102 protein-coding genes and 2 tRNA genes (2 of these 104 running past the window's edge) are annotated in these 114,548 nt (G+C 63.4%); 66 read left to right on the top strand and 38 right to left on the bottom strand.

Translation table 11 applies throughout. The features are described 5' to 3' along the window. The 4 genes from NKJ80_RS15160 to NKJ80_RS15145 all read right to left on the bottom strand — a co-directional run. Positions 1-712, bottom strand: partial view of an ABC transporter permease gene (locus NKJ80_RS15160; RefSeq protein ID WP_352497840.1) — the 5' portion only. 158 nt of this gene lie to the left of the window's left edge; only the first 712 of its 870 coding nucleotides appear in the window; the start codon lies at positions 710-712; its stop codon lies off the left edge, out of view. After that, positions 709-1,656 carry an ABC transporter permease gene (locus tag NKJ80_RS15155; RefSeq protein WP_352497839.1) on the bottom strand — a complete coding sequence of 316 codons (948 nt, stop codon included), beginning with the start codon at positions 1,654-1,656 and terminating at the stop codon, positions 709-711. The genes NKJ80_RS15160 and NKJ80_RS15155 overlap by 4 nt, the downstream gene beginning before the upstream one ends. A 334-nt stretch (positions 1,657-1,990) precedes the next feature. Continuing rightward, positions 1,991-3,466, bottom strand: coding sequence for an ABC transporter substrate-binding protein (locus NKJ80_RS15150; protein ID WP_352497838.1), 1,476 nt, complete (start codon positions 3,464-3,466; stop codon positions 1,991-1,993). A 121-nt stretch (positions 3,467-3,587) separates the two neighbouring features. Beyond that, on the bottom strand, positions 3,588-4,868 hold the full coding sequence (locus NKJ80_RS15145) for an acetylornithine deacetylase/succinyl-diaminopimelate desuccinylase family protein (protein WP_023714367.1): 1,281 nt from the start codon (positions 4,866-4,868) through the stop codon (positions 3,588-3,590). 223 nt (positions 4,869-5,091) lie between these two features. On the opposite strand from NKJ80_RS15145, the gene NKJ80_RS15140 reads away from it, so the two are divergent. Then, positions 5,092-5,523, top strand: coding sequence for a L,D-transpeptidase (locus tag NKJ80_RS15140; protein WP_023681747.1), 432 nt, complete (start codon positions 5,092-5,094; stop codon positions 5,521-5,523). A 13-nt stretch (positions 5,524-5,536) separates the two neighbouring features. On the opposite strand, the gene NKJ80_RS15135 is transcribed toward NKJ80_RS15140, so the two are convergent. The 7 genes from NKJ80_RS15135 to NKJ80_RS15105 all read right to left on the bottom strand — a co-directional run bounded on the left by NKJ80_RS15135 (position 5,537) and on the right by NKJ80_RS15105 (position 14,362). Further along, positions 5,537-6,544, bottom strand: a complete 1,008-nt coding sequence (locus NKJ80_RS15135; protein WP_352497837.1) for a lipid A biosynthesis lauroyl acyltransferase — start codon at positions 6,542-6,544, stop codon at positions 5,537-5,539. A gap of 3 nt (positions 6,545-6,547) precedes the next feature. Continuing rightward, a complete protein-coding gene (locus NKJ80_RS15130; RefSeq protein WP_352497836.1) occupies positions 6,548-7,576 on the bottom strand; it encodes a zinc-binding dehydrogenase in 1,029 nt (342 codons plus the stop codon). A gap of 36 nt (positions 7,577-7,612) precedes the next feature. Next, a complete protein-coding gene (locus NKJ80_RS15125) occupies positions 7,613-8,884 on the bottom strand; it encodes a beta-ketoacyl-ACP synthase (RefSeq protein WP_352497835.1) in 1,272 nt (423 codons plus the stop codon). Positions 8,885-8,926: 42 nt separating this feature from the next. After that, positions 8,927-10,117 (bottom strand): beta-ketoacyl-ACP synthase, encoded by a 1,191-nt coding sequence (locus NKJ80_RS15120; protein WP_023833824.1) that lies wholly within the window; start codon positions 10,115-10,117, stop codon positions 8,927-8,929. Between the two features lie 55 nt (positions 10,118-10,172). Continuing rightward, positions 10,173-10,454 carry an acyl carrier protein gene (locus tag NKJ80_RS15115; protein WP_010909964.1) on the bottom strand — a complete coding sequence of 94 codons (282 nt, stop codon included), beginning with the start codon at positions 10,452-10,454 and terminating at the stop codon, positions 10,173-10,175. Positions 10,455-10,663: 209 nt separating this feature from the next. Then, positions 10,664-11,212 (bottom strand): histidine phosphatase family protein, encoded by a 549-nt coding sequence (locus NKJ80_RS15110; RefSeq protein WP_023670442.1) that lies wholly within the window; start codon positions 11,210-11,212, stop codon positions 10,664-10,666. A 99-nt stretch (positions 11,213-11,311) separates the two neighbouring features. Continuing rightward, positions 11,312-14,362 carry a caspase family protein gene (locus NKJ80_RS15105; RefSeq protein WP_352497834.1) on the bottom strand — a complete coding sequence of 1,017 codons (3,051 nt, stop codon included), beginning with the start codon at positions 14,360-14,362 and terminating at the stop codon, positions 11,312-11,314. Positions 14,363-14,507: 145 nt separating this feature from the next. Between NKJ80_RS15105 and NKJ80_RS15100 the strand changes: the two genes are divergently transcribed. From NKJ80_RS15100 to NKJ80_RS15090, 3 genes are all read left to right on the top strand, one after another. Continuing rightward, on the top strand, positions 14,508-15,458 hold the full coding sequence (locus NKJ80_RS15100; protein WP_023681741.1) for an AEC family transporter: 951 nt from the start codon (positions 14,508-14,510) through the stop codon (positions 15,456-15,458). A 251-nt stretch (positions 15,459-15,709) separates the two neighbouring features. Continuing rightward, positions 15,710-17,167, top strand: a complete 1,458-nt coding sequence (locus tag NKJ80_RS15095) for an NAD-dependent succinate-semialdehyde dehydrogenase (RefSeq protein WP_352497833.1) — start codon at positions 15,710-15,712, stop codon at positions 17,165-17,167. 193 nt (positions 17,168-17,360) lie between these two features. Next, a complete protein-coding gene (locus tag NKJ80_RS15090) occupies positions 17,361-18,386 on the top strand; it encodes an aldose epimerase family protein (RefSeq protein WP_023681740.1) in 1,026 nt (341 codons plus the stop codon). 9 nt (positions 18,387-18,395) lie between these two features. Here the strand turns inward: NKJ80_RS15090 and NKJ80_RS15085 are convergent, their stop codons facing one another. Further along, on the bottom strand, positions 18,396-19,316 hold the full coding sequence (locus NKJ80_RS15085) for a sugar kinase (RefSeq protein ID WP_352497832.1): 921 nt from the start codon (positions 19,314-19,316) through the stop codon (positions 18,396-18,398). Positions 19,317-19,470: 154 nt separating this feature from the next. On the opposite strand from NKJ80_RS15085, the gene NKJ80_RS15080 reads away from it, so the two are divergent. Together NKJ80_RS15080 and NKJ80_RS15075 are read left to right on the top strand one after the other, a co-directional pair. Further along, on the top strand, positions 19,471-19,914 hold the full coding sequence (locus NKJ80_RS15080; protein WP_352497831.1) for a FixH family protein: 444 nt from the start codon (positions 19,471-19,473) through the stop codon (positions 19,912-19,914). A 4-nt stretch (positions 19,915-19,918) separates the two neighbouring features. Continuing rightward, a complete protein-coding gene (locus tag NKJ80_RS15075) occupies positions 19,919-21,118 on the top strand; it encodes a cytochrome-c peroxidase (RefSeq protein ID WP_352497830.1) in 1,200 nt (399 codons plus the stop codon). Position 21,119: 1 nt separating this feature from the next. Here NKJ80_RS15075 and NKJ80_RS15070 read toward each other — a convergent pair whose 3' ends face one another. After that, positions 21,120-21,572: an Lrp/AsnC family transcriptional regulator gene (locus tag NKJ80_RS15070; RefSeq protein ID WP_023710746.1), complete on the bottom strand. Its 453-nt coding sequence runs from the start codon at positions 21,570-21,572 to the stop codon at positions 21,120-21,122. A gap of 164 nt (positions 21,573-21,736) precedes the next feature. Here NKJ80_RS15070 and putA point away from each other — a divergent pair, with 164 nt between their 5' ends. Together putA and NKJ80_RS15060 are read left to right on the top strand one after the other, a co-directional pair. Further along, positions 21,737-25,345, top strand: a complete 3,609-nt coding sequence (gene putA / locus NKJ80_RS15065; protein ID WP_352497829.1) for a bifunctional proline dehydrogenase/L-glutamate gamma-semialdehyde dehydrogenase PutA — start codon at positions 21,737-21,739, stop codon at positions 25,343-25,345. A gap of 87 nt (positions 25,346-25,432) precedes the next feature. Further along, a complete protein-coding gene (locus tag NKJ80_RS15060) occupies positions 25,433-26,497 on the top strand; it encodes a glycosyltransferase (RefSeq protein WP_352497828.1) in 1,065 nt (354 codons plus the stop codon). Between the two features lie 45 nt (positions 26,498-26,542). Here NKJ80_RS15060 and hmuQ read toward each other — a convergent pair whose 3' ends face one another. The 4 genes from hmuQ to NKJ80_RS15040 all read right to left on the bottom strand — a co-directional run bounded on the left by hmuQ (position 26,543) and on the right by NKJ80_RS15040 (position 30,564). Further along, entirely contained in the window at positions 26,543-26,857 is a 315-nt protein-coding gene (gene hmuQ, locus NKJ80_RS15055; RefSeq protein ID WP_352497827.1) for a heme-degrading protein HmuQ, read from the bottom strand. A 50-nt stretch (positions 26,858-26,907) separates the two neighbouring features. Next, the gene (locus NKJ80_RS15050) at positions 26,908-27,867 is read right to left on the bottom strand and encodes an energy transducer TonB family protein (protein ID WP_352497826.1); all 960 of its coding nucleotides are present in this window, start codon (positions 27,865-27,867) and stop codon (positions 26,908-26,910) included. A 127-nt stretch (positions 27,868-27,994) separates the two neighbouring features. Continuing rightward, positions 27,995-28,429 carry a hypothetical protein gene (locus NKJ80_RS15045; protein WP_352497825.1) on the bottom strand — a complete coding sequence of 145 codons (435 nt, stop codon included), beginning with the start codon at positions 28,427-28,429 and terminating at the stop codon, positions 27,995-27,997. Positions 28,430-28,434: 5 nt separating this feature from the next. Continuing rightward, a complete protein-coding gene (locus NKJ80_RS15040) occupies positions 28,435-30,564 on the bottom strand; it encodes a TonB-dependent hemoglobin/transferrin/lactoferrin family receptor (protein WP_352497824.1) in 2,130 nt (709 codons plus the stop codon). Positions 30,565-30,836: 272 nt separating this feature from the next. Here NKJ80_RS15040 and hemP point away from each other — a divergent pair, with 272 nt between their 5' ends. The 5 genes from hemP to NKJ80_RS15015 are packed head-to-tail and all read left to right on the top strand — an operon-like array spanning position 30,837 to position 34,924. Beyond that, positions 30,837-31,043, top strand: coding sequence for a hemin uptake protein HemP (gene hemP / locus NKJ80_RS15035; protein ID WP_023673860.1), 207 nt, complete (start codon positions 30,837-30,839; stop codon positions 31,041-31,043). 36 nt (positions 31,044-31,079) lie between these two features. Continuing rightward, the gene (locus NKJ80_RS15030) at positions 31,080-32,138 is read left to right on the top strand and encodes a hemin-degrading factor (protein WP_352497823.1); all 1,059 of its coding nucleotides are present in this window, start codon (positions 31,080-31,082) and stop codon (positions 32,136-32,138) included. A 10-nt stretch (positions 32,139-32,148) separates the two neighbouring features. Next, complete coding sequence (locus tag NKJ80_RS15025) at positions 32,149-33,030, top strand: heme/hemin ABC transporter substrate-binding protein (protein WP_352497822.1); 882 nt, start codon at positions 32,149-32,151, stop codon at positions 33,028-33,030. A 4-nt stretch (positions 33,031-33,034) separates the two neighbouring features. Then, positions 33,035-34,129 carry a FecCD family ABC transporter permease gene (locus NKJ80_RS15020; RefSeq protein ID WP_352497821.1) on the top strand — a complete coding sequence of 365 codons (1,095 nt, stop codon included), beginning with the start codon at positions 33,035-33,037 and terminating at the stop codon, positions 34,127-34,129. Between the two features lie 6 nt (positions 34,130-34,135). After that, positions 34,136-34,924, top strand: coding sequence for a heme ABC transporter ATP-binding protein (locus NKJ80_RS15015; RefSeq protein ID WP_023725641.1), 789 nt, complete (start codon positions 34,136-34,138; stop codon positions 34,922-34,924). A 108-nt stretch (positions 34,925-35,032) separates the two neighbouring features. Here NKJ80_RS15015 and rirA read toward each other — a convergent pair whose 3' ends face one another. Beyond that, positions 35,033-35,494, bottom strand: coding sequence for an iron-responsive transcriptional regulator RirA (gene rirA / locus NKJ80_RS15010; RefSeq protein WP_023672640.1), 462 nt, complete (start codon positions 35,492-35,494; stop codon positions 35,033-35,035). A 295-nt stretch (positions 35,495-35,789) separates the two neighbouring features. On the opposite strand from rirA, the gene NKJ80_RS15005 reads away from it, so the two are divergent. The 3 genes from NKJ80_RS15005 (at position 35,790) to NKJ80_RS14995 (ending at position 38,274) form a co-directional block, all read left to right on the top strand. After that, positions 35,790-37,085, top strand: a complete 1,296-nt coding sequence (locus NKJ80_RS15005) for a DUF445 domain-containing protein (protein WP_352497820.1) — start codon at positions 35,790-35,792, stop codon at positions 37,083-37,085. Positions 37,086-37,193: 108 nt separating this feature from the next. Continuing rightward, positions 37,194-37,616, top strand: coding sequence for a phasin family protein (locus tag NKJ80_RS15000; RefSeq protein ID WP_352497819.1), 423 nt, complete (start codon positions 37,194-37,196; stop codon positions 37,614-37,616). Between the two features lie 160 nt (positions 37,617-37,776). After that, positions 37,777-38,274: a MaoC family dehydratase gene (locus tag NKJ80_RS14995; protein WP_023681725.1), complete on the top strand. Its 498-nt coding sequence runs from the start codon at positions 37,777-37,779 to the stop codon at positions 38,272-38,274. Between the two features lie 15 nt (positions 38,275-38,289). On the opposite strand, the gene NKJ80_RS14990 is transcribed toward NKJ80_RS14995, so the two are convergent. Then, the gene (locus tag NKJ80_RS14990) at positions 38,290-39,759 is read right to left on the bottom strand and encodes an MFS transporter (RefSeq protein ID WP_352497818.1); all 1,470 of its coding nucleotides are present in this window, start codon (positions 39,757-39,759) and stop codon (positions 38,290-38,292) included. A 131-nt stretch (positions 39,760-39,890) separates the two neighbouring features. On the opposite strand from NKJ80_RS14990, the gene NKJ80_RS14985 reads away from it, so the two are divergent. Further along, positions 39,891-40,784: a LysR family transcriptional regulator gene (locus NKJ80_RS14985; RefSeq protein WP_352497873.1), complete on the top strand. Its 894-nt coding sequence runs from the start codon at positions 39,891-39,893 to the stop codon at positions 40,782-40,784. 4 nt (positions 40,785-40,788) lie between these two features. On the opposite strand, the gene NKJ80_RS14980 is transcribed toward NKJ80_RS14985, so the two are convergent. Beyond that, a complete protein-coding gene (locus NKJ80_RS14980; protein WP_352497817.1) occupies positions 40,789-42,207 on the bottom strand; it encodes an aminotransferase-like domain-containing protein in 1,419 nt (472 codons plus the stop codon). A gap of 106 nt (positions 42,208-42,313) precedes the next feature. Here NKJ80_RS14980 and NKJ80_RS14975 point away from each other — a divergent pair, with 106 nt between their 5' ends. Beyond that, on the top strand, positions 42,314-43,177 hold the full coding sequence (locus tag NKJ80_RS14975) for a DMT family transporter (protein WP_023706042.1): 864 nt from the start codon (positions 42,314-42,316) through the stop codon (positions 43,175-43,177). Positions 43,178-43,205: 28 nt separating this feature from the next. Here the strand turns inward: NKJ80_RS14975 and NKJ80_RS14970 are convergent, their stop codons facing one another. Genes NKJ80_RS14970 through NKJ80_RS14960 form a run of 3 tightly spaced genes read right to left on the bottom strand, consistent with a single transcriptional unit; the run spans position 43,206 to position 45,645 of the window. Continuing rightward, entirely contained in the window at positions 43,206-44,246 is a 1,041-nt protein-coding gene (locus NKJ80_RS14970; RefSeq protein WP_023825747.1) for a zinc-dependent alcohol dehydrogenase family protein, read from the bottom strand. Positions 44,247-44,282: 36 nt separating this feature from the next. Next, positions 44,283-44,933, bottom strand: a complete 651-nt coding sequence (gene maiA / locus NKJ80_RS14965; protein WP_352497816.1) for a maleylacetoacetate isomerase — start codon at positions 44,931-44,933, stop codon at positions 44,283-44,285. A gap of 4 nt (positions 44,934-44,937) precedes the next feature. Beyond that, entirely contained in the window at positions 44,938-45,645 is a 708-nt protein-coding gene (locus NKJ80_RS14960; protein WP_352497815.1) for a fumarylacetoacetate hydrolase family protein, read from the bottom strand. Positions 45,646-45,853: 208 nt separating this feature from the next. Here NKJ80_RS14960 and NKJ80_RS14955 point away from each other — a divergent pair, with 208 nt between their 5' ends. After that, positions 45,854-46,537, top strand: a complete 684-nt coding sequence (locus NKJ80_RS14955; protein ID WP_023672627.1) for a response regulator — start codon at positions 45,854-45,856, stop codon at positions 46,535-46,537. A 123-nt stretch (positions 46,538-46,660) separates the two neighbouring features. Here NKJ80_RS14955 and NKJ80_RS14950 read toward each other — a convergent pair whose 3' ends face one another. Together NKJ80_RS14950 and NKJ80_RS14945 are read right to left on the bottom strand one after the other, a co-directional pair. After that, entirely contained in the window at positions 46,661-48,004 is a 1,344-nt protein-coding gene (locus NKJ80_RS14950) for a hybrid sensor histidine kinase/response regulator (RefSeq protein WP_352497814.1), read from the bottom strand. 3 nt (positions 48,005-48,007) lie between these two features. Then, on the bottom strand, positions 48,008-49,177 hold the full coding sequence (locus NKJ80_RS14945; protein WP_502902203.1) for an FIST N-terminal domain-containing protein: 1,170 nt from the start codon (positions 49,175-49,177) through the stop codon (positions 48,008-48,010). A gap of 263 nt (positions 49,178-49,440) precedes the next feature. Here NKJ80_RS14945 and NKJ80_RS14940 point away from each other — a divergent pair, with 263 nt between their 5' ends. From NKJ80_RS14940 to NKJ80_RS14925, 4 genes are all read left to right on the top strand, one after another. Further along, positions 49,441-49,941, top strand: coding sequence for a (2Fe-2S)-binding protein (locus NKJ80_RS14940; RefSeq protein ID WP_023681712.1), 501 nt, complete (start codon positions 49,441-49,443; stop codon positions 49,939-49,941). Between the two features lie 123 nt (positions 49,942-50,064). Further along, the gene (locus NKJ80_RS14935) at positions 50,065-52,410 is read left to right on the top strand and encodes a xanthine dehydrogenase family protein molybdopterin-binding subunit (RefSeq protein ID WP_023725654.1); all 2,346 of its coding nucleotides are present in this window, start codon (positions 50,065-50,067) and stop codon (positions 52,408-52,410) included. A gap of 103 nt (positions 52,411-52,513) precedes the next feature. Further along, the gene (locus tag NKJ80_RS14930; protein ID WP_023725655.1) at positions 52,514-53,311 is read left to right on the top strand and encodes an FAD binding domain-containing protein; all 798 of its coding nucleotides are present in this window, start codon (positions 52,514-52,516) and stop codon (positions 53,309-53,311) included. 288 nt (positions 53,312-53,599) lie between these two features. Next, positions 53,600-54,622, top strand: coding sequence for an acyltransferase family protein (locus tag NKJ80_RS14925; protein WP_352497812.1), 1,023 nt, complete (start codon positions 53,600-53,602; stop codon positions 54,620-54,622). Between the two features lie 39 nt (positions 54,623-54,661). On the opposite strand, the gene NKJ80_RS14920 is transcribed toward NKJ80_RS14925, so the two are convergent. The 5 genes from NKJ80_RS14920 to NKJ80_RS14900 all read right to left on the bottom strand — a co-directional run bounded on the left by NKJ80_RS14920 (position 54,662) and on the right by NKJ80_RS14900 (position 57,608). Then, positions 54,662-55,168: a GNAT family N-acetyltransferase gene (locus tag NKJ80_RS14920; protein WP_352497811.1), complete on the bottom strand. Its 507-nt coding sequence runs from the start codon at positions 55,166-55,168 to the stop codon at positions 54,662-54,664. Beyond that, a complete protein-coding gene (locus tag NKJ80_RS14915; protein WP_502902202.1) occupies positions 55,168-55,938 on the bottom strand; it encodes a copper homeostasis protein CutC in 771 nt (256 codons plus the stop codon). The genes NKJ80_RS14920 and NKJ80_RS14915 overlap by 1 nt, the downstream gene beginning before the upstream one ends. Before the next feature lie 109 nt (positions 55,939-56,047). Next, positions 56,048-56,482: a cupin domain-containing protein gene (locus tag NKJ80_RS14910; protein WP_023735277.1), complete on the bottom strand. Its 435-nt coding sequence runs from the start codon at positions 56,480-56,482 to the stop codon at positions 56,048-56,050. Positions 56,483-56,560: 78 nt separating this feature from the next. After that, positions 56,561-56,947, bottom strand: coding sequence for a hypothetical protein (locus NKJ80_RS14905; protein WP_352497809.1), 387 nt, complete (start codon positions 56,945-56,947; stop codon positions 56,561-56,563). Positions 56,948-57,011: 64 nt separating this feature from the next. Continuing rightward, positions 57,012-57,608: an alpha-ketoglutarate-dependent dioxygenase AlkB gene (locus tag NKJ80_RS14900; protein WP_023730738.1), complete on the bottom strand. Its 597-nt coding sequence runs from the start codon at positions 57,606-57,608 to the stop codon at positions 57,012-57,014. Between the two features lie 148 nt (positions 57,609-57,756). Here NKJ80_RS14900 and NKJ80_RS14895 point away from each other — a divergent pair, with 148 nt between their 5' ends. From NKJ80_RS14895 to apnL, 9 genes are all read left to right on the top strand, one after another. Further along, positions 57,757-57,984 carry a KTSC domain-containing protein gene (locus tag NKJ80_RS14895; RefSeq protein ID WP_023691072.1) on the top strand — a complete coding sequence of 76 codons (228 nt, stop codon included), beginning with the start codon at positions 57,757-57,759 and terminating at the stop codon, positions 57,982-57,984. 135 nt (positions 57,985-58,119) lie between these two features. Further along, positions 58,120-58,500, top strand: a complete 381-nt coding sequence (locus NKJ80_RS14890; RefSeq protein WP_352497808.1) for a hypothetical protein — start codon at positions 58,120-58,122, stop codon at positions 58,498-58,500. Between the two features lie 423 nt (positions 58,501-58,923). Beyond that, positions 58,924-59,751, top strand: coding sequence for a phosphogluconate dehydrogenase C-terminal domain-containing protein (locus tag NKJ80_RS14885; protein WP_023706030.1), 828 nt, complete (start codon positions 58,924-58,926; stop codon positions 59,749-59,751). A gap of 321 nt (positions 59,752-60,072) precedes the next feature. Beyond that, the gene (locus NKJ80_RS14880) at positions 60,073-61,014 is read left to right on the top strand and encodes a D-ribose ABC transporter substrate-binding protein (RefSeq protein WP_352497807.1); all 942 of its coding nucleotides are present in this window, start codon (positions 60,073-60,075) and stop codon (positions 61,012-61,014) included. Between the two features lie 95 nt (positions 61,015-61,109). After that, on the top strand, positions 61,110-61,754 hold the full coding sequence (locus tag NKJ80_RS14875) for a DUF2291 family protein (protein WP_352497806.1): 645 nt from the start codon (positions 61,110-61,112) through the stop codon (positions 61,752-61,754). Further along, entirely contained in the window at positions 61,751-63,307 is a 1,557-nt protein-coding gene (locus NKJ80_RS14870; protein ID WP_352497805.1) for a sugar ABC transporter ATP-binding protein, read from the top strand. The genes NKJ80_RS14875 and NKJ80_RS14870 overlap by 4 nt, the downstream gene beginning before the upstream one ends. After that, positions 63,300-64,364, top strand: a complete 1,065-nt coding sequence (locus tag NKJ80_RS14865; RefSeq protein ID WP_023688190.1) for an ABC transporter permease — start codon at positions 63,300-63,302, stop codon at positions 64,362-64,364. The genes NKJ80_RS14870 and NKJ80_RS14865 overlap by 8 nt, the downstream gene beginning before the upstream one ends. Before the next feature lie 2 nt (positions 64,365-64,366). Further along, on the top strand, positions 64,367-65,401 hold the full coding sequence (locus NKJ80_RS14860) for a Gfo/Idh/MocA family protein (protein ID WP_352497804.1): 1,035 nt from the start codon (positions 64,367-64,369) through the stop codon (positions 65,399-65,401). Continuing rightward, the gene (gene apnL, locus NKJ80_RS14855; protein WP_023829895.1) at positions 65,398-67,236 is read left to right on the top strand and encodes a D-apionate lactonase; all 1,839 of its coding nucleotides are present in this window, start codon (positions 65,398-65,400) and stop codon (positions 67,234-67,236) included. The genes NKJ80_RS14860 and apnL overlap by 4 nt, the downstream gene beginning before the upstream one ends. 1 nt (position 67,237) lies before the next feature. Here the strand turns inward: apnL and NKJ80_RS14850 are convergent, their stop codons facing one another. After that, positions 67,238-67,951 carry a transcriptional regulator NanR gene (locus tag NKJ80_RS14850; protein ID WP_023672607.1) on the bottom strand — a complete coding sequence of 238 codons (714 nt, stop codon included), beginning with the start codon at positions 67,949-67,951 and terminating at the stop codon, positions 67,238-67,240. Between the two features lie 186 nt (positions 67,952-68,137). Here NKJ80_RS14850 and oiaX point away from each other — a divergent pair, with 186 nt between their 5' ends. The 15 genes from oiaX to derI all read left to right on the top strand — a co-directional run bounded on the left by oiaX (position 68,138) and on the right by derI (position 86,092). Continuing rightward, a complete protein-coding gene (gene oiaX / locus NKJ80_RS14845) occupies positions 68,138-69,388 on the top strand; it encodes a 3-oxo-isoapionate-4-phosphate decarboxylase OiaX (RefSeq protein ID WP_023701694.1) in 1,251 nt (416 codons plus the stop codon). Between the two features lie 4 nt (positions 69,389-69,392). Continuing rightward, positions 69,393-70,727 (top strand): four-carbon acid sugar kinase family protein, encoded by a 1,335-nt coding sequence (locus NKJ80_RS14840; RefSeq protein ID WP_023829896.1) that lies wholly within the window; start codon positions 69,393-69,395, stop codon positions 70,725-70,727. A 233-nt stretch (positions 70,728-70,960) separates the two neighbouring features. After that, positions 70,961-72,484, top strand: a complete 1,524-nt coding sequence (locus tag NKJ80_RS14835; protein WP_023829897.1) for an FGGY-family carbohydrate kinase — start codon at positions 70,961-70,963, stop codon at positions 72,482-72,484. Further along, positions 72,481-73,257, top strand: coding sequence for a DeoR/GlpR family DNA-binding transcription regulator (locus NKJ80_RS14830; RefSeq protein WP_031194761.1), 777 nt, complete (start codon positions 72,481-72,483; stop codon positions 73,255-73,257). Before NKJ80_RS14835 ends, NKJ80_RS14830 begins: the two co-directional genes overlap by 4 nt. After that, positions 73,254-74,969 carry a glycerol-3-phosphate dehydrogenase/oxidase gene (locus tag NKJ80_RS14825; RefSeq protein ID WP_023753379.1) on the top strand — a complete coding sequence of 572 codons (1,716 nt, stop codon included), beginning with the start codon at positions 73,254-73,256 and terminating at the stop codon, positions 74,967-74,969. Before NKJ80_RS14830 ends, NKJ80_RS14825 begins: the two co-directional genes overlap by 4 nt. A gap of 324 nt (positions 74,970-75,293) precedes the next feature. Further along, a complete protein-coding gene (locus NKJ80_RS14820; RefSeq protein WP_023701690.1) occupies positions 75,294-76,307 on the top strand; it encodes a sugar-binding transcriptional regulator in 1,014 nt (337 codons plus the stop codon). Positions 76,308-76,334: 27 nt separating this feature from the next. Next, complete coding sequence (locus NKJ80_RS14815) at positions 76,335-76,985, top strand: DUF2291 family protein (RefSeq protein ID WP_023714401.1); 651 nt, start codon at positions 76,335-76,337, stop codon at positions 76,983-76,985. Continuing rightward, positions 76,982-78,520: a sugar ABC transporter ATP-binding protein gene (locus NKJ80_RS14810; protein WP_352497803.1), complete on the top strand. Its 1,539-nt coding sequence runs from the start codon at positions 76,982-76,984 to the stop codon at positions 78,518-78,520. The genes NKJ80_RS14815 and NKJ80_RS14810 overlap by 4 nt, the downstream gene beginning before the upstream one ends. 26 nt (positions 78,521-78,546) lie before the next feature. Continuing rightward, entirely contained in the window at positions 78,547-79,680 is a 1,134-nt protein-coding gene (locus NKJ80_RS14805; RefSeq protein ID WP_023681691.1) for an ABC transporter permease, read from the top strand. Between the two features lie 39 nt (positions 79,681-79,719). Continuing rightward, positions 79,720-80,661: a D-ribose ABC transporter substrate-binding protein gene (locus NKJ80_RS14800; protein WP_081726801.1), complete on the top strand. Its 942-nt coding sequence runs from the start codon at positions 79,720-79,722 to the stop codon at positions 80,659-80,661. 111 nt (positions 80,662-80,772) lie between these two features. Further along, positions 80,773-82,332, top strand: a complete 1,560-nt coding sequence (locus tag NKJ80_RS14795; protein WP_023672596.1) for an FGGY-family carbohydrate kinase — start codon at positions 80,773-80,775, stop codon at positions 82,330-82,332. Then, positions 82,329-83,846, top strand: coding sequence for a glycerol-3-phosphate dehydrogenase (locus tag NKJ80_RS14790; protein WP_352497802.1), 1,518 nt, complete (start codon positions 82,329-82,331; stop codon positions 83,844-83,846). The genes NKJ80_RS14795 and NKJ80_RS14790 overlap by 4 nt, the downstream gene beginning before the upstream one ends. Continuing rightward, the gene (locus NKJ80_RS14785; protein ID WP_023701686.1) at positions 83,846-84,784 is read left to right on the top strand and encodes a sugar phosphate isomerase/epimerase family protein; all 939 of its coding nucleotides are present in this window, start codon (positions 83,846-83,848) and stop codon (positions 84,782-84,784) included. Before NKJ80_RS14790 ends, NKJ80_RS14785 begins: the two co-directional genes overlap by 1 nt. A gap of 76 nt (positions 84,785-84,860) precedes the next feature. Beyond that, a complete protein-coding gene (locus NKJ80_RS14780; RefSeq protein ID WP_023701685.1) occupies positions 84,861-85,628 on the top strand; it encodes a triose-phosphate isomerase in 768 nt (255 codons plus the stop codon). A 26-nt stretch (positions 85,629-85,654) separates the two neighbouring features. Next, positions 85,655-86,092, top strand: coding sequence for a D-erythrulose-4-phosphate isomerase (gene derI / locus NKJ80_RS14775; protein WP_023672592.1), 438 nt, complete (start codon positions 85,655-85,657; stop codon positions 86,090-86,092). Between the two features lie 15 nt (positions 86,093-86,107). On the opposite strand, the gene dhaL is transcribed toward derI, so the two are convergent. The 3 genes from dhaL to NKJ80_RS14760 form a co-directional block, all read right to left on the bottom strand. After that, positions 86,108-86,749: a dihydroxyacetone kinase subunit DhaL gene (dhaL, locus tag NKJ80_RS14770; RefSeq protein ID WP_023714405.1), complete on the bottom strand. Its 642-nt coding sequence runs from the start codon at positions 86,747-86,749 to the stop codon at positions 86,108-86,110. Positions 86,750-86,773: 24 nt separating this feature from the next. Then, a complete protein-coding gene (locus tag NKJ80_RS14765; RefSeq protein WP_023667709.1) occupies positions 86,774-87,781 on the bottom strand; it encodes a dihydroxyacetone kinase subunit DhaK in 1,008 nt (335 codons plus the stop codon). 207 nt (positions 87,782-87,988) lie between these two features. Continuing rightward, positions 87,989-88,063: transfer RNA gene (locus NKJ80_RS14760), tRNA-Asn, on the bottom strand. A gap of 231 nt (positions 88,064-88,294) precedes the next feature. Between NKJ80_RS14760 and NKJ80_RS14755 the strand changes: the two genes are divergently transcribed. The 9 genes from NKJ80_RS14755 (at position 88,295) to NKJ80_RS14715 (ending at position 100,011) form a co-directional block, all read left to right on the top strand. Then, positions 88,295-88,555: a PGPGW domain-containing protein gene (locus tag NKJ80_RS14755; protein WP_027050334.1), complete on the top strand. Its 261-nt coding sequence runs from the start codon at positions 88,295-88,297 to the stop codon at positions 88,553-88,555. A 335-nt stretch (positions 88,556-88,890) separates the two neighbouring features. Then, a tRNA-Cys gene (locus tag NKJ80_RS14750) sits at positions 88,891-88,964 on the top strand. A 109-nt stretch (positions 88,965-89,073) separates the two neighbouring features. Beyond that, entirely contained in the window at positions 89,074-89,748 is a 675-nt protein-coding gene (locus NKJ80_RS14745) for a protein-L-isoaspartate O-methyltransferase family protein (RefSeq protein ID WP_023667707.1), read from the top strand. Positions 89,749-89,933: 185 nt separating this feature from the next. Beyond that, on the top strand, positions 89,934-91,319 hold the full coding sequence (locus tag NKJ80_RS14740; protein WP_023691095.1) for a TolC family outer membrane protein: 1,386 nt from the start codon (positions 89,934-89,936) through the stop codon (positions 91,317-91,319). A gap of 330 nt (positions 91,320-91,649) precedes the next feature. Continuing rightward, positions 91,650-92,546, top strand: coding sequence for a PopZ family protein (locus NKJ80_RS14735; RefSeq protein ID WP_023714409.1), 897 nt, complete (start codon positions 91,650-91,652; stop codon positions 92,544-92,546). A 265-nt stretch (positions 92,547-92,811) separates the two neighbouring features. Further along, a complete protein-coding gene (locus NKJ80_RS14730; RefSeq protein ID WP_352497801.1) occupies positions 92,812-95,595 on the top strand; it encodes a valine--tRNA ligase in 2,784 nt (927 codons plus the stop codon). A 358-nt stretch (positions 95,596-95,953) separates the two neighbouring features. Then, entirely contained in the window at positions 95,954-97,186 is a 1,233-nt protein-coding gene (locus NKJ80_RS14725; RefSeq protein WP_023815403.1) for an OmpP1/FadL family transporter, read from the top strand. 289 nt (positions 97,187-97,475) lie between these two features. Continuing rightward, positions 97,476-99,200: a dihydroxy-acid dehydratase gene (ilvD, locus tag NKJ80_RS14720; protein ID WP_023667702.1), complete on the top strand. Its 1,725-nt coding sequence runs from the start codon at positions 97,476-97,478 to the stop codon at positions 99,198-99,200. Next, positions 99,187-100,011 carry a tetratricopeptide repeat protein gene (locus tag NKJ80_RS14715; RefSeq protein WP_023691100.1) on the top strand — a complete coding sequence of 275 codons (825 nt, stop codon included), beginning with the start codon at positions 99,187-99,189 and terminating at the stop codon, positions 100,009-100,011. Before ilvD ends, NKJ80_RS14715 begins: the two co-directional genes overlap by 14 nt. Positions 100,012-100,208: 197 nt before the next feature. Here NKJ80_RS14715 and NKJ80_RS14710 read toward each other — a convergent pair whose 3' ends face one another. From NKJ80_RS14710 to erpA, 4 genes are all read right to left on the bottom strand, one after another. Continuing rightward, positions 100,209-100,457 (bottom strand): hypothetical protein, encoded by a 249-nt coding sequence (locus NKJ80_RS14710; RefSeq protein WP_245259868.1) that lies wholly within the window; start codon positions 100,455-100,457, stop codon positions 100,209-100,211. 116 nt (positions 100,458-100,573) lie between these two features. Then, positions 100,574-101,368: an exodeoxyribonuclease III gene (gene xth, locus NKJ80_RS14705; RefSeq protein ID WP_023667698.1), complete on the bottom strand. Its 795-nt coding sequence runs from the start codon at positions 101,366-101,368 to the stop codon at positions 100,574-100,576. An 8-nt stretch (positions 101,369-101,376) separates the two neighbouring features. Continuing rightward, complete coding sequence (locus NKJ80_RS14700) at positions 101,377-101,769, bottom strand: VOC family protein (RefSeq protein ID WP_352497800.1); 393 nt, start codon at positions 101,767-101,769, stop codon at positions 101,377-101,379. 4 nt (positions 101,770-101,773) lie between these two features. Further along, positions 101,774-102,121 (bottom strand): iron-sulfur cluster insertion protein ErpA, encoded by a 348-nt coding sequence (gene erpA, locus NKJ80_RS14695; RefSeq protein WP_031196640.1) that lies wholly within the window; start codon positions 102,119-102,121, stop codon positions 101,774-101,776. Between the two features lie 76 nt (positions 102,122-102,197). On the opposite strand from erpA, the gene NKJ80_RS14690 reads away from it, so the two are divergent. The 10 genes from NKJ80_RS14690 to serS all read left to right on the top strand — a co-directional run. Beyond that, complete coding sequence (locus tag NKJ80_RS14690) at positions 102,198-103,412, top strand: deoxyguanosinetriphosphate triphosphohydrolase (RefSeq protein WP_352497799.1); 1,215 nt, start codon at positions 102,198-102,200, stop codon at positions 103,410-103,412. Positions 103,413-103,474: 62 nt separating this feature from the next. Then, positions 103,475-105,238 carry an arginine--tRNA ligase gene (argS, locus tag NKJ80_RS14685; RefSeq protein ID WP_023681655.1) on the top strand — a complete coding sequence of 588 codons (1,764 nt, stop codon included), beginning with the start codon at positions 103,475-103,477 and terminating at the stop codon, positions 105,236-105,238. A 103-nt stretch (positions 105,239-105,341) separates the two neighbouring features. Next, positions 105,342-108,743 carry an SPOR domain-containing protein gene (locus NKJ80_RS14680; protein WP_352497798.1) on the top strand — a complete coding sequence of 1,134 codons (3,402 nt, stop codon included), beginning with the start codon at positions 105,342-105,344 and terminating at the stop codon, positions 108,741-108,743. A 133-nt stretch (positions 108,744-108,876) separates the two neighbouring features. Continuing rightward, positions 108,877-109,896, top strand: coding sequence for a beta-N-acetylhexosaminidase (gene nagZ, locus NKJ80_RS14675; RefSeq protein WP_352497797.1), 1,020 nt, complete (start codon positions 108,877-108,879; stop codon positions 109,894-109,896). 174 nt (positions 109,897-110,070) lie between these two features. Further along, positions 110,071-110,871: a segregation and condensation protein A gene (locus NKJ80_RS14670; RefSeq protein WP_023667690.1), complete on the top strand. Its 801-nt coding sequence runs from the start codon at positions 110,071-110,073 to the stop codon at positions 110,869-110,871. Then, entirely contained in the window at positions 110,868-111,635 is a 768-nt protein-coding gene (scpB, locus tag NKJ80_RS14665; protein ID WP_023667689.1) for an SMC-Scp complex subunit ScpB, read from the top strand. Before NKJ80_RS14670 ends, scpB begins: the two co-directional genes overlap by 4 nt. Before the next feature lie 180 nt (positions 111,636-111,815). After that, positions 111,816-112,037 carry a twin-arginine translocase TatA/TatE family subunit gene (locus NKJ80_RS14660; RefSeq protein WP_023681650.1) on the top strand — a complete coding sequence of 74 codons (222 nt, stop codon included), beginning with the start codon at positions 111,816-111,818 and terminating at the stop codon, positions 112,035-112,037. 86 nt (positions 112,038-112,123) lie between these two features. Beyond that, on the top strand, positions 112,124-112,864 hold the full coding sequence (tatB, locus tag NKJ80_RS14655; protein WP_023691107.1) for a Sec-independent protein translocase protein TatB: 741 nt from the start codon (positions 112,124-112,126) through the stop codon (positions 112,862-112,864). Continuing rightward, the gene (gene tatC, locus NKJ80_RS14650; protein ID WP_023688219.1) at positions 112,861-113,736 is read left to right on the top strand and encodes a twin-arginine translocase subunit TatC; all 876 of its coding nucleotides are present in this window, start codon (positions 112,861-112,863) and stop codon (positions 113,734-113,736) included. The genes tatB and tatC overlap by 4 nt, the downstream gene beginning before the upstream one ends. Before the next feature lie 109 nt (positions 113,737-113,845). Then, positions 113,846-114,548, top strand: the 5' portion of a protein-coding gene (serS, locus tag NKJ80_RS14645) for a serine--tRNA ligase (RefSeq protein ID WP_023667685.1). 602 nt of this gene lie beyond the right edge of the window; only the first 703 of its 1,305 coding nucleotides appear in the window; its start codon is at positions 113,846-113,848; its stop codon lies beyond the right edge, outside the window.

The following is a 114,548-nucleotide window of genomic DNA, read 5'->3' as shown; positions in this document are numbered from 1 at the left end:
AGCTCGGCATTGGCGGTTGGGCGCTGAGGCCGACATAGGAGAGACCGGCTTCGGCCAAAATGCCGAGCGCGAACTGGATGGTGCCTTGCACCAGAAGCAGCGTGGCGATGTTGGGCAGCACGTGCTCGATTGTAATCTGCGTCTTGCTCTTGCCGGCGGCGCGCGCGGCGAGAATGAACTCGCGTGGCCAGATCGCCAGCGCGCCGGCGCGGGCGACGCGCGCAAACACCGGGATGTTGAAGATGCCGATGGCGATGATGGCGTTGATCGCGCCCGGTCCGAAGATGGCGGTGATCATGATCGCCGACAGCAGCGCCGGGAAGGCGAAGACGAGGTCGTTCAGCCGCATCAGCGCCTCGTCGACCAACCCGCCGCGCGCCGCGGCGAAGGCGCCGAGCGGCACGCCGACGCCCATGCCGATGCCGACCGCGACCAGCGCCACGGCAATCGAGTTGCGGGCGCCGACCATGATCATCGACAGGATGTCGCGGCCGAAATGATCGGTGCCGAACCAGTGCGCCGCAGAGGGCGCGAGCGTCTTGTCCGAGATCACCAGTTTGGTCACGTCGTAGGGCGTCCAGACGTAGGAGAGGACCGCTATTACAGCCACCAGCACCGTGATGGCGAAGCCGATGAGGAAGGAGCGGTTGCGGAAGGCCTTGGCCAGGATGCTGCCCAACGTCTCCTGCGGGATGTCGATGTGCAGCGTCATTGCCGGCCTCGAAGGCGCGGATCGACGATGGCGTAGGAGACGTCGACGACGAGGTTGACGGCAATGACGGCGACGACCAGCAGCATGACGATGCTTTCCACCACGATCAGGTCGCGCTGGGTGATCGCCTGGAACACCAGCCGTCCAAGGCCGGGCAGGTAGAAAACGTTCTCGATGATGATGGTGCCGGCGAGCAGGAAGGCGAATTGCAGGCCCAGAATCGTCAGAACCGGGATCATCGCGTTGCGCAGCGCGTGCCGCCATAGTACGGCGCGATAGGGCAGGCCCTTGGCGCGGGCGGTGCGGATATAATCCTCGTTCAGCACCTCGAGCAGCGCGGAGCGGGCAACGCGCGCCAGGATCGCGGCCTGCGGCAGAGCGAGGGCGATGGCCGGCAGCAGCAGCGATTTCAGCGCCGGCCAGGCGCCGGCGCTCCAGCCGGGAAAGCCGCCGGCCGGCACCAGCCGCAACCAGACGGCAAAGAGGTAGATCAGCATCAGCGCGAACCAGAAGTTCGGCACGGCGACGCCGAGCTGCGCGGCACCCATGGCAATCGTGTCACCGGCGCGGCCGCGCCGGCTGGCGGAATAGAGCCCGACCGGGATGGCAATGATGGTGGACAGCGTCAGCGCGATCAGCGCCAGCGGCAGGGAAACCGCCATGCGCTCGCGGACAAGGTCGATGACCGGCACCGAATAAGTATAGGAGCGGCCGAAATCGAGGCTGAGCAGACCGCCGACCCAATGGAGGTAGCGCAGGAGAAGCGGCGCGTTGAGGCCCATCTGGTTGCGCAGGAGTTCGACCTGCTCGGCGCTGGCGTTGAGGCCCAGCATCAGCCGCGCCGGGTCGCCGGGCAGGATTTCGAGCACGGCGAAGACGACCATCGAGGCCAGGATCAAGGTGGCGATGGCGATGGCGAGGCGTTTGAGGAGGTAGGCGGTCATGGTGGAGGGAATGGTGCGTTGCCAAGTGCGATGACTGAGCAAAGGCAGCGTTCTGTCACACCCCCCTCTGTCCTGCCGGACCCGGCCCTTCGCTGTCGCTTCGGGCGTTCGTTGTTCGGAAAGCCAAGCAGTTGGCTTTCCGTCCGCTGCGCGGACCACTCCTCACCCCCCGCAAGGGGGGAGATCAGCAGTTTCCGTGTCGTCGACCAGCGTTCAACGTTCGCGATAGGCGAAAGCGGAGATGAAAGCCCGATCTCCCCCCTTGCGGGGGAGATGCCCGGCAGGGCAGAGGGGGGTGTGACGGAGCGCAAACGCCGCCCTTTGGCCCGCCGCCTCAATCCGCCCACTTCACCTTGGTCAGGTCATTCGCCTGGATCGGCGCGTTTTCCCACAGGCCCTGCAGCTTGGCGTCCCAGACGCCGACCTTCGGCAGTTCATAGAGGAAGCCGACCACGGCGTCGTCGGCCAGGATCTTCTGTGCTTCGCCGAGCAGCGTGTTGCGCTTGGCGTCGTCGGAGGTGAGGTTCAGCTCGGCGATGATCTTGTCGAAGGCGGGGTTGTCGTAGTTGAAGTAGTAGTCCTTGCGCGAGTAGATATCGATGTCGTTGGGCTCGGTGTGGGAGACGATGGTCAGGTCGTAATCCTTCTTGGTGAACACCTGATCCAGCCACTGCGCCCATTCGACCGGAATGATTTCCAGGTCGATGCCGACATCGCGCAGCTGCGAGGCGATGATCTCGCCGCCAAGCCGTGCATAGGAAGGCGGCGGCAGTTTCAGCGTCGCCTTGATGCCGTTTTCGAAGCCGGCTTGCTTCAGCAGCTCCTTGGCCTTGTCGACATTGTGCGGGTAGAGGCCGGTGAGGTCGACATAGGCCTTGCTGGCGGGCGACATGTGCGAGCCGATCGGCACGCCGAGGCCGGCCGAGGCGCCGTCGATGATCGCCTTGCGGTCGAGCGCGAAGGCAATCGCCTGCCGCACCTCGAGCTTGTCGAAAGGCGGCTTCTTGTTGTTGATCGCCAGAATGGTCTCACCCTCGGTCGAGCCGATCACCACCTTGAAGCGCGGATCGTCCTTGACCTGCGCGACGCTGTCGGGATCGAAGAAAGGGAAAGCCTGGATGTCGCCCGAGAGCAGCGCCGGCACGGCGGCGGCGGCGTCGGGAACGATGCGGAACTCGGCTTTGTCGAGGAACACCGGGGCGCCCCAGTAGTTGTCGGATTTGACCAGCGTGATCGACGAGCCCTTGGCCCAGCTCTGGAATTTGAACGGGCCGGTGCCGATAGGCTTTTCCTTGTTGGTGTCGGCGCTCTCGGGCGCCACAATCACCGCGTCGCCCCAGCCCAGATTGTAAAGGAACGACCCCTGCGGGTTCTTCAGCGTCACCTTGACCGTTGTCGGATCGACGACTTCGACCGTATCGATGGCGGCGAACAGGGCCTTTTGCGCGTTTACGGAATTGTCGGCACGGGCGCGGTCGAGCGAGAACTTCACGTCGCCGGCGTCGAAATCGCTGCCGTCATGGAATTTGACGCCGGTGCGCAGCTTGAAGGTGTAGACCTTGCCGTCGTCGGAAATGGCCCAGCTCTCGGCAAGGTCGGGCAGCACTTCGCCATTCGGGCCGATGCGGGTCAGGCCCTCGAAGACGTTGGCGTAGAGCACTTCGTCGATCGCCGCGGCAGCACCGGCGGTCGGATCGAGATGTGGCGGCTCGAGCGTAATGCCGATCACCAGGTCGGTGCGTGCGGCAAATGCCTGACTGCCGGCCAGTGCCAGCACCGCGGCGGCAAGAATGGTTTTCCACAATTTCATCGTGCAACTCCCAAATGCTCGAACCCTGATGAGATAGAAGCGTGATTTCGAAGTGGAGTAAATTGCGTTTCGTGCTCTGCAGCGGCGCGGGGAGGAATGTTTTTTCAGCGAAGTCGATGGTTCAGCCCGCAGCCGTGCCCCTAAGCAGCACATTCAGGCCGATCGCCATCACCTTGGCCGACTCCACCATATCAGAGATACCGACCCATTCGTCGGGCCGGTGGGCGAGGTCCAAAATGCCCGGGCCATAGGCGATGCAATCATAGATGTGGCCGATGCGGGCGATGTGCTTCTGGTCGTAAGTGCCTGGTGAAATGACATAATCCGGCTCGCGGGCGAAGATCGCCATGATGCCCTGCGCCACCGCCTTGACCACCGGCGCATCGCGCTCGGTCATCAGCGGCAGCACCTCCATCAGGTCGCGAATCTCGTAGTCGAACTTTTTGCGCTCGCGCTTCAGCCGGTCGAGGATATCGGTCACCTCGCTCTTGACCGTGGCAAGGTCCTCCTCGAGCAGGAAGCGGCGATCGATGGTCAGCCGGCAGGCGTCGGGCACGTTGGGTGAGGGCAGGCCGGGGCGGAAATCCTCAGTCTGGCCGCCATGGATCGAGTTGATGTTCATGGTCGAGCGCTTTGCGCCTTCGGGCACGACAGGCATGCGCGTCACCTTGCGGTCGAGCGCCGGAAACAGTTCATCCTCGAAGGCCTGCAGCACGGCGCCCATGTGGCGCACGGCATTGTCGCCGAGGAACGGCATCGAGCCATGCGCGATCTCGCCCTTGGTCTCGATCTCCGCCCACCAGACGCCGCGATGGCCAAGACAGATGCGGTCCTTGTTCAGCGGCTCGGGGATGATGACGTGGTCGACCTTGGGTTTCGAGAAATAGCCAAGCTTCGCCAGATGGGCGACGCCGCCGAAGCCGCCGGACTCTTCATCGACGGTGCCGGAGATTTCGATGGCGCCAGGAAAGTCGGGGAATACCTCCATGAAGGCTTCCGCCGCGATGATCGAGGCGGCCATGCCCCCTTTCATGTCGCAGGCGCCGCGCCCGTAGACCTTGCCGTCCTTCACCACGCCGGCAAAGGGATCGACGCTCCAGCCCTCGCCGGCTTCGACCACATCGATGTGCGAGTTGAAATGGACGCAGGCCCCAGGCGAGCGGCCGTCGAAGCGGGCGACGACATTGACGCGGGGATAGCGGTCGGTATCGCCGGGCGTGCCTTCAGCGCGGATGAATTCGGTTTCGAAGCCAAGCCTGCCTAGGCGCGCACCTATATATTCGACGCAGGGGCGATAGGCTTCGCCAGGCGGGTTGATGGTCGGGAAGCGGATCAGGTCGGCGGTCAGTGCGACCAAGTCATCAACACGGGCGTCTATCGCTTTGAAGAGTCGTTCGTTCATTCCCGGATTTGAGCAGGCAAGGGGGTGGTTTTGCAAGCATCGCGCCACTGGCGCCGAAACTTCGTGTCGCAGCGGCAACTATGGCGGGAAAATCGTTCAAATTCGCTGCTTTAGATTGGCGAATTTATCAAGGAGTGTGTGTTAGATCACTCACCTGTCGTTAAAAAGATGAAAAACCGCGTGATGACAGGGCAGGCAAGGGGCATCAAAGGGGTTTGATCTCATGACTAAAATCGTTCTCATGGCAGCTGCTTTTGCGGCGATGCTGTTCGGCACGTCCATCGAAAGCAGGGCTGCCTCGCTGGTGGCCAGCATCGACGTCTCGTCGCAGACCATGACCGTCAGCCAATACGGCCAGGTGCTTTATCGCTGGAGCGTGTCGACCGCCCGCAGTGGCTATTTCACGCCGCGCGGCACCTATCGGCCGCAACGCACTGCGCGGATGTGGTATTCGAAGAAATACCACATGTCGCCAATGCCTTACTCGGTGTTCTTCCATGGCGGCTACGCCATCCACGGCACCGGCGCGGTCAGGCAGCTAGGGCGTCCGGCATCGCATGGCTGCGTGCGGCTGCACACCGCCAATGCCGCGATGTTCTATGCGATGGTGCGCGAAGTCGGCTTCGGCAATACGCGGATCGTTGTGACGAACTGAGGCTTTCCACGACTTAAGATTGACGCTGCCCCTGGCCGGTGGCGTTGGCCTGTCCGCGCCGGCGGCGACGCCGGCCTGAGATTTCCCACCTTTTGTGGAACCACATCCACTGTCCCGGATCCTCGCGCACCCAGCGCTCGACCACGTTGGCGAGCAATTGGGTGGTGGCCGCGACATCGACGCTGCCGCTTTCATTGCGCGGCAAGGTCAGCTTGTCCTCGATCTCGAGGCGGAAGCGGTTGCCAGGCAGCCGCACACATCGCGCCGGATAGACGTCGCAATCATAGTGACGGGCGAGCATGCCCAGAACCGGATTGCTCTGGCATGGGCGGTTAAAGAAGATTGTCTCCAGTCCGCTAGAGAATTTCTGGTCGACCAGCACGCCGATATTGCCGCCTTTCTCCAGAATCGACGCCAGCGCGAAGGAGGCGCCGGTCGAAGACGGCAGCAAGGCGCCCATGCTCGAACGCCGCGTCGAATGGATATAATCGGCGAGGTAGGGATTGTTCGGCGGACGAAACAGCGCCGTGATCTTCATGCCGAACGTCGCGGCAGCCACCGGCAGCAATTCAAAATTGCCGAGATGGCCGGTGAACAGGATATGCGGTTTGTCCTCGCCAGCTATCTGATGGAAATGATCGGCGCCACCGACTTCGACGCGGCCGGGCGTCGCTGCGTTCGGATCATAGTCGAAGAGCGCGTCAAGAAAGATGTATTCGGCGGCGAGCCGGGCCATGTTGCCCCACATGTCGGAGGCGATGGCCTCGATCTCGACATCGCTCTTTTCGGGATAGGCAAGGCGCAGATTGCTGATGGCGACGCGGTGGCGCCCGACGCGCGGACCGATGCGGCGTGCGGCGCGGTCGGCAAAATTGAGCGCGCTGTCGGCGGGCAAAAGGCGCAGCAGCGAGATGATCGTCATCGCCGCGCGCGCCACCAGCCAGTGCTCCATCTGGCGCAGTCTTCGGCCATAGCGGAACATGAAGTCCCGGCGGGCTTTCTTGAACACCGAGCCGGCCATAGCCTAGGAAACGCGCAGGATGATCTTGCCGAACACGTCGCGGCCTTCCATGCGCTTCAGCGCGGCGTCGATGCCGTCGAAGCCGACCTCGGTGTCGATAACAGGTGCTACCTGTCCCGCCGCCATCTTCTGCATGGCGTTGGCCATGTTCTCCATGCGGCAGCCGAAGGACCCGAGCAGCTTCAGCTGCTGCTGGAACAGCTGCATCAGATTGATCTGGGTCGACACGCCGGAGGTCGAGCCGCAGGTAACGAGGCGGCCGCCGCGCTTGAGGCACAGCATCGAGGCGGCAAAGGTGTCGGCGCCGACATGTTCGAAGACGACGTCGACGCCCTTCTTCCTGGTGAGCTTGCGCACGACGCCTTCGAAACGATCGTCGCGGTAGTTGATGACATGGTCGGCGCCGAGCGCCTTGGCCTTGTCGATCTTGTCGTTGGAACCGACCGTGGTGATGATGGTGCAACCCATGCGCTTGGCCAGCTGGATCGCCGCCGAGCCGATGCCGGAGCCGCCGGCATGGATGAGGATGGTTTCGCCGGGCTGCAGATTGGCATTGTCGAACAGCATGTGCTCGACGGTGCCGAAGGTGACGGGGGCGACAGCCGCGCCGACATCGGTCACGCCGGGAGGAGCAGGGACCAGCAGGCGCGCCGGCAGGTTGATCTTCTCCTGGGCAAAGCCGTCGAGATGGAAGCCGTGGACGCCCGAGACATGTTCGCAGAGATTGTCGCGGCCTTCGCGGCAGGCGCGGCAAAGGCCGCAGGTGCGCGCGCCGTAGATCGACACCAATTGTCCGGGCAGCAGGCTGGAGACGCCGGGGCCGACAGCCTCGACCTCGCCGGAGGCCTCGGCGCCGACGACCAGCGGCAGCTTACGCTTGGCGAACGCCATCCCACGCCAGCCCCAGACGTCGATATGGTTCAGCGCCACCGCCTTGATGCGCAGCGTGACTTCGCCCAATGCGGGGGGCGGCGGGGGCGGCAGGTCCACCGTTTCAAGACGGCGGTCCTCGATAAGTTGCAGTGCGCGCATGGGGCCTGTCAGTTCAGTCTGGCTGAAAAAGGTCGCTTAGACCGGTTCCCGCGCCATGACAAGGCAAGTGTTCTGGCCGCCGAAGCCGAACGAGTTCGAGAGCACGGTGCCGACTTCGGCATTGCGCTTCTTGTTGGGCACCACGTCGAGCACGATTGCCGGGTCGGGATTGTCGTAGTTGATGGTCGGCGGAATGACGCTTTCGCGCATGGTCATCAGCGAAAACGCCGCTTCGACGGCGCCGGCCGCCGACAGCGTGTGGCCGATCATCGACTTGTTGGACGAGACCGGCATCGAGCCGATGCGATGGCCGAACACGGTCGACAGCGACAGATGCTCCATCTTGTCGTTTTCCGGTGTCGAGGTGCCGTGAGCGTTGACGTAGTCGATCTCGTCCTTGCTCAAGCCGGCATCGGCAAGGGCGGCGCGGACTGCTGCGATCGCCGGCGAACCGTCGGGCTTGGAACGGGTGCGATGGAAATCGTCGGCCTTTTCACCGCAGCCGCGCAGGATGCCGAGAACGCTGGCGCCCCGAGCAAGGGCTGCCTCAAGCGATTCCAGCACCAGAGCGCCGGAGCCTTCGGCCAGCACAAAGCCGTCGCGGTCCTTGGAGAAGGGTTTTGACGCCTTTTCAGGGATGTCATTGTGGGTCGACAGCGCCGAGAGCAACGAAAAGCGGATCAGCGCCTCGGCGGTTGCCGAACCGTCGGCGCCGATGGACAGCGCCCGGTCGCATTCGCCGCGGCGGATCGCTTCGACGCCGAGCTGGATGGCGGTGGCGCCCGAAGCGCAGGCCGTCGACAGCGTGATCGGCAGGCCGCGCGTGCCAAAGCGGTCGGCCAGCCGGCCGGCGATCGCGCCGAACTGCGTGCTTGCGAACGTATCTGTTTCCTTCAGCCCGCGCGCCACCCTGAGCAGCCTTTCGGCGCCGGCGCCTTTGCCGTCGGAATTGTAGAGCGCGAAGCGGTCGTGCCAGTCGAGTTCGACCGGCGGCGAGGCGAGGAAGAGCGGGCCACCGAAATCAGAGGAATCGAGGCCGGATTCGGCCACCGCCTCATTCGCGGCGGTTTCGGCCAGTTCGTAGGTCAGCAGGCTGGCGCCTTTCGAGCTTGAGTCGAGGAAATCGACCATGCCGGAGATGCGGGTGTTGAGGTGGTCGACGGGAAAGCGGGTGATCGGGTGGATGCCCGATTTGCCGGAGGTCAGTGCCGCCCAATTGTCTGCCTTGCCGATGCCGAGCGAGGTTACCACGCCGATGCCGGTGACGGCGACGATCGGCCTGCCCATGTGATCTCTGAGATTGGCCATCCGGAACCTCTTAACTTTGCAGCATGATCGCGCAGCGCTGCTTCAAGCAGCGTTGACCAGCGCCATGCCCTCGAATTGGTGATAGCCGATTGCCGTTGCGAGCACGGTTTCGGGAATGCCTTCGAACGGCTTCTCGGCCGCGGCGTCGAAAACGGGGTAGGCGGCCTTGCGGTCGACGGCCAGGGCGGCGAGGGCGACCGCGAATGGAAACTGCGCTTCCTTCATATGCCCGGTCAGCGTCGCGAAGCCGCGCGCCGATATCGCCGGATTGGCATCCAGCGCTGCCTTTTCGGCTGACGTTGCGGTATGCGCCCCGGATGCGCCCGACAGGGCCAGCAACTTGCCGTTCGGGAGAGTTGCCTGTTTGAGCAGTGTCGCGATCTCGGCGTCAAGCTCGCCGCGCGAACGCCGGGCGCGGCCTGAGACGACCGGTCCGAGCTCGGCATAGATTTTGCGGCCGCGGCTTTGCGCGTGTTCGCGCTGCTCCAGCACCAGGAACGCGCCGCCGGAGCCGGAGACCAGGCCGCCGCCCTCGGCGCCCTGTCTCTGCCAGACCGGCTTCCATGGGCCGCGATGCAGATAGCCGGCCAATTCATAGCCGAGCAGCATGTCGGAATGTTCGGTCTGGAAGGCGCCACCTACCAGTATGTGGGTCGACTGTCCGGAGCGGATGCGCGCCGCGGCGGTCTCGACGGCGGCGACGCCGGCACCTTCCTCGCCCATGAAGGTCCTCGACGATCCCGTCACCTTGTGGACGATGGAGATGTTGCCGGCGAGCAGATTGGAGAGCTGGGCCAGGAAAAGCGTCGGCCGCAATTCGGTGGTCAGCTTCTCGTTGAGCAGCACGTCGCGGTCGTTGCGGCTCTCGGACGCGGCGAGGATGGCGGCATCGACCGCCTCGTCTCGCTCGCCGCCGCCGGCAGCGACAACCATGTCCATGGTCGTGCAGAGCTCGTCATTGCCCTTGATGCCGGCGTCGTCCAGCGCCATGCCGGCCGCATAGGTGCCGAGCCGCTGCCATGTTTCCATCTGCCGCTGGTCGCCTCGCTTGGCGATCTGCAGGTTCCAGTCGATCTCCGGCAGTGGATGCACGGTGTAGGGCGCAAAGCGCGCGGATTCGAGCACCGGCTGCAGGCCGGGCTGCGCCAGCTTCTGCCAGTGGGTATCCGGACCCTCTCCCAGCGAGGAGACAAGGCCGATACCGGTGATGACGACGTCGCGAGGGCTGCTCATGAGCGGCTTTGTGGGTCAGGCGGCGCAGCCCGTCAAGGCCGCGCGCCAGCCGATATCAGGCGGTCTTGGCGGCGACCAGCGCGTCGATCTTGGCGCACAGGTTCTTCATGACGAAGTAATCGTCGGTCGAAGCCTTGCCGTCATTGACTTCCTGGGTCCACTTTTCCAGCGGCACCTTGATGCCGAATTCCTTGTCGATGGCAAAGACGATATCGAGGAAATCGAGACTGTCGATGCCGAGATCGTCGATCGTGTGGCTCTCGGGAGTGATGGTGTCGATATCGATCTCGCTGGTGTCGGCAATGATCTTGGCGACTTTGTCGAACGTGGTGGACAAGGGCTCTTCCTTCGGTTGCGGGCGGAATCTGTCCGCATCTGGTTTGGGCGCTGTCTAATCGGTTTTTCCCGGCAGGAAAAGGCCTGATGCGCGGGGCGCAGATGGGATGGCCCTCCCGTGAAGACAAGAAGGGCCGCCCGACAAGCCGGTGGCCCTTCCAGTTGACGTTACGTCAGCTAAGTTTTCACGGAGCTTGACCACTGGCTCTCTCAGAACGTGACGCGGCCGAGCACGCGCAAGCCATCGCCCTGCGGCTCGACCACCACCGCTTCGCCCTCGCGCGGCGAGACGCCGGTCAGCGCGACGATGTTTTCGAGATGCGTGACCATGACCAGATTGTCGGAACCGGTGTAGGCGCGGATTTCCTTCATCACCGCGTCGAGCTGCGCGGCCTTCTCGGTCGGATCGCTCCTCAGGAGGTCGAGCGGCGCAAAAAGCTCCGGCTCCGCTTCGAAGGCGATGCGGGCAGTGTCGAGGCAGCGGCAATAGCGGCTGGACAGCACCCGCTCGATGGGGGCGGCGCGGGCGCCGAACAGCGCGCCGATCTTGCTCGCCTGCTGCTTGCCGCGCGCCGATAGATTGACCTGGGTGGCACAGTTGTCGATGACAAAATTGGCGGGGTCGGTGGTGCCGGTGACCAGTGCGTGGCGAAGCAGCACGACATGGCCGCCGTCACGCAGCAGCGCCCAGCCGGCGTCGGTCGCGTGGGCGACGGCGGGAACAGCAAGCAGGAACAGCGACAGCACAAATCGAATCATCGAAACCTTTCCGGGAGCCGGATGCCGGCTCCGGTCATTCTGATATAGGGATCGGAAAGCCGGCACAAAGACAAGCGAAAGGCGAACCCTCGGTTCGCTTCACATTTTCGCCATTTGCTTCTTCGCCAGCTCGATCTTCTGATCGGTGAGCGGGATAGGGATCGTGTAGCCGGCTTCGGTGAAGCCCTGCTTGGCGTTCTCGAAGAATTCGATCGCCTTGAGATATTCCGGCTTGCCCGCGCCATAGCTGGCGCGGTTCCAGTGGACGTCGCCGATATTGTTCTGCTCGAAGGCCCACTGCAGCGGCTGACTTTCGCGCGTAAACACCTTCAGCGCCGCCGTGAACGCCGCTTCGGCGTCGTTGAGATATTTGTCGGTCCGCTGGAGATTGCCGAGATTGAGCAGGCTCATACCGATGCCATTTTGAGCGTTGGCCCAGTCGACCGGCGCGGCCTCGATGGTGAGTATTTCGAGCGCTGCCCGCCGCGCCGCAATCGAATCCTGCAGGGTCTTGGCATCGCCATTGCTCATGCTCAACCAGTGCAGCGTCGAGCCCAGGCCGGCCTGGGCCATTGCCCATTGCCGCGGGTTCGTCTCGCGCTTGTACTCGCGCAACGCATTGCCGTAGGCGTCGACCGCCTCGCTGTAATGCTCGGGTTTGTCGGTGACGCCGCCGAGAAGCTGCAGCGTGTTGCCGAGATTGTAGTAGCTCATCGCCCAGTCCTGCGGGAACTTCCGCCTGACATAGACCTGCCGTGCCGCCTGGAAGGCTGCCGCCGACTGTTCCAGCTTGGCCGCATCACGCGTGCGCTGGCCCAGCGTCTGATAGATCGAGCCGAGATTGTTCTGGGCTGACGCCCAGTCCATCGGGAAGCGCTTGCGGGTAAACACCGTCAGAGCGTCGTCATAGGCAGCAGCAGCTTCTTCGAGCGTAGCCGTGCCCATATCGAAGCGGGCGATACCGCTCAGCGCATTGCCCAGGTTGAGGCGGCTGGTCGCCCAGGACACCGGGAAAGTTTCGCGGGTTCGCACTTCCAGCGCGGCGCGAAACGCGTCGGCCGCCTCGTTGATCTTCGCCTTGTCGTTGAGCTGGATGCCAAGCGTTACAAGCGTGTTGCCGAGATTGTTCTCGACCATCGCCCATTCCACGGGTGCTTTCTCGCGTGTGTATTCCTCAAGCGCCAGCCGGTAGGCTGCTTCGGCCTGGGTGAGATGCTCGCCGGCAGGCTCACGCTCGGAGAGTGCATGGAGCGCGAGGCCTAGATTGTTCTGCGAACCGGCCCAGTCCAACGGCAGCTTGTCGCGCGGACGCTTCTCAAGGGTGGCGCGCGTCGCCGCCACCGCTTCATTGAGACGCTTCGGGTCGCTCTCGCGTTCGCCGATCTTCAGAAGCACGTTGGCCAGGTTGTTCTGCGCCGCGGCCCAGTTGCGGTCGTCCTTCTCGCGCTCGAACACCACCAGCGAATCGCGGAAAATCACCGCCGCTTCTTCGAGATGCGCAGTCTCGGTTTCGCGCTCTCCAATGGTCTGCAGCACCACCGCCATGTTGTTGCGGGTGATTGCCCAGTCGCGATTCTGTTCGCCGTTGGGGATGAAGTTCAAGATGGTGCGATAGGCCTCGATGGAGTGCTGCAGCGCATCGAGGTCGCCGGTGGCGTAGCCATGAGCGTTCAACGCCTCGGCCTCCTGGTTCTTGTAGTTCCAGCGCAGCTTTTCGTCCCACTTCTCGACCAACGAATACGCCTTGGCATAGTCGTTGGCGGCGGATTTGTAGTCGAAGACCAGCGCGGCGGCGTCGGCGCGTTTGGCATAGATGGCGGCGTCGGCGATGCGCTTTTGCCGGAGCAGGTCCTCGGCCTCGTCGACCGCACCGCTGTTTTCCTCGATCCGGCCGACCGCGTCGTCGAGGAATTTGCGCGCCGTCACCATGGCGCCCTGGCCTATGGCCTTGTCGGCGGATGCGACCAGGCGACTGATCTCGGGATCGCCGGTGCGCAGCGCGGCGCGCTCGGCCATCATCTTCTTCAGACGCTCGGCCTGGCTGTCCAGCACCTTCTGCAGGTCGTTCGGATCCTCAGGGATCTTTTCCGTGCCGAGCGCCTTGAGCACGCCGTAGAGCGCGTCAAGGGGCACGCCGTCCTGCAGAGAAGCCAACTCCACTTGAGCCCGTTTGGGATCGGGCAGGTCGGAAATGGTCAGCAGCAATTGCCGCCGCTCACCGGTGATCAGCCCGTCGTCGCCGGTCGGTTCCGGCGGCGCGACGCCGAAATAGAGCAGGCGACGCAGGCTCTCGCTGACCCAGGGGCGCTGCTTTGCCTTGGTGTCGAGATAGACCTCTTCGGTGACCATGCGCATGACCGAGCCGAATTCCGTGCCTTTCATCGCGGTGAGGTGGCGCAGCAGGGCGGCGGCGTAGGGGCTGTTTTCGCCGGCTGCGCCATCAAGCGCGGGTCGGCCCGGCTCGGCGGCGAAGCCGACGACGGTTCCCAGGCTGGCATCATCCACTGAGGCATCGGCGAGGGCCTTGGCGCCGCGCACCGGCTCCAGCCCACCGGCGCCGACAGGCTCGGCGGAAGCCGTCGGCCCGCGGCGCACGACCGCGTCCGGCGGAAACGGGTTGGTGCGGCAGGCGTCAAGCAGCACGATCGTCACCGGCACGGTCTTTTTCAGCTCGTCCATGACGGCTGAAATCGGCACCAGCGCCTCACCGGCATTTTTCAACGACGAGACGTCGGCATCGACCGGCACCAGATAATTCTCGCCGCCCGCCTCGATGCCGTGGCCGGAATAATAGATGAAGGCGACGTCGGCGCCTTCGGCGTCCTCGACAAACCGATCGAGATCGCGCTTCAGCTTGGCGGCATCGCGATCGGTGACGTTGCCGGCGTCGAAGCCGAGGTCGGTCAGCATCTTGGCCATGTCGCGGGCGTCGTTGGCCGGGTTGGCAAGGGCTGCGATGTGTTCGTATTTCGACTGGCCGATGATCAGCGCCACGCCCTTGAGACTCTTGGTCTCGGCGGCCTGGGCCTCAGATACGCCAAGGCAAAGCAGTATAGCGACGAAACCCGCCAGCCACCCCTGTCTGACCAGCCACACTTGTCTGACCAGCCACTCCCGTCTGAAATGACGCTGTTTCGGCGTCGCAATCATTCGCTGTGTGTCCGCCCTGATGATCCCAAGCCTGTATAGCGCTGCCACCCGACCATGATCAAATTCAGGCGCCGGGCGGATCTAGGATCAGTTTCTGAAGATCATGGCGATTGCGCTGGAATCCGGGCTCGCCTATCCCTGAAAAATGTCTCCGCTCACCGAAACCGTTCTTTTCGTCTTCAGCCTCGTCGCGCTCGGCTATGTCACCGGGCTCACCGGCTATCTGAAACCGGCCAGCGGGGACGGCATCTCCGAATTCGCCATCAACGTCGCGATGCCGCTGCTGCTGTTTCGGACGATGGTGAATTCGGATTTCCACGGCGTGGCGCCCTGGTCGCTGTGGGGTGCTTATTTCGCGGCGGTTGCAATGACATGGGCCGCCGGCCATCTGGTGACGACACGGATCTTCGGGCGGGACGCGCGCACCGGCATCGTCGGTGGAGTGTCGTCATCCTTCTCGAATGTGGTGTTGCTGGGCATTCCCTTCGTTCTCGGCGTATTCGGGTCCAGCGGATTCGAAGTGCTGTCGCTGCTCGTTTCCGTGCATCTGCCGACCATGATGATGGCTTCGATCATCATGTTCGAGATATTTGGCCGCGGCGGCAGCGAGCCCGTACACCCGCTGCGCATCATCCAGAGCTTTCTGAGAAGACTGTTCACCAATCCGTTGATCATCGGCATCCTGGCCGGGCTGGCATGGCGCCTCACCGGCGCGCCGCTGCCGAACCTTGCCATGCGACTGGCCGATGCGCTGGCTAACACCGCCGGGCCGGTGGCGCTGTTCGCCATGGGGCTCAGCCTGCGCCGTTTCGGCATTTCCGGTAACATCCGACCGGCGCTGGCGCTGTCGACGCTGAAACTGTTCCTGATGCCGGCGCTGGTGCTCGGCCTGGTCTGGCTGTTTGGCCTGCCGCCCTTGACGGCCAAAGTGGCGGTCGTGGTGGCGGCGCTGCCGTCCGGCATCAATTCCTATCTCATCGCCGTGCAGTTCAACACCGGCCAGGCGCTGGCGTCGAACCAGATGACCATCGCCACGGCAAGCGCGGTTGTTACAACCGCCTTTTGGCTGACGGTGGTGGTGCATGTCTTTGGGTAGGCTTGGTCTTCTGTAAGGCTGGTCTTTGGCAAGGCTGGTCTTTGACAAGGCTGCGGCCCAAACTAATTTACATGTGAATTTTCTCTGGCGTTGGGCTGGCCCAAAGCCTATATGCCATCTTGCAATTGCTTGCCGGGCTTGCCCTAGGTAAAGAGCAGTGGCTTCAGCGTGTCGGCTCCGCCGCCATTGTGCACGCTCGTTCAAGAGATCCAGGAAACCGGCCCGTCAGTGCGCCGAACGGAGGCTAGACCATGCTGCAGAAAACCAGCCATTTCATGCGCCAGGCCAATCTCATCAACGGCGAATGGGTGCAGGCCGACAGCGGCCAGACGGTCGACGTCAACAACCCGGCCACCGGTCTCAAGATCGGCACCGTGCCGAAGTCGGGCAAGGCGGAAACCCGCCGCGCCATCGAAGCCGCAAGCGAAGCCTTCAAGGCCTGGCGCAAGACGACCGCGCTCGAGCGCTCGAAGCTGTTGCGCAAGCTGCATGACGCGATGATGGACAATCAGGATGTGCTGGCCGAACTGCTCACCATCGAGCAGGGCAAGTCGCTCGCCGAATCCAAGGGCGAGATCGGTTCGGCCGCCGCCTATATCATGTGGTTTGCCGAGGAAGGCCGCCGCACCTATGGCGATGTCGTGCCATCGCCATGGGGCGATCGCCGCATCCTGGTGACCAAGGAGCCGGTCGGCGTCATTGCCGCCATCACGCCGTGGAATTTCCCCTCCTCGATGCTTGCCCGCAAGCTTGGCCCCGCGCTTGCCGCCGGCTGCACCGCCGTGGTCAAGCCGGCCTCGCAGACGCCGTATTCCGGCCTTGCATGGGGCGCGCTCGCCGAGGAAGTCGGCTTCCCCAAGGGCGTCATCAACATCCTGACGGGTGCTGCCGGCGAAATCGGCGACGAGATCTGCGCCAATCCGCTGGTGTCGAAGATCACCTTCACCGGCTCGACCGAGATCGGCAAGCTGCTGATTCAGAAGTCGTCCGTCACCGTCAAGAAGGTCTCGATGGAACTCGGCGGCAATGCGCCGTTCCTGGTCTTCGACGATGCCGACCTCGATCGCGCCGTCGCCGGCGCCATCACCGCCAAATACCGCAATTCAGGCCAGACCTGCGTGTGCACCAACCGCTTCCTGGTGCAGGCCGGCATCTACGACAAGTTTGTCGAGAAGCTGGCCGCTGCCAGCAATGCGCTGAAGGTTGGCTCGGGCCTGGAAGAGGGCGTGCAGCAGGGACCGCTGATCGACGTGAAGGCGGTCGAGAAGGTCGAGGAATTCATCGCCGACGCCACGTCGAAGGGCGGCAAGGTCGTTGCCGGCGGCAAGCGCCACGCGCTTGGCGGCTCATTCTTCCAGCCGACCGTCATCGCCGATGCGAAGCCCGACATGCGCTTCATGAAGGAAGAGATTTTTGGCCCGATCGCCCCGGTGTTCAAGTTCGAGACCGAGGAGGAAGCCATTGCGCTCGCCAACGACACCGAGTTCGGCCTGGCCGCCTATTTCTACACCGGCGACCTCGGCCGCGCCTTCCGGGTCATGGAAGGCCTGAAATACGGCATGGTCGGCGTCAATGAAGGCCTGATCACCACGCCGGAAGCGCCGTTCGGCGGCGTCAAGGAATCGGGCCTCGGCAAGGAAGGCGGACATCAGGGCATCGAGGATTATCTCGACACCAAATATGTCTGCATCGGGGGTCTCGGCCTCTAAATCATTCACGGGCAGGGCAGGCCGCGCGCCTGCCCTTGCCAGACGACATTCAGCCGGACTGGAGCGGTTCAGCGTTTCACGGAAACGCCGAACCGCTCCAGTTCTTTGTTTTTTGCAATTCCGGACGGAAAACCGTTTCACACTTTTCCTGGAATTGCTCTAAGTCGACAGATCGATGAATTAGCATTTGGACATAGCGATGAAGGACGGCGAAGTCTTCGGCACGACGCAGGCAGGCGAACCCGTTCGCCGTTTCACCATCCGGGGCGGCGGCGTCAGCGCCAACATCATCGGGCTCGGCGCAATCATCCAGGATCTGCGGCTCGCCGGGCACGACGCGCCGCTGGTGCTGGGCTACGATCGCTTCGAGCCTTACGAGACTGACCGGGCCTTCTTCGGCGCGGTCGTCGGCCGCTATGCCAACCGCATCCGCGACGGCCGCTTCACCATTGCCGGCCAGCGCTACCAGACCGAGCGCAATTTCCTCGGCAAGCACACGCTGCATGGCGGCTCGGAGGGCTTCTTCCATCGGCCGTGGACGGTTTCGCTGCACGGCCGGGATTTTGTCACCCTGACCCTGCACGATCCTGAGGGCACGATGGGCTTTCCCGGCGCGCTCGACGTCACCTGCACCTACCGGCTGAAGATTCCCGGCACGCTCTCGATGGAACTGACCGCCACCTGCGAGGAGCCGACGCTGTGCAATCTGGCGCAGCATTCCTATTTCAATCTCGACGATGGCGGCGCCGGCGACATTCTCGACCACCGGCTGATGCTGAACGCCGGCGCCTATACGCCTGTCGATGGCGAGATGATCCCGACCGGCGTCGTCAAACCTGTCGACGGCACGCCCTTCGACTTCCGCCAGGCGCGGCCGCTGCGGATGGAAACGGAAGGCGAGCAGCTTCCCTACGACGTCAATTTCTGCCTGGCGTCAGCCCGGGGCCCGCTTCACCAGGTGGCGTGGGCGCAAGGCGCCAATTCCGGCGTCGAGATGGAAGTCTGGACCACCGAGCCGGGCCTGCAGCTTTACACCGGCCAGTATGTCGCGCCGACCTCGGGCGGCCTGGACGGACGGCGCTACAAGGCGTTTTCCGGCTTTTGCCTGGAAGCGCAGACCTGGCCCGACGCGCCGAACCGGCCCTATTTCCCGCAGGCCACGCTGTGGCCGGGCCAGATCTATCATCAGGTGACGGAATATCGTTTCAGGCTTCCCTAAGGTCTTAGACTAGCCCTCGAAAGCGGTTCTTAGAACCTCGAACGGCGCCAGCGCGCCTCGCACCTGCACGACAGCGGCGGCGACGCGATGCGCGCGCTGCACGGCATCCGCCGGGGCATGGCCGGCAAGCCGGGCGGCGAGATAGCCGCCATTGAAGGAATCGCCGGCGCCGGTGGTGTCGACCGGGGTGGCGACATGCTGGGCCGGAACCGGCTGCAGGGCTCCGCCAGTGGCGATCAGCGCGGGCTTCTCGCCATTCTTGACGACGACTTCGCCGACGAGTTTTCCCATCCGCTCGGCGGTCGCTTGCGGCGCCGTGTCGCCAAACAGCATCTGCTCGTCGGGAAAGGTCGGCAGCGCGATGTCGGCGACGGCAAGCGCGTCGAGGATCGCGGCTTGCGCGTCCTCGCGGCTCTGCCACAGGCGCGGCCGGTAGTTGGGGTCGAAGGCGACGCGAGAACCGGCAGCGCGCGCTTTGGCCACTTCTGCCAGCAACGTCTTGCGCGCGGCGGCATCCAGAATTGCCAAAGTGATTCCGGAAAAATACACAAGAGCCTGGTTTTCAAGGCTTCTTGCCAAGGCGGCCGGGTCCGAGGCAAGCCGCCTGGCCGCCGCGTCGCTGCGCCAATAGGTGAAGGCGCGTTCGGCGCCGGTCAAGGTGATGGCGTAGAGGCCGGGCCGCGCGCCTGGGATGACCGGGCTGGCGCCGATGTCGATGCCGTTTTCGGCGAAGAACGAAATCTGGCCCTGCGAGAAGGGATCGTCGCCGAAGGCCGAGACATAGGTCGCCGGCCGGTCGCCGCTCAGCGCATGCAGCGCCCACAGCGTGTTGAACGTGTCGCCGGCAAAGCCCATGCGCCAGTTCGGCCCGGCCTGGCCGGACAGTTCGAGCATGCATTCACCGATCGAAGCGACGCCGTCTGCTGCCATGTATCTGTCTCCGGATCAGTTCGCTGCTGTAGCTTTTTGCGGCCGGCAGCGCCATGCTTGGCGGCGGCGGTTTTTTGCGCCAGAAGCGTTTTCCCACAGAAGCGGCGGGACGCGAATTGCTTCCCGAGACGTTATGCCCAGAAGAGGAACCGGTTTGGCATCGATATGGCGTTATCTTTTTGCGGGCGTTGGTCTGGCCGCCTTGCTGGCTGGCATATTGGCGATCGTCTATCTGACCGCGCCGCAGTCGGCGCCAGGCCCCGATGTTTCGCGCTCGAAGAAGACGGCGAACGGCTTGTTTGTCGCCAGCATTCAGCCGGAACGCGGCGTTATCCGGCAAGGCGAACTGCAATCCTGGTTGCTGACCCTGAAGACGGTCAACGGCGATTTCGTGGAAGGTGCGGCGATCTCGGTGTCCGGCGGCATGCCGCAGCACAATCACGGCTTGCCGACCAGTCCGCAGGCGACCGACTATCTTGGCGAGGGGCGCTACCGGATCGAGGGGCTGAAATTCACCATGAGCGGCGTGTGGCAGTTGCGCTTCGCCATTTCGGCGGCGGCCGGTTCCGACACGGTCGTCTTCAACGTGGTGCTGTGAGCGGATGAACCGCCTGTTGCGCCTTCTGGCCCTGGCTGCGGTTTTGCTTGTTGCCGGCTGCGGCAAGCCGGACTTTTCCGATGCCGATAAGAAGACCATCGCTTCGCTGGCGCTGAACACCTTGCCGGCGCTCAAACCCGACACCACCAACCGCTTCGCCGACGTGCCAGCCGCCGCCGCCCTGGGCTCCACTCTGTTCTTCGACCAGGGCATGAGCCGTGACGGTAACGTATCCTGCTCGACCTGCCACAAGATCGACCGGCAGTTCCAGGATGACCTGCCGCAATCCGTCGGTGTCGGCCGCACCAACAGGCGCTCGATGCCGCTGGCCGGCATCGCCCGCAATCCGTGGTTCTTCTGGGATGGGCGGCGCGACAGCCTGTGGGCGCAGGCGCTGACGCCGCTGGAAAATCCGCTCGAGCAGGCGGGAAACCGCGCCGCCTTCGCCCATTACATCCAGAAGCGCTTTGGTGCGCGCTACGAGCGCATCTTCGGGCCACTGCCGGATCTTTCCGCCGTGCCGGCCAACGCCAGCCCGCTTGGCAACGAGGCCGAGCAGGCGGCCTGGAAGGCGATGACCCCAACTCAGGCTGAGGGCGTCAACCGCGTCTTTTCCAATATCGGCAAGGCGATCGCTGCCTTCGAACGGTCGATCGAACCGGCACAGACACGCTTTGACCGCTTTGCCATCGATCTTGTGTCAGGCGCCAAGCCGAAAGCCGACGATGCCTTTTCGCCGGAGGAGATGCTCGGACTGAAACTGTTCATCGGCAAGGCCAATTGCGTCACCTGCCATAACGGCCCGCGCTTCACCGACAACGCTTTCCACAACACCGGCGTGCCGCCGGTCAGGGATTTGCCATTGGATCGCGGCCGTTTCGATGCGGTGGCCCAGGTTCAGGCCGACCCATTCAACTGCTTCGGCGCCTTCCGCGATGGCGACGCCGGCGCCTGCGGCGAGCTGCGCTTCATCGTCAAGGCAGCACCCGAACTGATGCGTGCCTACAAGACGCCGTCGCTCAGGGGCGCGGCGACACGGCCGCCCTATATGCATGCCGGACAGTTCTCCACGCTGGAGGAGGTGGTGGCGCACTATGCGAAGGCGGAGGCGAGCGTCGAGGGCACCTCCGAGGTCCACCCGCTGCAGCTGTCGGACCGCGAACGCGCGGCGCTGGTGGCGTTTTTGAAGACGCTGTCGGAGTGAGCTAGCGATCCTTCACCGTCTCCATCGCCACGAAGGTCGAGGTCTGGGCGACGTGGGGGAGCGCCGAGATGCGCTCACCGAGAACACGGCGATAGGCGGCGATGTCGGTGGTACGGACTTTCAGGAGATAATCGAAGCTCGACGCCATCATGTGGCACTGCTCGATCTCCGGCACGGCCTGCACCGCGCGATTGAAAGCATCGAGCGCGGCCGAGCGTGTGTCCGACAGTTTGACCTGGACGAAGGCGACATGGCCTTCGCCCATGCGCTCGCGATCGATGATCGCCTGATAGCCCCTGATATAGCCGTCCTTCTCCAGGCGCTTCACCCGCGCCTGCACCGGCGTCTTCGACAGGCCGACCTTGCCGGCCAGTTCCGACATGGACAGCCGCCCGTCGCGCGCCAGCGCCGACAGGATGTTTCTGTCGATGCGGTCCAATCGGTCTTCTGTCACGGATATCACAGCCCATCTGATAACAATTGAGCCGCAATGATAGATCATTCGGCCTGCCATGTCGATTTCTTTGGACCGGCCGAAAATGCGGCTCTGTGCTAGCTTGCGCCATTCGGTCCGGCGACCGCCGGCCCGCTCCCAGATGCTTGCTCCGCAGGACCGCCATGCCGCTCGACACCATCCGCCAGCAGATCCGCGCCAACTACCTGCCCGACGAAGACGCGGCTGTGAAGCGCCTGGCTGCCGCGACAGAACTTTCGGCCGATGACCGCAAAGCCGTCTCGGCCCGTGCCGCGGATCTGGTGCGCGCGGTGCGCGGCTCGTCCGACCCGCGGCTGATGGAGGTTTTTCTCTCGGCCTACGGCCTCTCCACCAAGGAAGGCGTGGCGCTGATGTGCCTGGCCGAGGCACTGCTGCGCGTGCCTGACACCGAGACCATGGACGACCTGATCGCCGACAAGATCGCACCGCATGACTGGTCGGCGCATTCGGGCGGTTCGAGCTCGATCTTCGTCAATGCCTCGACCTGGGCGCTGATGCTGACCGGCCGTGTGCTCGATGAGGGCGAGGGCGGCATTGAAGGCACGCTGCGCTCGATGGTTCGCCGGCTGGGCGAACCGGTGATCCGCAAGGCGGTCGCCGCCGCCATGCGCGAAATGGGCGAGCAGTTCGTGCTTGGCCGCAATATTGCGGAAGCCGTCAAGCGCGGCAAGTCGATGATCCAGAAAGGTTATCTCTATTCCTTCGACATGCTGGGCGAGGCGGCCCGCACCGAGGCCGATGCGCTGCGCTACCATAAGGCCTATGCCGATGCGATCTCCTCGCTCGATTCAGGCTCCAACGGTCCCGATATCCGCCAGAACCACGGCATCTCGGTTAAACTGTCGGCGCTGCATCCGCGCTACGAAGAGGCACAGAAGGAAAAGATGCTGCCGGTGATGGCCGAGCGGCTGCTGTCGCTGGCGCTGGCCGCACGCCATTCGCGCATGGGCCTCAACATCGACGCCGAGGAGGCCGACCGGCTCGACCTGTCGCTCGATGTGATCGAGCGTGTGTTATCCGAGCCGGAGCTTGCCGGCTGGAATGGCTTTGGCGTCGTCGTCCAGGCCTACGGCCCGCGCGCGGCCTTCACCATCGACTGGCTCTATGCGCTGGCGGAAAAGTACGACCGCAACATCATGGTGCGGCTGGTCAAGGGCGCCTATTGGGACACCGAGATCAAGCGGGCACAGACGCTGGGGCTTTCCGGCTACCCCGTCTTCACCCGCAAGGCCAACACCGATGTTTCCTACATGGCCTGCGCCAAAAAGTTGCTGTCGATGACCGACCGCATCTATCCGCAATTCGCCACGCACAACGCCCATACAGTCGCTGCCGTCCTGTCGATGGCTGACAACCGTGACGCTTTCGAATTCCAGCGCCTGCACGGCATGGGCGAGGCGCTGCATGAGACGGTGCGCCAGGCCGAAGGCACGCGGTGCCGCATCTATGCGCCGGTCGGCGCGCACTCCGACCTCCTGGCTTATCTGGTGCGACGTCTGCTGGAGAATGGCGCCAACTCCTCCTTCGTTCATCAGCTCACCGACGAGGACGTCGAGCCGGAGGATATTGCGCGCGATCCGCTCGAGACGGTTGAGAGCCAGGGCTCCGCCGCCAATCCGGCAATCGCTCGTCCGGCGACGATCTTCGGCACTGGGCGGCGCAATTCGAAGGGATTCGACATCACCGACCCGGTGACGCTGGCGGCGATCGACAAGGCCAAGGCGGCCTTTGCCGGGCCCGAGCGCTGGCATGCCAAGCCGATCACGCGCGCCGCCGGCTACGGCAAGCAGCGCCCGGTGGTCAATCCGGCAAAGCCTGCCGAGATCGTCGGCACGGTCGCTGAAGCCGCTGCCAAGCAGGTAGCGACCGCGGTGCGCTTCGCGGTGGAGGCGCAGCCGGCCTGGGCAAAACGCCCCGTCGCCGAGCGCGCCGCCATCATCAACCGCGCGGCCGACCTCTATGAGGCCAATGCGGTCGAGTTTTTCGCGCTCGCCACCAGGGAAGCCGGCAAGTCGCTGGCCGACGGCGTGGCCGAAGTGCGCGAAGCCGTCGACTTCCTGCGCTACTACGCTGCCGAAGCGGCCAACAACGAAGCGGGCACCGAGGCGCGCGGCGCGATCGTGTGCATTTCGCCGTGGAATTTCCCGCTCGCCATCTTCACCGGCCAGATCGCGGCAGCGCTCGTCACCGGCAATTCGGTCATTGCCAAGCCGGCCGAACAGACGCCGCTGATCGCCTTCCGCGCCGTCGAGCTGCTGCGCGAGGCCGGCGTGCCGGAAGATGTGATCCAGCTTCTGCCGGGCGACGGCCCGTCGGTCGGCGGACCGCTGACTGCCGATCCGCGCATTGCCGGCGTCTGTTTCACCGGCTCGACCGAGGTCGCCAAGCTGATCGAGAAGCAACTGGCCGAGACAGCTGCGCCCGACGCCATGCTGATCGCCGAGACCGGCGGTCTCAATGCCATGATTGTCGATTCCACAGCACTGCCCGAACAGGCGGTGCGCGACATCCTGGCGTCCGCCTTCCAGAGTGCGGGCCAGCGCTGCTCGGCGCTGCGCGTGCTCTACGTGCAAAAGGATGTCGAGAAGAAGATGCTGGAGATGCTGAAGGGCGCCATGGAAGCGCTCACCATCGGCGATCCCTGGCAGATTTCGACCGATGTCGGGCCGGTCATCGATGACGAGGCGCAGGAATCGATCCGCGAGTATTGCACCAAGATGGGGCTGCAGGGCCGGTTGATTGCCAAGCTCGAAGCACCGAAGAACGGCCGCTTCGTTGCGCCGCATGTGTTCCGGGTCAAGGGCATCGAGGAGATGGAGCGCGAAGTGTTCGGTCCGGTGCTGCATGTCGCCAGCTTCGACGCCGACGGGATCGACGCCGTCATCGCCGCCATCAACCGCAAGGGCTATGGCCTGACCTTCGGCCTGCACACCCGCATAGAAGGCCGCGTCCAGCATTTCGTCGACGGCATCCATGCCGGCAACATCTATGTCAACCGCAACCAGATCGGCGCCGTCGTCGGCTCGCAGCCCTTTGGCGGCGAGGGGCTTTCGGGCACCGGGCCGAAGGCCGGCGGGCCGCATTATCTCCGGCGGTTCCGCAAGGGGCCGGAGGCGGGCACGGAGATTGCCGAGGGCCACAAGGTGACGGCGACCGAACTGGCCGACAATCTGCCCGATCCGACGCTTGGCGGCTGGTCGACGCGGCCGGACCGCATCGCCATCTTGAGAAAGCATCTGCGCGGCAAGGGCGCTGCAGCGATCGGCGCTGCAGCCGCCATCGATTTCGGCCAGGTCGACCTGCCCGGACCGACCGGCGAGGCCAACACGCTGTCGCTGTCGCCGCGCGGCCGGGTGCTGTGCCTCGGTCCGGACGCCGACACGCTGCTTGCCCAGACGATCCAGGCGCTGGCCGCCGGCAATGCGGTGCTGGCCGTGGCGCCGAGCGCGCCGGCGGCACTGTCGGCGCTGACCGGCAAGGGGTTGCCGCTGGCGGCCATAGACGGTCGGCCAGACCCAGTCGAAGCGCGTTCGCTGCGCGTCCATGTCGTCGCCTTCTCGGGCAGGCCTGAGGCGGCGCGGATCGTGCGCAAGGTCATTGCCGACCGCAGCGGGCCGATCGTGCCGCTGGTCAGCGAGGTGCTCAACCCGGCGGCCTATGCGCATGAACGCGCTGTCTGCGTCGACACCACGGCCGCCGGCGGCAATGCCAGCCTGCTCGCGGCGGCCTAGGCGGCTTTTCGCGGCTCGCTTGCCTGCGTCGGGTTGCAAGGGTATGCGCAAGGGATAGAGAGCAACTCGAGCGGGGCAGCCGAACAGATGGAAGACACGTCCCGACCGTTTGAGCTGCCGCGCGTGGCGGTGGTCATCACCTGCTTCAATTATCGGCCGTACGTCGAACAGGCGATCCGCTCGGTGCTTGCGCAGACCTACCGGAATTGGGAATGCGTCATCGTCGACGATGCCTCGACGGACGGCTCGGCCGACCATGTCCGACAGCTTCTAAGGGATATAGACGACCCGCGCCTGCGCCTGTTGGCGCGCACGGAGAATGGCGGCCAGACCGCGGGATTCCGCGACGGCTTTGCCGCAACCGACGCGCCCTTCGTCGCGTTTCTCGACGCCGATGACGTGTGGCTGCCGGATTTTCTCCTCGCGCATCTGTCCGCCCACCTCAACACGACGCATTCGGCCGCTCTATCGAGTTCCGATGTGTTCCTTGTCGATGGCGGCGGCACCTTGCTGGGCGGCACCTTCCTTGCCTTGCGCAAACCGCGGTCCGGAGCGGATCGCAGTGGCGTCGCCATCGCGCCCGGTGGCCGGCTTGCCGGCATGGCGCCCGGGATCGCCTACGCATCGGAGCATCCGGTAACCTATTTCGCACCTGCGGTGACGGGCTGGCTGTGGTCGCAATGCTCGGCGATCATGTACCGGCGTGGCGCGCTGGAACCGGTATTGTCCTTCCCGTTCAAGGCCAAGGTCGGGACGGATTATCTGACGGCGACACTCGCGCACCAGGCCGGTGGCAGCCTCATCCTGTCAGAAGGTCTCGGCCTCTATCGCCTGCATGGCTCCAACCTGTCCACCGGAACTGCCTTTGCCGGCGGCAATGTGCGGCAAACGCCTGCATACAGGAGCTACAGGAGCGTGTTGGCGGCGGATGCCGCAGACTATTTGCTGGCGAATTCTGCCTGGCTCAGCGATCTCAACGGGCGCAATTTCATAGCTGCATTCCTGACGCAGCATGTGCGCCAGTTCCCGGAGCTGGCCGGTGATCCGCGGTTGGCGCGCTACCTGACACGCGGACAGCCCTGGCGGCGGCTGCGCCTGCACATTGCCCAGTGGCTTCGGCGACTGGGCGGCCGGAATTCAACCGGAACCTGACGGCATCTGCCCGTCGTCAGATCTCGTCGACGGGTGAAATCTCAATCAGGCGCCTTCGACGACCGAAAAGCCTTCGAACTGCGGGTGGCCGAGATAGTGCACCTTCGAGGTGCCAGCGTTGCGGTGGGCGGCGCGAAAATTCTCGGATTTGGTCCAGACGACGAAATCCTCATGGCTTGCCCACACCGTGTGCGAGGCAAACAGCGTATAACCCTCGGCCTCGTTGACCGGGCCGCGCAGCAAGTGGAATTCCCTGAAGCCTTTCATTTCCGAAAGGCTGGAATCGCGGTTCTTCCAGACATCCTCGAAGGCGGTCTCGGAGCCGTTCTGGACCTTGAAGCGGTTCATGGCGATGTACATTGGGCTTCCTCTTGAATTGATGGACGATTTGGCGAAGGTCTGCGAGCTGGTTAAAACGGACCGATCCGCGCCCTGAACACCCAACTTGATAATCCGGTCTCGGGTGGAATGGGCGGGAACGGGGCTTGCTGGCGCACCAGTTTCAAAGCGAATTGGTCTAGTTCGGCAGACCCTGAACTTTCGACAAGCTGCAAGTCGCTGACGCTGCCGTCAGCCATGACGACGAAATAGACCCTGGCATTGTTGCGAGCCTTGGCTTGAATTTCCTTCGAAACGCGCCGGTTAGCGCGGGCAAGCTTCTTTTGAATTTCACCGCCGTAACGAGATTCCATCGCATTGCCAGCCGCGTCCTGGTTTTTACCCTTGCTGGCAACCGCCGGTGCGTCGCGTTCTTCGCCATCTGCCGCACCGCGGGTATCTCCAGATCCGGCTGGAGGGGTCGGCCGCGGGCTCGGGACTGGTGGTTTGGCAGCAGGCAAATCAACGGCGGGCTCGTCGGCGGGCGGTGCCTCTGAACTTTGCGTTTGAACCCCTGGCGGAGTCGACGTCTCAGCGCTTGGGGCGACAGTTTGATCATTCGGGATGGCGGCCGTCAGTGTATCTGGCGCGGCGGTCGCCTGTTCGGCGGCTTCCGGCGCAGGCTTGGGCGCCGCCGGCTCCTTTACCGGTTGAGGCGCCTCGGTCGGCGGCACGGGTCGAACGGCCTCGGGCTTGGCCGGCTGCGGATCGGTTACCACGGTAACATCGACCGCGTCGGGAGCCTGGCTGTCCAAGGCGCTGCCGACCACCTCGGCGCCCGATTGGTAGGTGCCTTCGGATTGTATCGCGTTACTGGAATCGAATGTCCCTGCGGGTCCGATGAAGAACGCCGCTGCGGCAGCGGCATGGAGCAGGCAGGACGCGACGATCGCCACAGTCCATTTGCGGTCCGCGGCTGCCGGCTGTGCGAGCTCGTCCATCGTAATCGCCGGTTCGTTGCCGGCGTCGGGGAGGGGGGTGATGTCCTGCATGGTTCGCGGCGAGACCTGCCGCGAGCGGGGTGGGATTGTCAAATCAAGATCGGTTGCCGGCCATGACGGCGGAGCTGCGACGGGTCGTGTCGCATTGTCGTGCAGGAAGGCGGGATGCAGGCCCACCTCAGACGCCGAATGCGATACCGGTCTTGGTCTGCGTCTTCAGGCCGCGCATGCAGGCGCCCGGTTCGACGCCGGCGCATTCGGTGGCGCTGTTGATCAGCACGCGGCTGAGTTTGGTGCAGTCGGTGCCGGCGAGGTCGAAGCGGATCACCTTGGTCTTGCCGGCCGGCAGGTCCTTGAAGTCGAGCACGCTCAGGCGGTCGACCACGCCGGCCTCGTTGAACAGCGCGATTTCGAAAGCCGCCTTGGACAGATCGGCGCCGAGCGCATTGTTGACGACGAAGGTCAGCCGGCAACCCTTGTCCGAGGGCTGCGCGGCATTGAGCTCGAGGCTGAGTTGCGGAGCCGACGCGGACTGAGCCCACGCCGGCATCAAGCCAAGCGACATCGCCAGCGTCGAGGTCAGGAGGCGAAGCGATGCCGTCAAACTTGTCATGGGTGTCAGCCTCCAAAGCGCATGGTTGCGGCCAGCTTCAGCGTGATGCCGGGTTCATAGATGACGGCGGTGGTACCGCCGTTCAGCGGGTTGGTGTATTTGACGTCGAACAAATTGTCGGCGCGGAAGTCCACCTTCAGATTGTCGGTGGCCTGGTAACTGGCGAAGGCGTTGACCAGAGTATAATCCTTGGCCACGGGGTTGCCCTTCGGCTTGCCGTTGTACTGCACCTCGCCGCCGACGGTCAGCTTGTCCTGAAGGAAGCGGAAGCCGAGCTGCCCGGTGACCTGCGAGGACGGGATGGTGGCAAGGTCGGCGCGCTCACCTTCATCGGAGATGGTGTGGCCGTTGGTGATCGAGGCGGAGAGCCCGGCATAACCCCAGGCGGCATCGTAGACGCTTTCCAGTTCGAAGCCGTTTATCTTGGCCTGGGCGACGTTCTGGTACTGGAAGCAGATCGGAATGCCGGGGCCGAACGGGCAGCCGCTGGTCGGGTCGAATGCCGACAGTGTGACGCCTTCTATGTAGTCGTCGACATCGTTGTGGAAGTAGGCGGCCTTGAGCCGGAACGCGTCGCCGGCCTCGATAAGGTCGTTCAGCTTGTAGTTGACGCCGAACTCGGTGGTCTTGCCGGTTTCAGGCCGCAGGTTTGGGTTGGGCAGGAACGGGAAGGTGACGCCTGCCGGATGGTTGCCGCTGATCAGCGTTTCGGTCAGCGACGGCGAGCGGTAGCCTTCCGCGTAGGTGCCATAGAACTGCAGGCCCGCCAGGCTGGCGCTTTCGAAAGGCGTGACACCAACGGTGATGCGCGGCGACAGACGATCACCTGACGTTTCGTGGGTGCTGTCTTCGAGGCTGTAATTGTCGTAACGCAGCCCGGCAATGACCTCGAGCCAGTCCCAGGTGAGCTTGTCCTGGATGTAGGCGCCCGAAACACTACGCTTGCCCGATGGGGTGTAGAAGCTGTCGCCGCCGGCGGTGCCGCCGGTCTCGACATCGTCACCCACCCAGTCGCCGCCATAGGTCAATTCGTGCGCAACACCGGCTGTTTCGAAGCGCGACGTGTTCCAGATGTCGACGCCGGCCGTGCCAACGTCGAAGGTCGAGGTCGAACCGACGGGCAGCAGCACGGGAAGGCCGGTCGACGGATCGAAGCGGTTCTGCGGGACCAGCGTGGTGAGGTCGAGATTGGTCTTGTTGTAGGAGGCGTTGATGTGGAGATCGAGCCAGCTCCTGGCGTCGTCAGTGATGTTGTAGCGGGCGGTGAAGGTGTTCGACTTCAGGTCGACGTCGTTGGCCGGCACGCCGCCGCTGGTTTCCGTCCAGCCGTCGCTCGAGCCGACCCAGCCGAGCTTCAATTCGCTGTCTTCGCTGGGGCGGATTGTGGTCTTGAGCAGGCCGCTCAGCAGGTCGAAGCCGGTGCCGGCGACGGTGTCGCCGCTGCCATTCTTGTAGTCGCCGTAGTCGCGGTAGACGATGTTGCCCAGCACATCCAAATCGTCGTTGAATTTGTAGGCGCCGCTGGCACTGGCGGTCCAGCCCTTGCCGTTGCTTTCATAGCGCCCGGTGACGGAGCCGGCCCAGGTTTCGCCCGGTCTGAGGAAATCCACCGCATCCTTGGTGTCGAAGAAGACGACGCCGCCAATGGCGCCGGAGCCGTAGGTGTTGGCGGTCGGTCCGCGAATGACGTCAACGGATTTGATGAGCTCGGGATCGACATAGAAGGTCGACTGCGTGCCGTGGTCTGAGCGCTGGAAATTCTGCCTGGCACCGTCGATGATGACGGCGACGCGACCGAAATCCTGCAGGCCGCGGATGTTGATGCTGGAGCTGACGCGTCGCGCATCGGCCTGCACGGCGACACCAGGCACACCGAGCAGCATTTCGTTCGGCGTCGTCGCCATGCGGCGGTCGAGCTGTTCCTGGTCGACATGGCTGGCTGAGGCCAGCGATTCGATTGCCGTCTTGCCGGTGCGGCTGATGACGAGGATCTTGTCCAGCAGGGTCGCGCCGGCGGGCGCCGGCTTGGTGTCCTCGGTTTTCCTGGTCTGGTCGGCCTGGTCAGCGGCCGGCTGAGCGCTGGCCGGCGATGTCAGCAGCGCGATCGTCGCTGCCCCCGCAAGCAAGGCTGCCATTGCCTTTGCCATAGGCCGATGCACCGGATCGGCGTTCGCCAGACCCAGTCGTCCACAATTTCCCAAGCCCATGCCCAACTCCAAAATTCCAGGTTCGATGCTGGCTGGCTTGGTGCTCGCTGGCATTTTTCATTCTGTCCGGCGTCTTAAATGTTGACTCATTTGGTCCGGTATTGCACTGACTAATAAACATGATTATTCGAGTCAAGAAATGAATCGGCATTTTTGCAACGCCTAGCCAGTTGCCCGGCACAGGAAAGGGATCGAAAGAGATGAACACCCACAATCCCAACGACTTTCGTTACCGCGTCCGCCGTTCCGAGGAGACGCCGACCCGCTTCGACCGGGTGCCGCTGGCGGTGCGGACGCTGTCCTCCAACACGCTGTTCCAGGGCGAGCACGAGATCGGCATCGAGCACCATGGCGCGCTCTATCGGCTGAAGATCACCCGCCAGGGCAAGCTCATCCTCAACAAGTGACGAAACGACCAAACACGGCAGACAGGTAAGCAGGACATGGACCAGCGCGCAAAACCCGCCCCGCATGAAATCCGGCGGGCGCGGGCAGACAATCCGAAAGCGCGCGAGCGCGATCTTGCCGCCGAGCTCGGTATTTCCGAGGCCGAGCTGGTGGCCGCGCATTGCGGCGACGGCGTCGTGCGCGTCGAGCCCAGGGTCAACGATCTTCTGACCGGCCTCGACGCCGTCGGCGAAGTGATGGCGCTGACCCGCAACGAAAGCGCGGTGCACGAGAAGATCGGCGTCTACGACAAGGTTGTCACAGGCACGCACAACGCCATGGTGCTGGGCGAAAACATCGACCTGCGCATTTTTCCCAAAGTCTGGGCGCATGGCTTTGCCGTGGAAAAGCGCGACGGCGGCGACATCCGCCGCAGCCTGCAATTCTTCGACGCGGCCGGCGATGCGGTGCACAAGGTGCATCTGCGGCCGGCTTCCAATCTCTATGCCTACCAGAAGCTCGTGGCCGCACTCCAATCGCCGAACCAGGAGGCGACCGTGTCTATCGCAGGCCTGGCCGACGACGACGCGGAGACGTCGGGCATTGCCGCAGACATCGATGATCTGCGCGACCGCTGGAGCCGGCTGACCGACGTGCATCAGTTCTTTGGCATGTTGAAAACGCTGAAGCTCACCCGCCGCCAGGCCGTGCGCATGGTCGGCCAGGACTATGCCTGGCTGCTCGACAATGACGCCATCGGCGCCATGTTCCACCATGCCGCCGCCGACGGCATGCCGATCATGTGTTTTGTCGGAAACCGAGGCTGCATCCAGATCCATTCCGGTCCCGTCAAGTCGATCAGGCCGATGGGGCCGTGGATCAACGTGATGGACGAGACGTTCCACCTGCATCTGCGCACCGACCACATCCAGGAGGTGTGGGCGGTGCGCAAACCGACCAAGGACGGTCATGTCACCTCGCTCGAAGCCTATGGCGCCGACGGCAAGATGATCATCCAGTTCTTCGGCAAGCGCCATGAAGGCGAGGGCGAGCGCGACGACTGGCGGTTCCTTGCCGAGAACCTGCCGCGCATTCCAAGCCCGACCGCAGCCTGAGGAAACGACGATGATTTCACTGTTCAGGATGCTTGCCGCGGCCATGGGCCTGTCGCTGTTTATTGCCGCCCCAGTGCCGGCCAGCGAGAACGTGGCCGTGTTTGCCGACACGTCGCGGATCGTGGCGATCGGCGGTTCGATCACCGAGATCGTCTACGCGCTTGGCGAGGAAGGTCATCTCGTCGCCCGCGATTCGACCAGCCGCTACCCCGCCGCCGCGGTCGCGCTGCCCGACGTCGGCTATATGCGCCAGCTGTCGCCGGAAGGCGTGTTGTCGGTCAATCCTTCGGGCATTCTGGCGCTGCATGGCAGTGGGCCGAAGGAAGCGGTCGATGTGCTGAAAAAGTCGAGCGTTCCGTTCATCGACGTGCCCGAGCATTACAGCCATGACGGCATCCTGGAAAAGATCCGCATCGTCGGCAAGGCGCTCGGCGTCGACGCCAAGGCCGAGACGCTGGTGGCTGAGACCGATGCCAAGCTGAAGGCGGCCGAGAAGCAGACGGCGTCGATCAAGCAGCGCAAGCGCGTCCTGTTCGTGCTGTCGATCCAGGGCGGCAAGATCCTGGCCGCCGGCACCGACACCGCCGGCGACGGCATCATCAAGCTCGCCGGTGCGGTCAACGCCGTCGAAGGTTTTTCCGGCTACAAGCAGATGTCCGACGAGGCCATCGTAACCGCCAGGCCGGACGTGATCCTGGCGATGAAAAATGCCGGACCGCCGATTGCGGAGGCCGAGCTGTTCGCCATCCCGTCGATCACCTCGACGCCGGCGGGTGAAGGCCGCAAACTGATCCTGATGGATGGCAGCTATCTGCTCGGCTTCGGGCCGCGCACGGCCGATGCCATCCACGATCTGGCCGCCTCGCTCTATGGCAGCCAGGTCACGGACTGAGCCGATGGTGGATCAGTCGATCACCGGCGCGGCGGGCAAGGTGGCCGAGGGCGATCGTTCCGGGCGCGCTCGCCTGGTTATTGTGCTCCTGTGTGTGGCGCTTGCCCTTTCGATGTTCCTGTCGCTGAGGTCGGGCGCTTCCGATGCATCGGCCGTTGCTGTCATTCGTGACTGGCTGACCGGCACCATGCCGGACGACGCCGCGCTTGGTGCCCGCGACCGGCTGATCGTCTACGATATCCGCATGCCGCGCGTACTTCTCGGTGTGCTCATCGGGGCGGCACTGGCCGTATCGGGTGCGGTCATGCAAGGCCTGTTTCGCAACCCGCTCGCCGATCCCGGCCTGATCGGCGTTTCCGCCGGGTCGAGCCTCGGCGCGGTCGCCGTCATCGTGCTCGGCACGACGTGGCTGGCGCCGCTCACTCTGGCGCTCGGCGGGCTGGCCTTGCCGCTCGCCGCTTTCTGCGGCGGCCTTGCGGTCACGCTGGTGCTCTACCGCGTCGCCACGCGGCAGGGTCGCACATCGGTTGCCACCATGCTGCTTGCCGGCATTGCGCTCGCAGCCCTTGCCATGGCGCTGACCGGCATTCTCATCTTCATGGCCGACGACCGGCAGTTGCGCGACCTGACCTTCTGGCAGCTGGGCTCGCTTGGCGGCGCGACCTGGCCGAAGATCGCTTCCGTCGGGCCGATCATCGTGCTGGCGCTTGCGGCAATGCCGTTCCTGGCCAAAGGCCTCAACGCCCTGGCGCTCGGCGAGGCGACGGCCGGACATCTCGGCATCCCGGTACAGCGGCTGAAATACACCGCGATCGTCGGCGTCTCGGCAGCGGTCGGCGCCTCTGTCGCAGTCAGCGGAGGCATCGGTTTTGTCGGCATCGTCGTGCCGCATCTGCTGCGGCTGCTGATCGGTCCGGACAATCGCTATCTTTTGCTCGCATCGGCGCTGCTCGGCGCCTCGATGCTGCTTCTTGCCGACGCAGTTGCCCGCGTCATCGTGGCGCCGGCCGAATTGCCAATCGGCATCGTCACGGCGATCGCCGGCGCGCCGTTCTTCCTCTGGATCCTGCTGCGCAAGCGCGGCGTAATCGACTTGTGAGGCGGCATGATCGAAGCACGCGATGTCTCGGTGGCGATCGGCGGCAAGCGCATTGTTGCCAATGTCGATTTCGTCGCGCGGCCGGGCGAAATTGCGGCAATCGTCGGACCCAACGGCTCGGGCAAGACGACGTTTTTGAAGGCGTTGTCGGGCGATCTGGCGTTTGCGGGGACAGTGGCGGTCAACGGGCGCGACCTCTCCGCGATGAAGCCGGTGGAGGCCGCGACCGTGCGTGCCGTGCTGCCGCAGGCCGCGACGCTGTCCTTTCCCTTCACCGTGCACGAAGTGGTCAGGCTCGGCCTTATCGGCGGCCGTTCCGGCGTTCTGCCGGGCGAAGATGATCGTCTGCCCGAGCGGGCGCTGGTGCGGGTCGACCTCGACGGCTTTGCCGGCCGCTTCTATCAGGAGCTTTCGGGCGGCGAACAACAGCGTGTGCAACTGGCGCGCGTGCTGTGCCAGGTCTGGGCGCCGGTGCTCGACGGCAAGCCGCGCTATCTCTATCTCGACGAGCCGGTCTCCAGCCTCGATATCAAGCACCAGCTGATCATCATGAACATCGCCCGCGATTTCGCCCGGCGCGGCGGCGGTGTGATCGCCATCCTGCACGACCTCAATCTGACGGCCATGTATGCCGACCGGATTTTCGTGATGCATCGCGGCCGGCTCGCCGCCGACGGTTCACCGCAGGAGGTGCTGAGCGACGATCTGATCGAAAAGGTGTTCGATTGTCGGCTAAGGGTCGGTGTGTTGCCGGCGGCGAACATGCCGTTCGTCTTGCCGCAGTCAGCCGCCTAAAGCGCGTCGCGTTTGAACGGACTCAGGCGACGCGCTTTAGGTCTTTGTTTTTATGCATGTCGTTGTCTCAAAACCGGGGCCACTTTTGAGCGACATGCACTAGAAAACTCAGGCGGCCGGTGCTCGCTGGACCAGCATGTCGATGCCGAGCAAATGACGCACATTCGGGCGCGCCGCCACCATATCGGCGATAGTGTAGCGGGAGAGTACGGCAAAGAAGGCGTTGAGCGCCTCGCGCAGCGCCGAATTCAGCTGGCAGCTGTCGACCAGCGGGCATTCGGCGGCGTCGTTTTCGAAGCACTCGGCCATGGCGAAGCTCTCTTCGGTCACCCGTACGACGTCGAACAGGCTGATCTGCTCGGCGGGGCGGCCGATTCTCACGCCGCCATTCCTGCCGCGCACCGTCTCGACCAGGCCATGCTCGACCAGCGGCTGCAGGATCTTGAACAGGAAAAGCTCCGACACCGAATAGGCGGCCGCAATCTCGGGGATGCGGCTCAGGCGATCGTTGTTGGCGGCGCAATACATCAGGATGCGCATGGCGTAGTTGGTCTGGCGCGTCAGCCGCATTTCATTCCTCACCCGAGTCCTGGCGCGTTGGAACTGCACCAGATTTTAGATTGTGCTGGTGCGGCTTTCTCACCCGGAGTTTCGGATTCGCCCACACTGGCCTGATCGGAATATGGCCTATACCTTGGAACAATTCCAGACTGGGATTGCATGATAGATGAACATTCTTGTCAACTTTGCGTGCGAAACCGGCAATTCCCGGACGAAATCGGCCCATCCGATCATGCTACGGGCCCAAACACCCCCTAAATAGGCCATGCCAGATAGCCAAGAGATCGATGAGGAGCGGCGTATCATGTCCCAATCGGCTTCGTCCCTGGCGCCTGGCGGTTTTGATGCCGAGACGGGCGCCAAGCTTTTCGCGTTGCGGCGGACAAAGTTCCTCGCCACGGCTGCGCTGGTGCTTTGCGTCGTGGTTTTTGCCGTGGCCAAATCGTCCGAGGCCAAGTATCCGTGGCTGGGCTTCGTGGCGGCCTTCGCCGAGGCGGCCACCATCGGCGGCCTGGCCGACTGGTACGCGGTGGTGGCGCTGTTCAAGCGGCCGCTGGGCCTGCCGATCCCGCACACCGCCATCATCCCAGCGAACCAGAACCGCATCGCCGATAATCTGGGCCGCTTCATCGAGGTCAATTTTCTGGCGCCGGAGCCGGTGCGGGAAAAGCTGGCCGAGGTCGATTTTGCAGCACTCGTCGCCGACTGGCTGACTGACGCCGAACGCTCTGCCGGCCTGTCACGCTTCGTCGTACGGCTGGTCCCGCAGACGCTTGCGGCGATCGAGCAATCCGGCCTGCGCGGCTTCGTCACCAGCCGCATGCTGGAGCAGATCGACAAGGTGCCGCTGGCGCCGCTCGCGGCCGAATTGCTGTCGGCACTGACCGACGACCGCCGCCACCAGAAACTCTTCGACGAATTCACCAGGGTGATCGGCCGGTTCCTGAACGATGAAGAGGCGCTGGCGACCATGCGCGAGAAAATCCGCGAGGAATTGCCGTCGCTGTTCAACCTGTTCAGAGCCGACGCCTATCTGCTGAAGAAGATCGTCGCTTCCGCCGGTTCGCTGCTTGACGAGGTGCGGGCCGACCCCGACCATCCGATGCGCGCCGAATTCGACCGTTTCGCGCACAGCTTCATCGAGCGGCTCAGAACCTCGAAGCAATACGCCAAACGGGCCGAGAAGCTGAAGCGCGATTTCCTGGCGCGGCCGGAAGTGAAGTCGCTCGCCGGCGACATGTGGCAGAGCCTCAGCGTGTTCATCGAACAGGACGCCAAGGCGGAGAATTCGATTGTTCGCGCGCATCTCGCCAACATGTTCGTCGAGGTCGGCCGCCATCTCTCAGGCGATCCGCAGATCAGGGCCGACATGAACCAGGGCTTTGTCGTGGCGCTGTCGTCGTTCGTCGAGAGCCAGAAGAGCGGTGTGTCGACGTTCATCTCCGACCAGGTCAAGCGCTGGGACCTTGCCCAACTGACGAGGCTGATCGAGATGAACATCGGCAGGGACCTGCAATATATCCGCTTCAATGGCATGATTATCGGCGGATTGGCGGGTATCGTGCTCTACACGGCGGAGAGGCTGTTTCTCGCTGGCTGATGCTGCATTTGCCGCTGAATTGCTTGGGCGTCCGAATGGACACACGGCGCGCGAGTGCTATTGTCCAGAACAGGGTTCAGCATTTGCGACAACTGGGGAGCACGAGCAATGGCCAAACAACCCGACTCGGATTCATTCATGGACATGTTCAGCCGGTTCGGCCGTGACCTGAAGGTGCCGAATGTCGAGGCGATCCTCGCGCATCATCGCAAGAACCTCGAGGCCCTGGAAAGATCGGCGCGGGCGGGAGCTGCCGGCGCGACCTCATTGTTGTCCAGACAGCGCGAGATGCTGCAGGACACGCTGCGTGAAGTCAGCGACATGGCGCAGAGCTACAAGGCGCCGGGCAATCCCCAGGAACTGATGACAAAACAGGCGGAGTTCGCCAGGAAATCCTTCGAAGCCGCCCTGAAAAATGCCGGCGAAGTGGCCGAGCTGGTCAAGAAATCCGGCACCGAATCGATCGAAATCCTGCGCAGCCGCATCAAGGAAGCGATGGAGGAAATCCGCTCGGGCTATGACAAGAAGTGACTCTCAACGCAACCATGAGAGGAGTGGGCCGGTTGCGGCGCATGAGCATGGACGAGGGACGCTGTTTGGCGGAAAATGGCGGAACGGAATCGCAACGGGCGAATTGACAGGAGCCGTCCGTTCGTGGTCCGAGGCACTGGGAGCCACCGGGAAAGCAGGAATGACGGAACTACGGCCGAAAACGCCGCCGACCTTCGAGCAGTTAAGGGCGATGGCCGGGCAGGAGCTCGGCGTGTCGGAATGGACGACCGTCGACCAGAACCGCATCAACCAGTTTGCCGAATGCACAGGCGACCATCAGTGGATCCACGTCGATCCGGAGCGGGCGAAGCGGCAGAGCCCATTTCGCACCACGATCGCGCATGGCTATCTGACGCTGTCGATCATCGGCGCGCTGGCGCTGGGCATGGGCATCGTCCCCGAAAACACGCAAGCCGCCTTCAATTACGGCTTCGACAAGGTGCGGTTCCTGGCGCCCGTCAGGGTCGGCGCACGCATCCGGCTGCGCACGACGCTGTTGTCGGTGGAGGACAAGGGGCCGGGCCAGTATCTGATGAAGGCCGCCAATACGGTCGAGATCGAGGGCGAACAGAGGCCGGCGCTGACCGCCGAAACGCTGGTCATGCTTTATGAGCGGCGCAAGCGGGCGGGAGCGTAAGCTCCCTATCTTCGGTCATGATGGCTGTTGCCGCACCGACAGCCTGCCGCCGGCGCGGGTCGAGAGCAGTGCCAGCAACAGCGCAGCCACCGCCAGGACCGTTGCCGTCTGAAAGGTAACCTGCATGCCGTGCGCGGCTGCCGCTGAGGTCAGCATGTCCTGGCTTTGCCGTTCTCCCGTCGAGGCAGCCGCAAAAATGGCGCCCATAAGCGATGCGCCGGTGATCAGGCCGAGATTGCGCGACAGATTGAGCAGGCCGGACACCACGCCGCGCTCGCCGGCAGCGACACCGCTCATGACGGCGGCATTGTTGGATGTCTGGAACAGGGCGTACCCGAAGCAGGTGACGGCGATCGGCACGATATAGCTGGCAATGCCGAGTTTTGTTGCGGCGAGCGACAAAAGCAAGGTGCCGTTGACCAGGCCGAATAGTCCGGCGATCATCATCCTGTTGGTACCGAAGCGATCGGTGAGGCGGCCGGCGATAAGTGCCGAGAGCGCGGAGACCAGCGGACCTGTCGACAGGACCACGCCGACCATCGCAGCATTGAGCCCCAGCCCTCGCGACAGATAGAACGGAGCGACCACCAGGGTCGCCATCATCACTGTGGCGACAACGAGGTTCGTGGCGAGGCTGGCGCTGAGCCGGATGTCGTACAACCGGGCAAGCCGGATCAAGGGATTCTTTGCCCTCTTCTGCGCGACGCCGAACAGAACGACGCCGATGCCGGCGGCAACCAGCAGGCCGGTGTTGAGGGCGCCGAAATGGCCGTGGCCGAGCGTCATGGCCAGTGCATAGGCGGCGAGCGTCAGGCCTAGCAAGACCGTCCCGATCGCGTCGAACCCGCCTTGAACGCCCGCAGCCTTGCCGCGGGCAGGCAGGGCCAGCCAGGCGAGGGCAAAGGTCAGGAGGCCGAGCGGCACATTGACGAGGAAGAGCGCCCGCCAGCCAAAGCCGGCGATCAGCAAGCCGCCGAGCGAGGGTCCGAGCGTCGTGCCGATCGCCGACATGGCGCCGAGCAGGCCCATGGCGCTGCCGGTTCTCTCCTTGGTCACGGTCTCCGCGACAAAGGCCAGCGTCAACGCCATCATCAGCGCGGCACCCAGCCCTTGCACGGCGCGCGCCGCAATCAGCAGCCAGAGCGTCGGCGCCAGGCCGCAGAGCACCGAGGCCAGTGTGAACAGCGCGATGCCGCCGAGCAGCAACGGCCGGCGGCCGACCATATCGGCCAGCCGGCCGGCGCTGACGATCAGGGCCGTGATGGCGAGCAGATAGGCGAGAACCACCCATTGCACGGACTGGAACGACGCACCGAACGCCTGCATCAGGGAAGGCAGTCCGACGCTGGCAATGCTGGTTCCAAGCGACGACAGCAGCGTGGCGAGCGACAGGCTGGCCAATGCCAAGACAGGAGAGTGGGCCAGGCCTGCGGACCGGGTTTTCTGCGGCGCCGATGTGCACTCGTTCTGCTCAGCAATTGCCATGGCGATTTCCTCCTTGTCAGTCCCGCAACCGGACCTGTCGGAGATCTAGTCGTCAGGGTGGAATGGCGGAAGGCGCAACATTTGCATCTTATTCGTGCACCAAACGCCATGGCATGTGCTACTATCCGCCGATGGCATCGCCCGATCTCAATCTACTGTTCGCGCTCGACGTTTTGCTCGCCGAAGGCAGCGTGGCGCGCGCCGCCAGCCGGCTACGGCTCAGCCCGTCGGCGATGAGCCGCACGCTGGCGCGGCTGCGGGAAGCGACCGGCGATCCGCTGCTGGTCCGCGCCGGCCGCGGCCTGGTCCCGACGCCGCGCGCGGAGGCATTGCGGCAGCAGGCCGGCCGTGTCGTCCACGATGCGGAAACGCTATTGCGTCCCGCCAGGCTGCTCGATCTGGCAAAGCTGGAACAGATCTTCACGCTGCGCACCAATGAAGGGTTCGTCGAGGAATTCGGGCCGCGTCTTGTCGCCCGCATCCAGGCCGAGGCGCCGGGCGTGCGGCTGCGATTTGCGCCGAAAGCCGACAAGGATGTCGCCTCGTTGCGCGACGCAGCGATCGATCTGGAAATCGGCGTTGCCGGCGAGACCGGACCGGAGGTGCGCATACAAGCGCTGTTCCGTGACCGCTTCGTCGGTGCTGTGCGAGCCGGCCACCCTTTGAGTGAAGGCGCGGTAACGCCTGAACGCTACGCGGCCGGCCGCCACATCAGCGTTTCACGGCGGGGTCGGGAAAGAGGGCCGATCGATCAGACTTTGGCGCAGCTCGGCCTGCAGCGAACCGTGGCGTGCATGGTCTCCGGCTTTTCGGCTGCACTCGCCATGGCGCGCGCTTCGGACCTGATCGCCAGCGTGCCCGAACGGCACACGCAAGGCGCACGCGCCGGCATGGTCAGCTTTCCGCTGCCGGTCGCCACGGTGGAGGTCACCATCTCGATGCTATGGCATCCACGGCTCGATGCCGATCCGGCGCAACGCTGGCTGCGAGATTGCGTTCGGGAGGTCTGCGCGGCCTCCCACTGAGCGCTCAGCGCGCCATTGCCGCCTTGAGCACCCTGAAAATCCGCTCGTCCTGGCACTGGGCAACGTTGAAGCGCAGGAAGCAGCTGGCGGTTCCCGACAGACTGAATGCGTTGCCGGGCGCCAGCACGATGTTGTCGGCCAGCGCGCGGCGGGCGATTTCGGCCGCATCCACGCCATCGGGCAGGCTGCACCATAGGAACAAGCCGGCCGGTTGGTCGATCCAGGGCGTGATGCCGATCGCCTTCAGGCGCGCGCCCGTCTCGCCCATGGCGCGGGAAAGCCGCGCGCGCAGCAATTCCATGTGCTTGCGGTAGCTGCCGTCCCTAAGCAGCGCCAGCACCAGTTCGGCCGCCAGCCGGCCGCCGCCGAAGGTGGTGGCAATCTTGAGGTCGGTGAGTTGCTCGATCCAGTCGCGCGGTGCCGCGATGAAGCCGCAGCGAACCGACGCCGATAGCGTCTTGGAGAAGCTGCCGATATGGACGACGCGGTTGAGGCCGTCGAACGCCGCCAGCCGAGGCGCTGGGCTGTGTTCGAAATCGGCGAAGATATCGTCCTCGATGATGGTCAGGTCCGACTGGTCGGCGAGCTTCAGCAGCCGGTGCGCGGTCACCGGCGACAGGATCGCGCCGGTCGGGTTGTGGATGGCGGAATTGGTGATGTAGAGGCGCGGCTTGTGCTCGGCCAGTGCCTGGGCGAACAGCTCGATATCAGGCCCGGATGGCGTGTAGGGCACGCTGACGACCTTGGCGCGGTGGGCGCGCAGCAGCGCGTGAAAATTGAAATAGCAGGGGTCGTCGACCAGCACGGTATCGCCCGGTTCGATCAGGAAGCGGCACAGAAGATCGATGGCCTGCGTGCCCGATTCGGTCAGCATGATCTGTTCGGGCGAGACCTCGATGCCGTGGCCAGCCATGCGCCGCGCGAGCAATTGCCTGAGCGGCGGCAGGCCGAGCGGCGTGCCGTAATCGGCTAGGTCGACATCGTCGGCGCGCGCCACGGTGCGCAGCGCCCGGCGCAAGGCCCCCTGCGGCATCCATGAGGCCGGCATCCAGCCGCAGCCGGGTTTCAGCATCTCGTCGCCGGCTTCCAGTGACTGGCGCGAAACCCAAAGCGGATCGACAGCGCGGTCGAGCCGCGGGCCTATCTCGGCCAGCGACAGTGGCGCCAGCGATCCGGCGGCATAAAAACCCGAACCCGGCCGTGAGCGTATCGCGCCTTCGGCAGCGAGCCGCTCATAGGCTTCGACCACGGTCGACTTGGACACCTGCATGGCCTTGGCAAAGGCGCGGATCGAAGGCAGCCGCGCGCCTGGCGTCAGGCTGCGCGCCGATATCCGCTGGCGGATGGTCGCCATGACAGTTTCCACAAGCGTGGTCGCGACAGGAGGGTGCGCATTGCCGGTTTCCAAAATGAGTTCGGTCATCTGTATTGCTCTGATAGCCATTACAGTTTTGCGGAATTGTACTGCATTGTCTCTGGCTGCACCATAGGCACTTGCCCGATAGAGGGCGAAAGCAATGGAGCCTGGAATGGACAAAACCGCGAGCGGCTGGATGAACGGATTCATCGGCGTGCTGATCTTCTCAGGCTCGCTGCCGGCAACGCGCGTGGCCGTGGCCGATTTCGATCCGATATTCCTGACCTCGGCCCGCGCCGCGATTGCCGGACTTCTCGGTCTCGCCATGCTGATGCTGTTTCGGCAGAAACGCCCGGAGCGCGGCGATTTTCTGTCGCTGGTGATCGTCGCCCTTGGCGTGGTTGTCGGCTTTCCCTTGCTCACCGCGCTGGCGCTGAAGCACGTCACCTCCGCCCATTCCATCATCTTCGTCGGCCTGCTGCCGCTGGCCACCGCGATCTTCGGCGTGCTGCGCGGTGGCGAGCGTCCGCGCCCGGCCTTCTGGCTGTTTTCCTGCATCGGCAGCGCGCTGGTCGCCGGTTTTGCCCTGATGCAAGGCGTGACGGCCTCACCTGTCGGCGACGGCCTGATGCTGGCCGCCATCATCGTCTGCGGCCTGGGCTATGCCGAGGGGGCGGCATTGTCGCGCAGGCTGGGCGGCTGGCAGGTGATCTGCTGGGCGCTGGCGATCTCGCTGCCGATCATGCTGGTTCTGACCTTTGCGACGCTGCCGTCGTCCTTCGCCGGCATCGGCTCTCACGCCTGGATGGGTCTCGCCTACGTCTCGCTGTTCAGCATGCTGATCGGCTTCGTGTTCTGGTATCGCGGCCTGGCCCAAGGCGGCATCGCTGCCGTCGGGCAGTTGCAGTTGCTGCAGCCCTTTTTCGGCCTGGCGCTGGCAGCGTCGCTGCTGCACGAGCAGGTCAGCCCGCTGATGGTGGTCGTGACGCTCGGCGTGGTGGCTTGCGTGTTCGGGGCGAAGAAATTTGCGCGCTAGGAGTTTGGTGGTGGAGGGCGACTCCGCCCTAGAACTTCGTCACCACCCCAATGCCAATCCCCTCGAACCCGCCCATTGCCACCAGCGCCGCAGGCGCCTCATCAAGGCTGATCTTCTTGCCGACCAGCAGTTCGGGCTTGAGCTTGCCGGTGCGGATCATCTCCATCATGGCGGGGTAGCGGTGGGCCTGCATGCCGTGGCTGCCGAGGATTTCCAGCTCGAAGGCGATCACCTTGTCCATCGGCACTTGCGGGCGGGCGTGTTCGCCCAGCATCAGGCCGACCTGCACATGGCGGCCGCGCCGGCGCAGATTGGCAATCGAGTTGAACGATGTCGTGGGGTGGCCGAGCGCGTCCATCGACATATGCGCGCCGCCATTGGTGATCTGCTTGATCGCCTTGACCACGTTCGGCGTGGTCGAGGCGTTGATGGTCGCCACGGCGCCGATCTTTCTGGCGAAGTCCAGTTTCTCGTCGGTGAGGTCGATGGCGATGACATTGGCGCCCATGGAACTGGCGATCATGATCGCCGACAGGCCGACGCCGCCGCAGCCATGCACCGCCACCCATTCGCCCGGCGTCACCCGGCCCTGGTCGACAATGGCGCGAAACGAGGTGACGAAGCGGCATCCGAGGCTGGCGGCGGTGGCGAACTCCATCTCCTCGGGCAGGCGCACGAGATTGGTGTCGGCATGCTCGATGGCGACATATTCGGCAAACGATCCCCAGGCGGTGAAGCCGGGCTGCGTCTGGTGTTCGCAGACCTGATGATTGCCCGAATTGCATTCGAAGCAGCGGCCGCAGCCGACGCAGAACGGCACGGTGACGCGCTCGCCGGCCTTCCAGCGGGTCACCCGCTTGCCGACGGCGACGACGATGCCGGCCAGTTCATGGCCCGGCACATGCGGCAGCGTGATGCCGTCATCATGACCCATCCAGCCATGCCAGTCGCTGCGGCAGAGCCCGGTCGCCTCGACCTTGATGACCACACCGTCCGCGGCCGGTTTCGGATCCGGCACGGTCTGGATTCTCGGCGCCTCGCCGAATCTTTCGAAGACGACGGCTTTCATCGGCAACTCTCCGTGCTCTGCTCCGGCATTGTGAGCCTATTCGGCATCTATCTGATTCTCCGGCGCCGCCTTCTGAAAGGCCGGCAGCGCCATGCAGGCGGCGTGGATGCGCGAGATCTCGGGGTAGGGTGTCAGGTCGACGCCGAAGCGGGCGTTGCTGGCGATCTGGGCGACCAGGCAGATGTCGGCGAGGCCCGGTGCGTCGCCATGGCAAAATGTGCCGGTCTCATCCGATGAAGCCAGAATCTTTTCAAGCGGCTGGAACCCTTCGTTCACCCAGTGGCGAAACCAGTGGATGACATCCTGGTCGCCGGCGCCGAACAAAGTGCGCAGCGAGGTCAGCACGCGCAGATTGTTCACCGGGTGGATGTCGCAGGCGATCATCTGCGCTAGCATTCGCACGCGCGCCCGGCCGAGCGCGTCCTTCGGCAGCAGCGACGGTTCGGGGTGGGTCTCGTCGAGATATTCGATGATTGCCAGCGACTGCGTCAAAAGCGTGCCGTCGCCCAGGATCAGCGCCGGCACCAGCCCCTGCGGATTGACCGCGCGATAGGCCGGCTCCAGATGGTCGCCATGACGCAGATGATGCGGCACGTAATCGTAGCTTAGCCCCTTCATCTCGAGCGCGATGCGCACGCGGTAGGAGGTGGAGGAGCGGTAGTAGTTGTGGAGGACGAGGTCGCTCATCGGGTCACGGCTTGTCGGTGGAATCTTGGCCGACGGTGATCTCGATGGTGCCGATGCCGTCGACGCCGCCGGTCATCGTCTGTCCCGGCGCCACCGCGCCGACGCCGGCCGGCGTGCCGGTGAAGATCAGGTCGCCCGGTTGTAGTACAACCGCACTGCTGCAGATCGAAACGATATCGGCGATCGGCCAGATCAGTTCGGCGAGGTCGCCCTCCTGCTTCACCGCGCCGTCGACGGCGAGCCAGATGCGGCCCTTTTGCGGATGGCCGGATTTGGCGGCCGGCACCAGCGGACCGCAGGGTGCCGAGCGGTCGAAGGCCTTGGACCAATCCCAGGGCCGCGCTGCTTTCTTGGCTTCGTCCTGCAGGTCGCGGCGGGTGAGGTCGATGCCGGCGCCGTAGCCCCAGACATGGTCTAGCGCCTCAGCGCGGGGAATGCGGAAGCCGGCCTTGCCGATCGCAGCGACCAGCTCGATCTCGTGGTGCAGGTTCTTGGTCAGCGGCGGGTAGGGGATCGTGGTGCCGGAATCGACCACCGCGTCGGCCGGCTTGGTGAAGAAGAAGGGCGGGTCGCGTTCGTCATTGCCGAGTTCGCGGGCGTGCGCGGCGTAGTTGCGGCCGACGCAGAAGATGCGGCGGACCGCAAAGCGCTCGGCCGAGCCTTCTATGGCGACCGATGGGGTTGCGGGCAAGGGGAGGACGAAGTCTGTCATGCCAGGTCTTTCTGCTTCAACTGCCGGCACATTTGACCGATTTGAACCCCCGGGCAAGGCATCAGCGTCCGCAAAAGCACGAGCTGCGCCTTGATTGTCGGATAAAGTCGGCTTCGCCTCCGGGGGTTAAGATGGCGATAGACTATTTGCCAATAAGCTGGCCATACCAGCGGGAGTATCGTGCCCACGGAGAACTGAAACAAACACCATGACCGCAATCAACGATCGCGCCCGGTTTCTGATCATCGACGACCATCCGCTGTTTCGCGAGGCGCTGCACAGCGCCGTGCAGATGGCGTACCCGGAAGTCGACACGGTGGAGGCGCGCTCGATTGCCGAAGCGCTCGATCTCCTGGGTGGGATAAAACCGTTCGATCTGGCGCTGCTCGATCTCAACATGCCCGATGTGCATGGCTTTGACGGGTTGCTGCAGCTGAGGACCCGCCATCCGCGGCTGCCGGTGGTCGTCGTCTCGGGCTATGAGGAGCCGAAGATCATCTCCGAGGCGTTGTCCTATGGCGCTGCCGGCTTCATCCCGAAATCGGCGCGCAAGAGCGATCTTGCGGCCGCAATCCGCTCGGTGATGGAGGGCGCGATCTATGTGCCGGAGACCTATGAGGGACAGCCGCCCGACGCCGACAGCGCCGACCGCGCCGACATGGTGCAGCGGCTGGCCAAACTGACGCCGCAGCAGCTGCGCGTGCTGCAGATGCTGCGCCAAGGCCTGCTCAACAAGCAGATCGCCTACGAGCTGCAGGTCGGCGAGACCACGGTCAAGGCGCATGTCTCGGAGATCCTGCGCAAGCTCAACGTCTACAGCCGCACGCAAGCGGTGATCGAGGTGTCGAAGCTGGACAATGCGGAGCTGTTTCGCGATCAGGCCGGGTTTTGATCTTTACCCTCCCCCTTGTTGGGAGGGTCGATCCGCGAAGCGGAGCGGGGTGGGGGACCTTGGCGCTGCACCCCGCCCCGGCGTTGCGCGCCGACCCTCCCCATCAAGGGGAGGGTATGGGGCTCAAGCCAGCAGATGCGCCAGCAGCGCCCTTAGCTGCGCCGGTTTCAGCGGCTTGCGCATCAGTTCGATGCCGGCGGCGCGGGCGGCTTTGGCGATGGCCTCCGATCCGTCGGCGGTGACGATCAGCGCCGGCACGGCGCGGCCGAGATAATCGCGCACTTCGGCTATTGTTGCGGTGCCGAGGTCGCCGTCGTCGAGATGCTGGTCGGCAATGACGATGTCGGGCACCCAGTCGGTGTCGCCGAGCAGGCTGAGCGCATCCTCGGTCGAGGTCGCGGCACGCACCAGGCACTGCCAGCGCTCGAGCAGGAAGGTCATCGCCTGCAACACATCGGCGTCGTTTTCGACCAGCAGCACCTTGGTGCCGAACAGGCCGTAGCCGCGCGGCCGCTCCATCTCGGCAAGGCTGGCGATGGCGTCGGCGCTGGCGCCGATGCCGACCGGCACATCGATGTGGAAGATGGTGCCGCGCCCGACTTTCGACGAAAACGTCACGGGGTGGCCGAGCGCGGCGGCCATGCGCCGCACGATGGCAAGGCCCAGCCCCAGCCCGCCGCCGGAAATTCCGGTATCGGCCGGAATGGCGGAGCCGCGATGGAATTCCTCGAACACCGCCTCGCGCTGGTCGTCGGGAATGCCGCAGCCGGTGTCGGCGACATCGATGCGGATGGTGTCGCCGCGATGCCTGGTGCCGACCAGCACGCCGCCCGAGCGGGTATAGCGCAGCGCATTGGACAGGATGTTCTGCAGGATGCGGCGCAAAAGCGTGCGGTCCGAACGCACCACGGCGCTGACCGGGCGGAATTTCAGTGTCAGCCCCTTCAGCTTGGCAACCGGCTTGAAATCCGAGCGCAGCGACGAAAACAACGTCTCCAGATTGACGTCGCCAATGTCGGGCTGGACCACGCCGGCGTCGAGCTTGGAAATGTCGAGCAGCGTGCGCAACAGGTCTTCCATCGTCTCCAGCGAGCGCTCGACCTGACGGACGAGTTTCTTGCCCTCGTCGCTGGTCTGCACTTCGGCCAGTGCCGAGACCGAGAGGTGGGCGGCGTTCAGCGGCTGCAGCACGTCATGGCTGGCGGCGGCCAGGAACCTGGTCTTGGACAGGTTCGCCAGCTCGGCGTTTTCCTTGGCGGCGCTGAGGTCGATGTTCGACTGTTCCAGCCGGCGCAAGGTCGAGTGCAGTTCCTCGGTGCGCATGCGCACCCGGTTTTCCAGTGAAATTGCAGTCTGGAACAGCGAGAAGGCATTGCCCTGCTGGTCCATCGAGCGCTCGACGCGGCTGACCAGAGCGGCGTTGATCTTCTTCAGCCTGTCGACGTCGTCGATGTCCCTGAGCGGCATGGGCTATTCCGCCGCCTGGCGTTCGCCGAAGGCGATGCCGGTGAAAGTCTGGTTGAGGTGCATCGAACGATACTGTTCGCCATAGGTGCCGAAGCCGATGACATTGTTGACCCGGTAAAGCTCCGAAATGTCGCGGAACACCTGGCGGTTGCGGGCGTCGAGCCGGCGCAGCACGCAATCGAAGCCGAGGATCATGTCGATGCCGCCGAGCCGCTCCTCGACGTCGCGCAGTGCGGCGCGCGTCGATTCCACCATGTCCTTGGGCTGGGCGATGGACAGCACGACGCCGTCGTCGATGGCGCAGAAGAACGACAGCGAGCCGTCGGGATGCATCTTCTGGATCGAGCGGCAGTAGTATTCGCCGCCCACCTTCACCACAACGGGGTGAGAGGCGAAGCTCAGCGGCGTCAGGTTCTGCGCAACGATGCCGACCGAGGCTGCATATTCCTCGGCCGCATTGGTGGCGTTGAACTCGCGCACGGTGCGGTGGTCCGGGTCGGATGCCGTCACCACCAGCTTTTCGTCGGTGGGGATGAAATTGTCGGTCTTGAAGACGTGGAAGGGAATTTCGGTAGCAATCAACACGATGATGGCGCTGTCTGACGCCACCTTGCCGTTCGAAATCAGACTGGTGGTTTCGAATTTGAGGTCGTCGCCCGCCGAACCGCCGAGCAGCGGGATGTCGTCCAGCCCCCAATGGATGGCCGAGGTCACCGCTTCCTCGGCAAAGGACAGGCCGTCGATGAAGCAGAGCGCGAAGGTGCTTTTGGTATGGCAACAGCCGAGGCGCCCGCGCAGTAGGCGCCGCAAGCCCTCGACTTCATCAGTGATCCTGTCCATGCCCGACGAGGAGAGATTGTCGACCATGGTGCTGACCGCCGAAAACGACGCGGAGGGAAAGAGCAGCGCCAGCACATGGCCTTCCTCCAGGCCCTGGGGGGTGATCTCGCCGGCGGTCGAGCAGGCGGCGTAGGCCAGCGTCGGTGCGTGGGTCTTCAGCCCTTGCGAAAGGACGCTCGCGTCAAACAAGCTCTGGGAGAAGAACAGCAGGGCAAAGCCGGCATCGATGGCTGCGGCCTCGACAGCGACCGCCAGGGCGAATGCATCGGCGTCGGGCTCGTCGGTGGTGAGCGCCGACAGACCGGATGCATAGCTCGTCCGTGAACTGGCCAGAGGCTTCCTCCCGATATCCTCCGACGCTTCCTGCGCGCGCCCGTTTTATGTCTCTCGGCGAGCTGGCGTCGAGGGCATTGTTGCCCCCTATTCGCTCTTTGGCAATGGGGCGGACAGGCCCATGATTTTCGTTTTCTCCATGACCGAAAGTACAATGAGCGCCGTGTGTTTTTTGCGCTTTTTGCAGTGTACCAATAGCGCATGGCCGAGCGCCAAAGCCGCATCGGCAGCATGACTACCAAGGTCATACCCAGGGAGGATGCATGTCGGACGTTTCGTTTGTCGTGAACGGAAAACGGATCAGCGGCGCTGCCGAGGACCGAACGCTTCTGGTTCATTTCCTGCGCGAAAATCTTGGTCTCACCGGAACGCATGTCGGTTGTGACACCTCTCAATGCGGCGCCTGCGTCGTGCATGTCGACGGCAAGGCGGTGAAGTCCTGTTCGATGCTGGCCGTGCAGGCCTCCGGGTCGACCGTGGTGACGATCGAAGGGCTTGCCAATGGCGGCGACCTGCATCCGATGCAGGCCGCGTTCAAGGAACATCATGGGCTGCAATGCGGCTTCTGCACGCCGGGCATGATCATGACGGCGACCGACATGATCGCGCGCCATCCCGAAGGCCTTGACGAGGCGACGGTGCGCGCCGAGCTCGAAGGCAACATCTGCCGCTGCACCGGCTACCACAACATCGTCAAGGCGATCCTCGCCGCATCGCAGACGATGGCGAAGGTGCCGAAGGGCAGGGCGAAACAGGCAGCGTAAGAAAGAAGCGAGTAGTGAATAGTGAATAGCGAGTAGTCGGTTTAGCCGAACCGCTCCGAGCACAATTCCCTACTCACTGTTCACTATTCGCTACTCACTATTCGCTATTCCGGAGGAATTCCTATGGGCATTGAAGGCATCGGCGCTCGGGTCGTGCGCAAGGAAGACAAACGGTTCATCACCGGCGCCGGCCGCTATGTCGACGACATGGTGGTTCCCGGCATGAAGCATGCCGCTTTCGTGCGCAGCCCGCACGCGCATGCTCAGATCAAGAAGATCGACGTCAGACGAGCGCAGGCGATGCCCGGCGTCATCGGCGTCTTGACCGGCAAGGAGCTCAAGGCCGACGGCATCGGCAACCTGATCTGCGGCTGGATGATCCATTCCAAGGACGGCTCGCCGATGAAGATGGGCGCGTGGTCGCCGCTGGCGGTCGACAAGGTGCGCTATGTCGGCGATGCGGTCGTCATCGTGGTGGCGGAAACTAAGGGCCAGGCCCGCGACGCGGCCGAAGCGGTCGAGATCACCTACAAGGAATTGAAGGCGGTGGTCGATGCCACCAAGGCGCTGCAAAAAGGTGCGCCGCAGGTCCATGCCGATGCCGAGGACAATCTGATCTTCGACTGGGAGATCGGCGACGCCAAGGCGACCGACGCGGCGGTCCAGGCGGCGGCCCATGTCACCCGCATGAAGATCGTCAACAACCGGCTGGTTCCCAACGCCATGGAGCCGCGCGCTGCGCTTGGCCATTACGACAAGGCCGAGGACCATTTCACCTGCTGGACGACCTCGCAGAACCCGCATGTAGCGCGGCTGGTGATGAGCGCCTTCTACAATGTCGCACCGGAAAACAAACTGCGCGTCATTGCGCCCGATGTCGGCGGCGGCTTCGGCTCGAAGATCTACATCTATCCCGAAGAGATCGTCTGCCTTTGGGCGTCGAAGAAGACCGGCGTGCCGGTCAAATGGGTTGCCGACCGTACCGAAAGCTTTCTCACCGACGCGCATGGCCGCGACCATGTCTCGACGGTCGAAATGGCGTTCGACAGGAACAACAAGATCACCGGTTTCAAGGTCGACACGATCGCCAATCTCGGCGCCTACATGTCGCTGTTCTCGTCTTGCGTGCCGACCTATCTCTACGCGACGCTGCTGTCGGGCCAGTACAACATCCCGACGATCCACGCCAATGTGCGCACCGTCTACACCAACACGGCACCCGTCGACGCCTATCGCGGGGCAGGGCGGCCGGAAGCCACGTATCTGCTCGAACGGACAATGGAGACGGCCGCGCGTGAACTTGGGGTCTCTCCGGCGGAGTTGCGGCGCATCAATTTCATAACCGAGTTTCCGCACCAGACGCCGGTCATCATGAATTATGACGCCGGCGATTATGGCGCTTCGCTCGATGCGGCGACAAAGGCGTCCGACTATGCCGGCTTTGCCGAACGCAAGGCTGCCGCCGCCAACCAAGGCAGGCTGCGCGGCATCGGCATGAGCTGTTACATCGAGGCCTGCGGCATCGCGCCGTCGGCGGCGGTCGGCTCGCTCGGCGCCGGCGTCGGTCTGTGGGAATCGGCCGAGGTGCGGGTCAATGCCGTCGGCACGATCGAGGTGCTGACCGGCTCGCACAGCCATGGCCAGGGCCATGAGACGACCTTCGCGCAACTCGTCAACCAGCGTTTTGGCGTGCCACTGGACTCGGTCTCGATCGTCCATGGAGATACCGACAAGGTGCAGATGGGTATGGGCACCTACGGCTCGCGCTCGGGCGCGGTCGGCATGTCGGCAATCGCCAAGGCGCTCGACAAGGTCGAGGCCAAGGCCAAGAAAATCGCCGCCCATCTGCTCGAAGCCGACGAGGGCGACATCGTCATCGAGAATGGCGAGGTCAAGGTCGCCGGCACCGACAAGAGCCTGCCCTGGTTCCAGGTGGCTCTTGCCGCCTACACCGCTCACAATCTGCCGGCAGGCATGGAGCCGGGACTGAAGGAAACCGCCTTCTACGATCCGGCGAACTTCACTTTCCCGGCGGGCTGCTACATCTGCGAGGTCGAGATCGATCCGGAAACCGGCACGACCGAGATCGTCCAGTTCGTCGCGGCGGACGATTTCGGCAACATCATCAACCCGATGATCGTCGAGGGTCAGGTGCATGGCGGCATCGCCCAGGGTATCGGCCAGGCGCTGCTGGAAGGCGCGCACTATGACGATAGCGGGCAGCTGCTGACGGCGAGCTACATGGACTACACCATGCCGCGCGCGGACGACCTGCCGTCATTCAAGGTCTCGACGTCGAACACGCCGTGTCCGAGCAATCCGCTCGGCATCAAGGGCTGTGGCGAGGCCGGCGCCATCGGCTCGCCGCCGGCGGTCATCAACGCCATCACCGACGCTTTGGGGATTGTGGACATCGCCATGCCGGCCTCGCCGTCGACGGTGTGGGCGGCGATTAGGGCGAAGAAATGAGTGAGTAGGGAGTAGTGAGTAGGGAATGGGCATTACCGGAGATGACAGCGTCCCTATTCCCTACTCCCTACTTACTACTGCCTAACCACTTCAGGAGGATCCCATGTACGCAGTCAACTACCACCGCGCCGCCTCGGTCGCCGACGCCGCCAAGCTGGTGAAGAGCGGCGACGCCAGGCTTTTGTCAGGCGGCATGACGCTGATCCCGGCGATGAAGACGCGGCTCGCCGCACCGTCCGACCTGATCGACCTGTCGCGGATCAGGGAGCTGCAAGGCGTCAAGGTGTCGGGCAAGACCGTCACCATCGGCGCCGCCACAACCCATTACGACGTCGCCAATGACGAGAAGCTGCGGAAGGCCTGTCCGGCGCTTGCGCACCTTGCGTCGCTGATTGGCGATCCGGCGGTGCGCCACAAGGGCACGATCGGCGGCTCGGTCGCCAACAACGACCCAGCCGCCGATTATCCGGCGGCGCTCTTGGCGCTGGGCGCCACCATCGTCACCAACAAGCGCGAGATTTCAGCCGCGAAATTCTTCACCGGCCTGTTCGAAACGGCGCTGAAAGAAGGCGAGATCATCACCGCGGTGAGTTTTACCGCGCCGGCCAAGGCTGCTTACGAAAAATTCCGCAACCCGGCCTCGCGCTATGCGATCGTCGGCGTGTTCGTGGCCAAGGGCAAGGACGGGGTCAGCGTTGCCGTCACCGGTGCCGGCGATGACGGTGTGTTCCGCTCGAAGGAGATCGAAGCCGCACTGGCGAAGAATTTTGCCGCATCGGCGCTCGACGGCGTGAAAGTGCCGGCTAAGAATTTGATGACCGACCTCCACGCTTCGGCCGAATACCGCGCCAATTTGGTCGCCGTGATGGCCAAGCGCGCGGTGGCGGCAGCCAACGCCTGACATCATAAAGCTACTGACAAGGAAAGGGGCCATCGCGGCCCCTTTGTTCGTCTGCGGCGGGCTGTAACTGCCCAGTCCTTGCGGGTTCGCTGCCACGCGCAAATCCGTTGTTTCAGGTAATTCCCGTGCAAGAACAGGCGCATACTTCCCAAGGGACTGCCCAGCCCCATTCTCGCACTTGCACAATCTGATATTGCACTGCAATATGTATAGCTCGGCGGAACACGGGGTGGATTCTGCGCGCGGCGGTGTGAGCTGCGCCAAGATCTTGCGTCGTAGAGGATCGGCATGGCCGACATCTCCGCAGCGTCTGTTGCCCTGCCGCGGGCCACAGCCGACAAAGCAGCCAGAGCAAGACTGGCCTATCTCGATGGCTGGCGCGGGCTTTCGATCGCACTGGTGCTGATCGGCCATTTCTTCCCCGTTCCCGGGATCAATCTAGGCGTGCTCGGCGTCGAGTTCTTCTTCGTGCTCTCAGGCCGGCTGATGGGCGAAATCCTGTTCATCGAACGCTTTCCGCTGAAAAAATTCTTCAAGCGCCGCTTTTCGCGCATCTATCCCGCGCTTTTGGTGTTCGTGATATCAGCGATGATCGGGCTCTCCGGCAGCTTTATCGCCTTCAAATGGAAGGCGGCGCTGACGGCGCTGACATTCACCTACAACTATGCCGGAATTCTCATCACCCGCGCCGGCGCGCTCGACCACATCTGGTCGCTATGCGTGGAAGAGCATGCCTACATCATCCTGGCGCTGATCAGCGTGGTGGTGACCGGGCGGGGCAATGTCGTGCGGCTGCTGGTGACGCTGTCGCTGCTGGCGATGGCCAATGGCGCCATTTCGTACTGGGTACTCGGCATGGACTACGAGCACAGCTATTGGCGCACCGATGTGCATATCGCCTCGATCCTGCTGTCGGCATCGATCTGCCAGCTCAAGCACGATGACCGGCTGCCGGCATTCCTGAAGAGCCCCTATGTCAGCCTCGTGTCGGCGGCGGCGGCTATATTGCTGTTCCTCGATCCGGTGCCGACGCCGATCCATTACCTACTGGCGGTGCCGTTGCTGGCGCTTGCCGTCAATACGCTGGACACCAGCAGCCGGCACCTGACCGGCCTGCTATCGTCCAGGCCGATGGCGATGATCGGGCTGTGGTCATACTCGCTCTATCTCTGGCAACAGCCCTTCTACAAATTCGTCGCCGAGCAGGGCAGTGCGCCGATCCCGATGCTGGCCGCGGTCTTTGCCTGCGCGCTGTGCAGCTACTATCTGGTCGAGAAGCCGGCGCGGGCCTGGCTGAACCGGAATTGGTGACAGGCGGGCCTCCAAGGGCCTGTGGCGCCCAGCGATGTGTCAGCCCGCGATCTGCCTGAGGTAGTAGCGCACGGTCTTCTGGCCGCCATGGATCACCGCGTCGCCGACCTCGCCGAAGCCAAGCGCCGCATGGAAGGCGTCCGAAGCCGGATTGGGCGGTTCGACATTGACCTCGCAGGTGACGATGCTGTGGCCCGCGCGTGCCACTTCCCCGAACAGATCCTCGTAGAGCTGGCGGGCATGGCCGCGGCCGCGCGCTTGCGCCGCGACGACGACGCGGTCGACATAGACGAAGCGTGGATAGCGCTCGCGGAACCAGAGGAAATTCGGGCTGTCGTAGCGCGCATCCTGGTCGAAGGTCATGATGAAGGCTTCGAGCGCGCCGATGCGCCTGACGTAAAACGCTTCGCCAAGAAGGAAGGACAGCCGTTCGGGCTCGAGCCATGACAGTTCGGCGGCGTGCTCGTTGTTGAGTGCGAGGATGGCCGCTTCGTCCTGAGGCGAGACACGGCTGATCGGCGACGGCCCAGTCACGGCTTCGCTCATCACGCTCTGGCCGCCGCAATCGTCGCGGCAACCAGCGCCCCATCGGTGACTGTGGTGCGGTATTCGCGGTCGAGATCGGTGCCGCCCATGCCGACTTGCGGGTTGCGGTAGGCCATGGCGCTCGGTACGTCCTTGAGCGCGGCGAAATGCATTTCCGTCAGCCCGGTTGATGCCAGCACCCCGGCGATGTTTTCGGGGTCCAGCGCGCCGCAGCCGAGGATGATGATGCGGCCGTCGGCCTGGCGGACGAGATCCGCCAACAGGCCGGCGCCTTCCGCCGCGGTGTCCCTCTGGCCGCTGGTCAGCACGCGGCCGACCTTGCAGCGGATCAGCGCTTCCAGCGCCTCGGCCGGGTCGCGCGTCATGTCGAAGGCGCGGTGGCAGGTAACGGCGAGCGGACCGGCGGCATCGACCAGCGCGCCCATGCGCGTTTCATCGATGGTGCCGTCGGCATTGAGGCAACCGACGACGACACCGGCGACGCCGAGGTCACGAAGCGCTGCGACATCGGCGAGCATCGAGCTGTATTCGGCCTCGCTGTAGAGGAAATCGCCGCCGCGCGGGCGCACGATGACATGGAAGGGAATGGTCGCGCTCTCGAGTGCGGCGCGCACAGTGCCGAGGCTGGGCGTGATGCCGCCTTCGACCAGGCTGGCGCAGAGCTCGACCCGGTCGGCGCCGGCGGCCTGCGCAGCCAGCAGTCCATCGATGCCTTCGACGCAGATTTCGATCAGGGGGCGAGCATTTCCGGCCAAGGGGCGATCCTTCATGATTGCATGACGGCCAGCCCTAGCATCGGCTCGGTTGGCGGGGAAGCCGGAACAGCCAGTCGCTGCTTGGGCCAGCCCGGCAACCCTGCCTAGGTCCGTAGCGAGAGATCTATTGTTTCTGCAGCACCGTGTTCTTGGCGCCTTGTTCGACCTGGTCGATGACCAGCAGCTTGACCGGGGCGTCGCCGATGTTGGTGGCCTGGTGCCATTGGCCGATCATCTCGATGATGAAATCGCCCGTCTTGTAGGTGTTGCTGTTGCCGGTCTCGACATTCGTCACTTTGAGTGTCCCGGCCTCGACATAGGCGTAGCGGGCAAACGGGTGCTTGTGCACCGGCAGAGTGGCGCCGACCGCAATGTCATAGGTTGAAACCAGCACTTGGACATTTTTCTGCGGCAGCACGATCGGCTGGCCGGACGCCGTCTGGCTGCGATCGGCAAGCGGCGTGACGACAACGGGCGGGCTGGTACTGTCCAGCGCCCGAGCGGGGTTTGCAGATAGCGCCGCCGCGAACAGCAGCATCGATGCCAGGATCTTTCGCATGGTTCCTCCAGGTTTTACCGCCACCGCGCGGGCGCGACGCCAAACTTCTATCTCTCGTCAGTTACTGGAGACACAACGTCATCCGCCGGTGCCGTCGTCCATCATCGTATTCGTGAGCGCTTCATAGATGTTGCTGCATACCTGAGACCGCGGACAGTGTTTTACGATGAATGCCGGCACGACAGTCAGTGCGGCGGCGATCAGGATTTGCAGGAAGAGAGGAGCAGGCTCGAAGCGTTTGCCAAACAAGGCTCGGCAAGCGAAGTAGAGACTTTGAGCCAGGCACGCCCAGACAAGGACATGCAACAGCGTGCTCGTTGCTCTTGCATAGGGCGTTATGTATCCGTCGGGAAAGCCGACCATGCCAAGGTCGACGAGCCACTGCAGAGCCAGCAGGCAGGACAGGCATGCCCACAGAAAGGGCGCTACGCGGGTAACCAAAACTCTGCTGCGATCCACGCTCATGTGCGATCCAAGCACAACTGCGCTCGGCCTTCCAGAGCGGCTGCTGCGTGGCTTGGAGTGTGGCCTATTTCAGAGTGCGCAGCGTGATCGAATAGCGGTGCCCGGCGACCGGCGGAATGCTGTGCTCCCACTCGTGGCGCGCCGGGCCGTCAATGAGATAGACAGATCTCGGCTGAACCTCGATCGTCTCGCGATCCCATTTCGAGCCGTTTTTTCGGCGCAGCCGAAAGCTGCAGGGCGCCAGCAGCGAGACGCCGGCGACGAGATCGAAATGCGGCTTGTCGCGATGCCAACCTATGCCCGCGCCCGGCCGATACTCGTTGATGAGCACTTGCGCGAATTCCGTGGCCTGCCTGCCGGCAAAATCCGCGACCTTGTCGCGAAGCGGCAGCAGGAATTTCGGGATGGGCGGCGCTTCGACGACCTGGCGCCGGTCGTAGTCGTAGCGCCAGCCGAAGCCGGCGACCTGCCGGTTGGCAAGGTGGCCGTGGAAATCGAACGGCTTGAAGGACAGTTCATTGAGGTGACGGACCAGTTCCGCCTCTTCGTCCGTTGTGATCAGGCTAGGCCGGTAAGAAAATCCTTCCGGCAGCGTGTCGGCCGCGCCGAAGAGATCGCCCTGGCTGGCATACGCTGTTGTACTGGATTTCGTCTGTGCCATCTGACGGAGAGATAGGAAGCCTCGCCACCCGGGCAAGATTTTCGGCGTTGTGGTGCGCCTCCCTGTCGGAACCTCCGCATCGTTGCGGCATTACGCATGTTCGAAGCAGGGTTTGGAGAAGATTTGGGGACGAAGCGGGATTTTCGACATGCCGTCCACTGCCATCCGCAATACCCACTACGACCCTTCGACGAAAATCCTCTCGGTCTGGTTCGTCCCGAGCGGAGCCCGCTACGACTACGAGGAGGTCGAGCCCGAGACCTACGCGGCGTTCCGCGCCGCCTTCTCGAAAGGGCAATTTTTCAACGAGTTCGTGCGCGATCGCTACCGGTTTCACCTGGTTGAAGAAGGGCGTCCGCGAGCAACCGGGTTCTGAAGGTGCGGTGATCCGTATAACGTCGCGAACCCCAATTGCTTTTCGAATTGACTTGTTTCAACCTGCTTTGTGGGACGGACAATGCCGTGGTCGAGATGGCCAGAACATTGGGGGAGGCAGCTTTTGAAATGCATATTGATTATACTCGGCGTGGTAGGTGTCCTGTCTTCCGCTGCGTCTGCAAAAGATAATCGACAACACATCGACCCTGCCTATCAAAAAAACATCAACTATCTGGCCGGGCTGTCCGACGCCCAGTTGAAATTGGTCGTAACATGGTCAGCCAACGTCATCGCCGTTACGACGCGATGCCCGGCGCTGCAACTGACTCCAGACGGAAAATCCAAAATAACGGCGATATACATCTTGTACGATGTGCAAGATAAACACCTGATGCCCAATCCCCCCAAATTCAAGAGAGCCATCAGGTTTTATGAAGGCGCTTACCGCACGGCGGCGCAACGCACTGACAGCTGTCGGGCGGAGAAAGCCAAGGACCCGGGAAGCTACCGGTAAATAGTTGTCGGCATGATCGACTAGAAGTGATTTGGCTCGCCGGAGCCCCGGCGAAGCGCGAATTCTCTATAGCCCCTTCGCCAAATCGCCGCGAGAACTCACGGCCCGAAAACGCGACCGGACCGCGCGGACGCGCTTCGCCTTGCTGGTGACGCCCCCACCGTCACTTCGCAACCGAGCCCCCGAGAAAATGGACCTAGAGGCTTCTAGCGCGGGCATCGATTGTCTGGAAAGGCAACGGCGCTCTGGCTTGGTTGAATTATCGGCCGCCACCGCGGAAATCGTGCGGACGGAAGCCAAACGGCGACTGCATAGCCGCTCATCAAAGCCCTGTTCAACTCCTCAATTCGTGGTAAGGTGATCATACCAGTTAATAACGTGACGATCGGCGCGGCCGTCGTTTGAATCGGGAGTAGGGATTACATGACGACGATTGCGCTACTCGGTGCCGGCGGCAAAATGGGTTACCGCCTGTCGACCAATTTTCGCGGATCGCTCTACACGGTACGCCATGTCGAGGTGAGCGAGGCCGGCCGCGAGCGGCTGAAGACCGGACTGGGCTTTGACGCGGTCAGTGCCGATGCGGCGCTGGACGGGGCGGACATCGTCATCCTGGCCGTTCCCGACACGCATATCGGCAAGGTGGCGGCTGATATCGAGAGCAAACTGGCGCCGGGCACAATGGTGATAGTGCTCGATGCGGCCGCACCCTTCGCCGGCCATCTGCCCAACCGGCCGGACCTGACCTATTTCGTCACCCATCCCTGTCATCCGCCGATCTTCAACGACGAGACCGACATGGCGGCCAAGAAGGACTATTTTGGCGGCGTCAAGGCCAAGCAGCATATGGTCAGCGCGCTGATGCAGGGACCGGAAGCGGATTACGCCAAGGGCGAGGCGGTCGCGAAAATCATCTGGGCGCCGGTCATGCGCTCGCACCGTGTCACTGTCGAACAGATGGCGCTGCTGGAGCCCGGTCTATCGGAGACGGTGTGCGCGTCACTGCTTGTCGTCATGAAGGAAGCCGTCGACGAGGTCGTCGCGCGTGGCGTCGACCAACAGGCGGCGCTCGACTTCCTGCTCGGCCACATGAACGTGCTCGGCGCCGTGATTTTCGGCGAGACCAAGGGCGTATTCTCGGATGCCTGCAACAAGGCGATCGAATTCGGCAAGCCGGTGCTGATGCGCGACGACTGGAAGCGGGTGTTCGAGCCGGAAGAGATCGCCGCGAGCATTCGGCGCATTACCTGAGACAGGCCGAGTCGGGCGCTTGCCGGAGCGCCTTGATGGCTCGGCACACCCGCCATGACGCCAGATGTTTATGCTCAGTGGCACATGTCACCTCAATTAGTGATTGACTCATCATACCAGTTGGCTTAGCTGTTCTTGACTCGGATTGACAAGGTTTCGCAGGGAGTTCGAGCCTGGACGGGTGGAGGGGCGGGGAGCAACGGCCGTTCGGGAAGCCGGCAGCGGCATCCAGCCTGAACCGATCGGTGGCCCGCGTTGCGCGATGAATTCGAATGCAGAGGCCTTGATTTATCAAGGCAATTTTTCAAACGGGAGGACATCATGAAACTCACACGCAGAATGGCACTTGCGGCTTTTGCCGGCATGCTGGCGCTTGGCACGGCGGCGCCCGCCTACGCGGCCGACCTCATTGCCATCATCACGCCCTCGCACGACAATCCGTTCTTCAAGGCGGAAGCCGTCGGCGCCGAAGCCAAGGCCAAGGAACTCGGCTACGAAGCGCTTGTGCTCGTCCATGATGACGACGCCAACAAGCAGTCCGAATTGATCGACACGGCGATCGGTCGCGGCGCCAAGGCGATCATCCTCGACAATGCCGGCGCCGACGCCACCGTCGCTGCCGTGCAGAAGGCCAAGGACGCGGGCGTGCCGTCGTTCCTGATCGATCGCGAGATCAACGCCACCGGCGTCGCCGTGGCTCAGATCGTCTCCAACAACTACCAGGGCGCCCAGCTCGGCGCGCAGGAATTCGTCAAGCTGATGGGCGAGAAGGGCAATTTCGTCGAGCTGGTCGGCAAGGAATCCGACACCAATGCCGGCATTCGCTCGAAGGGCTATCATGACGTCATCGACGATTATCCGGATCTGAAGATGGTCGCCCAGCAATCGGCAAACTGGAGCCAGACGGAAGCCTATTCCAAGATGGAATCGATCCTGCAGGCCAACCCGGATATCAAGGGCGTCATCTCCGGCAATGACACGATGGCGATGGGCGCTTATGCGGCGCTGGTCGCGGCAAACCGCAAGGACGTCATCGTCGTCGGCTTCGACGGATCCAACGACGTGCGCGACTCCATCACCGCGGGCGGCATCAAGGCAACCGTCCTGCAGCCGGCTTATGCGCAGGCGCAGATGGCGGTCGAGCAGGCCAACGACTTCATCAAGAACAAGAAGTCGCCGGCCAAGGAAAAGCAGCTGATGGACTGCGTCTTGGTCAATGGTGACAATGCTGCCAAGCTGGAAACGTTTGCGCTGACCAACTGAGCCGGCGTGACATGAATAGCGAGGGGCGACCCAAGGGTCGTCCCTCGTCGCCATTTTCCGTGGGTGCCGACCACCATGCTGAACAACAAACCATCATGCTGAACAACAAGCCGAACTGGCCGATCCTTGTCGTTGCAGTCGGCATCAGCCTGACCGCCTGCAAGATCCTGCCGACGCCCTCGGGGGACAGCGGCAGCGCCGCCGCCTTCAATCCGGACAAGATGGTCGAGGAGATCTGGGCCGCGAAGGTCGTGCCATATCTCCAAAAAAAGGCCGGACCGTTTGCGCAAGTCCACGCTCTGGCGAAAACCGGTCCTGCTTCCGCCGGCGCCAAATATGGCAATCCGAACAAGCAGGCGAATTCGCCCTGGACCTTCGCGGTTCGCGTCGAGGGCAAGATCATCGCCGCCAACACGCAGTCGCGGGCAGCGACCATGGATGTCGATGTCGACGGCGACGGCAAGGCCGATGCGCGGGTGCAAATCGGGCCGGCGATGCGCGGAACCGCGCTGCGCGACAGCCTCGATTTCATCCAGTTCAACGATTTTACCAATCAGATCGACTTTGCCCAGTTGGGCAAGGCGTTCAACGCCTATGCCGTCAAGGCCGTGCTTGCCAAACTGCCGCGTGACGCGCTGGAAGGTCGGACCGCCAAGGTTCTCGGCGCCTATACGCTCGAGAGCGGCCAGGACCTGCCGCTGGTGACGCCGGCGGAGGCAGAAATCGGGCCGAAGCCATGAGCGCTGCGGTTGCTCACGATGTCGTCTTGAAGCTGGAGGACGTCTCCAAGGTCTATTCCGGCACCGTCGCGGTCAAGCGCGCGAATTTCGAGGTACGCAAGGGGGCGGTCAATGTGCTGGTCGGCGAAAACGGCGCCGGCAAATCGACGCTGATGAAGATTATCGCCGGCGTCGAACAGCCGACGCTCGGCCGGATCCTCCTGGAAAGGGAGGAGGTCTCCTTCTCGTCCTCGGGCGACGCGGTGAACCGCGGCATCGGCATGGTGTTCCAGGAGCTGAACCTGTTTGGCAATATGACCGTCGCCGAGAACATCTTCGCCACGCGCGAGATCACCAACCGGTTCCGCAAGATCGACCGCAAGGAACAGGAGCGTCGCGCGGCGCAATTTCTCGAACGGCTGCAGGCCGGGATAAGGCCGGACATGCTGGTCGAGGATCTGCGCATCGGCCAGCAGCAGCTGGTCGAGATCGCCAAGGCGGTCTCGCTCGATGCACGCATCCTGATCATGGACGAGCCGACCTCGGCGCTGAGTGCGGCGGAAGTCGAGATCCTGTTCAAGGTGATCGCCGACCTCAAGTCGCGCGGCGTGGCGATCGTCTACATCTCGCACCGGCTGGAAGAACTGATCCGCATCGGCGACTACATCACCGTGCTGCGCGATGGGCACATCACCGGCCAGGAGGAGATGAAAAACGTCGACACCCGGTGGATCGTGCGGCAGATGATCGGCTCCGACGCCAAGGATTTCGCCAAGGCCGACGGCCATGTTCCCGGCGAAGAGATATTCCGCGCCGAGGACATCTGCCTGCCGCGCGCGACCGGCGGGCTGGCGGTCGATCACGTCTCGCTGTCGCTGCGCGCCGGCGAGATCCTCGGCATATACGGCCTGATGGGCGCCGGGCGGAGCGAGCTGTTCGACTGCATCATGGGCCGCCATGGCCAGGCGACCGGCGCGATCTTCATCGCCGGCAAAAAGGTCAAGGAGCGCGACACGACGCGGCGTATCCGGCGCGGGCTGGCGCTGATCCCCGAAGACCGCCAACGCGAAGGGCTAGTCTCGATCCTGTCCGTCGCGAGCAATCTGACACTGGCCAGCCTGTCGCGTTTTGTCCGCCTGTTTCACATTCGCGGCGGCCACGAGAAGCAGGCGGTGACGCAGATGGTGCGGGAACTGGCGATCAAGGTCGCCGACCCGGCGCAGGAGGTCTCATCGCTGTCGGGCGGCAACCAGCAAAAGGTGGTGATCGGCAAGGCGCTGCTCACCGGGCCGAAGGTGCTGCTGATGGATGAGCCCAGCCGTGGCATCGATGTCGGCGCCAAGGCCGACGTCTTCCGCACCATGCGCAAACTATCGCGCGATGGGCTCGGTATTCTGTTCGCCACCTCGGATCTCGATGAGGTGATGGCGCTGTCCGATCGCATCGCGGTGATGAGCAATGGAAAACTGACGGGCATGTTCGATCGCTCCGAGGCGACGGAGGCAGCCCTTGTCGCCGCCTCGGCACTTGGCCACGGACCGACCCCGCACACGGAGAAAAGCGCCCATGACTGACATCCCGGCCAAGGCGGCTGTCTCCTCCGTCTCGAGCGGCTCGCTGCTGCTGACGCTGATGAAGGCGAGGACCTTCATCGCGCTGATCGCCGTCTTGATCTTCTTCTCGATCGCGGCGCCGAATTTCCTGTCGACCGCCAATCTGATCCTGATGTCGAAACATGTGGCGCTGAACGCCTTCCTCGCCATGGGCATGACCTTCGTCATCATCACCGGCGGCATCGATCTCTCAGTCGGCTCGATCGTCGGCCTGTGCGGCATGGTCGCCGGCTACCTCGTGCTCAACGGCATCGACCTGCAATTCGGCTACACCGTCTATTTCAACGTCGTCGAGATCGCGCTGATCACGCTGGCGGTCGGCATATTGATCGGCGCCGTCAACGGACTGCTGATCACCAGGCTGAACGTCGCGCCGTTCATCGCCACGCTCGGCGTGCTCTATGTCGCGCGCGGCCTGGCGTTGCTGTCGTCGGACGGCCGCACCTTCCCCAACCTCGTCGGCAAGCCAGAGCTTGGCACCACCGGGTTTGGTTTCCTCGGCGCCGGGCGGCTGCTCGGCCTGCCGGTGGCGATCTGGATACTGATCGTCGTTGCGCTGGCGGCGGCCTACCTCGCCAAATACACCCCGCTCGGCCGCCACATCTTCGCCGTCGGCGGCAATGAACGGGCGTCGCGAATTTCGGGCGTTCGTGTCAACATGGTGAAAATGTTCGTCTACATGTTCTCCGGCTTCTGCGCGGCGATCGTCGGCCTGATCATCTCGTCCGAACTGATGGCCTCGCACCCGGCAACAGGCGAAAGTTTCGAGCTCAACGCCATTGCGGCGGCGGTGCTCGGCGGCACCTCGATGTCGGGTGGGCGCGGCACGATCGGCGGCACCATTGTCGGCGCCTTCGTCATCGGCATTCTTTCGGACGGGTTGGTGATGATGGGCGTGAGTTCCTTCTGGCAGATGGTGATCAAGGGCCTTGTCATCATCGTCGCCGTCGTCGTCGACCAGGCGCAGCGCCGGCTGCAGAGCCGGGTGACGCTGATGCAGATGGCAAAGGCAGGCTGAGCATGGCGGAGTTGCGGGGAGGGCTCATCGGCTGCGGCTTCTTTGCCATCAACCAGATGCATGCCTGGCGCGACATTGAAGGCGCCGCGATGGTCGCCATTTGCGACCGCGACCCGGAGCGGCTGCGCATCATCGGCGACCAGTTCGGCATTGCGAAGCGCTACACCGACGCGGCGGAGATGTTTGCAAGCGAATGCCTCGACTTCGTCGATATCGCCACTACCGTTCCCAGCCATCGTCCGCTGGTCGAGATGGCGGCGCTGCACCGTGTGCCGGTGATTTGCCAAAAGCCGTTCGCGCCGACGCTTGCCGACGCCAAGGCGATGGTGAGGGCCTGCGTGGAAGCCGGCGTACCGCTGATGGTGCATGAGAATTTTCGCTGGCAGTCGGCGATCCAGGCGGTGCGTGCCGTGCTCGACAGCGGCGAGATCGGCACGCCGTTCTTCGGGCGCATCTCCTTCCGCTCTGCCTATGACGTGTTTTCCGGCCAGCCCTATCTCGCCAAGGGAAAGCGCTTCATCATCGAGGACCTCGGTATCCACAGTCTCGACATCGCCCGTTTTCTACTGGGCGACGTGTCGACGATCACGACGCGAACCGCGCGCATCAACCCCGGCATCGCGGGCGAAGATGTCGCGACGATGCTGATGGACCACAAGAGCGGGGCGACGTCAGTGGTCGACTGTAGCTACGCGACGAAGCTCGCCACCGAACCGTTTCCCGAAACGCTGATCGAGATCGACGGCAGCGACGGCACGATCCGCTTGGCGCAGGGATATCGGCTCACCGTCACCGGCAGGAGCGGCACGAAGATCACCGACGTTTCGCCGCCCGTACTCGCCTGGGCATCGCGCCCATGGCACAACATCCAGGAGAGCGTCGTCGCCATCCAGCAGCACTGGGTCGACTGCCTGGCAAAGGGAACCGAGCCGGCGACCTCGGGCGCCGACAACCTCAAGACATTCGCGCTGGTCGAGGCGGCCTATCTGGGCGCCGCGAGCCACGAACCTGTCCACCTGGATGGCTTGCTGACATGACAGCCGACGCCTTCCTCCTCTACGGTACGCATGCCGTCGAGGCGGAGCCGGTCAGGCTGAATGCCGGTCTGCTCAGCGCCGACTTTGTCAACGGCAACCTGCGCACCATCCGTTACGGTGGCATCGAAGTGTTGCGCGCCATCGCCTACATCGTGCGCGACCGCGACTGGGGCACCTATGAACCGGCGCTGACGGACCTTGCCGTCGATCAGGACGCCGACAGCTTCTCCGTCAGCTACTCCGCAACTTGCTTAGCGCCGGGCGGAAGCCGGCTCGACTTTCGCGCTACGATCAAGGGCTCCGCCAACGGTCACCTAGTGTTCGACGTCAGCGCGGTCCCTGAAAGCGATTTCGAGACCAATCGCTGCGGTTTTTGCGTCCTGCATCCGATCGCCGGCCTCGCCGGCAGCCCGGTCACGGTCGAGCATACCGACGGCAGCGTGGTGGCGACGAAACTGCCACTGCTGATCGATCCCTGGCAGCCTTTCAAGGATTTGCGCGCGATCACCCATGAGGTCCGGCCGGGCATCACTGCCGAATGCCGGATGGAGGGCGACACTTTGGAGATGGAGGACCAGCGTAACTGGTCGGACGCGTCATACAAGACCTATGTGCGGCCGCTGGCGCTGCCATGGCCCTATGTGCTGCCGGCCGGCCAAACTGTAAGCCAGACGGTCAGCCTGCGCATCACCGGCGAGGGGAAGATGCCGGCTGGCGCAGCAAGCGCCGAACCGGTCCGTGTCGAGCTCGGTGAGGCCGGGCAGAGGTTGCCGGATCTCGGCGTGATCATCTACCCGGATGAGGTCGAAGCAGCGCTCGCAAACCTTTCGACATTGACTGAGCTCGGCCCGCAGCAACTTGTCTTCCACTACGATCCGACGCGCGGCCACGGTCTCGAAGCATTGCGGTCTTATGCAAGGCTCACTGCTGCCTATCCAGTCGGCACCACACTCGAATGCGTCGTTGCCTGCGCGGGCGATCTCGACGCTGAACTTTCAGCCGTCGCGAACCTGGTGCGGCAGGCCGGACTAAAACTCTCGGCCATTGCCGTCTCGCCTTCGGTCGACCGGCAGTCGACGCCGCCGGGCAGCGCGTGGCCGGACTGTCCGCCGCTGGAAGACGTCTATGCCGCTGCCCGTCGCGCCTTTCCGGGTATCAAGCTTGGCGGCGGCATGTTCAGCTATTTCACCGAGCTCAACCGCAAGCGCGTGCCGGCGGGCCTGCTCGATTTCATCACTCACTGCACGTGCCCGATCGTGCACGCCGCCGACGATCTCAGCGTCATGCAGTCGCTGGAGGCGCTGCCCTTCATCACCGCGTCGGCGCGGGCAATCTTCGGGGCAAAGCCTTACCGCATCGGTCCGTCGACGATCGCCATGCGCCAGAACCCCTACGGGGGCGCGACCAAACCCAATCCCGAGGGACAGCGCATCGCCATGGCCGATCGCGACCCTCGCCATGCCGGCCTCTTCGCAGCCGCATGGGCGATCGGCTATGCCGCGCGTGTCGCGTCGGCCGGGCTGGAACTGCTCACGCTCTCCGGCTTCGCCGGACCGTTCGGCGTGCTCGCAGCATCCGGCGAACCCGTCGCGGAAGGATCGCCTCGGCCGATCTTCGGTGCCATCAAGGGGCTTTGCGAACTGGCCGGCCTTGCGCATGTGGCGGCAAGGACGAGCGATCAGACGAAGGTGCTGGCGCTGGCCGGCCGCTCCGCTTCGGGCAAGACCGTGGCGTGGCTGGCGAACCTGACGGCGAACGACGTGACGGTCGACATCTCAGCGTTTGGCCGAGGCCAACTGGTGATGACCCCTTACGCGATCACGCGGATCGGCTGAATCAGTTGCCGGAGTTCATCACATAAAGCGCGCGCGAGCGCTCGAGGTGCTTGATCATCGCCTTCTCGGCGCCGTCGGCATCCTTCTTCTCGATGCGGCCGATGATCTCTTCATGCTCGGTCAGCGTGAACTGTTCCTTGCCGGTCCAGATCAGCATTTCGGTGTGATATTCCTTCAGCCAACCGAGCATCGCCTCGCTGACGGCGATATAGATCGGGTTGCCTGAAATGGCCGCGATCTGGGTGTGAAACTTCATGTCGGCTGAAATGAAAGCCTCGGAATCGCCGCGAAAGCCACGCTGTTCGGCAATTGTGGCCCGCAGCTGCTCAACGTCCTCGGCAGTGGCATTTTCGGCGGCTTCCCTGACCATGCCGCGCTCGAAGAAGATGCGCGCCGTTTTCAGGTGCTCCAGCGTGTCCTTCGACGACGACAGGATGATCTTGGCTGCGCCGTCGACCTGCTTGATGATCGACTTGGCGGTCAGCTGCAGCACCTTGGCGCGTTCCCCATGCGAGATCGCGACGAGGCCCATATTGCTCAGCGCCTGCATCGCCTCGCGGATCGCGGGACGGCCGACCTCGAAGCGCTCCATCAACTCGCGCTCCGACGGCATGTCGTCGCCCGGCGTCAATTCTCCGCTGGTGATCAGGCGCTTCAGCCGCAAAAAAACTTCGTCGGAAAGTTTGCGCCGGACGATCGGCTCCGAACGGTTCATCGTCGCGAATCACTCCCTTGACCTGTGTCTATCTAGCACTGCCGCAGCTGTTCCCGGAATGGCTGTCGCCCCGATCGGCCATAGCCGCAAGACAGGATATTGCTTGCAAAGCTTATGTACTCATTATACCAGATTCTGACGATCAAGGAACTAATTTCGAACCTCCGCGGCCTCAGACAACGAACCATGATCACGCTCACCTACCGCATCGAAACGTCAGGTAGCATCGAGGCGCTGGCGACCAAGATCGCCAGCGACCAGTCGACTGGAACCTTCGTCGCGCTGCCCGGTGAGACCGAGGAACTGAAAGCCCGGGTGGCCGCGCGTGTCCTGACCATTCGGCATTTGCCTGAGGCTGACAGGCCATCGCTTCCCGAGGCCGGTGACGGGCCGTTCAAGCGCGCGGATGTCGACATCGCCTTTCCATTCGATGCCATCGGGACCGACCTGTCGGCGCTGATGACGATTGCCATCGGCGGCGCCTATTCGATCAAGGGCCTGTCCGGCATTCGCGTCGTCGACATGAAATTGCCGGGGGAATTCAGTGGCGCCCATCCGGGTCCGCAGTTCGGCGTCGCCGGCAGCCGCAGGCTGACAGGTGTTGCGGACCGACCGATTATCGGCACCATCGTCAAGCCGGCGCTGGGGCTTCGGCCACACGAGACCGCCGCAATGGTGGGGGAGCTGATCGCCGCCGGCGTCGATTTCATCAAGGACGACGAGAAGCTGATGAGCCCGGCCTATTCGCCGCTGGCTGAGCGGGTGAAGGCAATCATGCCGCTGATCCTCGACCACGAGCAGAGGACCGGCAAGAAGGTGATGTATGCCTTCGGCATCTCGCATGCCGACCCGGACGAGATGATGCGCAACCACGATCTGGTGGCCAAGGCGGGCGGCAATTGCGCGGTGGTCAACATCAATTCGATAGGCTTCGGTGGCATGGCGTTTCTTAGAAAACGCTCCAGCCTGGTGCTGCATGCCCATCGCAACGGCTGGGACATTCTTACCCGCCATCCCGGCCTCGGCATGGACTTCAAGGTCTGGCAACAGTTCTGGCGGCTGCTCGGCGTCGACCAGTTCCAGATCAACGGCATCCAATCGAAATACTGGGAGCCGGACGCGTCTTTCGTCGAGTCCTTCAAGGCGGTGACGACGCCGATTTTTGCGCCTGAGGATTGCGCCTTGCCTGTGGCGGGCTCCGGCCAATGGGGCGGGCAAGCGCCCGAGACCTATGAACGGACCGGCCGCACGGTCGATCTGCTCTATCTGTGCGGCGGCGGCATCGTCAGCCATCCGGATGGACCGGGCGCCGGGGTGCGTGCCGTGCAGCAAGCCTGGCAGGCGGCGGTCGACGGCATTCCGCTGGCGGATTTCGCCTTGAGCCATCCGGAGCTGGCGCGGTCGATCGAAAAATTCGGCGACGGCAAAGCGGCCTGAAGCAATGCAAGACCTGCTTCTCAGCTATTATGGCGACGACCTCACCGGCTCGACCGACGTCATGGAAGCGCTCGAACTCGGCGGCGTCCCGACCGTGCTGTTCATGCGCCAGCCGGACGCGGCCATGGTTGAGCAGTTCAGCCATTGCCGCGCCATTGGCCTGGCCGGCACCAGCCGCAGCGAGACGCCGCAATGGATGGACACGCATCTGAGCGATGCCTTCGCTTGGCTGAAGACGCTGAATGCCGCGATCTGTCACTACAAGGTCTGCTCGACCTTCGATTCCAGCCCGGCGATCGGCAGCATCGGCCGGGCGATCGAGATCGGCCGCTCGGTCTTCGCGCAGGACAGCGTGCCGCTGCTGGTCGGGGCGCCGCAACTCAAGCGTTACACTGCCTTCGGTCATCTATTCGCGGCCTATCGTGAAAAGTATTTCCGCATCGACCGCCATCCGGTGATGAGCCGCCACCCGACGACGCCGATGGATGAATCCGACCTGCTGATCCATCTGTCGCGGCAGACGGAGCTCACGTCGGGGCTGGTCGATCTCGCGACGTTGCAGTCGGCGTCGCGCTCGGAAGCCTTCGACCGCTTGCTCGCAAAGGGCACCGACATCGTACTTGTCGATGTCGACAGCCTCGAGACGCAGGCGCTTGCCGGCAAGGAGATATGGCGCGCCCGCAAGCCGGGCGGTTCGTTCGTCGTCGGCTCGTCGGGGATCGAATATGCGCTGCTGGCCGAATGGGTGTCGAACGGGACAGTCAGAGCTGAACCAGAATTTTCGCCGCCGGGTGCCGCCGACCGGATCGCGGTCGTCTCGGGCAGTTGTTCGTCGACGACCGAACGACAGATCCGTCACGCTTTGACTGACGGCTTCGACGGCATCGAGGTCGATCCCGTCGAACTGGTCTCCGAAGCTTCCGGAGATGCGATCGCACGCGCAGCAGCAGCCGGTCGCGCCAGCCTGGAAGGCGGACGCAGCGTCGTTCTCTACACGGCCCTTGGACCCGCGGCCGATAGGGGGGGCGACATCGACCGCCAGGAAGGCGCCCGCCACAAGCTCGGGCGGGGCCTCGGCGAACTGCTTCGCGCGCTGACCATCGAGCAGAAGTTGCAGCGCGTGGTCGTTGCCGGCGGCGATACGTCGAGCCACGCGCTCGGCCAGATGGGTGTCGATGCGCTGACCGTGCGGATGCCGTTGCCGGCGTCGCCGGGCTCGCCGCTTTGCGTCGCTCACTCGCGCGTCAAGGCGATCGATGGGCTGGAGGTGGCACTCAAGGGCGGGCAGGTTGGAACCGACCGCTATTTCAGCGCCATCCGTGACGGCCTTAGCAGCTGATTACGCGTCGCCTGGCAACCGCGAGATCCATCCGTGGCTCCCTGGCGCCGAAGCCTTTTTGTCGCGTATGTTGACGTTAAATTCACATAAAGGTATGAGTTCTTTGTTGCGGCGAGGTGCTTTTGCCGTTTGTCCCCCTTGCTCAATCGGGGTTGTCGCCATGTGTTTCGCCCTTGCATCAGACTGCAGGATCGCCCTGTAGCAATCGCCAGTTGCTGAAAGAGGCGGTGATCATGCCCAGCCTGCTCGGAATCGATAACGGCCTCACGGTCACCAAGGCGGTCATCTTCGATGCCGACGGCACGCAATTGTCCGTGGCCCGTCGCCGGGTGCCGCAATCGATGCCCCACGCGCGCTGGGTGGAGCGCGACATGTCAGGCCTGTGGCAAGCAACAGCCGACGCCATCAAGGAGGCGATCGCGCTCTCCGGCAGGCCGGCGGAAGACATCAAGGCGGTGGCGGCGACCGCGCATGGCGATGGTCTCTATCTGCTCGATCATGATCGTCAGCCTTTGGGACCAGGCATCCTGTCGCTCGACAGCCGCGCCGGCGACATTGTCGAAAGGTGGTCCGCCGGTACCGTTTTCACCGATGCACTGGCGACGACAGGCCAGACGCCGCATGTTTCGGCGCCGTCGGCGCTGCTGGCGTGGCTTAAGCAGAACGATCCTGATCGCTATGGCCGCATCGGCCATGTGCTGGCCTGCAAGGACTGGCTGCGCTTTTGCCTGACCGGCACGATCGGGACCGACCGCACGGAGGCCAGCACTTCATTCACGGATTTTCGCACGCAAGCCTATGCGCCTGAAGCGCTGCGCATCTTCGGGTTGGAGGATCTGTTCAACGCGCTGCCGCCGGTGGCGCATTCCGCTGACATCGCCGGTCAAGTCACAGCCGATGCCGCCGAAAGGACCGGCCTTCGCAGGGGAACACCGGTCGCCTGCGGCCTGCACGACGTGGCCGCCTCGGCGCTTGGCATGGGCGGCCATGAAGACGGCGTGCTCGCCATCGTCGCCGGCACGTATTCCATCAACGAAGTCGTCTCTTCGCAACCGCGCGTCGACCGACGTTGGTTCTGCCGCAACGCCATCGATGCGGGGCGTTGGAACAACATGTCGATCTCGCCGGCCTCGACCGCGAACTACGACTGGTTTCTCGACACTTTCTGTCGCTTGGAGCAAGACAGGACAAACGCGGATGGCGGCTCGCTCCACGAATTGCTGGCGGGAGAGATCGACGCGGCGTTGAAGAAGCCTTCGACCATCCTGTTTCATCCCTATCTGTTCGGCTCTCCCTATGGCGATTTGGCCAGCGGCAGCTTTGTCGGCCTGCATGGCTGGCACAATCGCGGCGACATGCTGAAGGCGGTTCTGGAAGGCATCGCCTTCAATCACCGCACCCATGTCGAGGCTTTGCGCGACGGCTTTGCCGTCAGCGAGATCCGCCTGACCGGCGGCGGTTCGCGCAATCCTGCTTTCGTCCAGATGTTTGCCAACGTGCTGAACGCCCCGGTCACCGTCACCTCGACGGATGAGACCGCGGCCCTCGGTGCCGCGCTTTGCGCAGGTGCTGCGGTCGGCTTGTTCAAGACGCCGCAAGAGGGCGCCAGGCAGGTCGGCATGACGGAGCGGACGTACCAAACCGTGCCCGCCTCCAGTGCTGTGTTCAATGAGCGGTTTTCGCTCTACTGCCGCATAGCCGAGCAGCTGAAGTCGCATTGGCCTGATATCGAAAGGCTGGCGGGGGTAAACGCATGATCAAGGCCGACGAACGACGCGAAGAGATCGCCGATTATGTGATCAAGCTCGGCCAGGTGCGCATCGATGATCTGGTCGAGCATTTCGGCGTGTCGCGCATGACCATCCACCGGCATATCGACCGGCTGGCGCAGCAGGGCGTGCTGCGCAAGCTGCACGGTGCGGTGACGGTCCAGCCTTCCGGCCTCTACGAGAGCGCTTTCCGCTACCGGGTGACCGTCAATCGAGCCGAGAAGGATGCACTGGCGCGGGCGGCACTGGATTATATCGAGGCCGGCCAGGTGGTGATGCTGGACGATTCATCGACGGCAAACGCGGTCGCGACGCTGCTGCTCGACGTCAAGCCGCTGACCGTCATTTCCAACAGCGTCTCGACGGCGGGCCAATTGATCAATGTGGACGATATCGATTTCATCTGCCTCGGCGGCCAGTATCACGGCACCTACAATGCCTATATCGGCATCGTCTGCGAGAACGCCGTGGCGCAGTTGCGCGCCAATGTGCTGATCTGTTCGGCTTCGGCCGTCACCGGAACCACGGCTTTCATCCAGGATCCGAATGTCGTGCGGGTCAAGCAGGCGATGATGACCGCCTCCGTGAAGCGCATCCTTTTGGTCGACCACGCAAAATTCGACCGGATCGCGCTGCATGTCTTCGACGATCTGACCAGTTTCGACGCCGTGCTGGTGACCGAGGGCCTGGGCGATGCGCAGGCGCAGAGCCTCGAACGGGCGGGGGTGAAGTTGCGCATCGTCAAGACGAAGGCGCCATGAACCCAGCAGATGGAGCCGGGGCGGACAATCCCGCCGGGCGTCTCGCCGCGATGGCCGGGACCGGCGAAGTCGACGTCGTCATTCTTGGCGCCGGCATCAACGGGGCTGGGCTGTTTCGCGATCTGTGCGCGCAAGGTGTCAGCTGCCTGATCGTCGAAAAGGCGGATTTCGGCTCGGGCACCAGTGCCGCGCCGTCGAGGCTCATCCACGGCGGCTTGAAATATCTCGAGACCGGCGAGTTCGGGCTGGTGGCGCAGTCGACGCTCGAACGCAATCTGCTTCTTCAAAACGCGCCGCACTATGTCAGCCCGCTGCCGACCGTCATCCCGATCTTCTCGTGGAGCAAGGGCATGCTCGCGGCGTTGCGAACGCTGTTCGGCTCGACCAGCGCGCCGCGCAGCCGCGGCGCCATACTGATCAAGATCGGCTTGATGATCTACGATTTCTACGGTTCACGAAACCAGGTCATGCCGCGCCACCGCATGGTCGGGCGGCGGCAGGCGCTTGTTGAGATGCCGGCGCTCAATCCGGCGATCGTCGCCACCGGCACCTACTACGACGCCAAGATAAGTCACCCGGAAAGGCTGGTGCTGGAACTGATCCTCGACGGCTTGCAGGCTCACGCGGCGTCTGCCGGTGCCAACTACACGACACTGGCGGCTTCAGCCAATGGCGTGCTCACATTCCAGCCGGAAAACGGCGCGGCCTTTTCGGTGCGGCCGAAGCTGGTGGTGAACGCCGCCGGTCCGTGGATCGACGACGTCAACGCGCTGCTTGGTGCTCCATCGAAGATGATCGGCGGCACCAAGGGCTCGCATATCCTGTTAAGGCATGACGAACTGGTCAAAAGCCTCGCCGGGCGCATGCTCTATTTCGAGGCCGATGACGGCCGCATCTGCCTGGTCTACGACTATCTCGGCCTGGCGCTGGTCGGCTCGACCGACATCAAGGCCGACAATCCGGACGCGGTCCGCTGCGAACCCGAAGAAGTCGACTATCTGCTCGACAGCGTGCGAACGCTGCTGCCGGGCATGGCGTTCGAGCGCGACCAGATCGTCTACGCCTATAGCGGCATCCGGCCGCTGCCGACGTCCGAGGCGTCGACACCAGGGCTGATCAGCCGCGATCATTCAGCGCCGGTCGCCGAGCCGGACGGCAACAGGCCCTTTGCAGTCATTTCGCTGGTCGGCGGCAAATGGACGACGTTCCGCGGCTTTGCCGAGGAAGTCGCTGACACGGTACTCAAGCGCCTGCAGCGCAGCCGCAAGGTGACGACGCGAGCCATGCCGATCGGCGGCGGGAGGAATTTTCCGGCCAATGCCGCCGCGCGCGCGGACTGGCTGGCTAAGGCACAGCAGGCAACAGGCGCCGGGGAAAGGCGCCTTGACCAATTGCTGTCGCGCTACGGGACCAGAGCCGTTGAGATCGCCAGGCACGGGTCGGATGATGAGGGTCGTCGTCTGCCGGACTCGGACGGCTACGGCAAGGCGGAAATCGACTACATCGTGCGCAACGAATTCGTCGAACATCTGGCCGATGTCGTTATGCGCCGCAGCACGTTGGCGATAGGCGGCTCGCTGACGAGCCGCGACCTGCAGGAGATTGCCGCGATCGCGGGGCGGGCGTTGGGGTGGAGCACCGAGCGCCTCACGCGGGAGGTCGAATCCGCTGTTGTCGAGCTCGAGGGCAGGAACCTGATGCGGCTGGACTGATCGCTTGATCGCCGACGCCTAGCTTTTCCTGAGGCAATCCGATCGATTTGCCCTTGTTGCGCCGTGTGCATCACCTTCCCATTTTGCACCCGGATTGGGATTTGCCGGCGCCTACGGGCTCATGCTGTCACTGGATACGGTAACACAAATTGACGTTAAATTAACACTACCGTATGGTCATATTATATGCTTACCTTCTAATAGGCTCGCGTTGGCTGCGGAACGTCGGCTGAGGCAACCATCTGCGGAGGGATTGACAGCGGTGCAAAGGTATGAAAATTTTTGCACACAAAGATAATATTATCACCCTGGGGAGGGGATGGCTTGAATTCCGGCGGAAGCGCAAACCGCGACCATGAATCCAGCCTCGCCACGCGCGCGGCCTGGCTGCACTATGCCGGTGGTCTGACCCAGGCCCAGGTGGCCAAGCGGCTTGGCCTGACCAGCCTCAAGGCGCATAGGCTGATCACCAAGGCCAACCAGGAAGGTCTGGTCAGGGTCTTCATCGACGGCGACGTCGCCGAATGCGTCGACCTGGAACAGCGCCTGATCGCCGCCTTTGGGCTCCACTATTGCGAGGTGGTTCCCGATCTCGATCAGGACGAACTGCCGCTGAAGGGGCTGGGCATTGCAGGCGCCCAGTTCCTGAAGCGCGAAATCGATCGCGGCGAAGACATGCTGATCGGCGTCGGCCATGGCCGCACGCTTGCCGCCAGCGTCGAATATCTGACGCGCGCAACTGCTGCTCACATCCGTTTCGTCTCGCTGCTTGGCGGCGTGACGCGCAAATTCGCCGCCAACCCGCACGACGTCATGCATCGCCTGGCAGAGCGGACAGGCGCGCAGGCCTTTGTGATGCCGGTGCCTTTTGTCGCCAATACCGCCGAGGACCGTGAAGTGCTGCTTGGCCAACGCGGCATCAGCGATGTGTTCGCTCTCGCCAGCCGGTCCGACCTGATGTTCGTCGGAATAGGCACGGCCGAGCGGGAGGCGTCGCTGGTCGCCACCGGCATGATCGAGCCTTCCGAAATCGATGAGGTCAAGCGGGACGGCGGCGTTGGTGAATTGCTGGCGCATTTCTTCGACGACAAGGGTGGTCCGGTCGAAACGGCGCTGTCGGAAAGAATACTGGCGCTTCCGCGGGATCAGTTGAAGGGCCGCAGGATCGTTGCCGTCGCCGGCGGCAAGGTGAAGGTGCGCGCCATCAAGGCAGTACTCGAAAGCCGTTATCTCAGCGGCCTGATCACCGACGAATGCACGGCCCGCGCGCTGGTCGAGCTCGACGATGCAGCCGGGACCGCGAAGCGCCGCGTGAACGGAGGAACTTCGAATGCGTGACAACGGAAAATCGCTGGTGGTTGCATCATGAGCGCGAAGGCTGCCACCGCCCGGCAAGCTTCGCCCCGCTTGCGCCGGGTGCTTGCCGGCGCCGCGGTTGTGGTTCTGCTCGGCGCCATGGCGCTCGACACCAAGGTGATCAAGATCGGCTCTGCCGGCGATGTCCGCAACGCCGTGTTTTCGGCGGCCGACTACGGCAAATCTGAATTCCCCAAGGTGCAAGCCGATGTCGAAGCGCGTGCCGCCGACGCCGCGACGGTGGCGACGGCGATCGCCAAGGACAGGGCGACGGCCGAAAAGGAATATGGCGTGCCGGCGGGAGTCGGACCGGTCATCTCGGTCAAGTTCACCGGCGTCGTCGGCGAGGGAAAATCGGGCATCTACAAGGTCGCCGTCGACGGTTTGCCGGACACGTTGACCGTCCGCGTACAGACTGGGCCGGCGATCAACGGCACCGAGCTTCGCGACGCCACCGGCAAGATCACCTTTGGTCAGTTCACCAACCAGATCGAGTATCAGGACGCCGGCTCGGCGCTGAACAACGAGATGAAGAAGGAGGTGCTGGCGAAAGTCGACACCAGCGCCTTGACCGGCAAGACAATAGCGGTGGTCGGCGTCTTCAAGCTGGTCAATCCGAAGAGCTGGCTGGTCACACCGGTGAGGCTGGACGTCAAATGACAATGGCTGCCGGCACAGAACCCGCGACTGGCGATGCCGTGCTTTCGGCGCGCAATGTCGTCATGTCGTATGGCGGCGTCCACGCGCTCAAGGGCGTCAATTTCGACATCCATCGCGGCAAGGTCACCACCCTGTTCGGAGAGAATGGCGCCGGCAAATCGACGCTGATGAAGATCCTGTCCGGCGTGGTGACGCCGACATCCGGCGACATCGTACTCGACGGCAATCTCGTCAGCTTTGCCTCGTCTTCAGACGCGCGCGATCGCGGCATTTCGATCATCCACCAGGAGCTCAGCCTGGCGCCGAACCTCAGCGTTCGCGACAACATCTTCATGGGCCGCGAACTGCGCACCAGAACCGGCCTCGACTTCGCCGAGGAGTCGCGCCAGGCGCGGGCGCTGATGGCCGACCTCGAAGAAGACATCGATCCGATGACCCTGGTCGAGGACCTGCGCCTGGGGCAGCAGCAGATCGTCGAGATCGCACGCGCGCTGTCGGTCGATTCCCGCATCCTGATCATGGACGAGCCGACCTCCGCGCTGAGCGCCACGGAGGTCGAAGTGCTGTTCAAGGTGATCCGCGACCTGACCAGCCGCGGCGTCTCCATCGTCTACATCTCGCATCACCTCGAAGAGGCGCTGCAGATCACCGACTACGCCGTCGTGCTGCGTGACGGGGCGATCACGGCGACGGCCGAGGCCAAGGACATCGACCTCGAATGGATCGTCCGCAACATGGTGGGCGAGAATTTCGATCTCGGCTCGCCGCCGACCGGCCACGAGTTCGGCGCGGTGGCGCTGTCGATCGAGGATGTCAGCGTCACCGACGCTTCGGGTTCAGGCTACGTCGTCGATCATCTGTCGCTGGATGTCAAAGCGGGCGAGATCGTCTGCATCTATGGGCTGATGGGCGCGGGCCGCACGGAATTGCTGGAGGCCGTCGCCGGCCGTGTGCCCATGGCGGGCGGGCGGGCGCTGCTGGAGGGTGAGGACGTTTCGGGACTGACCATTGCCCAGCGCATCGCCCGAGGTCTGGTTCTGGTCCCCGAGGATCGCCAGCGCGATGGCCTGGTTCAGACCATGACCGTCGGCCGCAACCTGTCGCTTGCCAGCATCGAGGCATTCGCCAAGGGGCTCTTCCTCTCCCGGCAGAGGGAGCGCGCACTGATCGACGATTCGATCCGCAAGGTGACCATCAAGACCGCGGGCGGCAACGCCATGATCGGATCGCTGTCGGGCGGCAACCAGCAGAAGGTCGTCATAGGCAAGATGCTGACGACAGATCCCAAGGTCATCCTTCTCGACGAGCCGAGCCGCGGCATCGACGTCGGTGCGAAGGCCGAAGTCTTTCGCTTGCTCAGCGAGCGTGCCGCGCAAGGCCTGGCGGTCGTCTTCTCGACCTCGGAGGTCAATGAGTGCCTCAGCATCGCCCACCGCATCGTCGTCATGCGGCGCGGCAAGATTTCAGCCGAATTCGGCGCCAACGCCACCAAAGAGCAGATCATGGCCGCCTCCGGCGAAGCCGTGGTCGCCTGACCACAGAATTTCCGGAGCCCCGACCCATGAGCGATGTCAGCCAGGCCAGCAAACAGTCCAGCCCCAATGCGGGCGGAGAGGGCTTCGACGTGGCCAAGCTGCTGCTCGAAGGCCGGGCCTTCTTTGCCCTGATCGTCATCATTGTCGTCTTCTCGATCCTGTCGCCCTACTACCTCTCGGTGGCGAATTTCCTGACCATGGCTTCGCATGTCGCCATCTTCGGGATTCTCGCCATCGGCATGCTGCTCGTCATCCTCAATGGCGGCATCGACCTGTCGGTGGGGTCGACGCTCGGGCTTGCCGGCGTCGTCGCCGGTTTTCTGATGCAAGGCGTGACGCTGACCTGGCTCGGCGTCGTTCTCTATCCGCCGGTCTGGGTGGTCGCGGTGCTGGCCTGCATGCTGGGCGCCGCTGTCGGGCTGATCAACGGCGTGCTGATCGCGCGGTTCAAGGTTCCGGCCTTCGTCGCCACGCTCGGCGTCATGTACATGGCGCGCGGCCTGGCACTGCTGATGACCAGCGGCCTGACCTACAACAATCTCGGCGGCAAGCCGGAGTTGGGCAACACCGGTTTCGATGCTCTCGGCTTCAACCGCCTGTTCGGCGTGCCGACCGGCGTGGTGGTGCTGGCGGTTATCGCGCTGATCGGCAGCATCGTCCTGAACCGCACCGCCTTTGGACGCTGGCTCTACGCCTCGGGCGGCAATGAGCGCGCCGCCGAACTCTCCGGCGTTCCGGTCAAGACCGTGCAGATTTCGGTCTATGTGCTGTCGGGCATCTGCGCCGCCATTGCCGGCCTGATCCTGTCCTCGCAGCTGACCTCGGCCGGGCCGACCGCCGGCACCACCTACGAACTGACGGCCATCGCCGCCGTGGTCATCGGCGGCGCCGCACTCACCGGCGGGCGCGGCAACATTCGCGGCACCTTGCTCGGAGCCTTCGTCATCGGCTTCCTATCCGATGGTCTGGTGATCATCGGCATCTCATCCTACTGGCAGACAGTGTTCACCGGCGCCGTCATCGTGCTCGCCGTGCTCCTCAATGCCGTTCAGTATCGCCGCCGTAGCAAGCTTCCAGCTTCGACGGGCGGCCAACCGACTTCTCAGAAACGGGGGAAGGCCGAACCGGCCAATCCTGCCCAAGGGAAGACTGCCAGCTGACTGGCAGCAAGACCGCGTAAAATCATTGGAGGAATGTACATGAAAATCGTGCTTAGAAGTTTGCTTGCCGCCGCGATGGTGGTCGGGTTTAGCGCAGCCGCATCGGCCGCGGGCCTGATCTCGATCATCGTCAACGATCCGGCCAACCCCTACTGGCTGACCGAAGGCAACGTCGCCAAGGCCGAAGCCGAAAAGCTTGGCTATACAGCCAACGTCGCCGCCCACAAGGGCGACACCAATACCGAAAGCAATCTGATCGACACCGCCATCACCAACAAGTCGGTGGCGATCATCCTCGACCCGGCCAATGCCGATGGTTCGGTCGGCGCGGTGAAGAAGGCGATTGCCGCCAACATCCCGGTTTTCCTCGTCAATGCCGAGATCAACCAGGAAGGTCTTGCCAAGGGACAGCTCGTCTCCAACAACGCCCAGGGTGCGGCTCTCGGCGCCCAGCAGTGGGTGCAGGCGGTCGGTGAAAAGGGCAAGTATGTCGAACTGCTCGGCGCCCCCTCGGACAACAACGCCGCCACGCGCTCGAACGGCTACGCGACTGTGCTGAGCCAGTATCCGGATCTCGAAAAGGCCGCTTCGCAGGTCGCCAACTGGGATCGTACCCAGGGACACGACAAGATGCAGAGCATGCTGCAGGCCAATCCCGACATCATCGCGGTGATCAGCGGCAACGACGAAATGGCGCTTGGCGCGGTTGCGGCGCTGAAGGAAGCCGGCAAGCTCGCCGGCATCAAGGTCGGCGGCTTTGACGGCTCCCCGGATGCGGTTGCGGCCATCAAGTCCGGCGAACTGCAGTACACCGTGCTTCAGCCGGTGGCCATCTTCTCGGCCAAGGCCGTGCAGCAGGCCGACTCGTTCATCAAGACGGGCGCTACCGGCGCCACCAGCGAGAAGCAACTGTTCGATTGCCTGCTCATCACCAAGGACAATGTGGACAAGTACACCGCACCCTTCGTGCTGTCGGAATAAAAACCTGCTCAGGGGGTGTCCTTCGCGGACACTCCCTGGCTCTTCCATGGCTTCGAGACAACAAAGACTGCTCCTTGTGACTTGCCTTCATAACCATCCGGAACTTGCGGCATGAAAGACCTGCTGATCGGGATCGACGCGGGAACGTCCGTGATCAAATCGGTCGCTTTCGATCTATCGGGGCGGCAGCTCGCCATGGCATCGGTGACCAACAGCTTCGTCACGCTGGAAGGCGGCGGCGCCGAACAGGACCTTAATCAGACCTGGCGCGACATGGTGCTGACCGTTCTCGATCTGGCGACGAAAATTCCAGACCTCGCGCGGCGAACCGCGGCCGTCGCGGTCACCGGGCAGGGCGACGGCACCTGGCTGATCGATGGCGACGGCATGCCGGTCGGGCGCGCGTGGCTCTGGCTCGATGCGCGCGCCGGACATCTGGTGGACGAGATGCGCGGCGATCCCCGGGATCGCACGCGGTTCGAGATCACCGGCACCGGGCTCAACGCCTGCCAGCAGGGCGCTCAGCTCAGCTGGCTGAAGAAAAACAGCCCGGAAATCCTGGAGCGCGCCGCCACTGCCTTTCACTGCAAGGACTGGCTCTATTTCAAGATGACCGGCGAGCGCGCCACCGATCCTTCGGAGGGAACATTCACCTTCGGCGATTTCCGCGCGCGCAGCTATTCCGACGAGGTGCTCGACATTCTGGATCTGACGTCGCACCGCCGCCTGCTGCCCCCCATGCTCGAAGGCACGACCGACCATCATCCGCTTTCTGCGTCGGCAGCAGGCGAGACCGGCCTGCTTGCGGGCACGCCGGTGGTGCTGGGCTACGTCGACATGGTCAGCACCGCGCTCGGCGCCGGCCTCTATGATCCAAGCGGCAATGTCGGCTGCACGGTCATCGGCTCGACCGGCATCCACACACGCCTAGCGCGCACTCCTGATGATGTCGTCCTCAACGACAATGCCTCCGGCTACACGATCGCCATGCCGGTTCCGGGCGCCTATGCGCAGCTGCAATCCAATATGGCGGCGACGCTCAACATCGACTGGCTGCTTGGCCTGGCGCGCGACGTGCTGACCGCCAGCGGCGCAAAACCTTCGCGCGACGAGCTGCTGAAAGCGCTCGATGTCTGGGTCGAAGGATCGGAGCCGGGATCGCTGGTCTATCAGCCCTATATCTCGCTCGCCGGCGAACGCGGACCGTTCGTTGACCCCGACGCACGCGCGGGCTTCATCGGCCTCTCGGTCAAGCACGGTTTTGGCGATCTGGCGCGCGCCGTTCTCGAGGGATTGGCCTTCGCGGCCCGCGATTGCTACCAGGCCATGGGCAGCATGCCCAGCGAGATCCGCCTGTCTGGCGGCGCGGCGCGCAGTCCGTCGCTGCGCCGTATTATCGCCGCGGCAACCCGCGCGCAGGTCAGAACCAGCAGCCGCCAAGAAGCAGGTGCCGCGGGTGCGGCGATGATGGCCGCGGTCGGGCTCGGCTTTTATCGCTCGATGGATGATTGCTGCGCCGAATGGGTGACGCCGCTTCTGGGCGAATGCGACGCCTATGACGAGGCGCTTTCGCAAACCTACGATGCGCTGTTTCCGTCTTTTGTCGCGGCGCGTCAGGCGCTGCATCCGGTGTGGAAATCGATGGCGCACCGCACAGGAGCTAAGTCTTGAGCGATACAACGGATATTGTCGATCTCTTCGTGATCGGCGGTGGCGTCAACGGCGCCGGCATAGCGCGCGATGCCGCGGGTCGCGGGCTGTCGGTCATCCTGTGCGAGAAGGACGATCTGGCGCAAGGCACCAGCTCGCGTTCCGGCAAGCTGGTGCATGGCGGCCTGCGCTATCTCGAATATTACGAGTTCCGGCTGGTGCGCGAAGCGCTGATCGAGCGCGAGGTGCTGCTTGAGGCGGCGCCGCACATCATCTGGCCAATGCGTTTCGTGCTGCCGCACAGCCCCGAGGACCGGCCGGCATGGCTGGTGCGGCTCGGGCTGTTTCTCTACGACCATCTTGGCGGCCGCAAGCTGCTGCCGGGAACGAGGACACTGAACCTGAGAACGGCGCCGGAAGGGGCGCCGATCAGGGACGAATTCAAGCGTGGCTTCGAATATTCCGACTGCTGGGTCGATGACGCCAGGCTGGTGCTGCTCAATGCGCTCGATGCCAGTCAGCGCGGAGCAAAAGTCTTCACTCGCACTGCCTGTATTGCTGCCTGGCGCGAAGACGGCCTGTGGTCGATCGACATGCAGGACGGCCGCACGGGCGCTGTGACGAGGGTCCGCGCACGCGGGTTGGTCAACGCGGCCGGGCCATGGGTGAATGACATCGTCAGCCGCGTCGCCGGACAGAATTCCACCCGCAACGTTCGCCTGGTAAAAGGAAGCCATATCGTCGTGCCAAAATTCTGGGAGGGACGGCAGGCCTATCTGATCCAGAACAACGACAAGCGGGTGATTTTCGTCAATCCGTATGAGAATGATCTGGCGCTGATCGGCACCACCGACATACCCTATGAAGGCAGGCCTGAGCTAGTGGCGGCCGAAGCCAGCGAAATCGATTATCTGATCAAGGTGGTCAACCGCTACTTCAAGCGCCAACTCACCGCGCAGGACGTGGTCTACAGTTTCTCGGGCGTGCGGCCGCTCTATGACGACAATGCCGACAACCCGAGCGCGGTGACGCGCGACTACATCTTCGAACTCGACGCCCCGAACGGTGGCGCGCCGCTGCTTTCTGTGTTCGGCGGCAAGATCACCACCTTCCGCAAACTGTCCGAACATGCGCTGGAAAAGATCCAGCCCTTCTTTCCGACCATGAAGAAGGCCTGGACAGCCAAAATTCCCCTGCCGGGAGGCGACCTGCCCAACGCGGATTTCCAGCAGTTCCTGGGCGATCTGCACGCCGAGTTTTCGTGGCTTAGCCCGTCGCTGGTGAAGCACTATGCCCGCAGCTACGGCACGCGCACGCGCGCCTTGCTGAAAGGCGTAAAAGGCGAAGCCGATCTCGGCCGTCGTTTCGGCCCGGATTTCTATGAGCTCGAAGCTGTCTTCCTGTTCGAGACCGAATGGGCGATGACCGCCGCCGACGTTCTCGAACGCCGGACCAAACACGGGCTGCATATCAATGCGGCCGAGCGGAAAACATTCGAAGACTGGTGCACAAAGACAATGGCGGCGGTGAACTGATGGCCTTCACGCTTTCGCTGAACACCAACCCGCTGGTCAATCGCTTCGCCGATCCCGACGATCTGATCGACGCCATTGCCTATGGCATCGGCATCCGCGACGTGCAACTGACGCATGAATTCGTCAATCCGGGCTGGCCGGCGGCAACGATCGCCAAGTTCGTTCGCCTGTTCAACAGCGCCCTGGCGCGGACCGGCGTGCGGATCACTTCGGGTATGACCGGTCCCTATGGCCGGCTCAATCATTTCGGCCATCCGGACGCGGATGTGCGCCGCTATTATGTCGATTGGTTCAAGACCTTCGCCGACATCTCCGCCGAACTCGGCGCGTCGGGCATGGGCACGCAGTTCGCCATATTCACCTACAAGGATTTTGACGATCCGCAGCGGCGCGCGGCGCTTCTCGACATCGCGCTCGAATGCTGGCGCGAAGTGGCCGAGCACGCCAAGGCGGCGGGCCTGACCTACCTTTTCTGGGAACCGATGTCGGTCGGGCGCGAGTTTGGCCACACGATCGAAAGCTGCGTCGAATTGCAGGGCGCCATCGATGCGGCCAAGCTGCCGATCCCGATGCAGATGATGGTCGACATCGACCATGGCGACGTGACCTCGCCCAGTCCTGACGACACCGATCCCTATGCCTGGGCGAAAGCGTTCCCGTTGCAATCGCCGATCATCCACATCAAGCAATCGTCGATGAACAAGGGCGGGCACTGGCCGTTCACCGCCGCCTACAACAAGGATGGCCGGATCATCCCGCAGAAGCTGCTCGACGCCGTGCGGGCGGGTGGCGGAACCGACAATGAAATCTGCCTTGAACTTTCCTTCCGGGAGAGGGAACCGGTCGATCATCAGGTTATTGCAATGATCCGTGAGTCGGTGGATTTCTGGGCGCCTTACATCGACAGCGGCCGCGAAAGTCTCAAGCCTCGCGCTTGAGGCAAACCGCCGGCCCGAAGGCCGGCGCAGACCCGGAAACACGCATCATTCGAATTTCGGATCGAAGGAGAGAAGAATGGCCCCATATTGGGTCGGCACGAGCTGGAAGATGAACAAGACGCTGGCGGAGGCGCTGCAGTTCGCCGAGGCATTGGCGGCGTTCGTGCCGGGCTTCGATCCGGCGATACAGCCTTTCGTCATTCCCCCCTTCACCGCGGTGCGGCAGGTCAAGGCGGCGCTCGCCAACACCCGCGTCAAGGTCGGCGCCCAGAACATGCATTGGGCCGATGCCGGTGCCTGGACGGGCGAGATTTCGCCGGTGATGCTGAGGGATTGTGGGCTCGACCTGATCGAACTCGGCCATAGCGAGCGCCGTGAGCATTTTGGCGAGACGGACAAGATCGTGGGACTGAAAACCGCAGCGGCAGTCAAGCACGGCTTCGTACCCTTGATTTGTGTCGGCGAGACGCTGGCCGAGCGCGAGGGCGGCCGCGCCGACGAAATCCTGACCGCGCAGGTTTTGGGCGCGCTGCAGGGTCTCGCAAACAATGAGTTGTCGGCAGAGATACTCTTTGCCTATGAACCGGTGTGGGCGATCGGCGAGAAAGGCATTCCGGCCAGCGCCGACTATGCCGACAAGCAGCAGGCGCTGATCAAGCAGGTCGCAGCAACCCGGTTGCCGACCGCCCCGCTTGTGCTCTACGGCGGCAGCGTCAATCCCGGCAACGCGGCCGAACTGATCGGCCAGCCGCATATCGATGGGCTGTTCATCGGCCGCTCGGCATGGCAAGCGGAAGGCTATATCGACATTCTCAAAAAGGCATCGGCCGCCATTGCGCGCTGACCACGAAAACGAAGGAGTTAATTGCCATGAAGATCGCACTCGGAGCCGACAGCGCCGGCAAGCCGCTGCTCGATGTCATCGCCAAGCATCTCGCCACCAAGCCAGAACTGCAGGTCGTCGATCTCAGCCAGGCCGGATTCTACGCCGATATTGCCGCTGCGGTCGGCCACGAAATTGTCGACGGCAATTACGACCGCGCCATCCTGTTTTGCGGCACCGGCATCGGCGTCAGCATCTCGGCCAACAAGGTGCCCGGAATCCGTGCCGCGCTAACCCACGACACCTATTCGGCGGAACGCGCTGCGAAATCCAACAATGCCCAGATCATCACCATGGGTGCGCGCGTCATCGGCCCCGAACTGGCCAAATCGATCGCCGACGCCTGGCTGGCCTCGGAGTTCGATCCGAACGGTCCCTCTGCCGCCAACGTGCAGGCTGTCGACAAGCTCGACGCGAAGCGCTGAGGATCCGCTCCCGACCTAGCCGGTCAAGGCGATCCGCATCGCCTCGATCACAGTTACGGCGGACGCCGCGCCTGGATCCATATGGCCAAGCGAGCGTTCGCCGAGGCGGGAGGCCCGGCCCTTGGTGGCGATCATCGTCTTGGTCGCCTCCGCGCCGACCTTTGCCGCCTCGGCTGCAGCCGCGAGGCTGCCGGCCAGCCCCTTGCCGGCGGCCAGTGCCTCGCCCGCAGCCCTCGCGGCCGGCGCCCACGCATCGATCATCGTCTTTTCGCCAGGCTCGGCCTTGCCGCGATCCTGAATGCCTCTGGCCATCGCTTGGAACATAGCGACCGCGTCGGCGTCGTCGAGCGTCGCCTTGCCCTTGACGGCGGCCGCGCCGCGCATGAATGCCGTGGCATAGAGCGGGCCCGAGGAGGCGCCGACGGCGTTGAGGAACGACTTCGCCGCCGTGTTCAGCAAGATGGTCGGATCGGTGGTCCCGTCGTCCAATGCGGCCACCGCGTCGCGTGCCGCGGCAAATCCCAACTCCATGGCAATGCCGTGGTCGGCATCGCCGATCACCCCGTCAAGCGCGCACAACCGGTCCCGGTCGGCTGACATGGCGTCGGCGATGGCAACGAACATCGCGGCAAGGCGGGTGGTGTCGATTGTTGTCATCTGTTGTTCCTTGCCGTCCCCAGTTTACCCGGCGCGAAACATGGCGCAGTCGCAAGGGTGGTCGAGCATCGTTTGCAACTCGTCGTCGAGGTGGTGCAGCGTGATCGAAGCGCCGGCCATTTCGAGCGAGGTGCAGTAATTGCCGACCCAGCTTGCGTGAATGGATACACCGATATCGTCAAGCCGCTGCTTCACGCGCCGGTTCATGATGTAGAGTTCCATCAGCGGTGTCGAACCCAGCGAATTGACCAGCACGGCGACCTTCTCGCCGCGTGCCGGCGCCATCTCGGCGAGAATCCTGTCCAGCATTTCGTCGGTGATCTCGTCGGCCGTTTTGAGTTTTCCGCGTGCGATGCCGGGTTCGCCATGGATGCCCATGCCGATCTCCATCTCGTCGGGTCCGATTTCGAAATTCGGCCGGCGGGTTTGCGGCAACGAACAGGGCGCCAATGCGACGCCCATGGTAAAGGTGTGGTCGTTGGCTTTCCCGGCAATGCGTTCGCATTCATCGAAAGACAACATGCGGTCGCAGGCGGCGCCTGCCGCCTTGAAGATGAAGAAGTTCCCTGCGACACCGCGCCGCTTGTGCCTGTCACCAACGGGCGCGGAAGCGACGTCGTCGGTGCTCAGCACCGTGCGCACCTCGATGTCGTCCATCGCGGCCATCTCGGCCGCCATGTCGAAATTCATGACGTCGCCGGCATAGTTGCCGTACATGAACAGCACACCGGCGCCGCCGCTCGCCGCCTTGGCGCATTCGAGGATCGGGTCGGGCGGCGGAGAGGCGAAGACATTGCCGATCGCCGCCGCGTCGGCCAGCCCCTTGCCGACGAAGCCGAGAAAACTCGGCTCGTGGCCCGAGCCGCCACCAATGACGAGGCCTACCTTGCCTTGGCGCGGTCCATCGCGGGCGATGATCGAGCGCGGGCTTCCGTCAACGGCTTTGAGATGGCGGGGATGCGCAGCCAGGATGCCTTCCAGCATCTCGTCGACGGCCCGATTGCCGTCATTGATGATCTTCTTGGTTTGCACCAACGTCCTCCCGATTTGGTATTTTCATAGGTGATACCGGGCGTTATCAGGCTGCCTTCGGGCGAGGGCAGGGGCGCGATGCCCACCAAACTGCCTCGATCGGCTTCGTAGCTGTTACCAGCCGTTCTGGCAGAAGCTAAGCGGACCGAAGTGCGCGGACAATGGCGCTGTAGTGTACAAGATCGCACCACGGCTTAGAAAAGGCGGTGGCTCCCCGGGCCGGATTCGAACCAGCGACCAACCGGTTAACAGCCGGTTGCTCTACCACTGAGCTACCGGGGAATAGAGGCTCTCATGTGAGTGGCGCAGCCTATAGCAAACCCTTTTCGGCTTTGCAAAGAAGCATTTCGCATTTTTTAGCGCATTTTCACCCAATGGTTTCTGGCAATCGCCGGATGACACCACATATGAGCCGTCTTGGGCGCCGTCGGACCTTGGTCGGCGGAACCTGAAAGGCGATTGCAGCCTTTAGCGCATATGGCTTTATCGAAGGCAACCGGATCGACTTTCGACATGACTGCAGCAGACGAAAACCAGGCACCGGCGCGGAAAATCTCGGTGTTCGGGCGCGAGTTCACCATGCCGCGCTCGCGCGGGCTGAGGATCGCCATCGGTATCGTGCTGGTGTTTTTCGGCCTTCTCGGTTTCCTGCCGATTCTCGGCTTCTGGATGATTCCGCTCGGCCTTTTGGTGCTTTCCTACGAATTTGCCGCGGTGCGCCGCCTGCGGCGCCGGTTCGTCGTCTGGTGGGAACGGCGTCGCCGGCCAAATTGAAAGCGATGGCGCGCGGTCCCGGTTCAGTGGACGCTTCGCTTCCAGCCCCCCGCAGACCTTCCCCTCGAATATCTCCTTGAGAACGGCAGCCCCTGGTGTCAGCCGCGCGTTTACGGTGAAAGCCAGTTTGCACCCGCTGCGTAAAGCTGCGGGTTCGAGTTTCGCCGGTCGCGCAGCCATGCTTGAGGAGCGGCCAATATGCCGGTGCGCCAAGCGCTGAAATCGCTCGGGAACCACGTTGCGGCGGCTGATGAGGAAAGCGCGCCGGAATGCCGCGCGGACGCTTGACGACCTTTCGCTGCCACCATATTGAGTTCGCTCGCCGGGAGCGATGAGGCCTCGTGGCGGAGTGGTTACGCAGAGGACTGCAAATCCTTGCACCCCGGTTCGATTCCGGGCGAGGCCTCCAATCGCTTCAACTCCCGCATGCCGGGGGCTTGAGTTCCGGTCGAATGCGCCGCAGTGTCGGCGCGACAAGCGCATTTCAGCGCATTGGCTTTTGACGGATTGGTTGGGACATGAGCGCTGATTTCTCCGAACTTCGCGTCAAGATGGTCGACGGCCAGGTCCGCACCACCGATGTGACCGACGCAGCATTGCTCGATGCGATGCTTGCCGTGCCGCGCGAGGCCTTTGTCGGGGCCGGCCAACAGGCTCTCGCCTATATCGACGAGGATATCCGCATCTCCGACGGCGCCGATGGCAGCGGTGCGCGCTACCTCATGGAGCCGTCGCCACTGGCCAAGCTTTTGCAGTTGGCCGAGATCGACGCCGGCGATTCGGTGCTCGATGTCGGCTGCGGCACCGGTTATTCCGCGGCGCTGCTGTCCAGGCTGGCCAAATCCGTCGTGGCGCTGGAAAGCGATACCACACTGGCGGAAGCAGCCAAAGCGGCGCTTTCGGCGCAGGGCTGCGATAACGTCACCGTGGTCACCGGCCCACTGCCGCAAGGTCATGCCGCCAAGGCGCCCTACAATGTGATTCTCATCGGCGGCAGCGTCGAGAAAGTGCCTGCGGCGCTGCTTGACCAGCTTGCCGAAGGCGGCCGGCTGGTGGCTGTGGAAGGGCAGGGCAATGCGGGCGTAGCCCGGCTCTTTTTCAATGCAGGGGGGGTTGTAACCGGAAGACGGGCATTTAATGCGGCAATTAAGCCACTACCCGGATTTGAACGCATTCATGCCTTCGAGTTCTAAGTGATTTTGCCTTGCAGCAAAGACTCTGTCATGTTGGCTTGCGATTGAACGATCGTTGCTGATTGGTTAACCGGGGTTTCGGGAGGCTGTCAGCGGGGGAACGATACATCGACGCGGCGCTGGCCGATCCCTAGGGATGGGCTGGCGTGGCGTGGTTCCCGTGCAAAACGAATGAGGGATATAAAGTGCCGTCCTTAGCCAAGAGTTTGTTTGTTACTGTCCTCATTTCCGCGACAGCGCTTTCGCCGATAGCCGCCTCGGCGGAAACCATTCTCGGCGCGCTTTCCAAGGCCTACCAGAACAATTCCTCGCTGAATTCGGCCCGTGCCGGCGTGCGCGTCACCGATGAGGGCGTGGCGATCGCCAAGTCGGGCTATCGCCCGGTGATCACTGGTTCGGCTGATATCGATTACACCTCCAGGCACCTAAACGGCAGGAACGCGAGCCTGGCATTGACCACCGGCAGCTTCGGCGTTCGGATTGATCAGACGCTGTTCGACGGCTTCCAGACCAAGAACAGGGTCGCGTCGGCCGCTGCACAGGTGAGGGCCTCGGTCGAGGGCCTGCGCAACACCGAAGAGAACACGCTGTTCAACGCGGCGAGCGCCTATATGGACGTGATTCGCGACCGCCAGGTGGCGGTGCTGACCGAACAGAACCTGCAGTTTCTGACCGAGCAAGCGCGCGCGGCGCGCTCGCGCTTCGAGGTCGGCGAGGGCACGCGCACCGATGTGGCGCAGGCCGACGCGTCGCGTTCGGCCGCGGTGGCGCAGTTGAGTGCCGCCCGTGCGCAGGCTCTGGCCAGTGCGGCAACCTATCATCAGATCGTCGGCGACGAGCCGGGCAAGCTCAAGGCCGCGTCGCCGTTGGCGAAGCTGTTGCCGAGGAGTCTCGAGGCGGCGATCGGCATTGCATCGAACGAGCATCCGGCCATCCTGGCCGCCCTACATTCCGTCGATGCAGCCGGATTTGATGTAAAGACGCAGGAGGGTGCGTTGCTGCCGCAGTTGACTGCCAGTGCCGGCCTTTCCCATGTCTATCAAAATACCGTACCTGGCGCGGGGGATTCGGACGGCGATTCCAATGCCGCCACCGTCGGCGCGACGCTGACCGTTCCGATCTATTCGGGCGGCCGTACCTCCGCACTCGTTCGTCAGTCGAAGGAATCGCTCAGCCAGGCTCGCATCGAGGTGGATGTCAGCCGTGACTCGGTGCGCCAGGCCGTGACCTCGGCATGGACGCAATACATCGCAGCGCGTGAAAGCGTCGACGCTAATCGGCAGGTGATCGCGGCCGCACAGTTGGCGCTCAACGGCGTCATCGAGGAGCGCAATGTCGGACAGCGCACCACGCTCGACGTGTTGAATGCCCAGAACGCCGTCATCTCGGCAAAGATCGACCTCGCCAGCTCCGAGCGCGATGTGGTTGTAGCGAGCTACGCCATCCTGTCGGCCATGGGCCGCCTGTCGGCCGATCGCCTGGCGTTGAATGTGGTGAAGTACAAGCCTGAAGAGCACTACAGAGCCGTCAAGGACAAATGGATCGGGCTGCGTACGCCGGACGGTCGTTGATCGCGACTGAGCGGTTCAAATCCCGCCAAGATTGAAAGTATCGTAGCGCCGCGCTTCCCAAGGATGCGCGGCGTTTGTCTTTTGTAGCCTAAATTGTTGAAATCCGGCGTCTTCCGAGATTGGGGATTCTCGGATGGCGATCCGTCGGCTACGCTGTCGCCATGATTCGTATCCGGCTTTGCCGGACAGGAATCCAGGAACGGGTCACTACAGCGCCACGCGTCCGATGGATGCGCAAAGGAGGCTGTAGAACTTTGATTTTGCGCCTGATCCTCTTCGAAAATCGAAGATCGATTTTCGGGATCATGCGCGGGGGCGGCGGATGTGACGATGGCGACGGCAAGCAGCGCACAGCGCGAACCTTCCATGGAAGAAATACTGGCTTCCATCAGGAGGATCATCGAAGACAGCGACACCGGCCGCAAGCTGCCGGGCGACGCCGATGAGTTGCGCCAGGACCTTGTGCCGGCCGCCGGGCCTGTTTCGGATGTCGAGGCCTTCCGCAGCGAATTGCACAGCTCGACCGAAAGCAAGAAGCCGGTGACGCTGGCCGAGGTGCAGGCCCAACTGGCCGAGCCGGTGGTTGCGCGGCCGGAGCCGCGCTCCGAGCCGTCGCCAGTGAAGCCTGCCATTGCGGCAAATGCCACGACCGCCGCGCCACCCGCGCATGCTCCGATGACATTGGCGGAAGTAAGCGCCAGGATAGCCAGTGAGCCAGCTCCCGCCGTCAGGGCAGAAGCTGCAGTGCGGGCAAAGGCGGAAACCACCGACTCGATCGTCACGGATTGGCGCCGCGAAATCGCGGCCGTTGGCAATCAGGCAAAACCGGCTGACACAGTACGGCGGCCCGAGATCAGGCAGCCGGAGATCAGGCAGCTGGAGACTGAAAATCGGCAGGCAGCAATCGCGGAGGTCGAGGCTTTCGAGGACGATCTCGCTGCCGAGCCGGCTTTCGAGCCTCGTCCTTCGAGCGGCGAGCGCGCGCGCCCGGCCGATACAACTCCGGTTCGGTCGGCGATCGTTTCGGAACATACGGGACGGCAGGTCGCAGCCGCCTTCGGCGAGCTCTCCGACGCCTTCGCCAGCCGCAGCAAGAAGACCTTCGACGAGATGGCCGAGGAGATGCTGCGGCCGATGTTGCAGGACTGGCTGGACAACAATCTGCCGACGCTGGTCGAGCGCCTGGTACGCGAAGAAATCGAGCGCGTCGCGCGCGGCGCGCAGTAGACATCACCATAGCCCGTTCCGGATTAAGGCGCCGCCTTCGGGCGACGCTTTCGCTGCAGGTCAGCTTCCGGCCGATGTCGCGAACACGATCAGGTACCGTCGGGATCGCTGACGATGAAGGTGCAGGCATGGCCTTTCCGTTGAAATGACCAGGGCCCCGCCTATTTGCGTTGAAGGACTGAGGCCGCCCTCGCGGTTGACTTGGCCAAAACCTTCCGATTTACACCGGGTCAGCAAAACTCCCGACCGCGCGGACCATTTTCCCATGCTTGAAAAGACCTACGACGCCAAGACCGTCGAGCCCAGGATCGCCAAAATCTGGGAAGAGGCGGACGCATTTCGCGCCGGCGCCGGCGCCGAGGAGGGGGCGGAGGCCTTCACCATCGTCATCCCGCCGCCCAACGTCACCGGCTCGCTGCATATGGGCCATGCACTCAACAACACGCTGCAGGACATACTCGTGCGCTTCGAGCGCATGCGCGGCAAAAACGTGCTGTGGCAGCCCGGCATGGATCATGCCGGCATCGCCACGCAGATGGTGGTCGAACGCCAGCTGATGGAAAAGCAGATACATCGCCGCGATCTCACCCGCGAACAGTTCATCGACAAGGTCTGGGAGTGGAAGGCCGAGTCCGGCGGCGCCATTTTCAACCAGCTGAAGCGGCTCGGCGCCTCGGCGGACTGGTCGCGCGAACGCTTCACCATGGATGAAGGCCTGTCCAAGGCCGTGCTCGAAGTTTTTGTCAGCCTCTACAAGGAAGGGCTGATCTACAAGGACAAGCGCCTTGTGAACTGGGACCCGAAGCTGTTGACGGCGATCTCCGACCTGGAGGTCGAGCCGCAGGAGGTCAATGGCAATCTCTGGCACTTCCGCTATCCGATCGAGGGCGAGATTTTCGATCCGGAAAATCCTGGGACATTCATCACCGTGGCGACGACACGGCCCGAGACGATGCTGGGCGATACGGCAGTCGCCGTGCACCCGGACGACGAGCGCTACCGGCATCTGGTCGGCAAGAATGTCGTGTTGCCGATCGTCGGCCGGAAAATTCCGGTTGTGGCTGACGAGTATTCCGACCCGGAAAAGGGTTCCGGCGCCGTCAAGATCACGCCGGCGCACGACTTCAACGATTTCGAGGTTGGCAAGCGCCACAAGCTGCCGGCGATCAACATCCTGACCATCGAGGCGGCAATAACGCTCAGGGATAACGAGGATTTTCTCGCCGGGCTCGACGTGACGCCGGAGCGCCAGGCCGTCTGGGACGAGCTCGACGGTCTCGACCGTTTCGTCGCGCGCAAGAAAATCGTCGAGCTGATGGAGGCCGGCGGCTTCCTCGACAAGATCGAGCCGCATCGCCACGCCGTGCCGCATGGCGACCGCGGCGGCGTGCCGATCGAGCCGTTTCTGACCGAGCAGTGGTATGCAAACGCCGCCGAGCTGGCCAAGCCGGCGATCGCATCGGTGCGCGAAGGCCGTACCAACTTCGTGCCGAAGAACTGGGAAAAGACCTATTTCGACTGGATGGAGAACATCCAGCCCTGGTGTATTTCACGCCAGCTATGGTGGGGTCACCAGATCCCGGCCTGGTACGGGCCGGACGGCCGGGTCTTCGTCGAGAAGACCGAGGAAGAGGCGCTGGGCGCCGCGATCGAATATTATCTGGCGCTGGAAGGTCCATGGAAGGCCTGGGTCGAGGACAAGCTCGAGACCTTCAAGCCGGGCGAGATCCTGACCCGCGACGAGGACGTGCTCGACACCTGGTTCTCGTCGGCGCTTTGGCCGTTCTCGACACTGGGCTGGCCGGATCACACGCCGGAGCTGAAAACCTATTACCAGACCGACGTGCTGGTGACCGGTTTCGACATCATCTTCTTCTGGGTCGCCCGGATGATGATGATGGGCCTGCATTTCATGCACGAGGAGCCGTTCCACACCGTCTATGTGCATGCGCTGGTGCGCGACAAGAACGGGCAGAAGATGTCGAAGTCGAAAGGCAACGTCATCGATCCGCTCGACCTCATCGACGAGTTTGGTGCTGACGCACTGCGCTTCACGCTGACGGTGATGGCGGCGCAGGGGCGCGACGTAAAGCTCGATCCGGCGCGCATCGCCGGCTACCGCAATTTCGGCACCAAGCTGTGGAACGCGACACGCTTTGCCGAGATGAACGAGGTCGCGCGCAATGACGATTTCTGGCTCAACGACGCCAAGCTGCCGGTCAATCGCTGGATCCTGACCGAGCTGACCAGGGCGTCGCGCGCTATCACCGAGGGCATCACCGGTTACCGCTTCAACGAAGCAGCGGGCGCCGCCTACCGCTTCGTCTGGAACCTGTTCTGCGACTGGTATCTGGAACTGCTGAAGCCGGTGTTCATGGGCGCCGACGAGGCGGCCAAAGCCGAAAGCCGCGCCTGCGTCGCCTTCGTGCTCGACGAGATCTACAAGCTGCTTCACCCCATGATGCCGTTCATGACGGAGGAGCTGTGGGCGCAGACGGCAGGTGGGGGCAGGCCGCGCGCAACGCTGCTGTGCCACGCCGCCTGGCCGTCGCCCGACTTCGAGGACGCCGATGCAGCCGCCGACATCAACTGGCTGGTCGATCTGGTCTCCGGTATTCGCTCCGTGCGCTCTGAAATGAACGTGCCGCCGGCGGCGATCGCGCCGCTGGTGGTGGTCGGCGCCAGCGCCGAGACTCACCAGAGGCTGGAACGCCATGCGTCCGCCATCAAGCGGCTGGCGCGGGTCGGCGACATCTCGCTGCAGGATGCCGCACCCAAGGGCTCGGCCCAGATCGTGCTCAACGAGGCGACGATCTGCCTGCCGCTCGGCAGCCTGATCGATCTCTCCGCCGAGGCGGCGCGGCTGCAGAAGGAACTGGCCAAGGTGACCGAGGAAATCGCGCGGCTGCACAAGAAGCTGTCGAACGAAAGATTCGTCGCCAGCGCGCCGGAAGAGATCGTCGCGGCCGAGCGCGAAAAACTCGACGAATACCGCGATCAGCAGGAGAAGCTTTCGGTGGCGCTGACCAGGGTGCGCGACGCCGGTTGACGGCCGGATTCGCGAGACGCTTGCAGCGCTTCGCGAAGGTTCTTTTGCTCGAAAAATAGGCGTTCCGTTGCGTTAATATTGACGTAAACGGAAAGTTTCGACCCCATTGTTGCCATAATGTAACAATGGGGCCGAATGCCAGCAAAATAGCCGGTTTTGGTGCCGTTTTGAGCGGTTTTTTCTGATTTGTTCCCCAGTCTGCCGCCCAAATGGTCATTTTCGAACCTACCGGCCAGGCCGCCACTGTGTTCGAAATGCGGTCCGCAAGAGTGTACATGTACGCTATGTGAATTCATTGTTGCGCCGTTAACCCGAATTGGTTCTAGCTTGACGCACTAGTATTTCGGGGAGGACATCCATGAACAATTTGCGTTTGAAAACACTGCTGGGGGCGGGGTGTTTTTCGCTGGCTTTGATCGGTTCCGCGATGCATCCGGCGCGTGCCGGCGGCCTGGAGCGCGGCGGCTACGATATCGATCTGCTGTTCGATGCCTCGCCGTTCGCGACGGAAGCCGAAGCGACTTATGTGATGCCGGATCGCAAGTACAAGAATGCCCTCGGTCCAGCGAAGCAAGACCTTGGCCTGGGCACTTCGGCCGATGGTGCCGAGGGCTATTGGGTGCCGCGTATCGGAATGAAAGTTCAGGTTGTGCAGGGTGTCGACTGCATGGTCGACTATTCGCAGCCTTGGGGTGCCCACACTGCGCCGGGTGCCGCTTGGAACGGTGCGTTTTCCAATACAGAAACCGATATCAAGAGCAACAACTACGCCGGCACCTGCTCATACAAGTTTGATGCCGGTAAGGGTCAGCTCCGTTTTATCGGTGGCGTGTTCTATCAGGATATCTCGGGCTTCAAGGAAAGCCTAGTGAACCTCCTTCCGGCGTTGACAGGTCGTGTCGACCTGGAGACCAGCGGTTGGGGCTGGCGCGCTGGCGTTGCTTACGAAATCCCCGACATCGCGCTGCGCGCGAGTCTGGTCTACAATTCACAGGTTAAGCTCGACAATATCTCTGGCTCGCTGACTTTGCCGGATGGCTTGGGAGGGACCATCGTCAGGCCCATCTACGGCTCCACGCAGTACATGCCTGATTCCTTGGAGTTGAAATTGCAGTCGGGTATCGCTCCAGGCTGGCTAGCCTTCGGTTCGATCAAGTGGGTGAACTGGAGTGTGCTGCAAAGTGTTCCAATCTGCCCGACCGGCCTCGCTCCCCCAGCGGTGTGTTTCACGAACGGTCCGGGTCAAGTGACGTCGCTCGATCTGATGTATCGTGATGGCTGGACTGTTTCGGGCGGTATTGGTCACAAGTTCAACGATCAGTGGAGTGCTGCCGGTCAGCTAGCTTGGGATAGGGGAACTTCGCATGGCTACGGTGCGCAGACCGACACTTGGACGTTGGGTGGCGGCGTCGCCTATACACCGACCCCAAACGTTGAAGTTCGCTTGGGCGGTGCGGTCGGCGTGCTGACCAGCGGCCATTCCGGCACATTGGCCGGAGAGAATGGTTATGTTGCTGGCGAAGACTCCAGCTATGATTTCGGCAACGATCTGGTCACAGCTATTTCTGGTGGCGTTAAAATTAAGTTCTAAGTCTTTGGAAATAAAAACAAAAGGCCGGGTAGCGCTCGGCCTTTTTGTTTGCGCGGTTAGCGTCAGATCGGATCGGCAAGGGCCAGCGTTGCAAATCCGTCGCATCACTTTCACCTCTCGTAATTGTGACGTTTTGGCAACAGTTCCCGACCAACCCCCGCGCTACAACTCCGCCAGACCAAATTGCCCATTTCCCGCCATAAACCCGGCGCACCTCGAATTCGTCTCGGGACACGCGCCAGAAGGCTCGGCGATGGGGCAGGCCGCACCGCCCGCGGCAAGGAAGAGTATGGACGCCAGAGTCATTTCCAAGGCCAAGCTGCCGAGCCGCCATGTGACCGTCGGTCCGGCGCGTGCGCCGCACCGTTCGTATCTCTATGCCATGGGCCTGTCTGCCGCCGAGATCGCACAGCCGCTGGTCGGCGTCGCCTCCTGCTGGAACGAGGCGGCGCCTTGCAACATCTCGCTGATGCGCCAGGCGCAAGTGGTCAAGAAGGGCGTCGCCGCAGCCAACGGCACGCCGCGCGAATTCTGCACCATCACCGTCACCGACGGCATCGCCATGGGGCACCAGGGCATGAAGTCGTCGCTGGTGTCGCGCGATGTCATTGCCGATTCGGTCGAACTCACCATGCGGGGCCATTGCTACGATGCGCTGGTCGGCCTTGCCGGCTGCGACAAGTCGCTGCCCGGCATGATGATGGCCATGGTGCGGCTCAACGTGCCGTCGATCTTCATCTATGGCGGCTCGATCCTGCCGGGCTCCTATCGCGGCCGCCAGATCACTGTGCAGGACGTGTTCGAAGCAGTCGGCCAGCATTCGGTCGGCACGGTCAGCGATGCCGAACTGCTCGAGATCGAGCAGGCGGCGTGTCCGTCCGCCGGCTCCTGCGGGGCCCAGTTCACAGCCAACACCATGGCCACCGTCGCCGAGGCGATCGGCCTGGCGCTGCCGTACTCCTGCGGTGCGCCGGCGCCTTACGAGATGCGCGACCGCTTCAATTTCGCCTCCGGCGAAAAGATCATGGAGCTGATCGCCAAGAACATCCGGCCGCGCGACATCGTCACGCTGAAGGCGCTGGAGAATGCGGCGACCGTGGTCTCGGCCACCGGCGGCTCGACGAATGCGGCTTTGCACCTGCCGGCGATCGCGCATGAGGCAGGCATCAAGTTCGACCTGTTCGACGTTGCCGCGATTTTCGAGAAGACGCCTTACATCGCCGACCTCAAGCCGGGCGGCAAATATGTCGCCAAGGACATGTTCGAGGCCGGCGGCATTCCGCTGTTGATGAAGACGCTGCTCGACCATGGCTATCTGCATGGCGACTGCATGACCGTGACTGGCCGTACTTTGGCCGAAAACATGGAGCATGTTGCCTGGAATGATAGCCAGGATGTGGTCCGTCCCGCCAACCGACCAATCACCCAAACCGGCGGTGTCGTGGGCTTGAAGGGCAACCTTGCCCCCGAAGGCGCGATCGTGAAGGTCGCGGGCATGACGGAGCTGAAATTCTCAGGCCCGGCACGCTGTTTCGATTCGGAAGAGGAATGTTTCGAGGCGGTCACGCACCGCAACTACAGGGAAGGCGAAGTTCTCGTCATCCGCTACGAGGGTCCGCGCGGCGGTCCGGGCATGCGCGAGATGCTGTCGACGACGGCGGCGCTCTACGGCCAGGGCATGGGCGGCAAGGTGGCCCTCATCACCGACGGCCGTTTTTCGGGCGCGACACGCGGGTTCTGCATCGGCCATGTCGGGCCCGAAGCAGCCGTTGGCGGCCCGATCGGGCTCTTGAAAGACGGCGACGTGATCTCGATCGACGCGACCAAAGGCACGATCGAGGTCGACCTGTCCGAGGCTGAACTGGCAACGAGGGCGAAGGCCTGGAAGGCGCGCACGACCGACTACCAGTCGGGCGCGATCTGGAAATATGCACAGACGGTAGGGCCTGCCCGCGACGGCGCGGTCACCCATCCCGGCGGTGCCAAAGAAACACATTGCTATGCGGATATCTGAGTTGTTGAGGTCGTCTGTCCTTCCGGCACTGGTCGCTGTTGCGATCTTTGGCGCCGTGAGCCAGGCCATGGCCTTCGACGACAAGGTGTTCGACGACAAGACCGGCGTGAAGCCGCAATCGAGCCCGTGGGCCGTGTTCCAGTTCGGCTTCTCCGCTTACAAGAGCGGCCACAAGGAACAGGCGGTCGAGGCCTATAAATACGCCGCCGAAAACGGCCAGATCGGCGCCACCTGGAAGCTCGCCCGCATGTATGCCGAAGGCGACGGCGTGACGCGCGACGACTACGCGGCGTTCAAATTCTTCTCCGAGATCGTCGATCAGGATGTCGAGCCGGGTTCGCCGGAGGAAAGCTATGTCTCCGACGCGCTGGTGGCGCTGGGCGACTATCTCCGGACAGGCATCCCCGGCAGCCCGGTCGAGGAAAACGAGGTCGCGGCGCAGGAATATTACATGCGTGCGGCCGCCAATTACCGCAACCCGAACGCCCAGTTCGAGATGGGCCAGATGTTCCTGAAGGGCGAGGGCGGCGTCAAGGCCAGCGTCAAGCAGGCCGGCCGCTGGTTCCAGCTCGCCGCCGAAAAAGGCCATGCCGGCGCCCAGGCGACGCTTGGCAATCTTCTGTTCCAGAGCGGCAAGATCGTGCGCGGGCTGGCCATGATGACCGCCGCGCTCGAACGCGCCTCGCCGAGCGACCAGCCGTGGATCCGCGGCATGCAGGAAGAGGCATTTGCCGCCGCCGGCGAAGCCGACCGCCGCACTGCGATTTCGCTTGCCGACGATATTCTCACCAAGGGCGGCGGCGACCAGTGAAATTGCCAATCTCCCCCCTTGAGGGGGATGCCCGGCAGGGCAGAGGGGGGCGCTGTGCCGCTGGCATTTCAGTTGACTAAAGTTTGCCCGGGTTGGACTGAGAGGGTGAGCTTGTTTGACCGAAAGGTCGCGTTCTTCGCGCCCCCCTCTGGCTTGCCGGCCATCTCCCCCTCAAGGGGGAAATTAGCTCACATCCATCAGTTCTCGGTGAGTTCCGCCGGCGCCGCTCTGTGTACCGGCATCGAGATCGGCGTGACGTGCAGATGCGGCTTCATCGTGCTGTCGGGGCAGCTGTCGCCGATCTTGGTCCATGAGGTGTTGTTGAGCACCAGGTCGCAGCGGGCCATATGGCTCTTGTCTGAAACCGTCAGGCAGGTGACCTGGCCGACCTGGTAGGACTTGCCATTGGCGAGGCACTCGGCAAGTGCCGCTGCAGGAGAGGCCATGGCAAATGCCAGACCGATCGGGCAAAGGAGGAATCGTAGTGCCATGGAACCCCAGCCGCCATGCTGATCTCTGACTGAATGGCGCGATTGTGGCGACATCAGGGTTTCGGCTGATATCAGGCCGGCAGCAGCGCCAGATCGATCGCCACCGGCACATGGTCGGAAGGCTTTTCCCAGGCGCGCACGTGCTTTTCAATCGAGGCCGAGGAAAAGCGGTTGGCGGCTTCGGGCGACAACAGCAGATGGTCGATGCGGATGCCGTTGTTCTTCTGCCAGGCACCGGCCTGGTAATCCCAGAACGTATAGACATCGGCCGCATCGGTGACGGCGCGGACTGCCTCGGTGAAGCCGAGATTCTTCAGCCGTCGGAAGGCCTGCCGGGTCTGCGGCTGGAACAGCGCATCGCCAAGCCAGTTCTCGGGGAAGCGCGCATCGACCGGCTCGGGGATGACATTGTAGTCGCCGGCCAGCACCAGCGCCTCCTCCAGAAGCAGCCGCTGCTCGGCCCAGCGATGCAGCCGCTCCATCCAGGCCAGCTTGTAAGGAAATTTCTTCTCGTCATCGATGGGATTGCCGTTGGGCAGATAGAGCGAGGCGACGCGCAGCGCGCCCTGGTCGGTCGAGAACACGCCCTCGATGAAGCGCGCCTGCTCGTCGGCGTCATCACCGGGCAGGCCTCTGATAACCTCGTCGAACGGAAGTTTCGACAGTAGGGCGACGCCGTTAAAGCCCTTCTGGCCATGGGTTTCCACGTTGTAGCCAAGCGCCTCGATCTCGGCGCGCGGGAACTGCTCGTCGACCGACTTGATCTCCTGCAGGCAGACGATGTCGGGCTGGCTTTCGCTCAGCCAGTGGGTGAGGTTGCCGATGCGGGCGCGAATGCCGTTTATGTTCCAGGTAACGATTTTCATGGGCGGCCTCAGGGATGTTCGGGCGAAAGACGTTCGACAAGCCCGATCGTATTGCCTGCCGGGTCCTTTAGAAAGGCCATCCACTCGCTTTCCCCCGCCGTTCCGAACGTGCCTTCGGTGTCGTTGTGGACGAGCGCCGGCGGTGCGGTGAAGGGAACGCCGGACGCTTTCGCCTCGGCGTGGAAGGCTTCGAGCCCGGCTATATCGAGATAGACGGTGCCGGCCGGAACGCCATCGGTGAACAGCAACCTGATATCACCGGCCATGATGAAGGCGATGCCCGGCGGATCGTAGCGGGCATGAACGCTGAGGCCGAGCACATCGTGCCAGAAGGCCAGCGTCACGTCGAGATCGCGCCCGGCCGACAGTGCGACCTGACGGACCGGGCCGACGCCGGACATCTGCCTAGATGGAGAAACTGGTGCCGCAGCCGCAGGAGGCGACTGCATTGGGGTTGCGGATCTGGAACGATTGGCCCATCAGATCGTCGACGAAGTCGATCACCGAGCCGCCCATATAGACCAGCGACAAATCGTCGATCAGCACGGTGGCGCCGTCCTTTTCGATGGCGACGTCGTCGTCATTGCGCGTATCGACCAGGTCGAACTTGTAGGAAAAGCCGGAGCAGCCGCCGCCCTCTACGGAGACGCGCAGCGCCGTCTTGCCGGCCTCGCCAGAGACGATTTTCGCGATCCGCCTGGCGGCGGCGCCGGTCATCTCGACTTTCATGGCAGTCTTGGCATCAGCGCCCATGGGCGTCACCTTGCTTTCGGTTTCACATGATAGGTATGAAGCGGGAAGGGGCAAGTCAACTGCGGCGGCATCAGCCATGACAAATGAGCTTGGCGACATTGGGTTCGGCTATCGGCCGCGCGCGGCCTATGCCAGCGACCCAGCCAGGTCGCGCGGGCGGCTCTATGACGAGGTCGAGAGCCCGACTCGCACGCCATTCCAGCGCGACCGCGACCGTATCATTCATTCGACTGCCTTCCGCCGCCTGAAGCACAAGACGCAGGTGTTCGTCGCCCATGAAGGCGACCACTATCGCACCCGGCTGACGCATTCGATCGAGGTGGCGCAGATTGCGCGGGCTCTGGCGCGAGCGCTGCGCGGCGACGAGGATCTGGCCGAGGCGGTCGCCTTGGTGCACGATTTCGGTCACACGCCGTTCGGCCATACCGGCGAGGACGCGCTGAACGAGCGGATGGCCCAATGGGGCGGCTTCGACCACAATGCGCAGTCGCTGCGCGTGGTGACGCGGCTGGAGCGGCGCTATGCCGAGTTCGACGGGCTGAACCTGACCTGGGAAACGCTGGAAGGCCTGGTGAAGCACAATGGCCCGCTGACCGACGCCAAGGGAAAAGGGCTCAAAGGCCCGGTGCCGCAGGCGATCCGCGACTATTCCGAGTTGCACGACCTCGAACTCGACCATTTCGCCGGCATCGAGGCGCAATGTGCTGCGATCGCCGACGATATCGCCTACAACACCCATGACATCGACGACGGCCTGCGCTCCGGCTTCCTGACCTTGGACATGCTGGAAACGGTGGCGCTGCCGGGATCGATCCTGGCAAGCGTGCGCGCGCGCTATCCGGGCCTGGACGATGTGCGCACCGGCCATGAGCTGATGCGCCGGCAGATCACGATGATGGTCGAGGACGTCATTGTTTCCACCACCGCCAATCTGGAGCGCATCAAGCCTGACAGCGCCGAAGCGGTGCGGGCGGCGGGCGAGACGATGGTGACCTTTTCCGCAGACACGGCGGCGACCGAGAAGGATTTGAAGACCTTTCTTTACAAGCATCTCTACCGGCATGACGAGGTGATGCGCGTTCGCATTGAGGCCGAGCAGATCGTGCGCGACCTGTTCGATGTCTATTTCGCCGATCCGCGCGCCATGCCGGACGGCTGGCGGGAGGGGCTCGACCGGGCGGAGGACCGCATCAAGGCGCGCAGCGTCGCCGATTTCCTGGCGGGGATGACGGATACCTACGCCTTGAAGGAACACCGCCGTCTGTTTGACCATACGCCCGATTTAAGCTAGGGCGAGCGCGATTTGCCGGCCAATGAGCCGGTTCCCCTGCACAGTCCGCCAGAGCAAGACCCATGAACATCTTCGCCGATTTCAGCGCGCGAATCACAAAAGCCGTCGAAGCGCTTGATTTGAAAGACAGTAATGGCGTTTCGCCCGACCTGTCGCGCATCGCCGTCGAGCCGCCGCGCGACGCCAGCCATGGCGATCTCGCCACCAATGCGGCGATGGTACTGGCCAAGCCGACAGGGCACAACCCGCGGGCGCTGGCCGAGCGGCTGGTGGAAGTGCTGCGCAGCGACGCCGATGTTGCCGAAGCCGACGTCGCCGGTCCCGGCTTCGTCAATCTCCGGCTCAAGGACGCTTTCTGGCAGGCACATCTGACCGCGGTGCTCGGCGAGGGGCAAAACTACGGCCGCTCGACCATTGGTGGCGGCAAGAAGACTAATGTCGAATATGTCTCGGCCAATCCGACCGGGCCGATGCATGTCGGCCATTGCCGGGGCGCGGTTGTCGGCGACACGCTCGCCAATCTGATGGCCTTCGCCGGCTATGACGTCACCAAGGAATACATCATCAACGACGCCGGCGCGCAGATCGACGTGCTCGGGCGTTCGGCCTTCCTGCGCTACCGCGAAGCGCTGGGCGACGACATTGGCGAGATACCGGCCGGCCTCTATCCCGGCGATTACCTTGTGCCGGTCGGTCAGGCGCTGGCTGCCGAATTTGGCCGCAAGCTCTTGCAGATGCCCGACGATGAGTCGCTGGCAATCGTCAAGGACCGCACGATCGACGCCATGATGGTGATGATCCGCGAGGATCTGGCGTTGCTCAATGTGCATCACGACGTTTTCTTCTCCGAGCGCACGCTGCATGCCGACAATGCCAAAAAAATTCGCTCGGCGATCAACGATCTGACGCTGAAAGGCCATATCTACAAGGGCAAGCTACCGCCGCCCAAGGGCGAGAAGCCGGACGACTGGGAAGACCGCGAGCAGACGCTGTTTCGCTCGACGGCGGTCGGCGACGACATGGACCGGGCGCTGGTCAAGTCCGACGGCTCGTTCACCTATTTCGCCGCCGACGTCGCCTATCTCAAGGACAAGGTCGACCGCGGTTTCGTCGGCCTGATCTATGTGCTGGGCGCCGACCATGGCGGCTACGTCAAGCGGCTGGAAGCGCTGGCGCGGGCGATTGCAGGCGATGATCTGAAGCTGCAACTCACGGTGCTGCTGTGCAATCTGGTGAAGCTGTTTCGCGATGGCGAACCGGTTCGGATGTCGAAGCGGTCGGGCGACTTCGTGACCTTGCGCGAAGCGGTGGAGGAGGTGGGCCGCGATGCGATCCGCTTCATGATGCTCTACCGCAAGAGCGACGCGCCGCTCGACTTCGATTTCGCCAAGGTCACCGAACAGTCCAAGGACAATCCCGTGTTCTACGTGCAGTACGCTTCGGCGCGCTGTCATTCGGTGTTCCGGCAGGCGAGCGAGCAACTGGGCGAGGCCAATTTCGACCGCAACAGCCTGGCCGCGGCCTCGGCGTCGCTCACCGACGAGGGCGAGATCGGCCTGATCCGGAAGCTGGCTGAATATCCCCGGCTGGTCGAATCTGCGGCCCTTGCGCTGGAGCCGCACCGGCTGGCATTCTACCTCTACGATCTGGCTTCCAGCTTCCATGGACACTGGAATCGGGGCACCGAGAATGCCGACTTACGTTTTGTTAAGGTTAACGACCGACAATTGACTCATGCCAGACTAGGGCTGGTGCAGGCTGTTTCGGATGTTTTGACCTCCGGCCTGACGCTGATTGGGGCTGATGCGCCCACTGAGATGCGTTAGGTTTAACTAAAACACCTGTCACCATTTGCCCACATTGCGCTGGTAAGGGCCAACCCTACGCGACGTCCATGGCGTCCGAATGAGTGCGAGTTCGGGAACAATAATGGCAGACAGAACCCAGCTGAGAGTAGCCGACAACAACGACATCGCCGAAGATGATCCGTTCGCTGAACTGACCAGGATCATGGGTTTCGATCCGCGCCAGCCGGTCAAGCCGCAGGCGCCAGCCGTCGAGACGGCTGCGGACGAGGGCGATTTCGACATCGACCTCGAGAAGGAGTTGATGGGCGAATTCGGCGATGAAGTCGGTTCCATGGAGGCCAGCCAGCCAGCTCCCGAGGTTCACCAGCCTGCCGCTGAGCCCTACGAACCTGCTGCCGAGATTCGCGAGCCGGCTTTCGAAACCACCGATGCCGCGATGGACGATGCGCTGGCTGCTTCGCTGGAATATGATTTCGTCTTCGACGATGCCGCCGATCTGGATTTCGGCGCTGCCCCGCAGGCTGCGGCTGCTCCCGTTGAACCCTCGGTTGCCGAACCTTGGTTTGCCGAGCCCGCATTCGACGAAGCTGCATTCGATGACGATTTCGACAATGCCGTGGCCAGTTCACTGGAAAACGTATCGCCGCTCGAAGACGACCTGCCGATGGATGACGAGCTTGCCGCTTCGCTCGAGCAGGGGTTGCTGCTCGATGACGATGCGACCGTCGCCCATGCCGCAGATGTCGCGCAGGTTGCTGCTGCGCCTGCCGACGATCTCGCGTTCGACGATGATTTCGACAATGCCGTCTCGATGTCGCTGGAAGACGAGCTGACGCTGGACGGTCCTGCGCCGGCGCAGGACCAGTATGCCGCGCCAGTAGCCGAGGCGCCGATCCATACCTTCGACGCCGTCGGCTCCGCCGACCACGCTGTTGCCGACGAGGATTTTGCGGGTCATTTCGATGACGCGATGGCCGATGTCGACATGGACTTTGCGGCCCAGGATTTTGCAGCCCAGGATTTTGCGGCCGAGCATTTCGAGCCTCAGGCTTTCGAGGCTCAGCCTGTTGAGGCCGAGGATCCGGAAGAGCGCGATCTGGATGTCAGCGATCTGCAGGCCAGCGCGCCGGTTGAGATGGATGCGCCGGAAGTGAACGAGACGCCGGCCTGGACTGTGGAGGCCAGCCCCTCTCATGAGACTGCGCACGAAGCATTCGACGATTTCGATCTGAGCATCGATGATGCGCTTGCCGATCACGAGCCGGTTGCCGAGATCGCACCCACTCCGGTTCAGCCAACTCCGGTCGCACCAGCCTATGTGGCGCCTACCAATATGGCGACCCCGGCCGCTCCGGTCGCTGACGAACGGACGTTGGAAGATGAACTCAACGCGCTGCTTGGCGCCATGACCACACCACGCCCGGCGCCAGTCGCGCCGTTTCCGGTCGTCACCGAGCCCACCAGGGCTGCCGCCATCGAGCCCGCCAGGACTTATGAGCCGGTTGCCCCGGTGCAGCGGTCCGTCGCAACGCCGGTCGCTCCGGTCGATAATCTCGACTGGGACCTGGACGAACACGCGCCGGCTCCTCAGGAGGTCCGGGCGGACGATGCCGATTTCGACGATCTGCTTGCCGGCGAACTCGAGGGCCATGAGCCCGAGATCGAGTTCGATGATCATGCCTTCGATGCGGCGCTCGCCAAGGGCATCGATCTCGGTAATGACACGGCAGCACCGGTCGCTGGCGATTGGCGCTCGACGCCGCCGGAGCCGGCGCGTTCGTGGAGCCGCGTGACTCCCACCCCGGCCCAGCCTTCCTTTGCAGCGCAGCCGCAACCTTCTTTTGCAGAAAAGCCGTCCATGCCGCCGGCGGCAGCGCCAAGCTATCGCGACCAGCCGGTTGCAGCTGCTGCCTATGCGGCGCCGACGCCATCGCGCCAGGCGCCGCCTCAGGCCTATGACGAGATGCCGGATGTCGAGACGGTCGATGTGCCGGAGCGTGTGGTGGCGATTGCCGACGACCTCGACATTCCAGAACTCAGCTTCGAGCAAGACGAGCCGGCCGCCTATGACGACATCGACGCCGAATTCGCCGGCATGCTCAACGAGATGAACGCGGTGGAAGTGGCGCCGCCCACTGCCGCACGCAGTGCCGGCTATGATGACGATTCCTACAGTTCCGGCTTCAGTTCGGGCCACGAGCTCGACCAGCGCGCCTATGCGGCGCGGCCAGCCGAAGTGCTTGCAGCCACGCAAGCTCACCACGCCGATGCCGCCGGCGGCTTCGACATGGACGATCTGCCCGGCAGCCAGCCGGTTTCGCAGGCCGACGATTTCGCGGTCGACGAACTCGACTACGATCCGGATCTGGACGAGGCAATGGCGGTGCCGGGCCTCGCCGAGCAGGAAGCCGCACGGCCGCGCAGGAGCGGCCTGCTGGTCGCGGGGGTCGTTGCTGCGGTTGCGATTGCCGGCGGCCTTGGCGCCTTCGCCTTGTCGTTCGGCGGAAAGGGCGGCAGCGATGCGCCGGTCATTGTCAAAGCCGACAACAGGCCGATCAAGGTCAAGCCCGAAAATCCGGGCGGCGCCGTGGTGCCGAACCAGGACAACAAGGTTTATGATGCGGTCGCCAAGGGCACCAAGCCGGCCGAGCCGGTTCAGGAGAAGCTGGTCACCAACACCGAAGAGCCGGTCGATGTGAAGGCGCAGGAGCCTGAAAGCCGCGTCGTCGATCTGTCGCCCGACGATACCGACGCTGCCCCAGGCCCCGACGCTGCCGGCAACCCCGAAGCTGCCGTCAACCCCGACGCGGCTGTCGCGCCGGCGCCAAAGTCCGAGGACCGCATCGCTCAGGTGCTGCAGGAAGCCGACAAGAACCCCGATACGGTCGCCGTTGCCCCGCGCAAGGTGCGGACCATGGTGGTCAAGCCCGACGGCTCGTTGGTGGCCCGCGAGGACTCGACGCCGGCCGCGCCACAGGTTGCGGCGACTGAGCCGCTTGACCCGGCGCCGCAGCACGTCGCCCCTTCGGCCGATGCCGAGCAGACCGGCACCGTGGCGCCTGCCGATCAGGCAAATAGCGACCAGGCAAGTGCCGAGACCGCCAAGCCGGTCAAGCCGGTGAAGCCGGCGGCCACGCCGAAGGCTGAGACCCAGTCCGCCAACACGCCGCAGACGGTTGCCGTAGCGCCGCAGCGCCCGTCCGACCAGCCGGTCGACGTGGTCGGCGAGGTCAAGCCCGACCAGGTTGCCTCCATCCCGGCGACGGCTTCGACATCGGGCGGTTCGTGGTCGATGCAGATCGCTTCGCAGCCGACGGTCGAAAGCGCCCAGGCCAACTACGCCGACCTGCAGCGCCGCTATGGAAATGTGCTCGCCGGTCGCACCGCCAACATCGTCAAGGCGGAGATCGCCGGCAAGGGCACCTTCTACCGTGTCCGGGTGCCTGCGCAATCGCGCAACGATGCGATCAATCTGTGCACCAGCTACAAGGCTGCCGGCGGCAACTGCTTCGTGTCTCGGTAAGGCCGGATCCAATTATCAGAGCCGGTGCGTTCCCAACGGTCGCGCCGGCTTTTTCATGTGGATGGGCGAGAGGTTGAGGCGCTTGCCGTCCGGGGAGATTCCCTTTGCCGGCGCGAAGCCCTAAACTGGTGGAATGACCGAATCAAAATCCATGATCCTCGGCTGTGCCGGGAAATCGCTGACCCGCGAAGAAATCCGTTTCTATCGCAATGAATGCCCGTGGGGCTTCATCCTGTTTGCGCGCAACATCGGCGAAACCGAGCAGATCCGCGATCTGGTCGCCGAAATGCGCGACTGTATCGGGCGCCCCGATGCGCTGGTGTTCATCGACCAGGAAGGTGGCCGGGTGCAGCGCCTGCGGCCCCCGCTGGCGCCGAACTATCCCGCCGGCGGCGCGCTCGGTGCATTGTGGCGCAAGGACCATGATGCCGGCACCCGCGCTGCCTGGCTGATGGCGCGGCTGCATGCCTTCGACCTGTTACGCTACGGTATCTCTGCCGATTGCCTGCCGGTGCTGGACGTGGCGATCGAGGGCGCCAGCGACGTCATCGGCGCGCGCGCCTATGGCAAGGAGCCGCGCCCGGTCATCGAACTCGGCCGCGCGGCGGCGGAAGGGCTGATGTCGGGCGGCGTGCTGCCGGTCATGAAGCACATTCCGGGTCACGGGCGCGCCTTTGCCGACACGCATTTCGAACTGCCTGTGGTCGATGCCTCGCTGAGCGACCTGCAGCGGCATGATTTCGCCCCGTTCCGCGAGCTTAGCCATCTGCCGATGGCGATGACGGCGCATGTCGTCTACAGCGCCATCGATCCGAACAACCCAGCGACCACCTCAGGCAAGGTCATCGACGAGATCATCCGCCGCGAGATCGGCTTCGACGGGCTGTTGATGAGCGATGACACCTCGATGAAGGCACTTTCTGGGGATTTCCCGACAAAGGCGGCCTCGATCCTTGCGGCGGGCTGCGATCTGGTCCTTCACTGCAATGGCGTTTTCGAGGAGATGGCGGGCATCGCATCGCGAACCACGGGACTTGAAGGGACGTCGCTGGAGCGCGCCAAGCGGGCGCTGACCTATATAAGGGATCGCGACCGGGCCGACGAAACCGAGATACGCGCCGAGTTTGCCACCTATTTCGATGCGGTGGCCTAGAGACGGATGATTTCAGGTCTGTTCGACCTGAAATCTGAATCCGTCTCTAAATTAGATAGAGAGAGCATGATGTCGTCCGAAAACCGCTTCACACTTTTCGGCATCATGCTCTAACCAGAGGTAAAGGAACAAGTGGCGGAGACATTGGACAGCAAGGCTGCGAAGGCCGCACCGATGGACCGTCTGTGGGCCGAGAACGACGATTCACGGGTCACCGGCGACCCGTCGCTTGTCGTCGACGTCGCCGGGTTCGAAGGTCCGCTCGATCTCTTGCTGCATCTCGCCCGCAACCAAAAGGTCGATCTGTCGCGGATTTCCATCTTGGCGCTGGTCGAGCAGTATCTGACCTTCGTCGAGACGGCGAGGGCGCTAAGGCTTGAGCTTGCCGCCGACTACCTGGTGATGGCGGCGTGGCTGGCCTTCCTCAAGTCGAAGCTCCTCATCCCCAAGCAGCCCGGCGAAGAAGGCGAAAGCGGCGAGGAACTGGCCGCGGTGCTGCAGTTCCGGCTGAAGCGTCTGGAGGCCATGCGCGACGCCTCGGCAAGGCTGGTCAACCGCAACCGGCTCGGCCGCGACGTGTTTGCACGCGGCATGCCTGAAATGGTCATCGTCGAGAAGCGTAACGCCTATTCGGCCTCGCTCTACGATTTGCTCACCGCCTATGCGCAGCAGCGCCAGAAACAGGCGATCACCAATGTGACAATTGCCCGGCGTGGCGTGTGGTCGCTCAAGGATGCGCGCGATATCCTGACCCGGCTGATCGGCTCGCTGCGCGACTGGACGGCGCTGGACAGCTATCTGATCAATTACCTGACCAGCCCGGACGAACGGCGTACCGCGATTGCCAGCTCGTTCGCGGCGTCGCTGGAACTGGTGCGCGAAGGCAGCATCGAGATGCGACAGGACCAGGTGTTCGCGCCGCTCTATCTGCGCGGCCGCGCGCAACCAATCAAGGCAGTCGAGGTGGCATCATGAGCGAACGCGCCAACGCTTCGGTCATTCCGTTCAAGGTCGAAGAAGAGACCGAGGAGGGCATTATCGCCCAGGACCCGACTGATACCCTGCTTCTGAATCCTGGCGAACGGCTGCATATGGCCGAAGCCATACGCATGGCCGAGGCGATCGTGTTCGCCAGCGCCGAGCCGGTCAGCGAAAAGCAGCTCGCAGCCAGATTGCCCGATGGCATCAGCATTGCCGCTGCCATGGCTGAGCTGCAGCAGATCTATGCGCGGCGCGGCGTCAATCTGGTTCGGGTCGGCGATGCCTGGGCGTTCCGTACCGCCGGCGATCTCGCCTTCCTGATGAGCCGCGACACGGTGCAGCAGCGCAAGCTGTCGCGCGCCGCGCTCGAAGTGCTGGCGATCATCGCCTACCACCAGCCGGTGACGCGCGCCGAGATCGAGGACATCAGAGGCGTCGAGACCTCGAAGGGCACGCTGGATACGCTGCTCGAAACGGAATGGGTGCGCATGCGCGGCCGCCGCCGCACGCCCGGCCGTCCCGTCACCTACGGCACGACAGACACTTTCCTCGACCATTTCGCACTGGAGGAGATCCGCGATCTTCCCGGGATGGACGAACTGAAGGGGGCAGGGCTGCTCTCCGGCCGCATGCCGTCGAATTTCGCCATCCCGTTGCCGCCGGCCGATCCGGACGCGCTGACCGAGGACGAGGATGCGTTGACCGACATCGATCTCGAGGAACTCGGCCTGCTGACGCCGCGCGTCACGGAAGATTGACCGCAAGCCGCTGTCAAAAAGCTGCATTGCTGCGGTAGATGCGCCGATTGGTAGCGGGCAGCTTTGCCGAAAATGCGTGACATAGACCGCGCCTTCATAAACTTTGTCGCTGTTGTGTTTGAATCCCAACGCGAAAACGCATAGATCATCGCCAGGGAAAACATTCGAGAGAGAGTTACAATGGGTTCATTTTCGATTTGGCACTGGATGATCGTGCTGGTGATCGTGCTGCTGGTGTTCGGCCGCGGCAAGATACCCGAGCTGATGGGCGACATGGCCAAGGGCATCAAGAGCTTCAAGAAGGGCATGGCCGACGACGATACCGCCGAAGACAAGCGCACCGTCGAGCACCGCCCGGACGAGACCGTTTCGGCAGTGAAGGAAAAGGCCAGCAAGAGCTGAGCCCGAGGTTGTTGCTTTTGTGCAAGTCGTTGTCCCAAAACCGCTTCGCACTGTTGGGCGACAAGCACTAGTCGGAACTGATTGCCATGTTTGAAGTCGGCTGGACCGAAATGCTGGTGATCGCGATCGTCATGATCGTGGTCGTCGGACCCAAGGATTTGCCCAATATGCTGCGCACCTTCGGCCGCACGACGGCGAAGCTGCGTGCCATGGCCTCCGACTTCCAGAAGCAGTTCAACGAGGCGTTGAAGGAAGCCGAGCTCGACGACGTCAAGAAGTCTGTCGATACGCTGCGCGGCCTCAATCCGGCGGCCGAAATCCGCAAGCAGCTCAATCCGTTCGAACAGGCGGCAGCCGAGGTTCGCTCCGGCGTCGATGCGGTGATGAAGCCGAAGCCCGCCGTCGACCCCTCAACGCCCGCGGCAGAAACACCACAGCCGGCCGAGCCGCTCAAGAACGGCGCGACGGTGATGCCGGGTGTCAACGGACCGGAAACAGCGCCGGCGGCGCCGATCCTTCCGGCGATGACCGATCAGGCGGTGGTGACACCGGCTGCAGCAACAGCAGCGCCACGAAACGCGCGCGCCAAGGGGGCTGCGATATCAAAGGCCCCGGCAACCAAAACAGCGGCAGCCAAGGCAGCACCGGCAAAGCCGGCGCCTGCGGCGAAGGTTGCGGCCAAGCCGTCAGCGGCGCCCGCCAAGGCTGCACCTGGAAAAGCCGCCACCAAGCCCGCTGCTGCACCGAAGGCAGTCGCAAAGGCTGAGCCGAAGCCTGCGCCGGCCACGAAGCCCGCGTCCAAGAAGACGGCGGGGGCCGCCAAGTGAGCATTACGGACAGCGAAAAGGACGAGATCGAGAAGTCGTCGGCTCCGCTGATGGAGCATCTGATCGAACTGCGCCGGCGGCTGATCTGGTCGATCGGCGGTTTCTTCGTCGCCTTCCTCGTCTGCTTCTTCTTTGCCAAGAAGCTGTTCAATCTTTTGGTCGTTCCGTTCAAGTGGGCCACGCAGTGGGCCGGGCTCGATCCGCACAAGGTCGAGCTGATCTATACGGCGCCGCAGGAATTCTTCTTCACCCAGGTCAAGCTCGCCATGTTCGGCGGCATGGTCATCGCCTTTCCGCTGATCGCCACGCAGATCTACAAATTCATCGCGCCAGGCCTCTACAAGAACGAACGCAACGCCTTCCTGCCGTTCCTTATCGCATCGCCGATCCTGTTCCTGATGGGAGCGTCGCTGGTCTATTTCTTCTTCACGCCGATGGTGATGTGGTTCTTCCTCGCCATGCAGCAGGCCGGCACCGACGACCAGGTGCAGATTTCGCTGCTGCCGAAAGTGTCGGAATATCTCAGCCTGATCATGACGCTGATCTTCTCCTTCGGCCTGGTGTTCCAGCTGCCGGTGGTGACCAGCCTGATGACGCGGGTCGGCATGCTGTCGTCAAAGGCGCTGGCCGAGAAGCGCAAATGGGCGATCGTCATCGCCTTCGTCGTCGCGGCGGTGCTGACGCCGCCCGATCCGATGAGCCAGATCGGTTTGGCGATCCCGACCATCCTGCTCTACGAGGTGTCGATCTGGGCGGCCCGGTTGATCGAGCGCGACCAGGTCAAGCAGAAGCTGGCGCGCGAGAAGCAGGAAGCCGCCGAAGCCGTGGCCGAAAAGGCGGCGGACGCGTCCTCAAAGCAGGCTCCTTCATAGGCCGTCGCGTTCGGGTATCCGCGTTAGCGGAAAAACGCGACAGCCGCCATCTTGCATCGATGAAGGATGCGGTTTACGCCCTCAGGCCTTAGCTCGAGGACGACCAACCATGCTTGATATCAAATGGATTCGCGACAACCCGAAGGCCCTTGTCGAGGCGCTGGCCAAGCGCTCGTGGTCGGCTGACGAGGCGCAGTCCACGGTCGATGAGCTGATCAAGAAGGACGAAGCGCGGCGCGAGCACGTCACCGAGCTGCAAACCAAGCAGGAACGCCGCAACGCCGCCTCGAAGGAGATCGGCAACGCCATGCGTTCGGGCGACACGGCACTTGCCGAAAAGCTCAAGGCCGAAGTCGGCGATATCAAGACCTTCATCCAGAATGGCGAGGCGCGCGAGCGCGAGCTCGACAAGACGCTGAACGATGCGCTGGCGGTGCTGCCGAATGTGCCGCTCGACGACGTGCCGGTCGGCAAGGACGAGCACGACAATGTCGTCAAGCATATCGTCGGCGAGGTGCCGACCCGGCCGAACTGGGTGAAGGAGCATTTCGAGATCGGCGAAGCGCTCGGCATGATGGATTTCGAGCGGGCGGCAAAGCTGTCGGGATCACGCTTCACCGTGCTGAAGAGCGGGCTGGCGCGGATGGAGCGCGCCATCGGCCAGTTCATGCTCGATCTGCACACGACCGAGCATGGCTATGAAGAAGTCATCCCGCCACTGATGGTGCGCGACGAAGTGCTTTTCGGGACCAACCAGCTGCCGAAATTCGAGGACGATCTGTTCTTCGTGCAGCATGGCGATGGCCGGCTCG

Source organism: Mesorhizobium sp. M0030 (genome assembly GCF_040323695.1).
Lineage (GTDB): Bacteria > Pseudomonadota > Alphaproteobacteria > Rhizobiales > Rhizobiaceae > Mesorhizobium.
Note: the sequence above shows the minus strand (reverse complement) of the source record. Positions and strands in the feature narration are given on the sequence as shown.

Coding starts and splice junctions, on each gene's coding strand:
- NKJ80_RS15155 (WP_352497839.1), bottom strand. CDS start 1,656: ATGACCGCCTACCTCCTCAAACGCCTCGCCATCGCCATCGCCACCTTG.
- NKJ80_RS15150 (WP_352497838.1), bottom strand. CDS start 3,466: ATGAAATTGTGGAAAACCATTCTTGCCGCCGCGGTGCTGGCACTGGCC.
- NKJ80_RS15145 (WP_023714367.1), bottom strand. CDS start 4,868: ATGAACGAACGACTCTTCAAAGCGATAGACGCCCGTGTTGATGACTTG.
- NKJ80_RS15140 (WP_023681747.1), top strand. CDS start 5,092: ATGACTAAAATCGTTCTCATGGCAGCTGCTTTTGCGGCGATGCTGTTC.
- NKJ80_RS15135 (WP_352497837.1), bottom strand. CDS start 6,544: ATGGCCGGCTCGGTGTTCAAGAAAGCCCGCCGGGACTTCATGTTCCGC.
- NKJ80_RS15130 (WP_352497836.1), bottom strand. CDS start 7,576: ATGCGCGCACTGCAACTTATCGAGGACCGCCGTCTTGAAACGGTGGAC.
- NKJ80_RS15125 (WP_352497835.1), bottom strand. CDS start 8,884: ATGGCCAATCTCAGAGATCACATGGGCAGGCCGATCGTCGCCGTCACC.
- NKJ80_RS15120 (WP_023833824.1), bottom strand. CDS start 10,117: ATGAGCAGCCCTCGCGACGTCGTCATCACCGGTATCGGCCTTGTCTCC.
- NKJ80_RS15110 (WP_023670442.1), bottom strand. CDS start 11,212: ATGATTCGATTTGTGCTGTCGCTGTTCCTGCTTGCTGTTCCCGCCGTC.
- NKJ80_RS15105 (WP_352497834.1), bottom strand. CDS start 14,362: ATGATTGCGACGCCGAAACAGCGTCATTTCAGACGGGAGTGGCTGGTC.
- NKJ80_RS15100 (WP_023681741.1), top strand. CDS start 14,508: ATGTCTCCGCTCACCGAAACCGTTCTTTTCGTCTTCAGCCTCGTCGCG.
- NKJ80_RS15095 (WP_352497833.1), top strand. CDS start 15,710: ATGCTGCAGAAAACCAGCCATTTCATGCGCCAGGCCAATCTCATCAAC.
- NKJ80_RS15085 (WP_352497832.1), bottom strand. CDS start 19,316: ATGGCAGCAGACGGCGTCGCTTCGATCGGTGAATGCATGCTCGAACTG.
- NKJ80_RS15075 (WP_352497830.1), top strand. CDS start 19,919: ATGAACCGCCTGTTGCGCCTTCTGGCCCTGGCTGCGGTTTTGCTTGTT.
- putA (WP_352497829.1), top strand. CDS start 21,737: ATGCCGCTCGACACCATCCGCCAGCAGATCCGCGCCAACTACCTGCCC.
- NKJ80_RS15060 (WP_352497828.1), top strand. CDS start 25,433: ATGGAAGACACGTCCCGACCGTTTGAGCTGCCGCGCGTGGCGGTGGTC.
- hmuQ (WP_352497827.1), bottom strand. CDS start 26,857: ATGTACATCGCCATGAACCGCTTCAAGGTCCAGAACGGCTCCGAGACC.
- NKJ80_RS15050 (WP_352497826.1), bottom strand. CDS start 27,867: ATGCAGGACATCACCCCCCTCCCCGACGCCGGCAACGAACCGGCGATT.
- NKJ80_RS15045 (WP_352497825.1), bottom strand. CDS start 28,429: ATGACAAGTTTGACGGCATCGCTTCGCCTCCTGACCTCGACGCTGGCG.
- NKJ80_RS15040 (WP_352497824.1), bottom strand. CDS start 30,564: ATGGCAGCCTTGCTTGCGGGGGCAGCGACGATCGCGCTGCTGACATCG.
- hemP (WP_023673860.1), top strand. CDS start 30,837: ATGAACACCCACAATCCCAACGACTTTCGTTACCGCGTCCGCCGTTCC.
- NKJ80_RS15030 (WP_352497823.1), top strand. CDS start 31,080: ATGGACCAGCGCGCAAAACCCGCCCCGCATGAAATCCGGCGGGCGCGG.
- NKJ80_RS15025 (WP_352497822.1), top strand. CDS start 32,149: ATGATTTCACTGTTCAGGATGCTTGCCGCGGCCATGGGCCTGTCGCTG.
- NKJ80_RS15020 (WP_352497821.1), top strand. CDS start 33,035: ATGGTGGATCAGTCGATCACCGGCGCGGCGGGCAAGGTGGCCGAGGGC.
- NKJ80_RS15015 (WP_023725641.1), top strand. CDS start 34,136: ATGATCGAAGCACGCGATGTCTCGGTGGCGATCGGCGGCAAGCGCATT.
- rirA (WP_023672640.1), bottom strand. CDS start 35,494: ATGCGGCTGACGCGCCAGACCAACTACGCCATGCGCATCCTGATGTAT.
- NKJ80_RS15005 (WP_352497820.1), top strand. CDS start 35,790: ATGTCCCAATCGGCTTCGTCCCTGGCGCCTGGCGGTTTTGATGCCGAG.
- NKJ80_RS15000 (WP_352497819.1), top strand. CDS start 37,194: ATGGCCAAACAACCCGACTCGGATTCATTCATGGACATGTTCAGCCGG.
- NKJ80_RS14995 (WP_023681725.1), top strand. CDS start 37,777: ATGACGGAACTACGGCCGAAAACGCCGCCGACCTTCGAGCAGTTAAGG.
- NKJ80_RS14990 (WP_352497818.1), bottom strand. CDS start 39,759: ATGGCAATTGCTGAGCAGAACGAGTGCACATCGGCGCCGCAGAAAACC.
- NKJ80_RS14985 (WP_352497873.1), top strand. CDS start 39,891: ATGGCATCGCCCGATCTCAATCTACTGTTCGCGCTCGACGTTTTGCTC.
- NKJ80_RS14980 (WP_352497817.1), bottom strand. CDS start 42,207: ATGACCGAACTCATTTTGGAAACCGGCAATGCGCACCCTCCTGTCGCG.
- NKJ80_RS14975 (WP_023706042.1), top strand. CDS start 42,314: ATGGACAAAACCGCGAGCGGCTGGATGAACGGATTCATCGGCGTGCTG.
- NKJ80_RS14970 (WP_023825747.1), bottom strand. CDS start 44,246: ATGAAAGCCGTCGTCTTCGAAAGATTCGGCGAGGCGCCGAGAATCCAG.
- maiA (WP_352497816.1), bottom strand. CDS start 44,933: ATGAGCGACCTCGTCCTCCACAACTACTACCGCTCCTCCACCTCCTAC.
- NKJ80_RS14960 (WP_352497815.1), bottom strand. CDS start 45,645: ATGACAGACTTCGTCCTCCCCTTGCCCGCAACCCCATCGGTCGCCATA.
- NKJ80_RS14955 (WP_023672627.1), top strand. CDS start 45,854: ATGACCGCAATCAACGATCGCGCCCGGTTTCTGATCATCGACGACCAT.
- NKJ80_RS14950 (WP_352497814.1), bottom strand. CDS start 48,004: ATGCCGCTCAGGGACATCGACGACGTCGACAGGCTGAAGAAGATCAAC.
- NKJ80_RS14940 (WP_023681712.1), top strand. CDS start 49,441: ATGTCGGACGTTTCGTTTGTCGTGAACGGAAAACGGATCAGCGGCGCT.
- NKJ80_RS14935 (WP_023725654.1), top strand. CDS start 50,065: ATGGGCATTGAAGGCATCGGCGCTCGGGTCGTGCGCAAGGAAGACAAA.
- NKJ80_RS14930 (WP_023725655.1), top strand. CDS start 52,514: ATGTACGCAGTCAACTACCACCGCGCCGCCTCGGTCGCCGACGCCGCC.
- NKJ80_RS14925 (WP_352497812.1), top strand. CDS start 53,600: ATGGCCGACATCTCCGCAGCGTCTGTTGCCCTGCCGCGGGCCACAGCC.
- NKJ80_RS14920 (WP_352497811.1), bottom strand. CDS start 55,168: ATGAGCGAAGCCGTGACTGGGCCGTCGCCGATCAGCCGTGTCTCGCCT.
- NKJ80_RS14915 (WP_502902202.1), bottom strand. CDS start 55,938: ATGAAGGATCGCCCCTTGGCCGGAAATGCTCGCCCCCTGATCGAAATC.
- NKJ80_RS14910 (WP_023735277.1), bottom strand. CDS start 56,482: ATGCGAAAGATCCTGGCATCGATGCTGCTGTTCGCGGCGGCGCTATCT.
- NKJ80_RS14905 (WP_352497809.1), bottom strand. CDS start 56,947: ATGAGCGTGGATCGCAGCAGAGTTTTGGTTACCCGCGTAGCGCCCTTT.
- NKJ80_RS14900 (WP_023730738.1), bottom strand. CDS start 57,608: ATGGCACAGACGAAATCCAGTACAACAGCGTATGCCAGCCAGGGCGAT.
- NKJ80_RS14895 (WP_023691072.1), top strand. CDS start 57,757: ATGCCGTCCACTGCCATCCGCAATACCCACTACGACCCTTCGACGAAA.
- NKJ80_RS14885 (WP_023706030.1), top strand. CDS start 58,924: ATGACGACGATTGCGCTACTCGGTGCCGGCGGCAAAATGGGTTACCGC.
- NKJ80_RS14880 (WP_352497807.1), top strand. CDS start 60,073: ATGAAACTCACACGCAGAATGGCACTTGCGGCTTTTGCCGGCATGCTG.
- NKJ80_RS14875 (WP_352497806.1), top strand. CDS start 61,110: ATGCTGAACAACAAGCCGAACTGGCCGATCCTTGTCGTTGCAGTCGGC.
- NKJ80_RS14870 (WP_352497805.1), top strand. CDS start 61,751: ATGAGCGCTGCGGTTGCTCACGATGTCGTCTTGAAGCTGGAGGACGTC.
- NKJ80_RS14865 (WP_023688190.1), top strand. CDS start 63,300: ATGACTGACATCCCGGCCAAGGCGGCTGTCTCCTCCGTCTCGAGCGGC.
- NKJ80_RS14860 (WP_352497804.1), top strand. CDS start 64,367: ATGGCGGAGTTGCGGGGAGGGCTCATCGGCTGCGGCTTCTTTGCCATC.
- apnL (WP_023829895.1), top strand. CDS start 65,398: ATGACAGCCGACGCCTTCCTCCTCTACGGTACGCATGCCGTCGAGGCG.
- NKJ80_RS14850 (WP_023672607.1), bottom strand. CDS start 67,951: ATGAACCGTTCGGAGCCGATCGTCCGGCGCAAACTTTCCGACGAAGTT.
- oiaX (WP_023701694.1), top strand. CDS start 68,138: ATGATCACGCTCACCTACCGCATCGAAACGTCAGGTAGCATCGAGGCG.
- NKJ80_RS14840 (WP_023829896.1), top strand. CDS start 69,393: ATGCAAGACCTGCTTCTCAGCTATTATGGCGACGACCTCACCGGCTCG.
- NKJ80_RS14835 (WP_023829897.1), top strand. CDS start 70,961: ATGCCCAGCCTGCTCGGAATCGATAACGGCCTCACGGTCACCAAGGCG.
- NKJ80_RS14830 (WP_031194761.1), top strand. CDS start 72,481: ATGATCAAGGCCGACGAACGACGCGAAGAGATCGCCGATTATGTGATC.
- NKJ80_RS14825 (WP_023753379.1), top strand. CDS start 73,254: ATGAACCCAGCAGATGGAGCCGGGGCGGACAATCCCGCCGGGCGTCTC.
- NKJ80_RS14815 (WP_023714401.1), top strand. CDS start 76,335: ATGAGCGCGAAGGCTGCCACCGCCCGGCAAGCTTCGCCCCGCTTGCGC.
- NKJ80_RS14810 (WP_352497803.1), top strand. CDS start 76,982: ATGACAATGGCTGCCGGCACAGAACCCGCGACTGGCGATGCCGTGCTT.
- NKJ80_RS14805 (WP_023681691.1), top strand. CDS start 78,547: ATGAGCGATGTCAGCCAGGCCAGCAAACAGTCCAGCCCCAATGCGGGC.
- NKJ80_RS14800 (WP_081726801.1), top strand. CDS start 79,720: ATGAAAATCGTGCTTAGAAGTTTGCTTGCCGCCGCGATGGTGGTCGGG.
- NKJ80_RS14795 (WP_023672596.1), top strand. CDS start 80,773: ATGAAAGACCTGCTGATCGGGATCGACGCGGGAACGTCCGTGATCAAA.
- NKJ80_RS14785 (WP_023701686.1), top strand. CDS start 83,846: ATGGCCTTCACGCTTTCGCTGAACACCAACCCGCTGGTCAATCGCTTC.
- NKJ80_RS14780 (WP_023701685.1), top strand. CDS start 84,861: ATGGCCCCATATTGGGTCGGCACGAGCTGGAAGATGAACAAGACGCTG.
- derI (WP_023672592.1), top strand. CDS start 85,655: ATGAAGATCGCACTCGGAGCCGACAGCGCCGGCAAGCCGCTGCTCGAT.
- dhaL (WP_023714405.1), bottom strand. CDS start 86,749: ATGACAACAATCGACACCACCCGCCTTGCCGCGATGTTCGTTGCCATC.
- NKJ80_RS14755 (WP_027050334.1), top strand. CDS start 88,295: ATGACTGCAGCAGACGAAAACCAGGCACCGGCGCGGAAAATCTCGGTG.
- NKJ80_RS14745 (WP_023667707.1), top strand. CDS start 89,074: ATGAGCGCTGATTTCTCCGAACTTCGCGTCAAGATGGTCGACGGCCAG.
- NKJ80_RS14735 (WP_023714409.1), top strand. CDS start 91,650: ATGGCGACGGCAAGCAGCGCACAGCGCGAACCTTCCATGGAAGAAATA.
- NKJ80_RS14730 (WP_352497801.1), top strand. CDS start 92,812: ATGCTTGAAAAGACCTACGACGCCAAGACCGTCGAGCCCAGGATCGCC.
- NKJ80_RS14725 (WP_023815403.1), top strand. CDS start 95,954: ATGAACAATTTGCGTTTGAAAACACTGCTGGGGGCGGGGTGTTTTTCG.
- ilvD (WP_023667702.1), top strand. CDS start 97,476: ATGGACGCCAGAGTCATTTCCAAGGCCAAGCTGCCGAGCCGCCATGTG.
- NKJ80_RS14715 (WP_023691100.1), top strand. CDS start 99,187: ATGCGGATATCTGAGTTGTTGAGGTCGTCTGTCCTTCCGGCACTGGTC.
- NKJ80_RS14710 (WP_245259868.1), bottom strand. CDS start 100,457: ATGGCCTCTCCTGCAGCGGCACTTGCCGAGTGCCTCGCCAATGGCAAG.
- xth (WP_023667698.1), bottom strand. CDS start 101,368: ATGAAAATCGTTACCTGGAACATAAACGGCATTCGCGCCCGCATCGGC.
- NKJ80_RS14700 (WP_352497800.1), bottom strand. CDS start 101,769: ATGTCCGGCGTCGGCCCGGTCCGTCAGGTCGCACTGTCGGCCGGGCGC.
- erpA (WP_031196640.1), bottom strand. CDS start 102,121: ATGGGCGCTGATGCCAAGACTGCCATGAAAGTCGAGATGACCGGCGCC.
- NKJ80_RS14690 (WP_352497799.1), top strand. CDS start 102,198: ATGACAAATGAGCTTGGCGACATTGGGTTCGGCTATCGGCCGCGCGCG.
- argS (WP_023681655.1), top strand. CDS start 103,475: ATGAACATCTTCGCCGATTTCAGCGCGCGAATCACAAAAGCCGTCGAA.
- NKJ80_RS14680 (WP_352497798.1), top strand. CDS start 105,342: ATGGCAGACAGAACCCAGCTGAGAGTAGCCGACAACAACGACATCGCC.
- nagZ (WP_352497797.1), top strand. CDS start 108,877: ATGACCGAATCAAAATCCATGATCCTCGGCTGTGCCGGGAAATCGCTG.
- NKJ80_RS14670 (WP_023667690.1), top strand. CDS start 110,071: ATGGACCGTCTGTGGGCCGAGAACGACGATTCACGGGTCACCGGCGAC.
- scpB (WP_023667689.1), top strand. CDS start 110,868: ATGAGCGAACGCGCCAACGCTTCGGTCATTCCGTTCAAGGTCGAAGAA.
- NKJ80_RS14660 (WP_023681650.1), top strand. CDS start 111,816: ATGGGTTCATTTTCGATTTGGCACTGGATGATCGTGCTGGTGATCGTG.
- tatB (WP_023691107.1), top strand. CDS start 112,124: ATGTTTGAAGTCGGCTGGACCGAAATGCTGGTGATCGCGATCGTCATG.